Here is an 89,240-nt window from a genome sequence, read left to right as displayed (position 1 = left end):
TTGCTCTTCCGTGAACCGTGATCGCTTCATTCTGTCCGTCCTTTCGAGGGGCGGACTCTAGCTATTCCTGGAGGAGTTTCAGGGGGTCACGTCAGCCACCCTACCGGTACGGTCCGTTAGATTCGGGCAGAGAGGCTTAGAAACGCCGGCTGTCGGCTTGAATGAGCGCTAGCGGACTTACGTCAATCGGCCTTGTCAGTACCTACATCGTGCCCCGCGAAGGTCTGCTCGAACACATCGGCCGCCATGCGTCTCAACCTGAGTTGCGCGTTGGAGGGATTGTCAGCGAGGAACCCGATCACTCCGGCAGCGATTTCTGGAATAGTGCGTTGGTTTTCATCATCGCCGGGCAGGAGAACGGCGAAGGCTTCACGCAAACGGCTCTTTGCGGCCTCGATCCGCCTCGGCGGGTCGCCATGAGCTACACCGTTTCGCAATTCGTTAAAGCGCTGAAGAACCGTTAGTAGTGCCTCACCCGCTTCCTTTGGGCCGCGCCAGAAAGCCCCGAGCACTTTCATTCGGTTAGCGTGACTCAAGCTTCTTAAAGGATCTGGGTAGACTGCGAGTTTATCGACCACAAGAGCGACTTCGCGCTCCACCGCAAGATGATAAACGAGAACTTCGGCGACACCGATATCGAGGCGTTCACCGGCCTCTGCGAGGCGCTTTAATCCTTCAAACGCGTCATAACCAACCCGCGCCATCATCACTCCCCAAACATATGGCCGCCTAGTTTTCAATGGTATCGGTTCGGCTTTCGCCCCCCCCTACCCGATCAACGCCCGCGCCGCCGCCCGCGCCTCATCGGTGATCTCCGCCCCCGCCAGCATCCGCGCGATCTCTTCCTGACGGCGCGCATCGTCCAGGGCGAGGACGGTGGTGGTGGTCAGGCCGTCGTGGTCGGTCTTCATCACCTTCCAGTGGGCGTGGCCGCGGGCGGCGACCTGGGGGCTGTGGGTGACGACCAGGACCTGAGCGCCGGTGGACAGGCGTTTCAGGCGCGAGCCGACGGCCTCGGCCACGGCGCCGCCGACGCCCTGGTCGACCTCGTCGAAGATCATGACCGGCTGGCGCATGTCCTGGCGGCCGGCGAGCGCCGCCTTCATGGCCAGGGCGAAGCGGGCCAGTTCGCCGCCGGACGCAATGGCGTCCAGCGGGCCGAAGTCGGTTCCGGCGTTGGTGGCGATCTGGAAGCGGACGGTCTCGACCCCGTCGGGGCCGCGCCGGCCCTCGATCGGCTCCAGCGCCACGCGGAACCGGGCCCGCTCCAGCTTCAGCGGGCCCAGTTCGCCCATGACGGCGGCGGTCAGGCGGTCGGCCGCCGCCTCGCGCGCCGAGGTCAGGAATTCGGCGGCCAGATCGTAGGCTTCTGCGGCCTGGGCGGCCTCGCGGCCGGCGGCGGCTAAAGCCTCCTCCCCGTCCTCGATCAAACGCAGCTGTTCACGCAGGCGGATGCGGAGCGACGGCAGGGCGTCGACGGTGGTGTGCAGCTTGCGGGCGGCGGCGCGCAGGGCGAACAGCCGTTCCTCGGCCTTGTCCAGGCGGCCGGGCTCATAGTCGAAGGCGTCGGCGGCGGCGTCCACGGCGGCTATGGCCTCGGCCGCCTCGACCAGGGTGCGGTCGATGGCCTCGACGGCGGCCGACAGTTTGACAATGACCGGATGGTCGCCCTCGGCCCCGGCCTGACCCGCACGCTGGCGAGCGTGTTCGACGGCGCGCAGGGCGGCGCCCAGCTTCTGGCTCAGCTTGTCGCCGCCCAGCTGGGTGCGGGCGTCGGCCAGATCGGCGATGGCCTTTTCGGCGGCGCCCAAGAGGGCGCGTTCGCCGGCCAGTTCCGTCTCCTCGTCGGGGCGGGGGTCGAGCGCGTCCAGCTCGGCCAGGTTCAGGCTGATCTCCTCGGCGCGGGCGGCGGCGTCGGCCGCCTGGGCCTTCAGCTCGGCCAGTTTGGCCTCGGCGGCCTTCAGCTTTGTCGAGGCGGCGGCGACGGCCTGCAACTGCGGCTGAAGCCCGCCATAGGCGTCCAGCAGTCCCCGGTGGGTGCGCCAGTCCAGCAAGCCCACGGTTTCGTGCTGTCCGTGCACCTCGACCAGGGCGGCGCCGATCTCGCGAAGCGCCGTGACCCCGGCGGGCTGGTCGTTAACATAGGCCCGGCTGCGGCCGTCGGCGTTCAGGACCCGGCGCAGGATCAGCTCCTCGCCCGGCTGCACCTCGAACCCCTTGTCGGCGATCAGGGCCAGCAGGTCGGGATCGTCGGGGGCGCTGAAGACGGCGGTGGCCACGGCCTGTTTGGCGCCGTTGCGCACCAGGCCGGCGTCGCCGCGCCCGCCCAGGGCCAGACCCAGGGCGTCCAGAATGATCGACTTGCCCGCCCCCGTCTCGCCGGTCAGCACGGTCAGGCCGGTCTCGACGTCGAGATCCAGCACGTCGACCAGAACGACGTCGCGGATGGAAAGGGCGGTCAGCATGACAGTTGGTCGCCGGTGGAACGAATCAGGATCACGCCGTCAGAATCGAGAGATGTGCAGGGATACACAAGGCTATTTCCCCGCCCCCCGGGCGATCAGCCCGGGATGATCCGTTGCAGCCAGCTCTCGCGCTTGGCTTCGGGCGCCTTTTCCGGGGTCTGGCCGTTTTCGGTCAGCAGGGCGTAGGCCTCGGCGTACCAGGGGCTGCCGGGGAAGTTGTAGCCCAGGACGGCGCCGTTGCGGGTCGCCTCTTCCTTCAGCCCCAGCTGCAGATTGACCTCGACCAGGCGGTACAGGGCCTCGGGCGTGTGGGAGGTGCGCTGGAACTCGGGATTGGCGATGACGGCCTTGTAGCGGTTCAGGGCCGCCAGGGGCTGGTTGGCGCGCTGATAGTAGCGGCCGATGTTCATTTCCTTGCCGGCCAGCTGGTCGTTGACCATGTCGATCTTGACGGCGGCGTCGGTGGCGTAGGGGGTGCCCGGATAGCGGCGGGCCACGTCCTTCAGACCAGCCAGGGCGGCGGTGGCGTAGCCCTGGTCGCGGCCCACGTCGGTGATCTGTTCGAAGTTGCAGACGGCCTTCATATAGAAGGCGTAGGCGGCCGACGGATTGCCGGGGAACAGCTGGATATAGCGGTCAGCCGCGGCGATGGCGTCCGTATAGTTGTTGTTCTGATAATAGGCGTAGATCTGCATCAGGATCGAGCGGCGCGCCCAGTCCGAATAGGGGTGCTGGCGTTCCACCTCCTGGAAATAGTCGACGGCGTCGGCCCAACGGCGCTGTTCCAGCCGCTGATAGCCGGTGTTGTACAGCGCCTCGACCGGGCGTTCTTCATAGGCGAGCCTGGGCCGCTTGTTCCCGGCGCAGCCGGAAATCGTCAGAGCGGCGGCCGCTGCGGCCATCAGCACCAGGCCGGAACGGAACTTGGAAACGGACAAGGACGACCCCATGACGAGCGAAAGCGGGGCCCCAAGCCCAGCTTCCAAAAACCAACGCGGCGATCTCTAGCACCCGCGACCGGGGCGCGCCATGCCGAGGAAATCTCCGTGCACGACTTGCCCTGACCGGCTCCGCTGGTAAAGAGCGCGCCAACCGACACCCGTTCATGGGGGGCGGATGACGGCGAAAGGATGACCAGCCGATGAAGCTGCTCTCAGGCAACTCCAACCGAGGCCTGTCTCAGGCCATCGCCGACCATCTGGACGCGCCCCTGACGAAGGCCCAGGTCAAGCGGTTTGCGGACAATGAGGTCTTCGCCGTCATCGAGGAGAACGTCCGGGGCGAGGACGTCTTCATCCTTCAGTCGACCAGCTATCCGGCCAACGACAATCTGATGGAGCTGCTGATCATCACGGACGCCCTGGTGCGGGCGTCCGCCAAGCGGATCACGGCCGTCATGCCCTATTTCGGCTATGCCCGTCAGGACCGGAAGACCGGCGGCCGCACGCCCATCTCGGCCAAGCTGGTGGCCAATCTGATCACCCGCGCCGGCGCCGACCGGGTGCTGACCATGGATCTGCACGCCGGCCAGATTCAGGGCTTTTTCGATATTCCGACCGACAATCTGGTCGCCATTCCGGTCCTGGCCCAGGACGTGAAGGAAAACTACGCCCGGGGCGACGACCTGATGATCGTCTCGCCCGACGTGGGCGGGGTGGTGCGGGCCCGCGCCCTGGCCAGCCGACTGAACGCCGACCTGGCCATCGTCGACAAACGCCGCCCCAAGGCGGGCGAGAGCGAGGTGATGAACATCATCGGCGACGTCGAAGGCCGTCGCTGCATCCTGTTCGACGACATCGTCGATTCGGGCGGCACCCTGGTCAACGCCGCCAAGGCCCTGATCGACCAGGGGGCGACCGAGGTCTCGGCCTATATCAGCCACGGGGTCCTGTCCGGTCCGGCCGTGCAGCGGATCACCGACGGGCCGCTGAAGGAACTGGTGATCACCGACTCCATCGAACAGCCCCACGAAGTTTTGAACTGCGCGAAAATTCGCAGGGTTTCCGTGGCTCCGCTGATCGGTGAAGCTATCCGTCGGATCGCCAACGAGGAATCGGTATCGAAGCTGTTCGATTAATCTTCGGCAAACCACTTTCGACACGTTATAAGCGCCTTCCAGTACGCGCCCCCGCCGGGGCCTCCTTTCAGTTCTGTGGACGCGCCCTATGCCCAAGGCCTTCATGACCCGCGGCCTTTCGATCGCCGCCATCGCCGCCGCCGCCCTTCTGGCCAGCTGTTCGACGAAAGAGGCCGAACCGGCCGCGCCGCCTCCGCCCCCGCCGCCCCCGCCCGTCTCGCTGAACGAGGGCGTGGCCCAGGCCGCCTCCATCTATGTGGCCTTCCTGCGCGAGGCCGAAACCATCCAGCCGGGCGGCTTCACCGACGCCGAGGCGGTTCAGGCCGCCATCCGCAAGGGCGTCGCCTTTGAGCCCGCCCAGCTGTCGCGCGGCCTGATCGCCTATGGTTCGATCATCGCGCTTCAGTCGCCCGAGTTCGTCGCCGGGGTGCGTCAGTTCGCCGTCGATCCGGTCCAGCGCCAGGAGATGGTCGCCCGCATCGTCGCCGATCCGGCCTATGCCGCAACCCTGCCCGGCGCCGATGCGGCCGCCGGCCTGATCTCGGCGACCATCGCCAAGGACGCGGTCGTCATTCGCGGCATCGCCGAGGCGGTCGAGGCCGACGCCTATACGATCCAGGAGCGCAACGACCCGCGCCGCCGCTGGGCCGTCACCCACATCCCCAACCGCGAGGTTCGACTGGAAACCGCCAAGACCCTGTCGGCGGCCGCCATGCTGCCCTCGGCGGATGAATCGGCCAAACTGTTCGCCGCCGCCAACTCGGGCTCGGGCCTGGAGGGGGTCGAGGCGTCGCGCAAGGCGCCGCCCTATACGCCGCCGGTCGTGCGGTCCCTGGCCATCGCCGCCCTGGCCGCCCTGGGCGCCGCCGGTGAAGAGGCGCGGGCCAATACGGACGCCCTGGTGGTGGAGCCGAACAACGAATTCTGCCTGAACATGTCCAAGCTGATGCTGTTCCAATGCCTGGCGGCCTCGCGCCCCAGCTATGAGGACATGTTCTGCCTGGGCCGCCACATCACCCGCGACCTGGCCACCTGCACCACCCAGGCGGTGCTGAACACCACCATCACCGTCGGCGCCCCGGAAGAGACCGGCACGCCCCCGCCCCCGGCCCAGACGCCGGTGTCCGTCACCCTGACCCCGACGCCGACGGCCGCCTCGGCCCAGGCGTCCGCGCCCCTGCCGTCCGGCGGTCGCTGAGCCCCCGCAGCCCCAGCCGGTTCAACGCGATAAAAAAGGCCCGCCCCGAGCGATCGGGGCGGGCCTCTTCTTTTTGCAGTCGGCGCGCGGCCTATTCGTAGCCGTGGGCGGCCTCGTTGATCACCTGGGACGGCATGGACGAGAAGTCCACGGCGATCGGCCTGGCGACCTTGGCCTGATAGGTCCGCAGGACGTGGGTCAGACGACGGCGCACCTCGCGTTCGGCCTCGGTCCCAGCGTCGAGCGCCAGGGGCGCCAGGCAGAAGTCGATGATGGCTTCGGTTTGGGTCAGAGGTTCCATGGCGGTTCCCTTTCTTAAGCCGCGTGGGTGAACTGGGCGGTCTCGGTCGAGTCCTTCAGCGCCGTGGTCGAGGACGTGCCGTTGGAGATGACCGTGGCGACCTGGTCGAAATAGCCGGTGCCGACTTCGCGCTGGTGGCGGGTGGCGGTGTAGCCGCGCGCCTCATTGGCGAACTCGCGCTGTTGCAGCTCGGAATAGGCGGCCATGCCGTTGTCGCGATAACCGTCCGCCAGCTCGAACATCGAGTTGTTCAGGGCGTGGAAGCCGGCCAGGGTCACGAACTGGAACTTGTAGCCCATGGCGCCCAGCTCGCGCTGGAACTTGGCGATGGTGGCGTCGTCCAACTTGGCCTTCCAGTTGAAGGAGGGCGAGCAGTTGTAGGCCATCAGCTTGCCCGGACATTTCTTCTGGACGGCTTCCGCGAACTTCTTGGCGTCGTCCAGATCCGGATGCGAGGTCTCCCACCACAGCAGGTCGGCGATGTTGGCGTAGGACAGGCCGCGCGCGATACAGTGGTCCAGACCCGTGCCTTCCTTCAGGCGGAAGAAGCCCTCCGGCGTGCGGTTGTCGCGGTCGATGAAGGGCTGGTCGCGCTCGTCGATGTCCGAGGTGATCAGCTGGGCGCTTTCGGCGTCGGTGCGGGCGACCGTGATGGTCGGCGTGCCCATGACGTCGGCGGCCAGACGCGCGGCGACCAGATTGCGCTCATGCGCCTGGGTCGGGATCAGCACCTTGCCGCCCAGGTGGCCGCACTTCTTCTCCGAGGCCAGCTGGTCCTCGAAATGGACGCCGGCGGCGCCCGCCTCGATGAAGGCCTTCATGATCTCGAAGCTGTTCAGCGGCCCGCCGAAGCCGGCCTCTGCATCCGCCACGATGGGGACGAACCAGTCGCGCTTGGCGCCGCCCTCGGCGTGCTCGATCTGGTCGGCGCGCTGCAGGGTGCGGTTGATGCGGCGGCACAGTTCCGGCGCGGCGTTGGCCGGGTACAGGGACTGGTCGGGGTACATGGCGCCGGCCGTATTGGCGTCGGCCGCGACCTGCCAGCCGGACAGATAGATGGCCTTCAGCCCGGCGCGGACCATCTGCATGGCCTGGTTGCCGGTGACGGCGCCGAGCGCATTGATGAAGGGCTCGTCGTGCAGCAGCTGCCACAGGCGGTTGGCGCCCCGCTCGGCCAGGGTGTGGGTGATCGGCACCGAGCCGCGCAGGCGCAGAACGTCTTCGGGCGTATAGGGGCGCTCAATGCCGTCAAAACGGCCGGCGGGCGAAGGAACCAGGTCGGCGAAGGTGGTCATGGTCGAACTCGTCTTCTGAAAGGGCGCGGCCGCAGCCGCCGTCTCAGGGACAAGAACACGCCCAAGTCACGAATGACACAGGACCGCGCCGATCAATGAAGTCAGTTTGTCACATCATGACTTTGCATCGGCAGTCATAATATGACATTCTTCAGCCATGGACACCGCCGCCGATCGCAAGCTGTTTCTGGGGGCCCGGCTGAAGCGGCTGAGGCGCGACCTTTCCCTGACCCAGACGGCCATGGCGGCCGACCTGGGGGTTTCCCCCAGCTATCTCAACCACATAGAGCGCAATCAGCGACCGGTGTCGGCCCAGTTGCTGCTGCGTCTGGCCGAAACCTATGACGTCGATCTGCGCAGCCTGAACCAGGGAGGGGCCGTCGATGAGGCGCGGCTGGGCGAGGTTCTGGCCGATCCCCTGTTCAAGGGCCTGGCCCTGCCCCGTCACGAACTGGTGCAGGTGCTGGAAGAGGCGCCGGGGGTGGCCGACGCCCTGCTGCGCCTGTATCGGGCCTTTGACGACGGCCGCGCCAAGGCCCGCGCCGCCGCCGAGACCGGCGAAGGCCTGGTCGAGGCCAGTCCCGCCGAATGGGTGCGCGAATATATCCAGTCGCGCGGCAACCACTTTCCCGAACTGGACCAGATGGGCGAGGCCCTGGCCGAGGTCCTGGCGGCCGAGGTGCCGGCCCATGCCGACGGTTTCGAACCCGCCGCCCGCCAGCGGCTGGCGGCTAAACACGACCTGGGGGTCCGCACCCTGCCGGCCGAGGTCATGGTGGAATGGACCAGGCGCTATGATCTGCACCGCCGCCGTCTGCTGCTGTCCGAGACCCTGGGCCCGTCGTCTCGCGCCTTCGCCATCGCCTATCAGCTGGCCCTGGCCGAGCACGGACAGGCGCTCCACGACATGGTCCAGGCGGCGAACGCCCCGGACGGACCGACGCGCTCCCTGCTGAAGGTGGCCCTGACCAACACCCTGGCCGCCGCGATCCTGATGCCCTACGCCGCCTTCCAGCGGACGGCCGAGGAGACCGGCTATGACCTGGCGCGGCTCCAGGCCCGGTTCGGGGTCAGCTACGAACAGGCGGCGCACCGGCTGACCACCCTGTCGCGGCCGACGGCGCGGGGCGTGCCCTTCTTCCTGATGCGGGTGGACCAGGCGGGCAATATCTCCAAACGCTATGCGGCGGGCGCCTTTCCCTTCTCGCGCTTCGGCGGCGCCTGTCCGCGTTGGCGCCTGCACAGCGCCTTTCGCACGCCGGGCCGGATCATCACCCAGATCATCGAGACGCCCGCCCAGGACGGGAAGGCTGGCGGCCGCTGGTTCACCTTCGCCCGCACCGTCGAACGCCAGGGCCGGGACGGCTATGGCGAGGCCCAAGACCTGGCCGTCGGCCTGGGCTGCGAACTGCGCCATGCGCACCGGCTGGCCTATGCCCACGGTCTGGATCTGGAGCGGCCCGAGGTCACCCCCATCGGCCCCGCCTGCCGCCTGTGTCACCGCCACCCCTGCGCCGAGCGCGCCGCCGCCCCCATCGACCGGCCCCTGGCCGTGGACGACTGGGCCAAGTCGGTCAGCCCCTATCCGTTCGCCGCGACATGAGTTCACAACCACTCATAGTTGTGAGATGATGCGGTTATGGCCGATCACGTCCTGACCCTTACCCTGACCGAAGAGGCGCTTGAGCGGCTCAAGGCCGCTGCGCGCGCGGCGGGCATGGAGCCGGAAGCCTATGCCGTCGCGGTTCTGGATCGAGCGCTCGCAAGCGGGCGTGACGCCGCTTCCGGCGACTTCGAGGTTCGAGAGACGGACGCCGCCTTCATCGTGGACAGCCCAGAGCCTTGGCCCCCGACCACGCCCTATGACACCACTGAGGCCAAACGTCGGCTGGCTGAGTATGACCGCACCGGCAAGTTCGTCGATTTCGAGGACTGGGCGGCGGATTTCGAGGCTGAGATCGAGGCCATGCTGAAGGCCAAGGCTTGAAAATTAGGCTGTCGCCCGATGCGGTTCAGGATCGCCGACGGGTCATCGGCTTTCTGAGGGGCGTCAATCCAAACGCCGCCCGACGAGCAGGCCATATCATCACCAGATCCATAGGCCGGCTGGCGGACACACCGATGATCGGGATCGACCTGGACGGTCTACGCCACCTCTACATCCCCTTCGGCGACAGCGGCTACGTCGTCCAATACCGCGTCGATGCGGACGCCGTCGTCGTCGCCCGCATCTTCCACGCCCGCGAGAATCGCTGAAGCCTCAGTGGCTGAACAGCAGCCAGGACTGGCTGCGGTTCAACAGGGCCTGGGTGACGCCGCCCAGGACCCATTCGCGCATCCGCGAATGGCCCCAGGCGCCGGCCACGATCAGATTGGCGCCCATCTGTTCGACCAGGGCCAGGATACGGTCGCCGGCGGGACGTTCGTCGCGGACCCGCGCCTCGCTCTCGGCGACCACCCCGTGTCGACGCAGCCAGGCGGCGACGTCGGCGACGCGGGCGGCCGCAGCCGCGGCGTCGGCCGAGGCGCAGATTTCGACCACCTGGACCTCGCGCGCCTGTTTCAGCAGCGGCAGGGCGGCGGCGATGGCGCGCTGGGCTTCGCGCCCCTCCTTCCAGGCCACCAAGGCGACGCCGTCGACCGGAGCGGCCTGGGCGCGCGGCGGAGCGACCAGGACAGGGCGACCGAGATTCATGATCAGGTCGCCCGCGTCCGGAGCCCGATAGGGCAGACGGCCGGCGTCTCGGCCGATCAGGATCAGGTCCGCCGCACGCGCCTGGTGCGCGACGCAGGCGGCGGGATAGCCGGTTTCGGCCCGCCATTCATGGGCGATGCCGGTGTCCTTCAGGGCGTCCAGAAAGCGGGTCTTGGCGGCAGCCAACTCCCCTTCCGCCTGATCGCGCCGCAGGGTCAGGATCTCGCCCGCCATGCCGCCGGCGACATAGGCGTCCACCAGGGGCGGCTCCGGCTCGCTGACGGATATGCCGATTAGGGTCGCGTCGAAGACGACCGCGAGATCGCGCGCAAAACCAATCCGGGCGACATTGTCGGCCTCGTCGTCCACATAGACCATCAGGCTCGAATAGGTCATGGCGATGCTCCTTGTTTCCGGAGCCTGGATGCGCCCGCCGGGCCCGTCCCGCCTTGATCCGCGTCAAACCTTCAACTGAGCACCACCCGGCCGTTCTCCAGGCGGAAGGCGACGCCGGTGCGCTGGAACAGGCGGGCGATGACGGCGGACGGATCGGCCACGCCCCGGTCCAGCAGGGTGGAGATGTCGTTGGCCAGGGTCGGGTCGCGCGACAGGCGGGTCAGGGCGCCCAGCCATTCCTCGCGGCTGAGGATCCCGTCGTCATTGTCCCGCCGCTGGAAGTCCGCCACCACGTCGAAGAAGTCTCCCCCGCCCGCGCGCCGCTCGGCCCCTTCGATGACCAGGCCGAACACTGCGCCGCAGGCGTAATAGGCGCGGTTGTCGCCCCGATCGCCCGCCGAGGCCAGGGGCCTGCCCGCCGCCAGCCGAACGCAGTCGTCCACCTCGCGCTGAAGCTCGGCCCGATCGTCATAGACGGGGTCGATGGCCTTCAGGGCGCGCACGGCCATCAGGTCGGCGCCGCCCTCGGTGATCCAGGCTTCGCGGGCGTACTGATATCTGAGCCCCTGCGAGCCCAGCCAGAAATGCGCCGCCTCATGGCCGATGAACCAGCGGGCGCGGGCCAGGGCCTGGGCGTCGGGGTCCAGCACCCCCTCGCCTTCAAAATTCATCGAGATCAGACCCGGCAGGACGCTGCCGCCCATGCTGGACAGGGATTTGGTCGGGCCGGTCCAGCTGACCATCAGGGTCGGGGGCTCGCCCTGGGCCGGGCCCAGACGGCGGGCGTAATAGGCCATGACCTGGGGCGTGAAACCGGCCAGTTGGTCGCCCAGCCAGCGCGGCAGACCAGGGTCGATGACGGTGGTGATCCCGTCGCCCCGGCGCGTCGTGGCGTCGCCGAACAGGACATAGGTCTGGGCGTCCACGGCGGTCGCCTCCGGCTTGCGCTCGCCCTTGAACAGGATCGGCCCGGACCGGTCGCGCCAGGTCACGGCCGCCGGGCCGCCCGGCACCTCGACGCCGTTCAGATCGCGCGGCAGGGCGCGGGCGGCGGCGACGGACTCCAGCGGAATGACGTCGAACTGGCCGGAAAACAGCGCCACCGTGCCGTCCGAAAAGACGAGAGCCGGATCATATTCGGCCTCAAGATCGCCGGGGCGCGGCGTCATGACTATGCGCACGTCGCGCGGCACAGGACCGCCGTCGGTCGAGCGCAGCACGTCATAGTCCCCCACCCGCTCCAGCACGACGCCCGGCGTCTCCACCCGCCACCAGTCCGGCCGCCAGGGCCGGCGGCTCTCGCGCAGCAGGGCCGACCGGAAGAAGGCCCAGACCGGCGCGTCGCGGTCCAGCACATAGTCGGCGGTCCACCGGTCACCGTCGCGCTGGACGGTGACGGCCACGCGGCCGTCCTCGGCCGTGACCGGAGCTTGAACCGCAACGACGGTGGGCGAGGCGCAGGCTGTGACGGCCGAAAGTCCGATCAAGCCTGCACAGATGAGGGCCGTCTTCAGACGCATGAAGCTCTCCGATAGGTCATGGCGGCCATAGCGACGGCCGGCGACAGCGTCACCTTAAGCCTTGTTCATCCGCGGGCCGCGTCCAGAGCGCGTCCGGCCGCCGCCAGTTCCCCGGCCATGACCGCCTTCAGCCGTTCGGGCGCCAGAATCACCGCCTGTTCGCCCCAGGTGAACAGGTGCCAGGCCAGTTCGCGCATGCCGGACGCCCGGAACCGCACGATCACGCCGCCGTCCGCCTGGTCCTCGAAGGTCTGGGTCGGGTGCCAGCGCCAGCTCTTGGCCTCGGCCGCGCCTTGCGGGGCGATGCGCAGGACCACGTCCTCGATCTCGTCCTGATAGATGCCGAAGGACTGGCTGGCGAAGACGCCCAGGTCGAAATCGGGCGGCGGGATCGCCACCCCGTCCTGAGCGGCGACATGGCTCATCCGGTCCAGACGGAAGGTCTGGATGCGGCCGGTCTCGCGGTCGGCGGCGACCAGATAGTTGGCGCGGCCGAACATGACCCCGCAAGGGGCGACGCTGCGGCGGCGCGGCTCGGCGCCCGGCCGGGAATAGGTGAAGCCCAGCGGCTGTTGCGCCAATATGGCCCCGCGAATGGCGGTCAGCATGGCCTCGTCAGCCGAGGGGCGCGGCCCGGCCTGGACGGCGATGGTCTCGGCCCGGACCAGGGCCTCCAGGTCCGGCGCCATCCGGTTCAAGGTGGTGGAGCGCATCGCCGCCTTGAGTTTCCGTTCGAGCGCCTCCAGCGCCGCCGCCCGCGCCGGTTCGCCCGCCGCGCGCAGGGCCGCCGCGGCCTTGGTCAGCTCCAGCATCTCGGTCGCGGTCGGCGCCTGTTCGAAGGCCGACAGGCCGCCGCGAATGCGCCAGCGTTTCGACGGCGGGTCCGACACCTCCTCCACCGTCGGGAACAGCATGAAGACGGCGTCGCGCATCCGCTCGGCGGTGCGGCGGCTGACGCCCATGTCGCGCGCCATCTCGTCCAGGCTCAGGCCCTCGGCGCTGGCGGCCAGGCGCCGCGCCAGGTCGATCACCATGGCCGCCTTGTCGTGTCTCACCGTCGCTCCTGAAAGATACGTCCGTTTCTGACGCATCAGTGCGCCATAACACAATCATCGACAAGAGGCCGACCGCTTCAGGAGATCATCAGATGGCTCAGTTCCAACCGACCGCCCCCCTGGCCCACAAGGCCGTCAACGCCAACCGCTACATCATCGTGCCGTGCGAAGCCGACGGATCGTCGGACCTGGCCGTCATCTGGGATCGGCTGGAGGAACAGGTGGTGGACGTCATCTCCGCCGCCGCCAGCAGCCGCTATTCCGACGAAGACATGCTGTGGGACGAGGCCCGGTCGGAGTGGGACGCGCCCGAATGGCGGATGGCGGCCTGAACTCAGGCCGTCTTCATCAGGCGGCTTTCGGCTTGGTCCAGCGATCAATCAGCCGCTGGGCCGGGCGTTCGACGTGATTGTGCGCCACCACCGCGACCCCGACGATGAAGCCGAACAGGCCGAGCGCGAACAGGTCGTTCAGCCAGACCGAGCCGAAATCGACGCGCCTGCCGCCGGGCATCCAGTCCAGCTTGCGCGCGATGATCAGCATCACGGTCAGGATGAACATATGGACCATGTAGATGGAGAAGGACCATCGACCCAGCGTGACCAGGGCGGGATGATCCAGCAGGCGCGACACCCGCCCCTCCTCGCCCGCAAAGACCCAGACCAGGACGACGAAGACCAGGGTGACGGCGACCGTCACCGGTCCTTCGGCCCAGGCGACGAACAGACAGACGACGGCGACGGCGGCGATCTCCAGCCCCGTGGCGGCCAGCCCCTTCAAGCGGGGGATGTTCGTCCATAGGCCCTGCAGCAGACAGCCCAGGAAGAAGCCGTAAACCGCGCGAGGCACGGCGAAGTCATAGGTGGTGTTCATCCAGCGCCGGGCGTAGCTGACCACCAGAACCCCGCCGATAATCGCCAGAACCAGGCCGATCCAGCGGAACCGCCGGGGCGCGACCAGCACCAGGCCGGCGAAGATCAGATAGCAGGCCCATTCGGCGCTGAGCGTCCACGACGGCCCGTTCCAGGTCAGATAGGGATGGACATGCCAGGCCTGAACCAGGGCCAGATTGGTGAAGATCGCCCCCACCGACCGATCGCGTGTGAAGGGCTCGGCCCCATCGAAGTGGAAGACCAGCCGCGCCACCTCCAGCCCGATGAAGGCGGCCAGCATCAGCACATGCATCGGCCAGATCCGCCCGAACCGCCGCACCATGAACCGGCCCGCGTCCTGCGCCGTCTTCAGCCGCTCGGCATAGGCGTGGGCGATGACGAAGCCCGACAGGACGAAGAAATAATCGACGAACAGATAGGCGTGCTGGATGAAGTCCCAGGTCCGCCAATGGCTGGCCACGGGCATGTGGAACATCACCACCAGGACGGCGCACACCCCGCGCAGGGAATCCAGGGCTTCGAACCGTGTCGTCTTAAAACTCATTTCCCGCCCATAGCGCCCCTCGGCGGCCTGGGATAGGTGAAGTTTATCGCCGGCTTTGACCGGAGCGACGGACGACTAACCGGGGGCTGGGAGAAGCGGTGACGGCGGCGAAGAACCGGGCGACTCAATGGGTCAATCAGGCGCTTGAAGCCTTCAAGGCGCGGGACCGGGACGCCTGCGCCGCACTGTTGATTCAGGCCGTTCAGTCCGACGCCCCTCTGGGCCAGGGTTGGGGCGCAGTTTCGCGGCTGGCTTCCATGATCGGCGAGGCCGAGGCGGCCCTGGTCGCCGCGCGCCGCTTCGCCGCCGTCGATCCCGCTCAGCCTGGACCCTGGCTGGCGCTGGGGCAGATGCTGGCGCATCATGGACGTTTGCCGGAAGCCCAGGCGGTGGGCGTCCGCCTGACTGAGACACGCGGCGGCGATCCGGCCGCCTGGCATTTCCTGGGCGCCTGCCGGGCGCAGCTGGGCGACGCGGAACAGTCGATGTCGGATCTTCGGCGCGCCGTGGCCCTGGCCACGTCGGCCGCCGCGAGCGCCGCGTCCTGGCATGCGATCGCAGAGGCCAAGACCTTCCTGGCCGACGATCCGGATTTCGAAGCCCTGGTCGCCCTCACCGAGGCCATACCGACACGCAAGGAGACCGATGAGGCGCGCAGCACCGCCTTCTACGCCCTGGGCAAGGCCTTGCACGACCGGGGCGAGACCGATCAGGCCTTCGCCGCCTATGCCAAGGCCGCCGCAATCCTAAAGCCTCTCCGCCCCTATGATGCGGACGCCACCGACCGGTTCGTCGAAACGGTGGTCTCAGGCTGGACGGCTGATTTCCACGCGCGCCTGCCGGACGGGCTGGACGACGACGGCCGACCGATCTTCGTCCTGGGTCTGCCGCGATCAGGCACCACCCTGGTCGAACAGATCCTGGTCAGCCATGAGGCGGTCATGGATGGGGCGGAGTTGAACCTGTTCAGCGTCGCCGCCATGCCGGTTCGCGGCTTCACGCCCGAGGCCGTCGGCGGCTTCGTCCAGGCTCGGGGGGCGGCGGGTCTGACCGGGGTCGGCCGCGCCTATCGCCACCTGTTGGATCAGCGGTTCGGCCCAGACAGCCGGGTGGTGGACAAGACCTTGAACCACAGCCGCTACCTGGGTCTGATCGCCAAGGTCCTCCCCCAGGCGCGCTTCATCTGGCTGCGTCGCAGCCCCGGGGCTGTCGCCTGGTCCTGCCTGCGCACCCGGTTCGCCGGAGGGGTGGACTGGAGCCTGTCCCTGGCCGACATGGGTCGGTATTTCATCGGCGAGGATCGGCTGCACGCACATTGGACGGCGGTTCTGGGGGATCGCATCCTGACCGTCCCCTATGAAGACCTCGTCGTCGATCCCGAGCCTTGGATCGCGCGGATCTTGGTGCACGCGGGCCTGCCGCTCCGACCCGGTCTCAAGGATTTTCATCTGACGAAACGCGCCGTCACGACCGCCAGCTTCGCCCAGGTTCGCCGGCCGCTCTATACGACCTCTCGAGAAGCGTGGCGGCGATACCAGAGCCATTTGCAGCCGGTGTTCGACGCCTATGGACAGGCGCCGCACTGAGCAGCCGGGCGCTCAAAGCCCCTTCACGATCCCCTCAACCATCTTCTTGGCGTCCGCGAACAGCATCATGGTGTTGTCGCGGAAGAAGAGCTCATTCTCGACCCCCGCATAGCCCGAGCCCATGCCGCGCTTGATGAACAGCACCGTCCCGGCCTTTTCCACGTCCAGGATCGGCATGCCGAAGATGGGCGACTGGGGGTCGGTCTTGGCGGCGGGGTTGGTGACGTCGTTGGCGCCGATGACGAAGGCGACGTCGGCGGTGGCGAACTCGGCGTTGATGTCCTCCAGCTCGAACACCTCGTCATAGGGGACATTGGCCTCGGCCAGCAGGACGTTCATATGGCCCGGCATGCGGCCGGCGACGGGGTGGATGGCGTATTTCACCTCGACCCCTTCTTCCTTCAGCTTGTCGGCCATTTCGCGCAGGGCGTGCTGGGCCTGGGCCACGGCCATGCCGTAGCCGGGCACGATGATGACCTTGGACGCATTCTTCATGATGAAGGCGGCGTCCTCGGCCGAGCCCTGTTTGACCGGCCGCGTCTCCCTGGCCCCGCCCGCGCCGGCCGCCGCCGCATCCCCGCCGAAGCCGCCCAGGATGACGCTGACGAAGCTGCGGTTCATGCCCTTGCACATGATGTAGCTCAGGATGGCGCCGGAACTGCCGACCAGGGCGCCGGTGATGATCAGGGCGATGTTCTCCAGGGTGAAGCCCAGGGCCGCCGCCGCCCAGCCGGAGTAGGAGTTCAGCATCGACACCACCACGGGCATGTCGGCGCCGCCGATGGGGATGATCAGGGTCGCGCCCAGCACCAGGCTGAGGATGAAGACGCCCCAGAAGGCCCAGAAGGCCGAGCCGCCCGTGCCGATCAGAATCCCGATCAGGAAGACCAGGGCCAGGCCCAGGCCGACGTTGATCAGGTGCCGCGCCGGCAGCAGGATCGGCGCGCCCGACATATTGCCGTTCAGCTTGGCGAAGGCGATGACCGAACCGGTGAAGGTGATGGCGCCGATGGCGACGCCCAGGCTGAGCTCGACGATCGACAGGGTTTTGATGCCCGTCCCGTCCTCGGACAGAATTCCGAAGGCTTCGGGCGCATAGACGGCGCCGATGGCGACCAGGCAGGCGGCCATGCCGACCAGGCTGTGGAAGGCGGCGACCAGCTGGGGCATGTCGGTCATGGCGACGCGCCGGGCGATCAGGGCGCCGATCCCGCCGCCGACCACGACCCCGCCCGCGATCAGCCCCAGGGTCAGGGGGTCCAAGGCCCGCGTGGCGCCGAGGGTCAGCAGGGTCACGCCGATGGCCAGCGCCATGCCGATCATGCCGAAGGTATTGCCCTGGCGGCTGGTCTCGGGGCTGGACAGGCCGCGCAGAGACAGGATGAACAGAACGCCGGAAACCAGGTAGGCCAGCGCGGCCAAGGATGCGTTCATCACGCCCCTCCCCTCAAGACGTGCGCGCCAGCCGCCACAGGGCGGCGGCGATGAACAGGGGGCCGATGAAGAACAGGGCCCATTCGAAAACGCCCAGCTGCCGGTCCTGGGTCACGACCCGGACCAGAATGGCCGAAATCACCAGGGCGATGCCGCAGTCGTGCAGCCGCTGGCGTTTGATCGGGATCTTGGTCCCGAACCAGCCGTACAGCCACAGGCCGAAACCGACGCCGGTGGCGATCCAGGAGCCGGTTATGGCGATCTGGGCGGGGTCGATCATGCCGCGCCCTTCTGAGCCGGCCGCTCCTTCTTCTTGTACATGGCCAGCATCCGCCGGGTGACCATGAAGCCGCCGAAGATGTTGACGCTGGCCAGGGTCACGGCCGCCACGCCCGCGCCCTTGGCGATCCAGGCGCTTGGGCCGGTCGCATCGCCCGACACGGCCGCCGCCGCGATCAGGCCGCCAACGATGATGACGCTGGACACCGCATTGGTCACCGCCATCAGCGGCGTGTGCAGGGCCGGGGTCACGCTCCAGACGACATAATAGCCGACGAAGATGGCCAGGACGAAGATGGCCAGGCGGAAGACAGTGGGATCGACGTGTTCCATAGTCAGCCTTCCACGCGAGGGAGATTGTCAGGCGTCTGCTTGGGCTCTAGCCCGGCGGCCTTCGCCGCATAGACCGCGAGCCCGATAGAGACCGCGACGGCGAGCGGCGCCCATGTTGATCCGACCCAGATCAGGACTGCAGTCGCCGCCACGGCTACAGTCAGGCCTGCGGCCAGAAACGGGAGCATCTTTGTCAAATGAGCCTTCGTCAGCCGGTCGAAAACGTCCTGCCCCGCAAGCACCAGCATCAACCCCAGCCCCAGAACAACAACGCCAATCACCAGCCGCAATGCTTCTTCCCCCGCAAACATCCATACGGACGCTTCAGGCTGCGTGCTTCTCAAATCCGACCACCGCTCCCAGAAGCTCTGTGTGGCCATGGCGAGGACCAAAATCCAAATGCCCGCTCGTATCCATTGAGAGAGTTTCATCCCCTCACCCCCTCATGCACCACGGCCCCGCCGTGCGTCACCACGGCCGCCTTCAGGATCTCGTCCTCAAGATCGACCGCCAGACCCCCGTCCTTGACCATCAGCCCCACGAAGGCCGTCAGATTGCGGGCGTACAGGGCGCTGGCGTCGGCGGCGATGCGGCCGGGCAGGTTGGACCAGCCGACGATGGTCACGCCGTTCGCGGTGGTCACGACCTCGTTCAGCTTCGAGCCCTCGACGTTGCCGCCCGCCTCGACCGCCAGATCGACGATGACCGAGCCTGGCTTCATCGAGGCGACGTGGGCCGCCGTGAGCAGCTTCGGCGCCGGACGGCCGGGGATCAGGGCGGTGGTGATCACCACATCCTGTTTGACGATGTGAGATGCGGTCAGTTCGGCCTGCTTGGCCTGATATTCCGCCGACATCTCCTTGGCGTAGCCGCCGGCGGTCTGGGCGTTTTTGAACTCCTCGTCCTCGACGGCCAGGAATTTGGCGCCCAGGCTTTCGACCTGTTCCTTGGTGGCGGGGCGGACGTCGGTGGCGGTGACGACGGCGCCCAGACGCCGCGCCGTGGCAATGGCCTGAAGCCCGGCGACGCCGACGCCCATGACGAAACATTTGGCGGCGGCGACCGTGCCGGCCGCCGTCATCATCATCGGGAACCCCTTGCCATAGGCGTAGGCCGCCTCGATCACCGCCCGGTAGCCGGCCAGATTGGCCTGGGACGACAGGACGTCCATCACCTGGGCGCGGGTGATGCGGGGCACGAATTCCATGGCGAAGGCGGTGGCGTTCGCCCCCTTCAGGGCCTCGACCGTCGCCTTGTCGCGCCAGGCGTCCAGCATGGCGATCACGATCGCGCCGGGCTTCAGGGCGCTGATTTCCTGGGCCGTGGGGCCGCGCACCTTCAGCACGACGTCGGCGCCGTCCAGCACGGCGCGGGTGTCAGGCTTCACCGTGGCGCCGGCGGCGGCGTAGTCGGCGTCGGGAATGGACGAGCCCAGGCCGGTCCCGGCCTCGACCGAGACGGCGGCGCCGAGCGCGATCAGCTTCTTGACCGTTTCAGGCGTGACGGCGCAGCGCGTCTCGCCTTCGCGACGTTCACGGGTGGCGGCGATAACGACGGCCAAGCGAATCCCCTCTCATTGAAGCTGGGAGACGAGCCTAGGCCGGTTCCACCGACGCCGTCAAAGACCCGTGTCGGGCGAACGGATCAGTGGCCTGCGCCGCCCTTGGGCTTGAGAGCCCAAAAGCCGACGGCGGCCAGGACCGCCGCCCCTATGAAGCCGGCGACGAAGGTTCCGCCCGGATGGAACCACAGGGTCAGGAACACGAGCACGCAGGCCACGGCCAGGGCGCCCCATTTGGTCAGGCCCATGAACAGGTGGAAGGTCGAGACCTGTTCATTGATCTGCATCCCGCCCCGGACATAGGCGCTCGCATCGGCGTCGGCCTGGGCGGTGGCGGGGTTTTTGGCCTTGGCCATGAGAGCTCCCTCGGTCTTGTCGTTGGCGCGACTATAGCGCGGGTTCGACGCCGCTCAAGCACACACCGAGGAATGGCGAGGGGTGCGGGGTGTGGGGTGTGGCGGCAGCGGCCCACACCCCGCACCCCACATCCTCACCCCAGCGCCTCGAACTGATCCACCAGCCGCTCCAGACGCTTGCAGCCCACGCTCCAGAAGGCCGGGTCGCGCGGATTGAGGCCGAAGGGCTTCAGCGCCTCGACATAGGTTCGGGCCCCGCCTCCGGCCAGAAGGTCGCGGTAAAGGGGCGTGAACCCCTCGGGATCGGCCCGTCGCGCCTCCATCAGGGCCGCCACCAGCAGGTCGCCGAAGGCGTAGGCGTAGACGTAGAAGGGCGAGTGGACGAAGTGGCTGACATAGGCCCACCAGTGCTCATAGCCGGGGTTCAGCGTCACCGCCGGCCCCAGAGACGCGCCCATTTCGGTCAGCCACAGTTCATTGATCCGCTGCTGCGACACCTCGCCCTTCTGCCGCTCGTCGTGGAAACGGGTCTCGAACCGGTGGAAGGCGATCTGTCGCACCACGGTGTTCAGCCCGTCCTCGATCCTCCCGGCCAGCAGACCACGCTGCTCGCGCTTGGGCGCCGTGGCCAGCAGACGGTCGAAGGTCAGACCCTCGGCGAAGATGGAGGCGGTCTCGGCCAGGGTCAGGGGGGTGTCGGCCAACAGGGTGCCCTGATCCGCCGCCAGGGTCTGGTGCACGCCGTGGCCCAGTTCGTGGGCCAGGGTCAGGACGTCGCGCCGCTCGCCCATCCAGTTCAGGAAGACATAGGGGTGGCGGTCGGCGGTGACGGGATGAGCATAGGCGCCCGACTGTTTGCCCGGCCGGGCGCGGCCGTCGATCCAGGGCCGGTCGAAGAAGCCGGCGGCGCGTTCGGCGAACTCGGCCCCCAGGTCCGAGAAACTGTCCAGAACGATCTCCCGGCCCTGGCTCCAGGTGAAGGCGCGCGGGGCGGTGGTCTCGATCGGGGCGTTGCGGTCCCAGTGATCCAGCCGGGTCTTGCCCATGGCCTTGGCCTTCAGCGCATAATAGCGGTGCGACAGGCGCGGATAGGCTTCGGCGACGGCCTCGGCCATGGCGTCCACCGCCTCGCCGTCGACCTCATTGGCCAGGTGTCGGCTGTCGGCGGGGCGTTTGAAGCCGCGCCAGCGATCCTCCATCGCCTTGTCGGCGGCGACCGTGTTCAGCACCAGGGCCAGGGTCGGGGCGCGGGCGGCTAAAGCCTCCGACAGGCCCTCGGCGGCGGCCTTGCGCCGCGCGGGCTTGGGATCGGACAGGCGGTTCAGCGCCTCGGCCAGGGTCAGGCTCTCATTCCCTGCCTTAGCGCGCAGCGCCGCCAGCTGTTCGTCGAACAGGCGCGGCCACTGGGCCGTGATCGGGCCGCGTTCGGCGATAAAGGTCTCCAGCTCGCTGGACAGTTCATGCGGCTTCATGGCCCGCACCCGCCGCAGCCACGGCCGCCAGCGCGCGGCCCCCGCATGGGCCTGAAGCGCGGCCTCCAGGGCGGCGGCGTCGATCTGGTTGATCTCCAGCGTCAGCCAGACGGTCGGGGTGGCGATGGCGGTGATCTTTTCGCGCACATCCGCCTCGAACCCCTGGGCCACCGCATCGTCGCGCGCGGTCGAGGCCGACAGGAAGGCGTAGGCGCCGAGCGCGCCCAGGATGTCGGAAGCCTGCTCGTACAGGCTGATCGCCTGATCCAGCACCGCCCCCAGGGCGGCCGGATGGCCCGACGCCCCCGCCAGCCGCCCGCGCAGGCCGTTCATCTCGTCCACCAGGGCGCGCGCCCGCGTCAGGTCGTCGGCGAGCCGGGCGTCGTCCCGCGAGGCGTAGAGGTCGGACAGGTCCCACAGGGGGGCGTCGATGTCGGGGGTCTTGAAGGGGGCGTTCATACCCCTGTTTTGGGGAAGGTTCGGCCGTGCCGCAACCGCGCGCCGCTATCTTGCCGTATCCAGCTGCCTCATACTGGGCCGCAACACGGGGGCGAGCGTCATGAACGAGTGGATGCAGGACGGCGGACGCAAGGGGCTGGACGGGCAAGGTCGGCTGTTCGCCGCGCGCCTGGCGACCGGTTTGATTCAGGGCGGCGCCCTGTATCTGCTGTACCGGGCGGCCGAGGTCGGGATGTGGCCCGACACCCGGCCCGAGGTGTTCGGCGGGCTGGCCCTGGCCTTCGGCTATGCGCCCGCCGTGCTTCTGGCGGCGGTCGGACGGCTGAAGCCCCTTCCGCTGGCTCTGTGGGCGGCCGCAGCGGCGACGGCCCTGTTCCTGATGGGCTGGCACGACGTGGCGCGGCGGGTGATCCCCGAAAACGACCAGGCCCCCTATCTTGAGGTTCCCGTCCTGGCCTTCAGCGCCGCCGCCCTCTTCGTGGCCCACCACCTGATCCTGCCGGCGATCCGCGAACGGCGCTGGCGGGCCGATTATCACGCCTATTTCGACGTGGCCTGGAAAGCGGGCGTGCAGCTGGCCCTGTCCCTGGGCTTCACCCTGGCCTTCTGGCTCCTGCTGCAACTGGGCGCTGCCCTGTTCCACGTCATCGGCGTCAAGGCCCTCAGCTCCCTGATCGGCGAGGCCTGGTTCGCCATACCCGTCACCTGCCTGGCCTTCGCCCTGGGGGTCCAGCTGACCGATGTGCGCGACGGCCTGATCCGGGGCGTGCGGACCGTGGCCCTGATGCTGCTGTCCTGGCTGCTGCCCGTCATCGCCCTGCTGACGGCGGGCTTTCTGGCCGCCCTGCCCTTCACCGGCCTGGAGCGGTTGTGGGACACGGGCAGCGCGACGGCCCTGGTGCTGGCCGCGGCCGCCGCCCTGATCATCCTGATCAACACCGCCTATCAGGACGGTCGGCCCGACAATCTGCCGCCTGCGGCCTTGCGGATCGCCACCCGGATCGCCGGGGGTCTGGTCGCGCCCCTGGTCGGCCTGGCCTTCTGGGGGCTGGCGCTACGCATCGGCCAGCACGGCCTGACGCCGGACCGAATCATCGCCCTGGCCTGTGCGGTCGTCGGCGCCGTCTATGCGGGCGGCTATCTGGTCGCGGCCGTGCGGCCCGGCGGTTGGATGCGCCCGCTGGAGACGACCAATGTCGCCGCAGGCGTTCTGGCCGTCGCCGCCGTCCTGGCCCTGTTCAGCCCCCTGCTGGACCCCGCGCGCCTGTCGGTCGCGGACCAGGTGGCGCGGCTGGAGCGCGGGGCGGTGAAACCTCAGAGCTTCGATTACGACTTCCTTCGGTTCAACAGCGGCAAGGCGGGGCTGGCGGCTCTGGATCGCCTGACCCGTTCCCAGAATCCACAAGTCGCCCAACTCGCCCGCGACGCCCGCGCCAAGACCAGCCGCTACGCCTTTGACCTGGGCGACCCCGCTATCGCGGCGGCGACCGCGCGCAAGGTCAGGCTGGAGCCGGCGCCGGGCCAGCCGGCGGTCCCCGACAGTTTCACCGCCCAGTTGGATCGTCTGGAGCCGGTCCTGCGCGCCTGCGCCAACGACGCCCCCTGCCGCACCCGCGCCCTGGATTTGAACGGAGACGGACGAGAAGACCTGCTGGTCGCCATACACGGCGTCATCATGGCCTTTGTTCAGGAGATAGACGGCCGCTGGTTTGAACATGGTCGCTACAGCTCCGCCTGCCCCGTCCCTGGAACAGACCTGAGCGCCGCCCTGGTCGAGGATCGGATCGACACCCGTCCGGCGCGCCTGCCGGACCTGGTCCTGAACGGCGTGGCCCTGGATGTGGACGTCGCCTCCGGCTGTCCCTCGCCGCCGCCCCGTTAACCCCCCGGTCACCACGCCCCCTCACCCGTTTTTCACCTCGTCGCCCTTAGAAGTCGTCCCGAAACGGGCCAGTCCGATCCACGGGCGGCCCATCGGTGATGACAAGGGACGCCCATGGCCAAGACCGTTCTGGTGGTCGACGACGATCCGACCCAGCGCCGCCTGTTGCAGGCTGTGCTCGAACGCGACGGTCACGCCGTGGTCCATGCCGCAAGCGGCGGCGAGGCCATCGACCGGATGACGCGCGGCGGCGGCGCCGACGTCATCCTGCTGGACATGATCATGCCCGAGATGTCGGGTCTGGAGTGTCTGGCCGAGCTGCGCAGCGGGGGCTTGACCACGCCGGTCATCGTGCTCACGGCCAACGGCGGCATCGACACCGTGGTCAAGGCCATGCAGGCCGGCGCCCAGGACTTCTTCGTCAAGCCGGTCGGGCCCGAACGCCTGCTGGTCGGGGTGCGCAACGCCCTCAAGCTGGAGCAGCTGACCACCGAGGTCGGTCGTCTGACCAAGCGGGTCCAGGGCCGCGCCAGCTTCGACGACATCATCGGCGACAGCGCCCCCATGCGGATGGTCAAGGCCCTCGGCGCCCGGGCGGCCAAGTCCTCCATCCCCGTCCTGATCACCGGCGAGAGCGGCGTCGGCAAGGAGGTGATCGCCCGCGCCCTGCACGGCGCTGGCGACCGGGCCGGCAAGCCCTTCGTCGCCGTCAACTGCGGCGCCCTGCCCGCCAATCTGGCGGAATCCATCCTGTTCGGCCACGAGAAGGGCGCCTTCACCGGCGCCGTCGACAAGACTCTGGGCAAGTTCCGCGAGGCGGACGGCGGCACCCTGTTTCTGGACGAGATCGGCGAACTGCCGCTGGATCTTCAGGTCAAGCTGCTGCGCGCCCTGCAGGAAGGCGAGATCGACCCCGTCGGCGGCAAGCGCCCGGTCAAGATCGACGTCCGCATCGTCTCGGCCACCAATCGCGACCCCGCTCAGCAGGTTAAGGACGGCGCCTTCCGCGAGGATCTGTTCTATCGGCTGAACGTCTTCCCGATCGAGGCGCCTTCCCTGCGCGACCGGCGCGAGGACATCCCCGCCCTGATCGATCATTTCATCGCCCGCTTCAACGCCGAGGAGGGCCGCCGCATCGCCGGCTGCGCCCCCGAGACCCTGGCCATGCTCCAGGCCTATGACTGGCCCGGCAATGTGCGCCAGCTGGAGAATGCGGTGTTCCGCGCCATCGTCCTGGCCGACTCGCCCTTCCTCCAGCCCTATGACTTCCCGTCCATCTCGGGCGTGGCCGCGCCCCTGCCCGATGCGACGCCCACGCCGCCCGCCGCCGCGCCGTCCTACGCCGACCTGCCGCCCCTGCCGGAACAACCGATCCGCATCCTGGACGACCGCGGCCATCTGCGGACGCTGGAAGACATCGAACGCGACCTGATCCAGCACGCCATCGAGGTCTACGCCGGCCATATGAGCGAAATCGCCCGCCGCCTCGGCATCGGGCGCTCGACCCTGTACCGCAAGGTTCGCGAACAGGGGCTGGAGGGGCAGCTGAAAGAGGCGGGGTGAACGTCACTCGCCTGTTTCCAGCCGCTTCAGAAACGCCTTCACACCCCCCTCACCGTCATCCTCGGGCTTGACCCGAGGATCGGGCGCCCAGCCGCACAGACTGGGGTAAAGGTCCACCCACTCAGGGTTCGTCCGCTCGATCAACTCGAGCTTCCACACGCGATTCCAACGCTTCAGCGCCTTCTCTTTGCGGATGGCGGCGGTGACCAGCTCGAACTGCTCGTACCAGACCAGCAGACCGCAACCATAGCGACGTGCGAAACCTTCGAACGCTCTGTTCCTGTGTTGATGGCCGCGCTCATACAGGTTCGAGGTCATGCCGATGTAGAGGACGCCGTGTGGGCGGCTGGCCTCGATGTAGGTCGCGATGAAAGGTCGACGCTCACTCATCAACTCTGAGTTGCGGACAACCCGATCCTCGGGTCAAGCCCGAGGATGACGATCTATTCGATATCTTTTGGCTTCCGCCCCCACCGCCGCTTCGGCTCTTCGCCCTTCGCCTTGGCGGCGATCTCCTTCAGCTTGCGGCCCTGCATGGCCGACAGGGCCTGACCGGGCGCGCCCTTCTCGGGATCGGCGAAGGCGCGGCCGTGGGTTTTGACCCGCTCGCTGACCGAATCGAGGAACTCCCCCTCCCATTCCGACAAGGAAACGCCCGCCTTCTCGGCCGAGCGGCGGGCGCGTTTGAGAGCATTGAGCGCAGACCGCTGGGCGGCCTTGCGCTGCTGATCCCAAGGGCTCAGCAGCTCCTTTTTTGAGGCGCTACCGCCCTTCGGGCTGCTTGAGCGCGACAGCCGGCCTTTCGACGAATCGGTGGGCGTGCGCTTCAGCCCCTAATCTCCTCAGACCTCGCCGAGGGCCGACAGATAGAGGTCCAGGATGGCCTCCTCCTCCTGGCGCTTGGCCTTGTCCTGCTTCCTGATGCGGATGACCTTGCGCAGGACCTTGACGTCATAACCCTCGCCCTTGGCCTCGGCGAAGACCTCCTTCATGTCGGTCATGACGGCCTGCTTGTCCTCTTCAAGCCGCTCCAGCCGCTCGATGATGGTGCGCAGACGGCCCTGGGCCGTTGCGGTCAGGACGTCGGGATTGCCGTCGAACGAGGCGTCATCGGCCATGGGGAATACTCCAGAAATCAGGCGCGGACGCTAACCACGCCGTCCGGCGCGACTCAACCGCGAACACGAAAAAGGCCGCGGACAGAATCCGCAGCCTGTGGATCGTCAGGGCTTTTCCTGCCCTACCGCCCGTTGGGCGGCTTGGGCAGACCTGCGTGCGCGCGCCGCCGAGCAGCGCGCCTCGAACGCAGCTTAGCCTTGCTTGGCCTTGAAGCGCGGGTCGGTCTTGTTGATGACATAGACCCGGCCCTTGCGACGCACGACCTTGCAGTCGCGGTGACGGGTCTTCAGGGACTTGAGCGAGCTGCGGACCTTCATGGTCGGACGTCCTGAGAGAAGCCAATAAGAAAGCCGCTGATCCGGGCGGATCGCGGCGGAGGCGGTCGTATAGAGAGCGGTCCTTAGAAGGTCAAGCCGCTTGGGACCGAAAACCCGCTAAAGCAGCCCAAGGGGACGGTAGCGCCCCAAAACGCGCTCAAGCAGCGCGAAGCGCGATAGCGCAAAAAATATGGAGGCCTGACCTCCGAGTCGAACGGAGGGTATTCGGGTTTGCACGCCCGTTGCGTCGCCACTCCGCCATCAGGCCGTCGGAGAAGTCTGCGCCATTACGCCGCAGCGGGCGCCTCCGTCGATATAAATGAGGGTTAACAACGCTGATTGGGGAGTCCGTGGACGGACTTTTCTCCTCCCAGGCGGATCAGGGCCGGCGAAACCGCTTCGCGCGTATGTCATTTCCCCTATCCGTTCGGGGACTGTAGTCTGAATCTCATGCGCTTTTCCTATCGCCTTCTCCTCATCGGCTCCGTCGCGGCCTGCGCTCCCATGTTGCCGGAGCCGCCGGTGTCCCTGCCGACGCCGCAGCCTGATCCGGTTCCCGCCGCCGTGGTCCCGCCGCCGACGCCGCAGGCGCCGCCGCTCGCCGCCTATGACCAGGAAGGGTTCGAGGGCTGGAAGCAGGGCTTTCTGGCGCGCAAGGGCGGCGCCCGTCGCGCCGACTATGAGCGGGAACTGGCCGGTCTGACGCCGGACTCCAGCGTGGTGCGGCTGGACCGGAATCAGCCGGAATTCTCCAAGCCCGCCGGCGCCTATATCCAGAACGCCGTGACTGCGGTGCGGATCGCCCAGGCCAAGCAGCGGATCGACCGGGTGCCCTGGGCGGTGGTCCAGCGTTTCGGCGTGCCCTCCGAAATCCTGGTGGGCGTCTGGGCCCAGGAAAGCGCCTTCGGTCAGGTCCAGGGCGACTATGACGTCATCCGCTCCCTGGCGACCCTGGCCTATGATGGGCGCCGCCGCGACTGGGCCGAATCCCAGTTGAAGGACGCCCTGGACATCGTCGTCGACGGCCGCCGCGAACGCGCGGGCCTGAAGGGCAGCTGGGCCGGCGCCATGGGCCAAACCCAATTCATGCCCGACAACTATCTGCGCCTGGGCGTGGATCAGGACGGCGACGGCAAGGTGGACATCTGGGGCGACGACGCCGACGCCCTGGCCTCGGCCGCCAATCTGCTGGCCCAGGCGGGCTGGAAGCGCGGCCAGACCTGGGGCTATGAGGTCGTCCTGCCCGCCGGCTTCGACTACGCCCTGGCGGAAGGGCCCAAACACGACTGGGCCTATTGGGCGGCCAAGGGCGTGCGCCTGGCCCAGGGCGGCACGCCGAACGGCGCCGAGGCGGTGGAGGACGCGACCATCCTCCTGCCCCAGGGGGCCAACGGCCCGGCCTTCCTGGCCCTGCCGAACCACTATGTGATCCGCAGCTACAACAACTCGGTCTCCTACGCCCTGGCGATCGGCCTGACGGCGGACGGGATCATGGGCAAGCCGGGCCTGACCAAACCATGGCCCAACGACGCCTCCCTGTCGCGCGACCAGCGGATCGGCGCCCAGGCGGCTCTGACGCGGCTGGGTTACGACACCCGCGGCGTGGACGGGGTGATCGGCGCCAACACCCGCGCGGCCCTGCGCCGCTGGCAGCTGGCCAACGGCCGCATCGCCGACGGCTATCTGACCGCCGCCCTGGCGGATGAGCTGATCCGCAAGGCGAACTGAGCGGTAACGCCTGTCTCCTCCCCGTTTGGCGGGGAGGTGGCTCGGAGCGCAGCGGAGAGACGGAGGGGCTCTTCACCGCATCCCAGGCGTCAATGGGGCGTCCAGACCCCCTCCACCACGCTGCGCGCGGTCCCCCTCCCCCAGAGGGGGAGGAATGCGAATGGCGGAGACCAAAATCCTCCCCCCTTGGGGGAGGTGTCGGCGAAGCCGACGGAGGGGGCCGGCCTCCTTAGGCCGCCTTGTCCCAGTTCAGCACCACCTTGCCCGACTGACCCGACTTCATCGCCTCGAAGCCCTGGCGATAGTCGGCGTAGTCCAGCCGGTGGGTGATCAACGGGCTCAGGTCCAGGCCGGCCTTCAGCAGGCCCAGCATCTTGCGCCAGGTGGTGAACATTTCGCGGCCATAGACGCCCTTGATCGTCAGGGCCTTCAGGATGATCGCGCCCCAGTCGGTCTCCATGGGTTTGCCGGGGATGCCCAGCATGGCCATGCCGCCGCCCATGATCAGGGTGTCGACGCACTGTTTGAAGGCGACGGGCGAGCCCGACATCTCCAGGGCCACGTCGAAGCCGACCTTCAGGCCCAGCTCCTTCATGACGTCATGGATGTCTTCCTTGGTCGTGTTCACGGTGCGCACGCCCGGCGCCACCTTCTGCGCCAACTCCAGCCGGAAGTCGTTGATGTCGGTCAGGACCACGGTGCGCGCCCCGGCGTGTCGGGCCACGGCGGCGGCCATCATGCCGATGGGGCCGGCGCCGGTGACCAGGACGTCCTCGCCCAGGAGGTCGAACTGCTGGGCCGTGTGCACCGCATTGCCGAACGGGTCCAGGATCGAGCCGATCTCATAGGGCACGTCGTCGGGCAGTTCGATGACGTTGAAGGCCGGCGCCACCACGAACTCGGCAAAGGCGCCCTGGCGGTTCACGCCGATGCCGCGCGTATGCGGGTCCAGGTGGAAGTGCCCGGCGCGGGCCGCTTCGGAGTTCAGGTCGATCACATGCCCCTCGGCCGAGACGCGCTGACCGATCTTCAGCGGACGATCCACCTCCTTGCCGATGGCGACGATTTCGCCGGCGAACTCATGGCCGGTGATCATCGGGGTCGGGACGTTCTTCTGGGACCACTCGTCCCAGTTCCAGATATGGATGTCGGTGCCGCAGACGGCGGTGCGATGGACCCGGATCAGCACATCCTCCGGCCCCGCCTCGGGGATCGGGGCGTCGATCAGTTCCAGGCCCTCGACCGGTCCGGTCTTGGCCAGGGCTTTCATCGTTTCGGCCATTACGGCGTCTCCTAAAAACTCTAAGATCGTCATCCTCGGGCTTGTCCCGAGGATCCATACTCCCGGTTTTAGCCGGTGCGCACCGTCCTCGACGGAGTCTATGGATCCTCGGGACAAGCCCGAGGATGACGGGAATAATGTGGCCGAGCGTGACGGAGAAAGGGGTCAGATAACCCCCAGCTCCCGCCCCGCCTGCGTGAACGCCTCGACCGTCCGGTCGATCTGTTCGAACGTATGGGCCGCCGACATCTGGGTGCGGATCCGGGCCTGGCCGCGCGGCACGACCGGGAAGGAAAACCCAATCACATAGACGCCCAGCTCCAGCGCCCGCGCCGCGAAGTCCTGGGCCAGTTTGGCGTCGCCCAGCATGACCGGGATGATCGGATGTTCGCCGTCCAGCAGGGTGAAGCCCGCATCGGCCATGGCGTTGCGATAGCGATGGGCGTTGGCCGACAGACGAGTGCGTAGCGCATCCCCCTCCGCCCCTTGGGCGATGCGGATCGCCTCCAGCGAAGACCCGCACACCGCCGGCGACAGGGCGTTGGAGAACAGATAGGGCCGCGCCCGCTGTTTCAGCAGGTCGACCACCGCCTTCTTGGCGCAGATGAAGCCGCCCATGGCGCCGCCCAGGGCCTTGCCGAAGGTGCCGGTGACGAAGTCCACCTCGACTCCGTGATAGGCGAAGGAGCCCCGCCCCTGCGGCCCCAGGAAACCCGTCGCGTGGCAGTCGTCGACCATGATCAGGGCGTCGTATTTGTCGGCTAAGGCGCGGATGTCCTTCAGACGGGCGATATAGCCGTCCATCGAAAAGGCGCCGTCGGTGGCGATGATGATGTCGCGGGCGCCGGCCTCGCGCGCCTCCTTCAGCCGGGTCTCCAGCTCGTCCATGTCGGAGTTGGCGAAGCGATAGCGCTTGGCCTTGCACAGCCGCACCCCGTCGATGATCGAGGCGTGGTTCAGGCTGTCGGAGACGATGGCGTCGTTTTCGCCGAACAGGGGCTCGAATATCCCGCCGTTGGCGTCGAAGGCGGCGGCGAACAGAATGGCGTCCTCAAAGCCGAGATAGCCGGCGATGGCCGCCTCCAGCTCCTTATGGATCTCCAGGGTGCCGCAGATGAAGCGGACCGAGGCCGTGCCCGCCCCCCACTTCTGTTGCGCCGCGATCCCGGCCTGGGTCACCCGCTCGTCGCCGGCCAGGCCCAGATAGTTGTTGGCGCAGAAGTTCAGCACCTCGCGCCCGCCGACCTGAATCACAGGCCCCTGGCGAGAGGCGATCACACGTTCGGGCTTGGTCAGGCCCTGGGCGTCGATCTCGGTCAGTTCGCCGACGATGCGGTCGTAGAAGCTCTGGGTCATGGCCGCGACCTACGCCCATTTCGGCCGGGTTTCCAGACGTCTCGACGCGATGTCAGGTCGCGGCCTGGGGGTTTTCCTCGGCCCTGATCGGACTGACGCGGATCTTGCCTCCGCACGGCTGGAAGGCGAAGGGCAGACTGACTGCCGCCGTGTCGCCGGGCGCGGTGACCCGAAGGCTCGCCACATTGGGACAGGTCTTCTGCATCGTCTCGTCGGGGATGACGTTCCAGGCGGTTTCGAAATAGGCCTTGGCCTGGGGCGCCAGTTCGACCGGCGTCGGAGCCTGGCCCTGGCGGAAATAGCTGCCGGGGCTCTGGTCGGCGCGGATCGAGGTCAGGGTCCGCCCCTGCGCGTCCAACAGGGTCACGCCGGGATAGCCGGTCAGGCTGCACGCCTGGCGGCCGATGTTCTGGAGGCTGAAGTTGCGCACCCGATTGCCCGCCCCGGCGTCGCCGCCCTCGGTCGCGAGCTTCAGCTGCGGCCCCTTACAGGGGGTGGAGGCCGGCAGCACCCCGCCGGGCGCCGGCGTGACCGCCGGATCCGGCTGGGCCTCGGCCAAGGGAGACGGCGTCCCCGCCGGTCGGGCGCAGCGTTCCAGGACGGCCACGCCGACCTGGTCGTTCGGGCTGAGCCGGCTGAGGGTGGCCGTCTCCTGGCCGTCACGGGTGGCGGTCCACCATTCGACGCCGGAGCCGACATAGCGGGCCCCACTGGCGGCCTGGGCGGACCGCAGATCATAGGTCCGGCCCTTATAGGCCAGCTGGGCGGTGGCGCTGTCGGCATAGCGGGCCTCGACCGTCGCGCCGCTTTCGCAGGCGTAGCCGACGCCCGGAACCGGCGGGGCGGGCACGGGCTGGGCCTCGACCGGGGCGACCGGCTGCTCCGGCTCGGCCTGCTGACAGGCGGAGACGCCCGTCAGGGCGGCGATGGCGAGCAGGGCGGTCAGGCGGCGCGTCATGATCAGGTCTCCTGTTCACGCCCTTAACGGTCAAGCTGGCGAAAAGCTCCAGCGACCCGTGATCGGTCTTCAGTGATCGCCTTTCGGCGTCTCCATCAGCTCGATCAGCACCCCGCCCATCTCTTTCGGATGCAGGAAGACGACCGGCGTCCCGTGCGCCCCGATGCGCGGCTCGCCCGTGCCCAGGAGGGTCACCCCCTTGGCCCGCATCTCGGCGACGGCGTCGTGGATGTCCTCGACCTCGAAACAGACGTGATGCTGGCCGCCCTTGGGGTTCTTGGCGAGGAAGCCGACGATGGGGCTGGTCTCGTCATAGGGCTCGATCAGCTCGATCTGAGCCGTCGGGGTGTCGATGAAACAGACCTTCACCCCCTGCGCGGGCAGGTCGAAGGGCTCCCCGATCTTCGTCGCGCCCAGCACGTCGCGATACAGTTTGATCGAGTCCGCGATGGACGGGGTCGCCACCCCGACATGGTTCAGGGCGCCGATCATGCGGTCTCCTTTGGGGCAGGCTGGGCGTAACCCAGCCGCTGGTTCAGCTTCTCGATCAGGTCCGCCGCCGTATCGGCGATGGCCGAACCGGGCGGATAGACGGCCGCCGCCCCCATATCGAGCAGGGGCTGCACGTCGGACGGCGGGATGACGCCGCCGACCACGATCATGATGTCGGGCCGTCCAAGCCGTTCCAGCTCGGCCTTCAGTTCCGGCACCAGGGTCAGATGCCCGGCGGCCAGCGAACTGGCGCCCACTGCGTGAACCCCCTTGTCCACCGCATCGCGCGCCGCCTCGGCCGGGGTCTGGAACAGGGCGCCGGCGGTGACGTCGAAGCCCAGGTCGCCGTAGCCGGTGGCGACCACCTTCTGGCCCCGATCGTGCCCGTCCTGACCAAGCTTGGCGATCAGGATGCGCGGCGGCCCGCCGTCGTTCTCGACGAAGGTCGCCACCATCTCGCGGGCGCGGGCGAAGCGGGCGTCCGTCCCCGCCTCCTTGGCATAGACGCCCGACACGGTCTGCACCGTCGCCACATGGCGGCCGAAGGCGGCCTCCAGCGCGTCGGAGATTTCCCCCACCGTCGCCTTGGCCCGCGCGGCCTGCACCGCCAGCTCCAGCAGGTTCGCCTTCCCGCGCGCACCGTTCGTCAGCGCCTCCAGCGCCGCATCGGTCGCCGCCGGGTCTCGCTCGGCCCGCAGCCGTTTCAGCTTGTCGATCTGGGCCGCCAGCACTGCCGCATTGTCGACCTTCAGCATCGGAATATCGTCGACGACGGGGTTCAGATATTTGTTCACCCCCACCACCGTCTGCTGGCCGGTGTCGATCCGGGCCTGGGTGCGGGCGGCGGACTCCTCGATCCTCAGCTTGGGGATGCCGGCCTCGATGGCCTTGGCCATGCCGCCCAGGGCCTCGACCTCGGCCATGTGGGCGCGCGCCCGTTCGGCCAGTTCGTGCGTCAGCCGCTCGACATAATAGCTGCCGCCCCAGGGGTCGATGACGCGGGTCAGGCCGGTCTCCTGCTGCAACAGGATCTGGGTATTGCGCGCGATCCGGGCCGAGAAGTCGGTCGGAAGCGCCAGGGCCTCGTCCAGGGCGTTGGTGTGCAGGCTCTGGGTCTGCCCGCCCGCCGCCGCCATGGCCTCGACCATGGTGCGGCTGACATTGTTGAACACGTCCTGCGCCGCCAGGCTCCAGCCCGAGGTCTGGCAGTGGGCGCGCAGGGACAGGGACTTGGGATCGACCCCGCCCTCCTTGCGCACCGCCTCGGCCCACAACAGGCGGCCGGCCCGCATCTTGGCCACCTCCATGAAATAGTTCATGCCGATGGCCCAGAAGAAGCTCAGGCGCGGCGCGAACCGGTCGATCGGCATGCCCGCCGCGACGCCCGCCCGCAGATATTCGATCCCGTCCGCCAGGGTGTAGGCCAGCTCGATGTCGGCCGAGGCGCCCGCCTCCTGCATGTGATAGCCGGAGATGGAGATGCTGTTGAACTTCGGCGTCTCCTGCGCCGTCCAGGCGAAGATGTCGGCGATGATCCGCATCGAGGGCTCAGGCGGATAGATGTAGGTGTTGCGGACCATGAACTCCTTCAGAATGTCGTTCTGAATGGTCCCGGTCAGGGCCGCGTGCGGCACGCCCTGTTCTTCCGCCACGACGACATAGAGGGCCAGGATCGGCAGCACCGCCCCGTTCATCGTCATCGACACCGACATCTGGTCCAGCGGTATGCCGTCAAACAGGGTCCGCATGTCATAGATGCTGTCGATGGCCACGCCGGCCATGCCGACGTCGCCCTTTACCCTGGGATGGTCGCTGTCATAGCCCCGGTGCGTCGCCAGATCGAAGGCGATGCTCAGTCCCTTCTGCCCCGCCGCCAGATTGCGGCGATAGAAGGCGTTCGACTCCTCGGCGGTCGAAAAGCCGGCGTACTGGCGGATGGTCCAGGGATTGCCCGCATACATGGTCGGATAGGGCCCGCGCACGAAGGGCGCGAACCCCGGCAGACCGTCCTGGTGCGCCAGCCCCTCCAGCGCCTCGGCGCCGTATGAGGTCGCCACGGTCAGCCCCTCGGGCGTCAGCCATGGGTCCCGCTTCGGCCCCTGCCCGGTCGGCGCTAGGTCCAGGCTGATCTTGCTGAAATCGGGGAAGCTCATCCGATCACCTCCTCGAAGGCCGCAGCGAAGCGGATCGGGCTCAGGGGTTCGCACACCCGCACCCCCGCAACCGCCGCCTCATCGACCGCCTCGACCGGCGCCGGCCGCACCTCGGGGTCCACATATTTCGTCACGCCGATGATCTGGGCCGCGCCGTTCTTCAGCGCCGCCTCACGCTGGGCGCGGGCGCGGGCGATGCGCGGCTGGATCACCGAGCCCTTCAGGGCCTCGACCAGGCCGCCCTCGGCCTCGATCATCTGGAACTCGGCCCAGCCGGCCTCGGCCAGATCCCGCGTCCGGGCGTCCAGATACCAGCTCCCCGCCGCCGGATCATCGACCCGGCCCAGATGCGCCTCCTCCATCAGCACCAGCTGGGTGTTCCTCGCCTGCCGCCGGGCGAAGGCGTCGGACCGCCCGGTCGCGCGGGTGAAGCCGTCCAGCACCACCACGTCCGCGCCCCCCACGGCGCCCGCAAACCCCGCCGCCGTCAGCCGCAGCAGATTGGGCCAGGGATCGCGCGCCGACAGCATCCGCCGCGACGACCGCACCTCGATCACCGCCGACGCCTGCACCTCAAACGCTCGCGTCAAGGCCGCCCAGATCAGCCGCATGGCCCGAACCTTGGCCAGGCTGTCGAAATATTCCGCATCGACCGACAGGCCGACCACCGTCCCCTTCAGCGCCGCCTCGACCGACATCCCGGCGTCCACCGCCGCCTTCGCATGGGCCACGACGCTTGAGGCCGCAAAGGCCAGCTCCTGCGCCGCCGATCCGCCCGCCTCGTGCGCCACGCGCCCGCCGGCCATGAAGAAGCTCGCCTCGGGATAGGCCCCCGCATGCCGGGCCGCCGTATTGGCCGCCAGGCTCAGATGCTCTTCGACCGAACGCGGCGCCCCGCCCGCCTCGGCGAAGGCCGAGACCGGATCCATGTGGAACCTCAACTTGGCGCGCGGCGACCCCTTGGCGACGACCGCCAGGGCGTTGGCCGCGTCCGGCCCGTCGATCCCGGCGTCCAGCGCCACCGGCGCCAGCTCCAGCGCAACGCCTTCCAGCGCCCGGCCCAAGGGCGCGGAATCCGCCAGCACGCGGCCCTTCAGCACCACCGACGCCGCGCCGTTCTCCAGATCGGTCAGCACGGCCTCATTCACCGCCTCGGGATCATCCCCCTCGACCAGGGTCCGCAGATCCCAGGCCCGGCCTTCGGAATCGGACGGCCGGGGCGCGAAGATCGGCTGGACGCCGGTGGCCCCGGCGTACAGGGGCCGCGTCGCCAACTGGTCCGCATCGAGGTGCATCAGCGACTCGATCGGCCGATCCTTCAGCGCCTTCTGGGCGGCTTCCCGCCATTCGAGGGGCGTGGGGATGGGGAAGCTCATGCGCCCGCCCCCCCTTCTACTTTCGTCATCCTCCGGCAAGCCGCGAAGCGGCGCAGACCGGGGGAGCCAGCGGCGCGCGAGAGCGCGAACCTGCCGCACACGCCGGCCTGCCCGTCGAGGCGCTGACGCGCCGCCCTGCGGGCTTTCGCCTTCGCTTCGCTACGGCGCCGCTGGGTCCCCCGGTCGCTCCTGCGGAGCGCCGGAGGATGACGAAAGAGGAGAAGGGCAACCATCACCCGAACTCCACCAGCACGTCATCGGCCGCCACCGGATCGCCGTCCTTGGCCCCGACCGCCTTAACCACCCCGTCGCGCTCCGCCTTCAGGATATTCTGCATCTTCATGGCCTCGATGATCGCCACCGTCTCGCCGGTCTTGACTTCCTGGCCGACCACGACCGGGATCGACACCACCAGACCCGGCATGGGCGACAGCACCAGTTTCGACGTATCCGCGACCGCCTTCTCCGGCAGGCGCGCATACAGTTCGGCGACCTGCGGCCGCAGCACCCGCACCCGCGCCTTCGCCGCGCGGTGGCGGATGTCGAAGCCGTCGGCCACGCGTCGAACCTCGGCGGTGAAGGCCTCGCCGTCCAGCTCGGCCTTGAACTGGGCTAGGCCCGGCCGCCAGTCGATCTCCGACAGGCGGATGTCGCCCCCGCCCGTCAGGGTCAGGATCATCGCCTCGTCCGCATCATAGGACAGGCCCACCCCGTGCGGCGTCTTGTCGATCATCACGATCCAGTCGGTGCGGTCGGACGGATCGCCGTCCTGTTCGGCGATGATCTCGTGCATTGCCATGGCGGCCGCGATCAGGATCCGCTCCTGCTCCACTGTCGGCTTCAGGCCATGGAAGCCGTCCGGGAATTCGTCCTTGATATAGCTGGTCGACAGCCGGCCCGACTTGAACCGCTCCTGGTCCATCACCGCCGCCAGGAAGGGCACATTATGCCCCAGGCCCGACAGATGGGTGTCCTCCAGCGCCCGGGCCATGCCCGTCACGGCCGCCTCGCGTGTCTCGCCCCAGGCGCACAGTTTGGCGATCATCGGGTCGTAGAACATGCTGATCTCGTCGCCCTCGCGGACGCCGGAATCGTTTCGGACCACATAGCCGTCCTGCTCGCCCTCCTCCGGCTGCTCGTATCGGACCAGCCGACCGATGGAGGGCAGGAAGCCGCGATAGGGATCCTCGGCGTAGATCCGGCTCTCTATGGCCCAGCCGTCGATCTTCAGATCCTTCTGTTCGAAGGCCAGTTTCTCGCCCCAGGCCGAACGGATCATCTGTTCGACCAGATCGACCCCGGTGATCAGCTCCGTGACCGGATGTTCGACCTGAAGACGGGTGTTCATCTCCAGGAAATAAAACGACTTGTCCTGCCCCGCCACGAACTCGACCGTACCGGCCGAGTCATAGTTCACCGCCTGGGCCAGGGCCACGGCCTGGGCCCCCATGGCGGCGCGGGTGGCCTCGTCCAGCAGGGGCGAGGGCGCCTCCTCGATGACCTTCTGGTTGCGGCGCTGGATCGAACATTCGCGCTCGAACAGATGGACCACATGGCCGTGCTTGTCGCCCAGCACCTGGATCTCGATGTGGCGCGGATCGATGATGAACTTCTCAAGAAAGACCCGGTCGTCGCCGAAGGCGTTCAGCGCCTCGGCCTTCACCGCCGCGAACCCCTCGGCCATGTCGGCGTCCGAATGGGCCACGCGGATGCCCTTGCCGCCGCCGCCGGCGCTGGCCTTGATCATGATCGGATAGCCGATCTGGTTGGCGATCTTGACCGCCTCTTCCGGCGTCTCGATCAGCCCCATATGCCCCGGCACGGTCGAGACCCCCGCCTCGGCCGCCAGCTTCTTGGAGCTGATCTTGTCGCCCATGGCCTCAATGGCCTCGGGGTTCGGGCCGATGAAGGCGATGCCCTCGTCCCTCAGCCGCCGCGCGAACCCGGCGTTCTCAGACAGGAAGCCAAAGCCCGGATGCACGGCTTCCGCCCCCGTCTGGCGCACCGCCTCGACGATCTTGTCGGCCAGCAGATAGGACTGCGCCGCCGGCGCCGGCCCGATCAGCACCGCCTCGTCGGCCATCTCGACCGCCAACGACCCGGCGTCGGCCTCCGAATAGACCTGCACGGTTTTGATGCCCATGCGGCGGCAGGTCTTGATGATCCGAACCGCGATCTCGCCCCGGTTGGCGATGAGGATTTTGGAGAACATTTTTTGCCCTACTCGCGAAGAACGCAGAGGTGTGTGGAGAAGTTGTTTGAGCAGAGAGCGCTGATCATTCGCGTTGACCCGCTATGTCGCGATTTCGCACGAGGCCCTGCGCCAACAGCTTTTCATCAATGTGCTCAGCAAGCGCTCTGACTGCCTGCTTTGCCGCCGTCACAACAACATGATTAAGGACAATTTTGTCACCATCCAAAGCAATGGTGGGGTATTTATTCCTATAAATCTCATCCACCAGACCATCCCGATGAACTAGTATGTGGCGGGCATCTAGATATGGAATTGCTGCATCTAGTATATTTTTCTCCAGCCTAAGGCCGAGTCGTTTTCCAATTTTATCAATGAGCGTGATTGTGCTTCGCTCATTCTCTAGGGCGCGGAAAATCTTCTCACTCATCAGCCTTACAACGGCTTCCCACGAACCTGCACCGATGATCTCTGTGGCATGTAAATCCAATCTTACTTCTCCCACAAAGCGATTTGGATCGACTCCAGCTAATGCAGCGCGCGCAAGAGACGTGGATAGATAGTCAGCAAAATCTTCGTACAGCTCCTTTATAAAACCGATGTACAAAGTTCTCTTGAGGTGAAGACCAACGATATTTCTCGAATTCTTAGAATTAACTCGACTTCCTAATCTCGGATACCTCGCAGCATCAACTCCGATTGCGATCGCAATGCTGTCTTGGGAATTTGGCCGGTCCAAGAAATTGCGTATCAAGACATCGTTCAGCTCGAGATCAGACTCGTAGCTGACGACCCTATCGATAAACCTATTGAGAGCCTTGGTGGGCATCTGTTGGCCCCTACAGCGGAATATTATCGTGCTTCTTCCAGGGGTTCTCCTGGACCTTGTTCTTCAGCGTCCGCAGCGCCTTCACCAGCCGCCGTCGCGTCCCGTGCGGCATGATGACGTCGTCGATGTAGCCCAGCCCCGCCGCCACGAACGGATTGGCGAACCGGTCCTTGTACTCGGCCTCGCGCGCGGCCAGGGCGGCCGGATCGCCGGCCTCCTTGCGGAAGATGATCTCGACCGCGCCCTTGGCGCCCATGACCGCGATCTCGGCGGTGGGCCAGGCGTAGTTGACGTCGCCGCGCAGGTGTTTGGAACTCATCACGTCATAGGCGCCGCCATAGGCCTTGCGCGTGATCAGGGTCAGTTTCGGAACCGTCGCCTCGGCATAGGCGAACAGCAGCTTGGCCCCGTGTTTGATCAGGCCGCCGTACTCCTGCTTGGTCCCCGGCATGAAGCCCGGCACGTCCACGAAGGTGACGATCGCAATGCCGAAGGCGTCGCAGAAGCGCACGAAGCGCGCGGCCTTGCGGCTTGAATCGATGTCCAGCACCCCGGCCAGCACCTGGGGCTGGTTGGCGACGATCCCGACCGTCTGGCCGTCCAGCCGGCCGAAGCCGCAGATGATGTTCTTGGCGAAGTCGGCCCCGATCTCGAAGAAGTCGGCCTCATCGACCACCTTCAGGATCAGCTCCTTCATGTCATAGGGCTGGTTCGGATTGGCCGGGATCAATGTGTCCAGGCTCGGTTCGTCCCGCTCGGGCTCGTCATAGCTCTCGCGCACCGGCGGCTTTTCGCGGTTCGACAGGGGCAAAAAGCCGATCAGGCGACGCACCTCCGACAGGGCCTCCAGGTCGTTCTCGAACGCCCCGTCCGCCACGCCCGACTTGCCGGCATGGACCCGCGCCCCGCCGAGATCCTCGTGGCTGACGACCTCATTGGTGACCGTCTTCACCACGTCCGGGCCGGTCACGTACATGTAGCTGGTGTCCTTCACCATGAAGATGAAGTCGGTGATGGCCGGGGAATAGACGTCGCCGCCCGCGCACGGCCCCATGATCACGCTGATCTGGGGAATGACGCCGCTGGCCAGGGTGTTCTGCAGGAAGATGTCGGCGTAGCCGGCCAGGCTCTCCACCCCCTCCTGGATCCGCGCCCCGCCCGCGTCGAACAGGCCGATGATCGGCGCGCCGGTGGTCAGGGCCATCTTCTGCAGCTTGACGATCTTGGCCGCATGGGCGCCCGACAGGCTGCCGCCGAACACCGTGAAATCCTTGGAGAAGACATAGACCAGCCGCCCGCCGATGGTGCCGCGCCCCGTCACCACCCCGTCGCCGGGGATGCGCTGCGTCTCCATCCCGAAGTCGTGGCTGCGGTGCTCGACGAACATGTCGGTCTCCTCGAAGGAGCCCTCGTCCAGCAGAACGTCGATGCGTTCGCGCGCCGTCAGCTTGCCCTTGGCGTGCTGGGCGGCGATACGCTTTTCCCCGCCGCCCAGTTTCGCGGCGGCGCGACGGCGCTCCAGTTCTTCAAGGATGGCTTGAGTCATGATCGGTTTCGGCCTCTCGTTCGAACGGCAAGGCGTGGCGCCTTCATCGCAAAATGGCAAACGCAACTTTGCAAAAGATGCGGAACTGCGCGGACTTGCAAAGGCGGCGGCTGTGAACTGCAAACTTGCGAATGGCTGAGAAGCTTTTTCTGGGACCCAAGCTGCGCAAGCTGCGCGAGGCGCGCGGCTGGACGCTGGAGGCCTGCGCCGAACGGCTGGGCCTGTCGCCCTCCTATCTGTCGCAGATCGAGACCAATCAGCGTCCGGCCACGGCCCGCGTCCTGATCGCCCTGACCCGCGCCTTCCATATCGACGCCAGCCTGTTCGATCTCGAGGGCGACGCCCGCCTGATCGCCGACCTGCGCGAGGCCACCACCGACATCGCCGGTCCGGTCAGCGGCGGGGCCGAGCCCCCGACCGCGGCCGAGCTGAAACAGGCCGTCGCCAACACCCCGCGCCTGGCCCATCAGTTCCTGGCCCTGCACCAGGCCTTCCGCCAGCTGGACGAGCGGGTGAAGGCGCTGGACGACACCCTGGGCCGCGACGAACTGGGCGCCCGCGTCGCCCTGCTGCCCTATGAGGAGGTCCGCGACTTCTTCCACTACCGCGACAACTACGTCGACAGCCTGGACACGGCGGCCGAGGCCCTGGCGGCCGACATCCCCCAGGACGGCCCGATCGAACGGGCGCTGGAGACCCTGCTGGCCGACCGGCACGGCGTCCGCACCGTCTATGTCGCGGGTCAGGAGGCGCTGCGCCGCTACGATCCCGCCAGTCGCATACTCTCCCTGGACGCCTGGCAGCCGGGCGCCACCCGCTCCTTCCAGCAGGCCCACCAACTGGCCCTCATGTCCTTTCGCGACCTGATCGAGAGCGAGCTGGACCGCGCCGCCTTCCGCACCCAGGCCGCGCGCGACGTGGCCCGCGTCGGCCTGGCCAACTACGCCGCCGGCGCGCTCCTGTTGCCCTACCGCGCCTTCCTCGAGGCGGCGCGGGCCGAGAAACACGACATCGACCGCCTGCGCACCCGCTTCCAGGTCAGTTTCGAACAGGTCTGCCACCGGCTCTCGACCCTGCAACGGCCCGGCTGGCGCGGGGTGCCCTTCTATTTCGCCCGCGTCGACATGGCCGGCAACATCACCAAGCGGCACAGCGCGACCCGCTTCCAGTTCGCCCGCTTCGGCGGCGCCTGCCCCCTGTGGAACGTCCACGAAGCCTTCGCCACGCCCGACCGGATCGGGGTCCAGCTGGCCGAGATGCCCGACGGCTCGCGCTACATCTCCATTGCACGCTCAGTGTCCAAACCCAGCGGCTCCTATCTGGCCAACGATCGCCGCTACGCCCTGTCCCTGGGCTGCGAGGTCGAGCACGCCGGATCCCTGGTCTACGCCGCCGGCCTGGACCTGAACGGCCCCGCCGCCCGGATCGGCGTCAGCTGCCGCATCTGCGAGCGCACCGACTGCACCCAGCGCGCCTTCCCGCCCCTGGACCGCGCCCTTCACGTGCCCGAGAACGAGCGCGGCGTGGTGCCCTATGTGCTGGATGGGCCCCGCCCGGACCGCTATTGATCGGGGCATGACCTCACACGCACCCATCGGCGTCGCCGTCGTCGGCTACGGCCTGGCGGGCCAGACCTTCCACGCCCCCCTGATCGAAGCGACCCCCGGCCTGCACCTGACCGCCGTCGTCTCGTCCCGCCCTGAAGCGGTTCACGCCGACCTGCCGGACGTCGCGGTCCTGCCCGACCTGGACGCCGCCCTGGCCCGCGACGACATCGGCCTGATCGTCGTCGCCACCCCCGACGCCCTGCACGCCGAACAGTCGATCGCCGCGCTTCAGGCCGGCAAGTCCGTGGTGGTGGACAAGCCCTTCGCCGCCACGCTGGAGCAGGCTGAGGCAGTCGCCGCCGTCGCCGCCGATGCGCCCGGCGTTTTCAGCGTCTTCCAGAACCGCCGCTGGGACGCCGACTTCCTGACCCTGCGCCGGCTGATCGCCGAGGGGGAACTCGGCGAAATCGCCGTGTTCGAAAGCCACTACGACCGCTTCCGCCCGACCGTGACCGACCGCTGGAAGGACAGACGCGACGGCGGCGTCTGGGCCGACCTGGGCCCGCACCTGATCGACCAGGCGGTGCAACTGTTCGGCCCGCCCCTGGGCGTCTACGCCGACCTCCAGGCCCAGCGCGTCGGCGCGACCGCCATCGACTACGCCCACGTCCTGCTGCGCTACGACCGACTGCGCGTCATCCTGAACATGAGCCACCTCGCCGCCGAGGCCAGCCTCCGCTACGTCGTCCACGGCACGGGCGGCAGCTTCATCAAACACGGCCTCGACGCCCAGGAGAGCCAATCCAAGGCGGGCCTGCGTCCCGGCGCCCCCGACTGGGGTCTGGACCCGTCGCCCGGCGTGCTGACCAGGCAGATCGACGGCGGAGCCGTCCGCACCACGCCTGCGCCCGAACGCGGCGACTACCCGGCCTTCTATGCTGCAGTCCGCGACGCCGTCCGCGGCGAGGCGCCCGCGCCCGTTCCCGCCGACCAGGCGCTGATCGTCATGCGCGTCCTGGACGCCGGCCTGCGCAGCGCCGCAGAGCGGCGGGAAATCCCCCTGTGAAGACGGTCTGAAAGCCGGTTTGAACCGAACGCGGCAATGGAGTCCGCAACCATGGCGGAACTGTCACGCTATAGGTCCATGCTTAAGACCAAGATGAATCCGCGCGTCTTCTGGGGCGCAAGCCTGATCGTCGGCCTGCTGCTGGCCCTGGCCGTCGCCGCCCCCGGCGAGTCCGACCGTCTGTTCCAGGCCGCTCAAGGCTGGGTGATCGACACCTTCGGCTGGTTCTACATCGCCGCCGTCGCCGGATTTCTGCTGCTGATCCTGTTCCTCGCCCTGGGGCCGACCGGGGCCCTAAAGCTGGGGCCGGACGATTCGGAGCCGGACTTCCCCTATGTCTCCTGGCTGGCCATGCTGTTCGCCGCCGGCATGGGCATCGGCCTGATGTATTTCGCCGTCGCCGAGCCGATCCAGCATTACGCCAGCCCGCCCGAGGCCCAGCCCCGCACCTTCGATGCGGCGCGAGAGGCGATGGTGATCACCTTCACCCATTGGGGCGTCCACGCCTGGGCCGTCTATGCGCTGGTCGGGCTCAGCCTGGCCTATTTCGCCCATCGCAAGGGCCTGCCGCTGACCCTTCGCTCGGGCCTGTCGCCCCTGTTGGGCCGGAGGATCAACGGACCGATCGGCGACGCCGTCGACGTCTTCGCCATCTGCGGCACCCTGTTCGGCATCGCCACCTCCCTGGGTCTGGGGGTGTCGCAGATCAACAGCGGGCTTAACGATTTGACCGGCCTGCCCAATACGCCCTGGGTGCAGGTGGGGCTGATCGCCTTGGTCATGGCGTGCGCGACCGCCTCGGTGCTGACCGGACTGGACAAGGGGGTCCGGCGGCTGTCGGAGCTGAACCTGGTGCTGGCGGTGCTGCTGATGCTGTTCGTCCTGGTCGTCGGGCCGACCGGCTTCCTCTTGAAGGCCCTGGTCCAGAACTTCGGCCTCTATCTGGACCATTTCTTCATCCGCACCTTCAACCTCTACGCCTATGAGCCCCGCGGCTGGATGGCGAACTGGACCCTGTTCTACTGGGCCTGGTGGATCGCCTGGTCGCCCTTCGTGGGCATGTTCATCGCCCGCATCTCACGCGGCCGCACGGTGCGGGAGTTCGTCATCGGCGTGCTGCTGGTTCCCACCGGCTTCACCTTTCTGTGGATGACGATCTTCGGCAATACGGCGGTCAATCTCGATATGGGGGTCGCAGCGGGGGCCATCGCCGATGCGGTGACGGCGGACCTGTCCACCGCCATATTCCGCTTCTTCGAGGAACTGCCGGGCGCCGCCGTCACCTCGACCCTGGCGGTGCTGCTGGTGGCGGTCTTCTTCGTCACCTCGGCGGATTCCGGCTCATTGGTGATCGACACCATCGCGTCGGGCGGGGCCGACGATACGCCGCGTTGGCAAAGGGTCTATTGGTGTTCGCTGGAGGGGCTGGCCGCCGCCCTGCTGCTGTTGGCCGGCGGCCTGGGCGCGCTTCAGGCGGCGACCCTGGTGGCCGCCCTGCCCTTCGCCGTCATCATGATCCTGCTGGCCGCCGGACTGGTGCGGCAGATGAACGCCGACCTGGCCGGACGCGCGGTCGAGACCGAAGGCCCGCCCCTGTCCGAACAGCTCAAACGCATTCTGTCGCCCGCGAACCGGCGCGACATCGACCGCCAGCTGGATCAGGCCGGAGCCCCGGCCCTTGAGACGGTTCGCGCGGCCCTGTCCGCCGAAGGACTGGAGGCTGAGGTGGCGCGCGAGGCGACAGGCCTGGTCCTGACCGCGACCGGTCAGAACGGGCCGACGTTCCATTATCGCCTCGCGGCGCGTGGACGTCCGCGCCCCGCCATGACCGCGCTGGATGCGCCCGAGAAACGCCGCGCGATGGAATGGCGGCTGTCCGCCTATTCCGACGCCGCAGGGCGGGCGCGCGATCTGACGGGGTTCACGCGGGAACAGATCGTCGCGGACGTGCTTGAACATCTGCGTCTGTGGCGCATGGGTTGACGTCGCCCGGACGAGGTCGGCGATACGGATAAGCGATCGGAACGGCCATGCTGAGCCAGGTTCACGCCTTCATCCAACCGTTTGCGGTGCTGCTGGAATTGGCCGGCGCCGGCATCATCGTGGGCGGAGTCCTGCTGGCGACCGGGCTGTTCGCCCTGCACGGCGTCCGGGATCGAAACTGGCGCCAGGCCTATACCACCTATCGGGCGAACCTGGGCCGCGGCATCCTCCTCGGCCTGGAACTCCTGGTCGGGGCGGACATCATCAGCACCATCACCGCACCCCTGACGCTTCAAACGGTCGGCCTGCTGGGTCTGGTGGTCCTGATACGGACCTTCCTCAGCTTTTCGCTGGAAACGGAGATCGAGGGCTGCTGGCCCTGGCGCCGGGCCGCGAGGGCGGAGCCTGGGCGAGCCCCGAGGGCGGAGCCTGGGAGAATGGACAGGCGCTGACGCCGGCAAACCCCCTCAGTCGACCTATTCGTCGACCGGCTGGTGGGTGAAGCCCTTGACCCCGCTCAGGGGTTTGGCGTCGCGGCCGATTTCGACCTCGCTCTCGGCATAGGCGATCAGCAGACGCGTCAGGTCCGCCAGGGCGGTTTCGTGGATTCGCTCATAGCCGTGGCTGGCGTCCACGCCGAAGGTGATCAAGGCGGTGCGGATGTCCGCCCCGGATTCCAGCGCAGAGGCCGAGTCCGAGCGGTAGTAGCGGAAGACGTCCTTCTGATGCGCGATGTCGTGGTCGCGCGCCAGTTGGACCAGTTTGCGCGACAGGTGCCAGTCGAACGGCCCCGTCTGGTCGGCCATGGCGATGGTGACGCCGAACTCCGACGAGTTCTGGCCCGGCGCCGTCGTGCCGTTGTCGACCGTGACCATGGCCGCCACGTCCGGGATCAGCACGGACGAGGCGCCCAGCCCCACCTCCTCGGCGATGGTGAACAGCCACCAGGTGTCGACCGTGGGGGTGCGCTCCTCGCGGATCATGCATTCGAGAGCGGCCAAAAGGACCGCGACCCCCGCCTTGTCGTCCAGATGGCGCGAGACGATAAAGCCGGTGTCGGTGAACTCGGGCTGGGGGTCGATGGCGACGATGTCGCCGACGTCGATCCCGAGAGCCAGGGTGTCGTCGCGCCCGTGGGTCACGGCGTCGATGCGCAGCTCGACCTGACGCCAGCTGACCGGCTGGGTGTCCACCTCCTCATTGAAGGTGTGGCCCGAGGCCTTCAGCGGCAGGATGGTGCCGCGCCAGGCGCCGCCCTCCGAAAAGACTGTGGCCCGCGCGCCCTCCGCGAAGCGCGACGACCAGTGGCCGATGGCCACCAGCTCCAGCCGGCCGTTGTCCTTCACCTGTTTGACCTGGGCGCCCAGGGTGTCGACGTGGGCCACGACCGCGCGGGCAGGTTTGGGGGCCCGGCCCGGCAGGCGGGCCCGGATGGCGCCGCGTCGGGTCAGTTCATAGTCCAGCCCCAGCCGCTGCAACTCCCGGCACACCTGCCACACGGCCTCGTCGGTATAGCCGGTGGGGCTGGGCGTGTTCAGCAGGTCGGCGAGGCGGGACTTCAGATAGTCAAGGTCGATCGCTGGACGGGCCAAGGGGCCTCCTTCAGACGTCGGCGCGAACCACGGCGCGCGCCGAGGTCGGGGCGGACAGGGGGAACAACAGGTCGATGAAACGCTCGGCCGTCGGCTGGGGTTCGTGATTGGCCAGGCCGGGGCGTTCGTTGGCCTCGATGAAGGCGTAGTCGGGCTCGCGCGGCGACTTCACCATCAGGTCTATGCCGGTGACGGGGATGTCGATGGCGCGGGCGGCGGCGACGGCGGCGCGGATCAAGGTCGGGTGCACCTCCTCCGTCACATCGTGAATGGTGCCGCCCAGGTGCAGATTGGCCGCCTTGCGCACTAGAACCTCGACCCCCTCGGGCGCGACGTCGTCCAGGCCATAGCCGGCCTCGCCCAGGGTGCGTTCGGTCTCTTCATCAATCGGTATGGTCGATTCTCCGCCGGTCGCAGCGGCGCGGCGGCGGCTCTGGTGCTCGATCAGAGCCCGAAGCGGGGTGCGCCCGTCGCCAATGACGCGGGGCGGGCGACGCAGGGCGCAGGCCACGACCTTGTAGTCGATCACCACCAGACGCAGATCCTCGCCCTGGACCTGTTCCTCGATCAGCACTTCGGAACAGATGCGGCGCGCGCGGACCAGGGCCGACTGGACGGCCTTCATGGTCGTCAGACCCACGGCGACGCCCTGCCCCTGTTCGCCCCGCGCCGGCTTGACCACCAGGGCGCCGAACCGCTCCAGGGCCGCGTCGACGGCGGAGGGATCGTCAGGATCGACCCGCTCGGGCACGCGCACCCCGGCCGCCTCGACGATGCGTCGCGTCATCCGCTTGTCGTCACAGATGCTGAGCGCCACGGCCGAGGTCAGCTCCGACAGGCTCTCGCGGCACCGCACCGACCGCCCGCCCCAGTTCAGGCGAAACAGCCCGCCCTCGGCGTCGATGATCTCTGTATGGATGCCGCGCCGCCGCGCCTCATTGACGATGATGCGGGCATAGGGGTTCAGATCGTGGTCGTCGGTCGGGCCGACGAACAGGGCCTCATTGATCGGGTTCTTGCGCTTGACCCCGAAGAAGGACACGCGACGAAACCCCAGCTTCTCGTACAGGGCGATGGCCTGGTCGTTGTCGTGCATGACCGACAGATCCATGTGGGCCAGACCCTGGGTCTTGAAATGCTCGGCCAACCGCCGGACCAGGGCCTCGCCGACGCCCGGCTGGGTCGCCTGAGGATCGACCGCCAGACACCATAGCGAGGAACCGCACTCGGGATCGTCGAAGGCGCGCGCGTGATTGACTCCCGTCACCGTGCCGATGACGGCGCCCGTCGTCGCATCTTCGGCGACGAAATAGGTGATCGTCCGGTCGTCGCGATGGGACCAGAAGAAGTCGGGCGGGACCGGCACCATCCTGCGCTTGGCGTAGATGTCGTTGACCGCCTGGGCGTCCGCCTCCGACGTCAGGCGGCGCACGGTGAAACCTTTCGGCTGGCGACGGCCGGCGCGATAGGTGGCCAGCTCCAGCCGATAGGTGTGCGACGGGTCCAGGAACAGCTCCTGCGGCGCCTGGGCCAGCAGGACATGCGGATTGCGGACGTAGAAGGCGATGTCGCGCCGATCCGGCCCTTCGGCGCGCAGGGCCTCGACCAGGGGCTCGGCCGTCTCGAAGGTCTGGGCGAACAGCAGCCGGCCCCAGCCGCAGTCCAGCACGGCGTCCGGCCTCGGTCCGTCGCCGGACTGCACCGGCGGCTTCAGCCCCTCGTGACGCAGCCGCTTCAGCCGGTGCGCCTTGGACCGTTCGGGTCGAACGTCAGACGCCATGCTGTTGCATCCACATCTCGAGTACGGCGACCTGCCACAGCTCCGACCCGCGCAGCGGCGTGATGTGCTGGGTCGGATCGGCGAACAGGGTGTCCAGATACCCCCTGTCGAACAGACCCCGGTCGCGGGCGGTCTGATTGGTCAGGGCCTCGCGCACCATCTCCAGATACGGACCCTGGATGTATTTCAGCGCAGGAACGGGGAAATAGCCCTTCTTGCGGTCGATCACCTCGGACGGGATCACCAGACGCGCCGCCTCCTTCAGCACCCCCTTGCCGCCCTGGGCCAGCTTATGCTCCGGCGGAATCCGGCCGGCCAGTTCGACCAGCTCGTGGTCAAGGAACGGCACCCGCGCCTCCAGCCCCCAGGCCATGGTCATGTTGTCGACCCGCTTCACCGGATCGTCGACCAGCATCACCTGGCTGTCCAGGCGCAGGGCCTGGTCGACCGGCGTATCGGCGCCCGGTTGGGCGAAATGGGCCTCGACCAGGGCGCGGCTGACGTCGGTGTCGGCCATATAGGCGCCGTTCAACTGGGTCTTCAGCGTCGCATGGCTGCGGTCGAAAAAGGCCTTGGCGTAGGTCTCGACCGGGTCGGTCGCCTCCATCATCGGCGGGTACCAGTGATAGCCGGCGAAGACCTCGTCCGCCCCCTGGCCCGACTGCACCACCTTGATATGTTTAGAGACTTCCTGGCTCAGCAGATAGAAGCCGACGTTGTCGTAACTGACCATCGGCTCCGACATGGCCCCGATCGTCCCCGGCAGGGCCTCCATCAGCCGCTGGTGCGGCACGAAGATCTGGTGGTGTTTGGTCCCATAGTGTTTGGCGATCAGGTCGGAATAGACGAACTCGTCGCCCTTCTCGCCATTGGCCTCTTCGAAGCCGACCGAGAAGGTCAGCAGATCCTTCTGGCCCAGCTCGGCCAGCAGGCCGACGATCAGGCTGGAGTCCACCCCGCCCGACAGCAGTACGCCCACCGGCACGTCCGCGACCATGCGGCGCTTCACCGCCTCGCGCAGACTGTCCAGCACCCGGTCGCGCCAGTCCTCGGCGGTCAGGGCCGCGTCCTCGGCATGGCGGGTCATGTCGGGCCGCCAGTACAGCCGGTCCTTGGCCGTACCGTCCGCCTCGATCACCCGGATGGTCGCCGGGGGAAACTTCTTCACCCCCTTCAGTATGGTGTGCGGCGGCGGCACCACGGCGTGGAAGGTCATGTAGTGGTGGAGGCCGACCGGGTCGATGGTCTTGTCCACATCCCCCGCCGCCAGCAGGGCCGGCAGGGTCGAGGCGAACCTCAGCCGCTTGCCGCTCTCGGCCAGATACAGCGGCTTGATGCCGAACCGGTCGCGGGCGATCACGGTGCGGCCTGTGTCCCGCTCATGCAGGACAAAGGCGAACATGCCCTTGAACCGTTCGACACAGGCCTCGCCCCAGGCCTTCCAGGCCTTGATGATCACCTCGGTGTCGCCATGCGAGAAGAAGCGGAAGCCCAGCCCCTGCAGCTCTTCGCGCAGTTCCGGATAGTTGTAGATGCAGCCGTTGAAGGCCAGGGTCACGCCCAGGTCGGCGTCCACCATGGGCTGCTGCGCCGCCTCCGACAGGTCGATGATCTTCAGGCGACGGTGGCCCAGCCCCACCGGGCCGCGCATTACGATGCCGGACCCGTCCGGTCCCCGGGGCGAGAGCGCATCCGTCATGCGTTGAACGGCGCCGGCGTCGGCCGGGCGTCCGTCGAAATTGATCTCGCCGCTAAGACCGCACATGGGGCCTCCTTGAATTGTGGATGCAGCGGGTACAAATGGTTCGTGTACGAAAGAGTTCAACCCTATGCGTGATTTTTCAGCGGTGCCGTTTCGAGAGGAGCCGACAGAGCCCATGACGTCTCTGGTCCGCTCCGTCCGGCGAATCGCCCAGGCGATTGACGTCCGATCGCGGGAAGTCGCGCGCCTGACGGGCCTGACCCTGCCCCAACTTCTGGTGCTGCAGTCGATCCGCGACCTGGGCGAGGTCAGCACCAGCGCCATATCCCGCGACGTCTCCATGTCGCCGCCCACGGTGGTCGCCGTGTTGGACAAGCTGGAAGCCAAGGGGATGGCCGTGCGTTACCGCTCAACGATTGACCGTCGGATCGTCCATGTCCGGCTGACAGAGGCCGGGCGGGACGCCCTCGCCTCCTCGCCCGGCCTGTTCGGCGACGGCTTCATTTCAGGTTTCGGCCGATTGTCGGCGGACGACAGGGCGGCGATGGCGACGGCCGTGGATCGGCTGGCGACGATGATGCAGCCGCGCCCGCCTGCGTTTTCAGAAGACGGCGAAAGGGGCTGAGGACAACCGCCGTCAGCCGCCGCGCCACTCGCTGAGCAGCCTGCCGCTCGCATCCTCAAAGGCCACGCGGTCCAGGCGAACTGCGCCGATACAGACCGGCCGCTGATCGGGGCCGGCGGCGCGGCAGCGGATGGCGCGGCCGTCGGCGAAGGCGGCCATTCGCCCTTCCAGCACCAGCCGGTAGCCGTCGGACGGCGCCGCGGGCGGCTGGTCCCCTTCGCCCCTCACGACGTATTCATAGGCGCGACCGTTGCGGCGGCCGGTGCGCGGACCGTCCTGGTCGAAGACCGCCGCCAAGCCCACGGTCTGAGGGGACGGGGCGACGGAGCCGCCGGCCAGGGGATCGCCCTGGACGCCGGGACACCCTTCGGTCCTGAGCCAAGGACGGGTCACCCAAAAGCCCTCGACAGCCTCCCAGCTGTCGGCGCCCCCGGCGATCAAGGCTGAATCGGTCCAGTCTCCTGGAGCCAGCGTCAACTTGAGGGTGCGACGCCGGTCCCCCCAGGCCCAGCGGGCCAGGCCGCCGCCGGACACAGCGTCCCCGGCGGGCGGCGGAGTGGGCCCCGTACAGCCGAAGACCTGTCGCACCGAAAAGCGCCGACCGACCAGATCGGCGCCGCCGGGATCGCGGCCCGCCGCATAGGCCGAAGCGGCCACGTCCATCGCCTGCAGCAAGCTCGCCCGGTCCAGGGTCGGCGCAGGCGCGACCGAAACGACCGGGGCCTGGATCTGGGTCTGGGCCTGGGTTTGAGACGGAGCGGCTTCAGGCGCCGGCTCCTCGCGCTGGCAGCCCGCCAGGACGGGACCAAGGAGGAGGACAGACGCCGCGAGCGCGACGACCGACGGGCGAGGCGACGCGATCGGTTCGAGCATGAAACAAGCCTAGCATAGGCGCGCACGCTTTTGGGGCGATCTTGCGAAAAAGGTTGACGAAGGGCGCGGAGAACGGTCTGCACGGCCTATGACTTTCGACCAGATGGTTGCCCTGGCGGTGCTGATCGGCGTGGTCGGCGTCCTGATCCACGGCAAGCTGCGCGCCGACGTCGTCGCCCTGAGCGGCGCGGCCGTCCTGCTCTTGCTCGGCGTCGTGCGGCCCGTCGAAGTGCAGAGCGCCTTCGCCAGTCCGGCCGTCATCGCCCTGGCCGGCCTGTTCGTGATCGCCTACGCCATCGAACTGTCGGGCCTGCTGGGCCTGCTGATCCGGCAGGCGACCGGTCTGGCGGCCCGCGTCGGGGCCCAGGGCATCTGGATCGTCATCGGCCTGTGCGGCGCGGTCGGGGGCTTTTTGAACAACACCCCGGTGGTCGTCCTGGCCGCGCCGGTGATCCGCGACGTGGCCCAGTCGCTGAAGCTGTCGCCCAAACGTTTTCTGATGCCGCTAAGCCACGTCACCGTCATGGGCGGGCTTCTGACCTTGATCGGCACCTCGACGAACCTGTTGGTCAACGACATGGCGCGCAACGCCGGCCAGCCGGTCTTCGGCCTGTTCGAGATCACGCCGGTGGGTCTGTTCATCGCGATCATCGGCGGCCTGTGGCTCTATTTCTTCGGGGCGCGACAGCTGGGTCGTTCCGTCGCCCAGGACGAGGCCCAGGCCGCGCGGCTGGCCGAGATGGAGGCGGCGCGACGACGCGCCGAGGCCGAGGCGGCGAAGCGGCGCAAGCGCATCATCCCCTTCGGTCTGCCGCGCCTGGGCGAATCCCGAAATCAGGCGGACGGGTCGGGGGACGCCCATCTGGGCGACGTCACCCTGTATGAGGCGGCGGACCGCCCCTTCCGGCTGCGCCCGGCCATGATGTCCCTGGCGGTCTTCGTCCTGGTGATCGCCTCAGCGGCCCTGGGCTGGGCGCCGATCGCCGCCTCGGCCTTCGCCGGGGCCGTGGCGCTGATCCTGCTTCGGGTCATCACGCCGGAGGAAGCCTACGCCGGCCTGAGGCCGGAAATCCTGCTGCTGATCGCCGGAATGGTGGTGGTCGGAACCGCCATTGAGGTGACCGGCCTCGCCGCAGCCGGCGCTGAGCGACTGATCGACGTCATCCGCCCCATGGGGCCGTTCGGCGCCCTGGTCGTGCTCTATGGCGTCACCCTGTTTGCGACGGAGCTTCTGTCCAATGCGACCGTAGCCGTGCTGATCACCCCCATCGCCGTCGCCCTGGCGGAAAGCCTGGGCGTCGATCCCCGGCCCTTTCTGGTCGGGGTCATGATGGCCGCCTCTGCCGCCTTCGCCACCCCCTTCGGCTATCAGACCAATGTGCTGGTCTTCAACATGGGCGGCTACAGCTACATGGACTTCGTTCGCGTGGGGCTTCCGCTGAACCTGGCGACCTGGGTCGCGGCCATGGTGGCGATCCCGATCGTCTTTCCGTTCTGATCAAGCCTCAGGCTGCGGCGGCGTAGATCCGGTCCAGGGTCCGGGCCACCTCCACCAGCCGCTCGACCTCAGGGTCGTATCGTTTCCCTTCCGCCAGGGCTTGAGCCCAGGCTTGAGCGGCGCGGCCGCCCCAGTCGTCCGGCGGCGACGCCAGAACGCGCCGCGTCACCCCTTCAAACGCCGTAGCCTCGAAATCATAGAAGGAGCCGCCGAGATTGCGCAGGGCCGCCCCGCCCCGCTCGCCGTAAAAGGCCGCTTCGATCACCGCGTCCTGGCCCGCAGGCAGTCGCCATGAACAGGCCAGGCGGACCACCGCGCCGGATTTCAGGATCAGGGTCGCGACGGCGTAGTCTTCCGCCTCCTTGCGACCAGCCAGGGGGCGACCCTGCCGCCGCAGATTCGCCTCAACCCCCGCCACCGCGTCATCCAGCAGCCACAGACACAGATCGACCAGATGGACGCCTAGATCCATGACGCATCCGCCGCCAGAGAGAGCCGCGTCGTAGAACCAGGGCTTGTCCGGCCCGTAGGCGTTATGGAAGGTCAGATCGACCGCGTGAATGCGGCCCATAACCCCTAACTCAAGCTGGGTCTTCAGAGCCTGAACGGCGGCGGTGAACCTGTAGCTGAGGTCCACCGCCAGCAGCCGGTTCGCGCGGCGGGCGGCGGCGATGGCGGCCTCGGTCTCCTGCGCGTTCCGGCCCAGCGGCTTCTGGCAGAAGACGGCGACGCCGGCGTCCAGGGCCCGTTGCGCCTGATCGGCGTGAAGCGCGCTGGGTGTGGCGATCACCAGACCGTCAAGATCCTGGGCCAGCAGATCGTCGAGGTCGGGGCAGACCGTCGCGTCAGGGGCGAGAACCAGGGCCTCGCGCGCCATGTCCGGGTCGGGCTCGGCGACGGCGACCGCCTCGATCCGGCCGGCGTCCAGCATGGCCGCCATCCGATGCCGCCCGATCCAGCCCACGCCCAGGAATCCCACGCGCGGGCGACGCAGTTCAGACGACGCGCCGCGTTGCAGAAGCAGATCGGTCATCGCATCCTCACCACCGCCTTGAGGAAGCCGTCCGGTCGGTCGCGGGTGGCGTCCAGCGCCTGGTCCAACTGTTCCAGCGGATAGGCGTGGGTGATCAGGTCGTTGAGGTCCAGCTGCCCTGAGCGCACCGCCTCCACGGCCTCGCGCACCCCTTCAGCATAGACGGCGGGATCGCGCTCATGGGCGTTGACGACATCCAGGCCGCGCCAGTTCCACAGCTGCATATTGATCTGCCGCGGGCCGTCCTGGTGATAGCCGGCGATGACCAGCCGACCGCGTTCACGGGTCAGTTCGGCCGCCAGGTCCAGCGGCCAGGCCTTGCCGACCGCCTCGATCACCACATCGCAGAACCGCCCCTCCGTCAGTTCGGAGACCCTGGCGATCAAGGCGTAGTGGTCGTCCAGCGCCAGGGTTTCGACCGCCCCCATGCGACGGGCGACGTCCAGAGAATAGGGCCGCCGGGAAAGGGCGATGACGCGGGCGCCCGCATCAGTCGCCAACCGTGTCAGGATCGCCCCCAGAAAACCAATTCCGACGATGGCGACGGTCTGACCGGGCGAGATCCCGCTGCGCCGAAAGATGTTCATGGCGCAGCCCAGGGGTTCGCCCGCAAACGGCAGGCCGTCCAGTTCGGACGGCAGGGGCACCACCGCCGCCTGATCGGCGACGTCATATTCGGCGAAACTGCTCTGGGACAGGGCCGCGACCCGGTCGCCGACCGCGACACGCGATACGCCCTCGCCGACCGCATCCACGACGCCCCACCCTTCGTGGCCCAGCCCGCCGGGCGGCGTTGGAAAGGTCATCCAGTCCGGCCCCGCCCAAGGCGTCAGATTGGAGGCGCAGACGCCGCAGCCCTCCAGCCTGATCCGGACCTGACCCACGCCGGGTTCAGGCCTGGGCACGCGCTGCACCTCCAGTTGACCGGGGCCTGTGACGACCGCCGCGCGCATGGTGTGCGTCTGGTCAAGAACCTCTGTCATCGTCTTCCTCATTTGATCGCGTGATCTGATCGAGAACGGCGTCCGGCGCGACGTCGCGGCGCAGCTCGTCCAGGTGCGGGTCCGTCTCCGAAAGTCCCGCGTGCGCGGCGAGGCGACCGACCAGATCAATCAGCCGGGTGATTTCGTGTTCGGCCAGCAGATTGATCTGCAGATCCAACTCCGCCCGCCCGTGCTCCGCCGCCGCCATCCGGTTCTGGCTGATCAGGACGAAGGTCGACAGGAAGATGGCCTCCACGGAGGCGGCCATGGCCAGGACGACCAGGGTCTCGTCGAAACGCCACGGCTCCGGAGCCAACAGGTTCCAGAGGATCCAGCCGCCGAAAATCAGCAGGTGCAGCAGCACGAACCCCATGCTCCCCGCGAATCCGGTGATGCGCTGGGCGAGCCGTTCCGGCCATGGCGCCGCCTCGGCCGCCTCTTTTCGCTGCGCACGCATGGCCTCGATATTGCGCCGCAGAACCTCCGCCATGTCGCCGTCGGCCCGCACCTCAGGCGCTGAGGGCCGGACGGTCGCTGACCACAATCGGGCGATCGGCGTCGAACCAGTTGATGGTGCGGCGCAGACCGTCAAGCAAGGCGGTGGTCGGGCGCCAATCCAGGACTGCATCGGCCTTGGCGATATCCGGACGGCGACGCCGCGGGTCGTCGGCGGGCAGCGGTCGGTGGACGATTCCGGAGCCGGAGCCGGTCAGATCAAGAATGACCTCGACCAGTTCGGACACCGTCAGCTCGACCGGATTGCCGAGGTTGATCGGTCCCGGCTGCGGTCCCTCATGCTCCATCAGGGCGATCAGGCCGCCGATCATGTCGTCCACATAGCAGAAGGACCGGCTCTGGCTGCCGTCGCCATAGATGGTGATCGGCGCGTCCGAAAGGGCCTGGGTGATCAGGTTGGAGACGACCCGACCGTCGGCCGCCGACAGGCGCGGCCCATAGGTGTTGAAGATCCGCGCCACGCGAACCTCGGCTCGCCCCGCCCGATCATAGTCAAAGACCAGGGTCTCGGCCGCCCGCTTGCCCTCGTCATAGCAGGCGCGCGGGCCGATCGGATTGACGTTGCCGCGATAGGTTTCCGGCTGGGGATGGACCTCCGGATCGCCGTAGACCTCGCTGGTGGAGGTCAGCAACAGACGCGCGCCGGTCTTCTCGGCCAGTTGCAGCAGGTTACGAACCCCGAGGATGCAGGTCAGCATCGTATGCTCCGGATCCTGCTGATACTGCGGCGGCGAAGCGGCGCAGGCCAGGTCGTAGATGCGGTCAAACCGACGGGCGGTGATCCGCTCCGGCAGGGGGTCGACGATGTCGTGGCGCACGAACTCGAACCGCGGCTGTTTCATTGCGTCCTTGAGGTTCGCCAGGTCGCCCGTCTGCAGATTGTCGAGGCAGACGACGTGGCGACCTTCCGCCAACAACCGGTCGCACAGGTGCGAACCGAGGAAACCGGCGCCGCCGGCGACCAGGACGGTGCGGGTGTCGGATATGGACTTCATAGGTCGGTCCTTCGTCTTGGCCCGTAGAGCCGCGATCAACTCACGCTCCAGAGTGTGGGCGCGGTGGGAGGGGGTGTGTTCTGACAGGATGCGACGGCGCGCGGCCTCGCCCATCGCGCGAGCCTGATCCACAGGCGCGGACAGCGCCTCGATCACCGTCTCGGCGTCGTCGGCCAGCAGGATCTCCTCGCCCGGGGTGAAGAGCGTCTCGATGCCAGGCCAGGCGTCCGAAATGATCGGGCAGCCGCAAGAGCCGGCCTCGAACAGCCGGATCGAGGGGCTGTGCCCGGCCGCCCGCATGTCCGCGCGAGTGACGTTCAGGGTGAAGCGGCTGGCGGCGTAGAAGGCGGGATGGTCGGCCGGGGGCAGATGGTCGATCCGCTCGACATTCTCGGGCCAGTCGATGTCATCGGGATACTGAGGGCCCGCCACCACGAAGCGACGATCTGGCATACGCCGGGCCGGCTCCAGCAGCAGACGCTCCAATGTCGGCTGACGATCCGGGCTGTAGGTGCCGAGGTAGGACAGATCCCACCGCGGAGCGGCGGCTTGCGGTCGATAGGCCTCGGGGTCCGCCGAACAATAGAGGGCGCGGGCCGCCGGCGCGCCGTGGTCGCGCTCCAGACGCTCGAGCATCGCCCCGCCGGTGAAGGAGAAATAGATGTCGTAGTTCGCAATCTGGTCGGCTCGCAGATAGTCGCAGTCGTCTTGCGCCAGCCGGGCCAGGGTCACAGGGGTATCGATGTCGTAGAAGGCCACCACGCCCGTCGCCGTGCGACGCGCCCACCGGCCGACCTCGATCCCCTCGGGCACGTATGAGCCGACCAGGACGGCGTCTGCGCTGCGCACCTCGTCGGCGAAACGCTCCAGATCCTGCAGATCCGAATAGAAGTCGAGGCGGCAATAGTGCGGATCCGACACATCGCGGTGCGCCGCATACCAAGGCGTTTCCCGCTCCAGGAACACCACCTCGTGTCCCCGGTCCGCGAAGGCGGACAGCAGGGCGCGGAAGGTCACGGCATGGCCATTGCCCCAGGCGGACGACAGGCTGAGCCCCAGCACGACCAGCTTCATGCCGCGCTCCTTTCGCGGCGCGCCGCAAGCCGTTCGCGGAACAGGGCGTCCACCGCCTCGGCCCGCTGGGCGTAGGTATGGTCGGCCAGGACGCGGTCGCGCGCCGCCCGGCCGATGGCCTGCGCCCGTTCCGGCGTCAGGGCGGCCAGATGCGCCGCCACGTCCTGGCCGTCGCGCGCCACCAGCACTTCGACGTCCGGTTTCAGAAACTGTTCGACGCCTTCCCAATAGTCGGTGATCAGGCAGGCCCCGGCGCCGGTGGCCTCGAACACCCGCGTGGCGGGCGAGAAGCCGACCTCGGCCATGCTGTCGCGGGCGACGTTCAGCACCGCCAGGGGCGTACAGTTGAAGGCGTTGTGCTGGGCCGTTCCCACATGACCGATGGTCTGGACGTTCGCCGGCATGGCCTTGTCGGCCCAGCCGTTGCCGCCCAGCAGAAACCGGCGTTGCGGCAGGGCGGCGGCGGGCTCCAGAAAGAAGGTCTCGATCCGGCGTTCCCGATCCGGCAGTCGATTGGCCAGGAGCGCGAGGTCGGCGGAGAAGCCGGGGTCCGGCTGGACGGGATGATGGGTGGCGGGATCGAGCGCATTATAGATCGGACGGCAGTCGCGGGCGCCGAGCGCTTGGAACGCCTGCACGACCGGAGCGCCGCCGCCATAGGTCAGGACGTGATCAATCTGCGGCAGGACCCGCCGCAGCGGATGATCGGGCGCGGCCTTCACCTCCGCCAGGGTGGCGGGGGCGTCCACGTCCCAGTAGACGGTCAGGGCGTCGGGGCGCGCCAGGTCGAACACGCCCAGCAGGACGTCGTCGAACACGCCGACGCCGGAAGCCTTGACCACTACGTCGGCCTCCACGGCGCGCGCCATGGCTGTCTTGCAGCCTTCGACGGTGTTGTCCCACACCACCACCTCAGCCCAGTCCGGCGCATCAATGTCGCGATGCTGCTGCCGGTCGAAGGCGTCGGGTTCCAGAAACAGGATGTCCCATCCGCGTTCGGCCAAGGCGCCCAGCAGGCCGCGATAGTAGGTGGCCGCGCCGTTCCAGTAGGACGACAGCAGGCTGGAGCCGTAAAAGGCGATCTTCATTCCGCAATCTCCATGACGGGGTGGAAGGTTGGAGCGGGATCGGCGGCGGGCGCGCCGAGCCGCCCCAGCACCGCCATCAGTTCATCGACCCGGTGTGCGCAGGTGTGGCGGGCGCGGATTGCCGCCAGTCCGTGGTCGGTCAGTTCCGCGCGCAGGCCTGCGTCCGACTTGACCGCCCGGAGCGCCGAGGCCATTTCGCTGCCGGACCGCACCATCAGGAAGTCACGACCGACCTCGAACAGGCCCTCGCTGTCCGTCCACGGCGCACTAACCAGAGGGATTCCACAGGCCAGGGCTTCGAACACGCGAATGGTCGGAATGCCCGGAAGCGTCTCGACGTAGAAACGGCGCGGGACGTGAACGGTCGCCAGGCGGCGCGCGAACACTTTCGGCGCTGCCGCATTGGGCAGCCAGCCGTGATAGCGGACGTCGTAGCGGTCCAGCAGCCGCCGCGCCGCCTCGGGATAGCGGACGCCGTAGAGATCAAGTTCAAGGCCGCTCGCCGCCGCCGGGGCGAACAGAAATCGCTCCAGTTCCGCGGTCCGCTCCCCGTCGCCCCAGTTGCCGACCCAGACCAGTCCTTCCCGGCGCTGCTGCTCAAGCGGAGGATGGAACAGGCGGACGTCGGCCGCCTCATGCCAGACGAAGACGCGATCGCCCCAGCCCCATCGGCGGTACACCGCCGCCAGGGTCTCACCGAAGGCGAGCACCCCGTCATATTCCGACAGGTCGAAAGCCTGCATGGCCTCCGGTTCGCTGACGGCCCGGTGGTGGGTGTCGTGAAACAACAGAGTAAAGCGGCCCCGCCCCCGCGCGCGACCGACGGCCGCCACCAGCGCCGGATCGTTCCATTCATGCACGATGACCAGGTCCGCCCCGTCCAGCGCCCGATCCACATCAAGGGGCGGATGGAAGCGGCGGCTGACCAGTTCGGGATAGGCCTGCCGATAGGGCGCCAGTCCTTCTTCGCCATGGTCCGCGACCAGATTGGCGCGGCTCCAGGCGTCGTGCGGCTCCCACGCCTCGACCTGATGGCCGCGGGCGATCAGTTCGCGCAGCACCCCACGCAGGAAATGCGCATTGCCGTGGTTCCAGCACGACTCCAGCGAATGGGTGAAATAGACGATCTTCACGCCGCCGCCTCCCCGAAAGGGGCGCGCTGGGCCAAGGCCTCGGCATAGACGGCCAGGGTTCCCTCGACCATGGCCTCGAGGCTGAACTGTTCGGCGCGCTCGGCCGCCAGCCGTCCCAGGCGGCGCGCGCGGTCGGCGTCTTCCAGCAGTTCATCCAGAACGACCGCCAGCGCGGCGTCGTCTTGCGGAGAGACGAACAGCGCCGCCCCCTCCCAAAGCTCGCGGAAGGTCGGAATATCGGCCAAGACCAGGGCGCATCCCGCCTGGGCCGCCTCCAGAATGCCCAGCCCAAAGGGCTCGTAAAGCGACGGGGCGCAGAAGATTGACGCCAGTCGAAGCCTTTGCTGCAAGTCGGTGGGGCTCAGCGCGTCCAGGGCCTGGATCCGGTCCAGATGAACCGACTGACCGTTCGGTCCTTCAAGCGGACCGGCGGCCTCGACCCGGCCCCGCATCCGTCGGGCGGCCCGTTCGAGGGTCGCAATATTCTTGCCCTCGTCCCACAGCCGGCCCGAGGTCAGAACCTGCCGGCGCCGGGGAACCGGGCGGGTTCCAATGGGACGGCGGCCGTTTCGAACCGTAGCGGGCAGGACGCCGTAGCGCGCCGCCGTCGTCTGCATGAAGGCGAAACTGGGGGCGATCAGACGGTCACAACGCCGGTAGCCCTGGGCGAGCCGCTCCGTCCGCCAGGCGAAATCCTCCGGCAAGGCCGTTCCACGCACCGCGTCCCACCAGGTCGCCACGCAGGAGTGACAAACCCCGACCACGGGCGCGCCCCAGTCCTCGTCGCCCCGCAAGGCGGGGCTGTTAAGGTGCACCAGATCCACGCCGTTCTGGGCCGCCAAACCGCGCAGGGCCCGCGCCGTCTGGTCCAGCGGGCGGGGACCGTCCGCCAGCCAGTCGAGCGTCCCCCCCGCATCGACCAGCGTGAGCCCCTCAATCTGTTCGGCGGCTCGTCGCTGGGCGGGACGGGGCGCAGGGCCCGACACGGCTAGGGTGATGCGGACGCCGCGCGCCGACAGGCCTTCCGCCAGATCCAGCGCATAGGTCCAGACGCCGCCCACGGCGTCGGTGGTCATCAGCACGTGACGGGGGACCAGACTCATGCCGCCGCCGAGCCGATGCGGGCGTCCAGTCGCCGTTCCGCCCGCAGCCAGTCCGCCAGGTCCGACACGCCCGGCCGCCAGGGCTTGACCGCGCCCAGCCCCAAGGCGCGATGGGCCGCCGAGGCGTCGGCGACGAAGTAGCGCTGATCCCCGGCCCGCCAGTCCTCAAACTGCAGTTCGGCCGCGCGGCCGATCAGCCGGTCGATATGAGCGATCAATCCCCTCAGGCTGACGGCGTTCTCAGGCCCGCCGCCCAGGTTGAAGGCGCGGCCCGACACGGCCTCGATCCGCTCCCAGGCCGCGACATAGGCGTCGACCGCGTCGGACACGTCCAGAATATCGCGCACCTGCCGGCCGTCGCCGTAAAGGGTTATCGGGGCGCCTTCCAGCGCCCGGATCAGGAAATGGGCGACCCAGCCCTGGTCCTCCGTACCCATCTGACGGGAACCGTAGATGCAGCTCATCCGCAGCACGCAGGTCGGCACGTCGTAGCTGCGGGCATAGTCCAGCACATACTGATCGGCCGCGCCTTTGGAGCATCCGTAGGGCGTGTGGAAGTCCAGCGGCCGCCGTTCGTCCACGCCCCGAGTCCGCAGCGCGGGCTCCGTCGGCAGCCAGGCCTCGTTCTGAACGGCCAGTTCGATGTCGCCCAGATCGCCGTAGACCTTGTTCGTGCTGGCGAAGACGACCGGAGTGCATCGACGGCGCGCCGCCTCCAGGACGTTGAGCGTCCCGATCAGATTGACGTCGAAGTCGGTGCGGGGATCGACCAAGCTGGTCGTCACCGCCACCTGGGCGGCCAGGTGGAAGACCACGTCCGCCTGGGCGACCGCCGTCTCGACCGCCTCGGCCTGGCGGACGTCAGCGGTCAGGTGCCGGACCTGTGCGCCGTGGCGCAGCAGCAGCCATTTGAGGTTTCCCTCCACCCCCCGCCGCGCCAGGGTGTCCAGCACCACGATCTCATGACCCTGGCCGGCCAGTCGGTCGGCGAGGTTGGAGCCGATGAAACCGGCGCCGCCCGTGATCAGGACGCGGCTCATGCGACCAGCCCCCGACGTTCCAGCTCGCCGCGCGCCTGATCAACCCGGTCCTGGGCTTCCTGGCGCGCCACCCATTCGGCCAGTTCCTCAAGACCTGCCGCGAAGTCCTGACGCGACTCATAGCCGAGTTCCTCGCGGGCCTTCGTCAGATCGGGAATATTGTGGCGGATGTCGCCTGCCCTGGCCTTGTTGGTGATCAGGGGTTCGATATCCGGCCGCCCCATCGAGGCCGCCTGCAGCCGCGCCACGTCCTCGACGGTGCGGTCCTCCCCAGAGCCGATGTTGAAGACCTGCCCATTCGCGTCCGGCTTCTCCAGCGCCAGAAGGAAGGCGCGCGCCACGTCCGAGACATGCACGAAGTCGCGTCTCTGACGGCCGTCCTCGAACACCATCGGCGACTGACCGTTGGCGATGCGGGAGGCGAAGATGGCCAGGACGCCGGTGTAGGGATTGGAAAGGGCCTGCCCCGGCCCGTAGATGTTCCAGAGCCGCAGGGCGCAGCTTTCCATCCCGTATTGGGCCGTCAGGGTCAGGGTGAGCCGTTCCTGAACGAATTTGTTGATCGCATAGACGCTCTTCAGCGCCGGCGACTTGGTCTCTGGCGTCGGCACGGGGATCAGCGCCCGCCCTTGGTCGTCCGTGGGGTCCCATGAGCCGTCCGGGTTGCGGGCGCCGCGCACCACCTCCTGACGCAGATCGCCGTCTTCAGTTCGGTACAGGCCCTCGCCGTAGATGCTCATTGAGGAGGCGACGACCACCCGCTGCACGGGCTGGTCGATCAACTGCTGGAACAGCACCGCCGTGCCGTAATCGTTGACCGAGGTATAGCGGTCGATCGCATACATGCTCTGGCCGACGCCGACCTCCGCGGCGAGGTGAACGACCTTGTCCACCCCCTGAAGCGCCGCCCGGACCCGGTCCTCGTCGCGAATGTCGCCGACCACCAGTTCGACCTCGGGGTCCAGTTCGTCGGGCCGCGCGCCAGTGGGGTGAACCTGCTCGATCAGGCTGTCCAGCGCCCTCACCCTGTGGCCTTGTTCAAGCAGGGATCGGGCGAGATGACGGCCGACGAAGCCCGCGCCGCCGGTGATCAGGACAGTGTTCGCCATGGGGATCTCCGGCTCAGCGCTGCACGAACTTGGAGAAGCGGCTCGTTTCGCCGCCGCTCGTATGGTCCTGCGCAAGCAAGGCCAGGTCGCTGTCTTCGAAGATGCGGAAGAAGTCGTCCCAGGAGATCTCCTCCAGCGCCTCTTCCTTGTCGCCGAAGTCGAACCTCAGCACCCCGCCGCCGTCGGCGTCGGCCGTGCTGGCCACGCGAGAAGGCCTGGCGCCGCGGGCCTCGGCCCAGGCGCGGATGTCGTCATGATCAGTCAGGCGGTTCGCTTCGGACATGGTGCAGCTCCGGCAGGTTCACCCGAGCAACAGCTTCTTCTACCCATCTGTTCCGATATTCGGAGCGTTCAATTTTGAACATATTGCGCTAGCACTTCCCTTTCCGCCTTTTCTTTCAATGTTCAAAATTCGACACAAGAACATATATCGTCCGCTTCGATCCTTGATCTGACGGATACTTGGCCATTTCACGGAACCAGGAGCTTTGTAGATCCTTCCTCTTGCTGCGGCCGATCGGGTCGCGGAACGGCGAAGGGACCAGCCAATGCAGCGAAAATCCGTTCGGATCGGCGTCGTGGGCGTGGGCAACTGCGCTTCGTCCTTCGTGCAGGGCCTGGCCCATTACGCGGCGGCCCCCAGCAACGCCCCTCCGCCCGGGCTGATGAACGTCGAACTCGGCGGTTATCGTATCGAAGACATGGAAATGGTCAGCGCCTTCGACATCCATGCGGCCAAGGTCGGCCGCGACCTGTCGGACGCCGTCTTCGCCCCGCCGAACAACACCTTCCGCTTCGCCTCCCCCGGCCCCTCGGGCGTCACCGTCCAGCGCGGACCGACATTGGACGGGATCGGCCGATACATGATCGACGACCTGGAAGAGAGCGCCGCTCCTCCCGTCGATGTGGCCCAGGCCTTACGCGACAGCGGAACCCAGGTGCTGGTCTCCTACCTGCCCGTGGGATCGCAAAAGGCCACCGAATATTACGCTGAACAGGCGCTGCGGGCCGGCTGCGCCTTCGTCAACTGCATTCCGGTCTTCATCGCTTCGGACCCAGCCTGGGCGAAGCGCTTCAGCGACGCCGGACTGCCCCTCGTCGGCGACGACATAAAGAGCCAGGTCGGCGCCACCATCGTTCACCGAGTTCTGGCCAATCTGATGCGTGAGCGGGGCGTGCGCGTGGATCGCACCTATCAGCTCAACTTCGGCGGCAACTCCGACTTCAAGAACATGCTGGAGCGCGAAAGACTGACGTCGAAGAAGATCTCCAAGACCCAGGCGGTCACCAGCCAGTTCGAGACGCCGCTGGCCGACGACGACGTCCATGTGGGCCCCAGTGATTTCGTCCCGTGGCTGACCGACCGCAAATGGGCGCACATCCGTCTGGAGGGCACCACCTTCGGCGACGTGCCGATCAGCATGGAGGTCAAGCTGGAGGTCTGGGACAGTCCCAACAGCGCAGGCGTCGTCATCGACGCCGTCCGATGCGCCAAGGTGGCGATGGATCGCGGCGTATCCGGGCCTCTGATCGGGCCGTCCAGCTGGTTCATGAAATCCCCCCCGGAACAGTTCACGGACGAGGAGGCGCGCGAGCGGACGCTGCGTTTTATCCGCGGCGACGAGCCCGCCCCTGCCCCGCGCGCCGCTCGCCTGGTCTCGTGACGATCATCCACCTGATCCGACACGGAGCCCACGACCTTGTGTCCCGACGGCTTTGCGGACGCACTCCTGGCGTGGGTCTGAGCGACACAGGAAGACGTCAAGCCGAGGCTTTGGCGCGCGTCCTCCCCCGACTTGATCGGGTGCTGACCAGCCCCCTGGACCGGACGCGAGAGACCGCCGCCGTGATAGCCGCCGCCCACTCTGGGCGGCTCGAAGAGGAAACCGCCTTGAACGAGATTGATTTCGGGGACTGGACCGGCCGGGATTTCGCCCAACTGGACGCCCTGCCCGAATGGCGCCGGTGGAACGCCGCTCGAGACCAGGGGCGGGCGCCGAACGGAGAGTCGATGCTGGAGGTCCAAGGCCGCCTGTCCCGCTGGCTGGAGACGATGGCGGCCGCCGACGCCGGAGCCGTGGCGGCGGTCAGCCACGCCGACGTGATCAAGTCGGTCGTCGCCCTGACTCTGGGGCTTTCGCTGCGACACCACGATCGGTTCGAGATCGCGCCGGGCTCGATCACCACCGTCTCGGCGACGCCGGAACACCTGTCCCTTCTTCGCCTGAATGAGGTTCCGCATGGCTGAACTCAGCGCCGCGCAGGTTCGCGCTCGGGTGGCCGAACTCGGCCCCTGGTTTCACAATATGGAGCTGAAGGGGGTTCGCACCGCGCCGGATCACTTCCTCCACGACTATCCCGCCAACAAGTTCGCCCGCTTCGCCCATGTGATCCCCGATGATCTGAGCGGCCGCAGCGTGCTCGATATCGGCTGCAACGCCGGCTTCTACTCGCTGGAGATGAAGCGGCGGGGGGCGAACCGGGTGCTGGGCGTCGATTTCGACGACCGCTATCTGGACCAGGCGCGGCTCGCCGCCGAGGTCGAAGACGCGGATATCGAGTTCCGCAAACTGTCCGTCTACGACTTGGCCAAACTCGGCGAACGGTTCGACCTCGTCATCTTCATGGGCGTCCTCTACCACCTGCGCCACCCGCTGCTGGCGCTGGACCTGATCCACGAGCACGTGGCCGACGACCTGCTTCTGTTCCAGTCGATGCAACGCGGCGCAAACGACATCTTTGAACCCGAAATCGACTACGACTTCAGCCAGACGGCCCATTTCGACCGGCCCGACTATCCGAAGCTGCACTTCATCGAGCACCGCTACGCCGGAGACTGGACCAACTGGTGGGCGCCCAACGCCTCGGCCAGCGCGGCCATGCTGCGCAGCGCGGGGTTCCAGGTGCTGGATCGACCGGAGGAGGAAGTCTTCCTGTGTCGCCGCACAGAACGGCCGACCGAGGCCGGCGCCGTCTATCCCGCCCGCTCGCCCCTCAACGGCCATGACAAGACCAAGGAGCCGCGCCGATGATCGAGGCCGTCAAAATCTGGAACGAACCGAACAACAAGTCCCACTGGGACCCCCTGCTGGACCCCGAATGGGCGCGTTTCGCCGAGATGACGCGGCTGACCGGGACCGCTGTCCGGGCCGAGAACTCCACGGTGACCCGCGTCCTGGGCGGGATGTCCCCCATCGACCCTTCCTTCGTTCGGCGACTGGAGGAGATGGGGGTGATGGAGGCGATCGACGTGGTCGCCGTCCATGGTTTTCCCCTGGACTGGAACCTGTGGCCCATCGACGAATGGCCCGCGCGAATTGACGAGATCAAGGCGGTCACCGACAAGCCGGTCTGGGTGACGGAGGTCGGGGTCTCCGCCTTCGGCTCCGAAGAGGTTCAGGCCTGGGGTGTGAAAAAGACCGCCGAACTGCTGATCGGCAAGGCGCCCCGCATCCACTGGTACAGCCTGTACGACCTGCCCCGCACCTGGGAGGCCACGACACGGCATCGGGAGGCTGAGGGGTCGTCCTACTACCGGCACTTCCACATGGGCCTGTTGCGCGAGGACGGCTCGCCCAAGCCGGCGCTGGAGGCCTTCCGGCCCTATGCGGCCGACATGGGGGTCTGCCAGTGGTTTCACTTCCAGGATCACAGGCTGGACGATGCGGTCCGATGGCTGAAGGGCCTGGGCGTGCGTCGGCTGCGCACCGGCCTATCCTGGGCGGACCGTTATCGCGACGGCGCCCTGGATTGGTTCGACCGGCAGATGGAGACCTTAGCCGATTTCGACGTGACCGTGACCTTCTGCTTCACGCCCGAGCATCGCGGCTTGGAGCCCCACCACACCAGCCCGCCGCAGGTCGCCGAAGAGTTCGCAGACTTCTGCGCCGAGATGACCGCCCGCTATGCGCCGGCCAGACCTCAGGATGCGGCGATCAGCCCAGCACGGCTGATCGCGTGATGCGCCCGGCCTCGTCTGCAGACAGGCGACGCCCCCGCCCGAAGTCGGCGGCGCCCGGTCCGGTCGAGCCGAAGGTCGCGAAGCGCGCCTCCTCCGGCTGAAGCATGGTGCGCGGATTGCCGTCGCGCCCCGTGTACCACATCTCCGTCCAGCCCTGCCGGGCGATGTGGTCATCCATCCAGCAGTCCAGAAAGGCGGCCGCGCCGACGTAACGGGGATCGCCGTATCGCCCATCGGGAAAGGCGCTGGACGGCCGCCAGGGTCGGCCCAAAAAGACCGAGCCCGGACGAACATCGGCGTCCTTGGTCAGGCGGCAGTCTTTGAAGACGAAGCCGAACGGCTGATCGATCGGGGTGCTGGGCGCGGTGACGTAACCCTCGATCGGATCGGCCGGACGTGTGCGCGATCGGATTTCGCAGCCTTCGAACCAGGCGCGCCCGCCGCCGAAGATGAAGTCATAGCTGCCCGTGATCAGACAACGGTCGAACAGGGTCGATCCCGCATCGGGGAACAGGGTGTCCTGGTAGCTGAGGATGTCGCAGGCGCGCACCACCGCCCGGTCGGAGCCCTTGTCCATCATCAGGGCGACCGCCTGAGGGCCGGCGCCGTTGTGAGAATGCAGGCCGTTCGACTTGGTCATCTCCGCCAGGCCGTCGAAGGCGTTGTTGATCGTCAGGGTCTCGGCGTGAAAATCCGGGGCGCGGACGAACAGAGTCGCAGTGCGGAAGGTGCCCCAGGGCCGCCCGTCCGGCGCCGCCAGACCGGAGGCGGCCAGATGGTTGATCACTGAACCGCTGCGGTCTTCACCGATCAGATGGACGAAGGGCTTGTCCACCACCACCTGTTCGGTCCAGATCCCGCGCGTGATCAGGATGCGGAACGGCCGCGTCCCGTTCGCCGGGGCGGCGGCGATGGCGGCCGACAGGCTGGAATAGGCCGGGGCGGCGAAGGTCCGCCCCGAGGCGGGTTTGGCGACCACCGCATCATAGGCCCGCGCCCTCGACCAGGCGGGCGGACCGACCGTCGCGAGCGGCAAGGCGGCGCCGGCGGCCAGGACAGAACGACGATGAAGCAGCGGGTTCATGGCGTCTCCGAATGAAAAGCGGGCGCCGACCGGCGAACCGGCCGACGCCCATCCTCGGGAGGGGAGAGGATGACTAGAAGCTGTAGCGGACGCCGAAGTTGTACTGCCGGCCGGTGTGCGAATAGACGTAGATGCTGTCGCGACGGCTGTCCGTATATTGCTCGTTGAAGGCGTCGGTCAGGTTCAGCCCTTCGAACGTCAGCTTGATGCGGTCGTTCAGGGCGTATGAGGCCGAGGCGTCCACCGTGACGATGTCGCGCACCCCGTCGATGTCGTTGGTGCTGGTCCCGCTGGGCACGGCCGTCAGATAGCGGTCGCGGTAGGCGGCCGAGACGCGGGCGCTGAACCGATCGTCCTCATAATAGAGGGTGGCGTTATAGGCCGTTTTCGACAGGCCGATCAGGTCGTTCTCGACAAAGCCGGTCGGGGACCGCGACGAGATATAGCTGATCTTGGAATCGACCAGGGTGACGTTGAAGATGGCGTCCAGATTGTCGAAGGGTCCCGGCAGGAAGCTGAACGGCTGCTGGTAGCTGACTTCGATCCCCTTCAGCGGACCGCCCTCGGTGTTGACCGGCTGGCTGAACAGGAAGACGTCGCTGGGCGAGACCCCCAGGCCGTTCAGCAGTTCGAGCGGCAGACCCGACTCATTGAACGGGCGCGAGGTCCTGGACGTCTGAATGTAGCTGTCGATGTCCTTGTAGAACAGACCGACCGACAGCAGGGCTTCCGGCGCGAAATACCACTCGGCCGAAAGGTCGTAGGTGGTGGCCCGGATGGGGTCCAGATAGGGGTTGCCCGAGCTGACGCTGAAGACGCCCACGGTGCTGAGGCTGCCGCCGGGCGTGACACTGCCCAGGTTCGGGCGGGTCATGACCTTGGCCGCGCCGAAGCGGACCAGGAAGTCCGGCGTCACTTCAGCAGTGACGTTCAGGGCGGGCAGGACGTCGTCATAGTCGCGGTCCACCGTCGTCTGCTGCGCCGCTCCGGCGACCAGCTGATAGCCGGTCGAGCTCTGTTCCGTCTTCACATAGCGCACCCCCACGTCGCCGCGGATCGGCACGCCCGCCAGTTCGGTGCTGAAGTCCAGTTGCAGATAGGCGGCCGAATCCTTCTCCGTCACGCTGCGGATATTGCCGCGCGCATTGCTGTTGGACGCCCCGCTCAGCTCGAACAGGCCCGTGTTGCTGTAGATGTCGAACAGGTCCGCGAAGGCCTGAAGGTTCGGCGCGATCCAGCTGGTGACCGTTCCGGCCGGCGCGTCCAGGTTCCGGCCGAAGCCGCTGACCAGTTCGGTCAGGCTGGCCAGGGTCACCCCGGCCGGCAGCTGGGGCACCACGCCTTCGTTGACCCGCGCCAAGGCCCAGGAATCGAACTCATATTCCTTGTAGTTGACGCCGGCCTTCAGGGTCAGGGACGGATTGAAATCATAGCCGGCGTCAAACTGGGCCGTCTTGATGGTGTTGGTCACGCCCTGAGGCCGCAGACGGATTTCCGAGCGGGCGGCGCCGAAATTATAGGCCAGCGGATCGGTGACGTCATAGCCGAAGCCGATCAGCGGCGCGTTCCGGTTCTCACGGTAGTCGTAGAAATAGTTGTCCGAATTCTCGCGGTTCAGGATGACCGTGGTCTGGATCGGATTGTCGAAGTCCGACTTGGAGTAGCCGACCAGACCCTTCACCCGGAAGCGATCGCTGAAGTCGTGCTCCAGGCTCAGCGTCGCCTGGGTGTATTTGGTGTCCAGCTCGTCAAAGCGGGTTTCGGTCTCCACATCGACGTCGTCGAACAGACCATAGACCATGTCGCCGTTCGCATCGATGACGCCGTCGCGAACGATGATTTCAGGCCGGCCGCCCTGGGAGGCGTTGCGGGCGAAGGACAGGGCTTCCAGCCAGTTCTCCTGCCGCGTCGCCTTGAAATCGGAATAGAGGAGATCAAGGTTGATCAGCGTCTGTTCCTGCGGGCGGAACTGCAGCGAACCCGTCAGGCCCAGCCGCTCCTGATCATGGGTCAGACGGCCGTAGCGGGGAAAGCGCGGCGAATAGACGTCCGCCCGGCGCGCATCGGCGAAGGGTGAAGCCGGATTGTATCCGCCCGCCTCGGTTCCGTTCAGCCAGCCGCCGGACCCGTGGCCTTCCTCCAGCAGACGCCGCTTGGTGTAGGCGACCGAGACCAGGGCGCCCAGGCGGCCGTCCATCCAGGTGTTGCTGGCCAGGGCGGCGAACCGGGGGTCCCATTCCTGCGACAGATCATTGTAGCCGTATTGACCCGACAGGACCAGGTTGGCGCCGGCGTAGTCGAAGGGCCGGCCGGTCTGCAGATCCACCGTCGCCCCGAGCGAGCCCTCCTCCGTCTCGGCCGAGGCCGTCTTGCGCACGGTGATGCTGTTGAAGAGTTCCGAGGCGAAGACGTTGAAATCGAAGGCGCGGTTGCGGTTGGCGCCGCCCGAGCTGTCGGTGCCCGAGGCCGTGCTCTGACCCTCCACGCCGTTGATGCGCACACGGGTGAACTGCGGTCCCAGGCCGCGCACGGTGATCTGTCGGCCCTCGCCGGCGTCGCGGGCGATGGAGACACCCGGCACCCGCTGGATGGATTCCGCCAGGTTTGCGTCCGGGAAGTCGGCCATGTCCTCGGCCTTGATGACGTCCACGACGCCGTTGGCGCGGCGCTTGGTCGTCAGGGCGCTGCTGAGCGAGGCGCGGAAACCGGTTACCACAATCGAGTCGACTTCAGAGACCGGATCCTGCGTCTCATCCCCCTGGGCGACGCGGGTGTCGCGGGCGAGGACGGCGGTCCGTCCGTCGTTGGACGCGACGACGAGGTTGGTGCCGGCGAGCAGTCGGTCCAGGCCCTGCTGCACGGTAAGGACCCCCTGAACCGCGCCGGTCTGCTGCCCCGCCACGGCGTCAGAGGACGCCAGGAGCTGGAGATCCGCCTGCCGGGCGAAGGCCGGCACGCCGGTCGCGGCGGGCTGGGCCGGCACGTTGAACTGCCGCGTCTGGGCGTGGGCGGCTCCGGCCGAAGCCAGGGCGATGGTGCTGACGGCGATCATGAGCGACGCGCGAGCGTCGAATTGTGGCGCGAATGGCATGCGCAGGCCCTCCCTTTTCTGTTTCCTGTTCCCGGACCCTTCTGACGAGGGTTCCATTCAAGCGATGATCAGGCGCGCACTTTCCGTCACGCGCCCGTCATTTTTCTTCTTCAGCCGCCCAGAACGATGACGGTGTCGGAAACCTGGACCGATGCGCCGTGCGCGACGGCGACCGCCCGTGCGAAGCTGTCGGGCTCGTTCGTGCGGAACCAGCCCACCACGCGGCGCCCCTCCAGGGCCGGGTCGCTGATGATGATCTTGCGGCTGTTGTAGCGATTGAACTCGGCGGCGGCGGCGGCGACCGTGTCGCCGTCAAGCACCACCTGACCGTCGCGCCAGGCCAGGGCGCGCTCCGCCTCCAGGGGGCGGCTGACGGGACGCGCCGCGCCGGCCTTGTCGCCGATGAAGACCTGTTCGCCCGCCTTGACGCGCCGCCGCGCGCCGCCGGGGTCGTCGACGCTCCAGACCTCGACGACGCCTTCGGTCACCATGACCTGGGCGCCGATGCTCTTGCGGCGCACGGAAAAGGCGGTGCCGACCGCCTGCACCCGCACCGCGCCGGCCTCGACGACGAAGGGGCGGGCGGCGTCCTTGGCGACCTGGAACCAGGCCTCGCCGCGCTCGATCGCGACCTCGCGGCGGCGCGGCTTCAGGCTGACCTCGACCACCGTATCGGTGTTGATCGCGGCCAGAGAGCCATCCTCCAGGGGCACCCGGCGGATCTCGCCCAGACGAGTGGACAGTCGCTGGCGTTGCAGGGCCGAGACGAAAACACCGCCGGCCGTCAGCGAGGCGGCCAAGCCGGCCGCCCCCGCCAGGACCCAGCGCCGGGCCGGCCGCCCTGTCGGCGTCCCGGGTTCAGCCGCCTGGGCGGGCGCGGCGGCTAGACAATAGGCGGCCTGCGCTCGCGCCAGCGCTCCGCGGTGACGCCGATCCTGGGCCAGCCAGGCCTCCAAGGCCGAGCGTTCGCGATCCGGCAACGGGCGATCCAGCTTCACCGCCCAGGCGGCCGCTTCCGCGTCGATCGGATTCAGGTCGGAAGCGCTCATGCCTTGCGCCTCGTCATGGCCGGCGCCTCCTCGGCGGCCAGGGCGGCCAGGATCGCCTTCAGCCCACGCGCGGCTTCGTTCTCGACCACATTCTCGCTGACGCCCAGTCGGCGTGCGATCTCCCGCTGCGACAGACCCAGAATGCGCCGCATCTCGAAGATGCGCCGGCATCGGTCGGGCAGACGGCTGATGATCTGCATCACGCGTTCAAGTTCCTTGCGCCCGGCCGCAATACGCTCCGGAGACGGTTCGTCCCACTCGATGTTCAGACCGTCGATTTCCGTCACGGTTTCGAACCGAACGACGCGTTGCCGACGCAGCTGTTCGAGAACGATCGACCGGGCGGTCTGGAAGAAGTAGGCGCGGGGGCTGCGGATGCGGCCTGGATCGTCCAGATCGACCAGTCGGCAATAGGCCTCCTGGATCACATCGTCCGTTTCGGAGGCGGCGACCAAGGACTGGGCAAGCCAGCGGCGGACGTCCGCCTCATGCGGCAGAACCTCGCGCGCCAGCCAGCGCACGGCCTCGTCGCTTGGAATGCTCAGTCTGGTCGCCACAGGCCCCTCCATCTGATGACGATGAGCGGCGCGACCGTTTCCGTCAAAGGCCGCCGAACGAGGGAAAAAAAGTTCGACGGCCGAAGGCCCCCGATCAGCCGTTCTCCGCCGACCAGACGGCGTACAGATCAAGCGCCCGTTGCGGCGAGGTGATCCACCAGGAATAGCCGTTGCGCCGCCCGATCGAAATCTCGTTCACGTCGTCGTGGATGGTCTGGTCCTTGTCGCCGAAGATCGGCCGTCCGGTCACCAGATCATAGTTGCGCGACCAGATCGGACCGGCGCCGGGCTTTTCGATCAGTTTGCGGCCCTGATCCGTCATTTCGAACGACTTGTCGTAGACCCGGACCGCCTCCAGCCAAGCCGCCGCGCCGCGCACGGCCGCCTTGACCTCGGCGGAAGGGTTCGGCTCGCGCATCAGGAAGATCAGGATGTCGGTGGTTTCGCCGCTGGCGATGGAGCGAGGCTCATAGTTGCGGGCGCTGGTCGGAACCAGACGCATCGGCTCCACCTGCTGAGGCCAGCCCAGCAGGCGATCGCCCTGACGCACCTGGGCCGCCAAAATGACTTCGACCGCCTTGTGCGTCGCCTCCCCTGCACGGGACTTCAAATCATTCGAAACGAAGTCGAAGCCCTCGCGTCCCTGCGACACGTCCCGCAGCAGCATGGCGGCGTTGGCGACAGCGTTGTCGTTGAAGGTGATGGAATCGTGGAAGCCGCCTTCCAGAGGCCAGATCTGCGGCCAGCCGCCGTTCGGATATTGGGCGTTCAAGAGATAGCGCACGCCGCGCTCGATACTGGCGCGCCAGGCGTCGCCCTGGGCGCCGGGGGCGTGGGCCGCGACCTTGGCCAGGAAGCGCATCTCAGTCCAGGTCGCCTCATTGTCGAGGGTGCCGACGAAGGTCCAGAACCGGTCCGCGGGCGCGTCGAAATTGGCCGGATTCTGCTCCATGGTCTCGGCGTCGTTCGAGAACCGCTGACCGGGCAGACGGGCGATCGTCCGATCCTGATTTTTGCTCCGCCCGCCGGCCGGCGTCTGGAAGCTGACGATGGCGTCGGCGATCCGGCGGGCCTGCGCCGATCCGTACCAGTCCGACGGTCGGTCCAGAGGCATGTTGTACTGGCTGGGCCCCACGGCCTGAGGCGGCGGCGGCGGAGTCGCGCCAGGCGGCAGTTCGGCGGCCAGAGCCGCCCGGTCCGCCAGATGCTGGGCCTGGGAACGAGCCAGATACTCCACCCAGGCGCCGCGCTCCCCATCCGGCAGGGCGCCGATCCGATCAATGGTCAGACCGACGGCCGGGGTGTTCAGGCGAAGAACCTCGGCCTCAGCCGGCGCTCCGGCCATGGCGGCCAGGGTCAGAGCCCCCAGGGCGGTGAAGGATCGGGTAAAGACAGAACTCACGAGCGTACTCCCAATATTTTGGGAAACACTTCTACATAATGAAACATGAGACGCAACCGCCCGCCGTTGGGCGGCCCCTGCGCCGTCACGCCACGATCAGAGTGCGATCCAGGGCGGAGACGGACTTGGCTCCCGTCAGGGTCATGGCCACGCGCATCTCCTTTTCGAACAGATCGAGAAGGTCGCCCACGCCCGCCTGCCCCCGCGCCGCCAGGGCGTAGATGAAGGCGCGCCCTAACATCACGGCGTCCGCGCCGAGCGCCAGGGCCCGCACCACGTCTAGGCCGTTGCGGATGCCGGAATCCACGAGGATCTTCAGGTCGCCCTGAACCGCGTCGGCGATGGCCGGCAAGGCCCGCGCCGAGGAGAGAACGCCGTCCAGCTGACGCCCGCCATGGTTCGACACAACGATCCCGTCGGCGCCGAAGGCCACGGCGTCGCGCGCATCCTGGGGGTCCAGGACGCCCTTGATGATCATGGGGCCGTCCCAGGCGTCGCGGATCCACTGAAGATCCTTCCACGAGATCGAAGGATCGAAATTGGCGCCCAGCCAGCCGATATAGTCGGCCAGACCCGTCGCCTTGCCCAGATATCGGGACACGTTGCCCAGGTCGTGCGGCCGCCCCCTCACCCCGACGTCCCAGGCCCAGGCGGGATGGGTCATGGCCTGGATCATGCGGCGCATCTCGGCGTTGGGCCCGCTCATGCCCGAATGGGCGTCGCGATAGCGGGCGCCGGGGGTGGGCATGTCGACGGTGAAGACCAGGGTCTTCACCCCCGCCGCCTTCGCCCTTTCCAGGGCGTTCTTCATGAAGCCCCGATCGCGCAGCACATAGAGCTGGAACCACATCGGCCGGTCGATGGCGGGCGCCACCTCTTCGATGGGGCAGACCGAGACGGTGGACAGGGTGAAGGGCACGCCGCGCGACGCCGCCGCCCGGGCCGCCTGCACCTCGCCGCGCCGGGCGTACATGCCTGTCAGGCCGACCGGCGCCAGGACGATCGGCAGACGCAGGGTCTCGTCGAACAGTTGCGTCTCCAGGCTGAGGCTGGACATGTCCTGCAACACCCGCTGGCGCAGGGCGACGTCGCTCCAGTCCTCGACGTTGCGGCGCAGGGTGTGTTCGGCGTAGGCGCCGCCGTCGATATAGTGAAACAGGAAGGGCGGCAGCTTGCGCCGCGCGGCCTCGCGGTAATCGCTGGGCGACGAGATGATCATGGGCCTGTCTTACTGGAAGTTGGCGAAGGCCCCGCCGTCGACCAGCAGGGCGGCGCCGGACATATAGCCCGCCATGTCCGAAGCCAGGAAGGCGACCACCGAGGCGATGTCCTCGGGCCGGCCCAGCCGACCCAGCGGAATCCGCCCTTCCATATAGGTCCGCTTGGCGGGATCGGACAGGTCGTCCTTATTGATGTCGGTGGCGATGGTGCCGGGCAGGACCGAGTTGCAGCGAATGCCGTATTGGCCCAGGGCCACGGCGCAGGACTGCATCAGACTGTGAACCCCGGCCTTGGTCGGGGTGTAGTGGGTCTGCATCTCGCCGCCGACCAGGGCGGAGATGGAGCTGATCGCCACGATGGCCCCGCCGTCGCCCTGCTTCACCATCTGGTTGGCGGCGGCCTGGGTCATGAAATAGGCCCCGTGCAGATTGACCTCCATGGTTCGGCGCAGGGTCTCGACCGGCATGTCCAGGAAGGCGTGGAAGGGGCAGATCCCGGCATTGGAGACGAAGACGTCCACCCGCCCCAGGGCCTGAACCGACCGGTCGATGAAGTCGGCGGCGCTGTCCGGCAAGGCCACATCGCCGTCGACGGCGACGGCCCGGCGGCCCAGCCGCTCGATCTCGGCGACGACATCTGCGGCGGCCTCGGCGTCGCGAAAGGTGTTGATCGCCACGTCTGCGCCCTGGCGCGCGGCCTCGATCGCGGTCGCCCGGCCAATGCCTCGCGACGCCCCGGTGATCAGGACGACCTTGTTCTCAAGCAGCATGGGGGCTCCAGCGGTTCTGTGGGTTTGGATCAGGTTTTGGGCGACCAGCCGAGGTCGGCGCTGATGGCGTCAGCGGCCTCCGTCACGGTCTTGGTCAGTTCGCTCATTCGCGCGTCGGACATGTATTGAGCGGCCGAGGAGACGCTGAGGGCCGCGACGATTCGGCCGTCGACCGAGCGGATCGGAGCAGCGACGCAGCGGATCTGGTCTTCGTTCTCCTCAAGATCGAAGGCGTAGCCCTTCTGGGCGTAGCCGCGCATCCGCTCCAGCCAGACGGCGCGCGCGGCCGAGTCGAACTTGGCGTCCGGCTCGGCGTAGAAATCGATCCACTCCGCCTCGGTCTTGTCCAGGATCAGCGCCTTGCCCAGGCCGGTCGAGGCGATGGGGTGACGTTCGCCCAGGCGCGAACCGATGTTGATGCGGCGACGCCCGGCCACCTTGTCCAGATAGAGGGCATGACGGCCGTCCAGCACGCCCAGATGCACCGTGTCGTCCGTGGCGGCCGACAGCTGCTCCAGCCAGGGCCGGGCGACGCGCGGCAGATGCATCTGCTGGCTGGCGGCGTGCCCCAGCTCCAGCAGTTTCGGCCCCAGGGAATAGCCCTCGCGCGGCCGGAACGACAGCAGACGACGCTCCACCAGGGCCGAGGCCAGGCGGTGGGTGGTGCTGCGGGTCAGATCCAGCTTTTCCGACAGTTCGGCCAGCGGCAGGGAGCCTTCGATCAAGGCGTCGATGACGTCCAGACCGCGCAGCAGGGTCTGGCTGCCGGACGCCTTGGCCCCCGCCTCTTCTTCACCTGCGACCTGCATGGTCTTGATTGACGCCGTTCGTCCCATTTCGTAATCCTCATTCTCAGAATGTAGCAAAACGCGCAAGTCGTCCAAAGCTATGCAGGGAACCTTGGCGTGTCGCAGGGAGGAAAGCCAGTGAAATCCCGAAATATGGGAGCGGATCGCCGCTTTTTGGCGGGTCCGCAATGAGCCGCCTGCCCCGGATCAAGCATGTCCGCGCCTTTGTCGTTAAGAACGACGGGACCGGCGGCGGCGCCGACTATCACGATCAGGGCGACGGCCACTGGATCGACGACCATATCGCCACGCCTATGGCGAAATATCCCGAGTATCGTCAGAGCCGCCGCAGCTTCGGCATCAATGTGCTGGGCACGCTGGTCGTCGAGATCGAGGCCGAGAACGGCGTCGTCGGTTTCGCGGTCACGACCGGGGGCGAACCCGCCGCCTATATCGTCGAAAAACACCTGGCCCGCTTCCTGGAAGGCCGCGATCCGTCCGAGGTCGAGAAGATCTGGGACCAGATGTATTTCTCCACCCAGTATTACGGTCGCAAGGGTCTGGTGGTGAACGCCATCTCGGGCGTCGATCTGGCCCTGTGGGATCTGTTGGGCCGACTGCGCCAGGAGCCGGTCTTCGCCATGCTGGGCGGGGCCGTGCGCGACGAACTGACCTTCTACGCCACCGGCGCGCGCCCCGACAAAGCCAAGGAATTGGGTTTCATCGGCGGCAAGATGCCCCTGCACCACGGCCCTGCCGAGGACGAGGAGGGCCTCAAGAAGAACCTCGCCGAGCTGGAGGCCATGCGGAACGCCTGCGGCGACGACTTCTGGCTGATGTTCGACTGCTGGATGGCGCTGGACCTGAACTACGCCACCCGCCTGGCCCATGAAGCGCACAAACTGGGTCTGAAGTGGATCGAGGAGGCGCTGAGCCCCGACGACTACTGGGGCTATCAGGCGCTGAAGAATAACGCCCCCAAGGGGATGCTGGTGACCACCGGCGAGCATGAGGCGACCCGCTGGGGCTTCCGCATGCTGCTGGAAATGGAATGCTGCGACATCATCCAGCCGGACGTCGGCTGGTGCGGCGGCGTCACCGAACTGCAGAAGATCTCCGCCCTGGCCGATTCCAGAGGCGTGCTGATGATCCCGCACGGGTCCAGCGTCTATTCCTACCACTTCGTTATCACGCGCCATAACAGCCCGTTCGCCGAGTTCCTGATGATGGCTCCCGGCGCCGACGAGGTCGTGCCCATGTTCCATCCGCAGCTGATCGGCGAACCCGTGCCGGTCAACGGCAGGCTCAAGGTTCCCGACACGCCAGGCTTCGGCGTGGAGCTGAACCGCGACATCGCCCTGCACCGCCCCTACGCCCGCTAGTCGAGAGTCCCCCCGTCTCATGAAACTGCTTCGCTACGGCCCCAGGGGCCAGGAAAAGCCCGGCCTGCTGGATGCGGAGGGCCGCATCCGAGACCTGTCCGGCGTGGTCGCCGACATCACGCCCGACCAGCTGTGGGGTGAAGGTCTGGCCGCGCTGAAGGCCGTCGATCCCGCCGGCTTGCCGGTAGTCGAAGGTCAGCCGCGTTACGGCGTGCCGGTGAACGGCGTGCGTAAATTCATCGCCATCGGCCTGAACTTCGCCGACCATGCCGAGGAATCCAACCTGCCCATTCCGTCGGAGCCCGTCGTCTTCGCCAAGGCGGTGTCCTGCCTTCAGGGACCGAACGACACGGTCGTCATCCCGCGCGGCTCTGAGAAGACCGACTGGGAGGTCGAGCTGGGCATCGTCGTCGGCAAGCGCGCGTCTTACGTCGAACAGGCCGACGCCCTGGATCATGTGGCCGGCTATGTGCTGATCAACGACGTGTCCGAGCGCGCCTTCCAGACCGAGCGTGGCGGCACCTGGGACAAGGGCAAGGGGTGCGACACCTTCGGTCCGGTCGGCCCCTGGATCGTCACCCCCGACGAGGTCGGCGACGTCCAGAACCTGGACATGTGGCTGGACCTGAACGGCAAGCGGATGCAGACCGGCAACACCCGGACCATGATCTTCGGCGTCGCCGAGATCGTGTCCTACGTCAGCCAGTTCATGACGCTGGAGCCGGGGGATCTGATCACCACCGGCACCCCGCCCGGCGTGGGCCTGGGCCAGAAGCCCGAACCCTTCTACCTCAAGGCCGGCGACGTGATGGAGCTGGGCATCGACAAGCTGGGCAGCCAGCGTCAGGCCGTGGTCGCCTGGTCCAGGGATCTGGTCGCATGAGCGCCTATGAAGGACGTTTTGCGGGCCGGGCCGCCGTCGTGACCGGCGGCGCCTCGGGCCTGGGCAAGGCCGCCGCCGCCCGCATCGTCGCCGAGGGCGGCCGGGTGGTGCTGTGGGATCTGAACGCGGACACGCTTAAGGCCGCCGCGACTGAGGTCGGCGCCGTGACGACCGTGGCCCTGGACGTGGCCGATCCCGAGGCGGTCGCGTCGGCGGCCGAGATCTCGAACGCGGCGCTGGGCGGCCGCATCGACATCCTGGTCGCCTCCGCCGGCGTCACGGGCGCCACCGCGCCGGTGCAAGAGTTTCCGATCGACAGCTGGAAGCGGGTCGTGGACATCAATCTGAACGGCGTCTTCTACTGCTGCCGCGCCGTCGTGCCCTTCATGCTGGCGAACGGCTACGGCCGGATCGTCAATGTGGCCTCGGTCGCGGGCAAGGAAGGCAATCCCAACGCCAGCGCCTATTCGGCGTCAAAGGCGGGGGTGATCGGCTTCACCAAGTCTCTGGGCAAGGAATTGGCCGGCAAGGGCGTCATCGCCAACAGCCTGACCCCCGCCACCTTCGAAAGCCCGATCCTGGAGCAACTGCCCCAGAGCCAGGTCGACTATATGCGCTCCAAAATCCCCATGGGCCGCCTGGGCGAGGTCGAGGAAAGCGCCGCCATGGTCTGCTTTATGGCCTCCGAAGAGTGCAGCTTCACCACCGCCTCGACGTTCGATACGTCTGGCGGGCGCACGACCTACTGAGTGCACGCGGTGGGCTCGGATCTCCGCATCGTCGATTCCCACGTCCATCTGTGGGATCTGTCACGGGCGCGCTACGGCTGGCTTCAGGACGATCCCCTGCCGAACAATCCGGCGGGAGACATGTCGCCCATCGCCAACGCGAACTATCTGCTGGACGACTATCTGGCCGATACGGCCGGCTGGCGTGTGGAAAAGATCGTTCACGTCGAGGCCGGCCAGCCGGTAGGCCGGCAACTGGCCGAAACAGACTGGCTACAATCGCTCGCCGATGACACCGGTTATCCACACGCGATCGTCGCCGGCGCCGACATGCTTGACCCACACCTGGACGCCCTGCTGGAGGCTCACGCCGCCCGCGCGAACGTACGCGGCGTGCGCCAGATCGTCTGCTGGCACGAGGATCCGCTGAAAACCTATACCGACCGAGACCTGTTGCGAGATCCGCAGTGGGTGGCAGGCTTCGCGAAACTGGCGCGGCACGGCCTGTCGTTCGACCTCCAGCTCTATCCGTCGCAGATGGCGACCGCCGCCATCATCGCCGCGCGTCACCCCGACATTTCGATGATCGTCAATCACGCCGGACTGCCGACCGACCGCGACGCGGCGGGAATGGAGCGCTGGAAGCGGGGTCTGCGCCTGCTGGCCGCCCAACCCCAGGTCTCGATCAAGATTTCCGGCCTCGGCATCACCGACCGCGCCTGGACCCCCGACAGCATTCGCCCCGTCGTCCTGGAGTGTATCGACGCCTTCGGGACCGAGCGGGCCATGTTCGCCTCCGACTTCCCGGTCGAGCGGGTCCACGGAACCTTCGACGCCTTCTATTCCGCCTTCGACGCGATCACGGCCGACTTCTCGGCCGAAGAGCGCGACCGCCTGTTCGCCGCCAACGCCGAGGCGATCTACCGCATCTGACACCCACCCGCCGAGGCCGCGAAAAGACGGCCAGGCCCGCGAGAAACACCAGGAGAGCCCCAATGGTCATCGAGACCGACGCCGCCCACACCCCCGGAGGTCTGGCCCAGCCCTCAGTTTCGGGGCCTGCCGGTTCCTTGAAGGGCCCGCTGGCCTTCGCCATCGCCTGCTTCCTGATCTGGGGCCTGGCCTATGGCCTGCTGGACGTGCTGAACAAGCATTTCCAGGAGACGCTCAGCATCAGCCAGGCCGACAGCGCCTGGCTGCAGATCGCCTATTTCGGGGCCTATCTGCTGCTGTCGATTCCGGCCGGCATGCTGCTTCACGCGCGGGGCTACAAGTTCGGCATCGTGTCGGGCCTGGCCGTCACCGCCGTCGGCGCCCTGCTGTTCATCCCGGCGGCGGGCGCGGGGGCCTTCCTGCCCTTCGTCGGCTCGATGTTCGTTCTGGCCGCCGGCCTGTGCATTCTGGAAACCAGCGCCGACACCTACGTCAACGTCTTGGGCGATCCGGCCAAGGCGTCTCAGCGGCTGAACCTGGCCCAATCGTTTAACGCCCTGGGCGTCTTCTTCGGGCCGCTGATCGGCGGCGCCGTCTTCTTCAGCCCGACGACGACCCAGGCTCTGGGCGGGGCGACCCGCTCGATCCAGATCGTCTACGGCCTGATCGCCGTCGGGGTGATCCTGTTCGCCCTGGCCGTCTGGCGCGCCCGCCTGCCGGAGACTGGCCTGTCGGACCACGGCTCGGCCGAGGGCGACGTTCCCGCCCTGCCCCTGTCGAAACAGCCGCACTTCGTCGCCGGCGTGATCACCCAGGCCCTTTATATCGGCGCCCAGGTCGGCATCGGCGCCTATTTCATCAATCTGGTGACCCACAACTGGCAGGGCCTGACGTCGCAGCAAGGCGCCTTCATGCTGTCGCTGGCGGCCATCGGCTATCTGGTCGGCCGCTTCTTCGCCACCGCCCTGCTGCTGAAGATCAGGCCGCGCGCCCTGCTGACGGCCTATGGCCTGATCAATGTCGTCCTGACCCTGGTCGTGGCGGCCGGGATCAATATCGTCTCGCCGGTCGCCCTGATCGCCGTCTTCTTCTTCATGTCGACCATGTTCGCGACCATCTTCGCATTGGGCACGACCGGGCTGGGCGCCGCCACCAAGCGCGCCTCGTCCCTGATGGTCATGGCGATCGGCGGCGGCGTGCTGCTGCCGTGGCCGATGGGCAGGATCGCCGACCTCTACGGCGCCAACGTCGCCTTCCTGATGCCTGCGGTCTGTTTCGCGGTCGTCGCCTGGTACGGATGGAAGGGCGCGGGCTTGGGGCTGAAGGCGGAGGCGAAGTAATGGGTTTCCGCGCCGCCCTTCTCGCCTTCACCCTGATGGCCGGCCCCACCGCGGCCTGCGCCCAGACAGTCGCGCCCGTCGCCGTCGCGCCTGTCGCGCCGATCGACCGACACGCCCTGGTCACGCGCCATAATGTGACGCTGACCTCGATAGACCCTCATGCGCCGATCATGCTGGGCAATGGGACCCTGGGCTTCACCGCCGACATCACGGGGTTGCAGACCTTTCCGGAACAGTATTCGGAACTGTCCCCCCTGCTGACCATGGCGCAGTGGGCCTGGCACAGCTTTCCCAATCCGAACGGCTATACCGAACAGGACGGCCTGATCGACGTGCCCGTGCCGGGACGGGGGGAACAACCCTATGCCTGGATGAAGTCGTGGGCGGTGGCCGAGACCCAGCCCGCCTACACCTGGCTGCGGGCCAATCCGCATCGGTTCTCTCTCAGTCGCATCGGCCTGACCTTCGCCGACAGCAGGCCGCTGGACTTCGCCAAGGTCGCTCACACCCGCCAGACGCTGGACCTGTGGTCCGGGGCCCTGACCAGCCGCTTCACCTATGACGGCCAGCCGGTCGAGGTCGTCACCCGCGTCCACCCGAGCCTGGACATGGTTATGGTCGAGATCGTCTCCCCCTTGGTCTCCACGCGAGGCCTGGGCGTTCAGGTCCGCTATCCAAGCGTCGCCCCCGCCATCAATCCCGATCCGACGTCGTTTGACGCCTCGGGAGCCCAAAGCCTGACCGTCGTCGCCCAAGACGCGGGCGACGTCCGCATTCGCCGCACCCTGGACGACACCCGCTATTATTCGGGCATCACCGCTTCCGGTGAGATCGAGCAAACCGGCGCCGACGCCTTTCGAGCGGTCGCCGCTGGTCGCGACCGGCTGACCGTCATGGTCCGCTTCGATCGGCAGGACCGAGCGCCCGCGACACCGGCCTACAGCGCCGGCGTCCAGGCGACGGCCGCCCATTGGAACGGGTTCTGGACCCAGGGCGGCGCCGTGGATTTCAGCGGCTCCACCGATCCCCGCGCACCCGAGTTGGAGCGCCGCGTGGTCCTGTCGCAATACCTCTCGGCCCTGAACGGCGCCGGCGAACTGCCGCCCCAGGAAGAGGGTCTGTTCTCCAACAGCTGGTACGGCAAGTTCCACCTGGAAATGCACCCCTGGCACGCCGGCTGGCAGGCCATGTGGGGCCATGCCGACATGCTGGAGCGGAGTCTGCCCTGGTATGTCGGCCATCTGGACCAGGCCCGCGCCGAGGCCGCCCGCCACCGGGTCAAGGGCGCCTGGTGGCCCAAGATGGTCGGACCCGAGGGCCGCAACAGCCCCAGCCTCGTCTCGCCCTTCATCATGTGGCAGCAGCCGCATCCGATCCTGCTGGCCGAGCTGGTGTGGCGATCTGAGAGGGATCCCGCCGTACTGGATCGATACGGCGAATTGGTCGAGGCCACCGCCGACCTCCTGGCCTCCTGGCCCATAGAACGCGACGGCCGGCTGAACCTGGGACCGCCGATGATTCCGGCGCAGGAAAACTATGATCCCCTGACCACGGTGAACCCCGCCTTCGAGGTCGAGTATTTCCGTTGGGGGCTGGAAACCGCGCAGGCCTGGCGCGAGCGCAAGGGCCAGGCCCGCCGCGCCGACTGGGATCAGGCCCTGGCCAGGATGGCGCCGCCGCCGATGAAGGACGGCCTCTATCTGCCGGTCGAAAACGTGCCGGACTTCTGGGAGACCGCAATGTCCGACGCCTGCCGCAGACACGCTGCGGCGGCTCAATGCAAGAACCGCGACCACCCCTCCTTCCTCATGGCGTACGGCTTCATCCCAGGCGCTCGGATCGACCCGGCCGCCATGCGCCGCACCTTCGAAGCGGTGGAGCGGAACTGGGACGTGCGTCAGACCTGGGGATGGGACTTCCCCATGATGGCCATGACCGCCGCCCGCCTCGGTGAACCCGACAAGGCCGTGGACTGGCTGTTCGCGGACCTGAAGAACAATCAGTGGGGCGTCACCGGCATGACCCCGCGCGTCCATCTGGACGAGCACGCCGACGAGCTGGTGCCCGTCTCGGCCGGCGCCGGCGGAGTCCGGATGGCCGTCAATCCCGACGGCCCCGGCTATCGTCGCGCGGCGGAGACCTACTTCCCGTCCAACGGCTCCTTACTCATGGCTGTCGGCCTGATGGCCGCCGGATGGGACGGATCCAGCGGCCATGCGCCCGGCTTCCCCAAGGAGGGCTGGACCGTGCGGGTCGAAGGCCTGACGCCCGCCCCCTGAACCCGAAAGACAGGATCGCCCCCATGACGACCTCCAGACGCTCCGCCCTGAAGGCCCTGTTGGCCGCCCCCGCCGCCGGCGTGCTTGCCGGCCAGGCCCAGGCCGCGACGACCCAGGCAGGGCCGCCCCAGGCCGGGCCGGCCGGCGCGCCGGTCTTCCCCGCGCCCAACACCGCCCCGCCCATTCATCAGGCCAGCGAGGCGCCGCCGCCCTGGCCGACCTGGGAGGGGCCGGTTCCGACCGACTGGATCGACCCCAAGACCGGCCATCGCATTGTGCGCCTGTCCGGGGACGAGGGCGGCAGCAAGCTCTACTTCTACCGCAACAGCTTCACGCCCCAGGGGGATGTTCTGCTCTTCTCCTCGCCCCAGGGCATCATCAAGGTCGAGCTCGACAACGGCTTTCGACGCTCTGTGCTGGTGGCCGACCCGGACGCAGACCTGATGGTCACGGGCCGCAGGACGCGGACCGCCTACTATACTGTCTCTGATGCCGGCGAAGGCCAGCCCACCGATCGGCCGCGCACCCTGTTCGCCGTCGATATCGACACGGGCCGCACCCGCCGTCTGGCCCGGATCGAACAGGGCCAGTTCAGTTCGATCAACGCCGACGAGACCCTGGTGGTCGGGACGGTGGCCTATGGCGACGCGCCGCTCCAGCCCGACGCCGCCGATCCGCGCAATCGCCGCGCAGGACAGGCCGAGTACGCCGCCGTCGGCCCCGACGGCCGCCCGCTGAACTTCGCCAAGGCCAAGGGCGTGCGGATGCTTCAGCGCTGGGCCGCGCGCGTGCCGATGGAGTTGTTCGTCATTGATCTGCGCACCGGTGAACGCCGCGTCGTCCATGCGGCCAGAGACTGGCTGAACCATCCGCAGTTCTCGCCCACAGACCCTGAGCGCATCATCTTCTCGCACGAAGGGCCGTGGCACCGGGTCGATCGCATGTGGACGATCAAGACGAACGGCACGGACCTGCGCAAACTGCACCAGCGGACGATGAATTTCGAAATCTTCGGCCACGAGTGGTTCAGTCCTGACGGACGCCAGGTCCTGTATGATCTGCAGACGCCGCGGGGTCAGGTCTTCTGGGTGGCGTCCGTGGACCTTCAAACCGGAAAGCGCGTCTATCGCCGGCTGGAGCAGAACAGCTGGTCGGTGCACTTCAACAGCTCGCCCGACGGGAGCTTCTTCGCCGGCGACGGCGGCGACGCGGACATGGTCGCCCATGCGCCGGACGGCAAATGGCTGGTGCTTCTGCGCCCCGAACCGGTGGTCGATCATGACCCCGAAAGCGATCAGGACGACCTGATCTCGGTCGAATATCTGCGGACCGAGCGGCTGGTGGACATGGGCCGCCACGACTATCGGCTGGAGCCCAACGTCACCTTCACGCCGGACGGACGGTGGGTGCTGTTCGTGTCCAACATGCACGGTCGCAATCACGTCTATGCGGCCTCTGTCGCCCGAAACTGAGAGGGCGCAAACCGGTCTTGCCCGGCTAACTCCGCCACGTATTGCAAAATACGAGAAGCTGTTGCACAAAACGGTACGTTGCGCGTCCGATCATGTGCGACGCCATACCAAGAAATGACACCGGTGCCACAGACGCCGGATGGGGAGAGAACAGGATGCAACGGATCAACCTCCGCAATTCGTGCGCCGTCGGCGTATCCCTTGCGGCGCTGTCTTTGGCGCTGCCGGCCGTTGCGCAAACGGCGCCGCAGGAGCCCGTGCCGACAGGGGTCGCCGATCAGCCAGCAGCCCAGGTCGAGGACATTGTCGTCACCGGCTTCCGCTCCAGCCTTCAGCAGGCGCTGAACATCAAGCGCAGCGAGGCCGGCGCCGTGGACGCCATCCTGGCCGAGGACATCGCCGATTTTCCGGATCAAAACCTGGCCGAAGCCATCCAGCGCCTGCCCGGCGTGACCATCGACCGGGTGAACGGCCAGGGCACGACCATTTCGGTCCGGGGCCTGAGCTCGGACTTCACCCGCACCCGCATCAACGGCCTGGAAGCCCAGGCGGCGTCCGGCGGCAGTCGCAACCGCAGCTTCGACTTCTCCATGTTCGCCTCGGAGCTGTTCAACAGCATCAAGGTCCGCAAGACTCAGTCGGCTGAGATCGAAGAAGGCTCCCTGGGCGCCACGGTCGATCTGCAGACCGGCCGGCCGATGGATTTCGGCGGCAGCGGCCTCAACTCGGCCCTGTCGGTCCAGGGCTCCTATAACGACCTGTCCGAAAAGACGGTGCCGCGCCTGGCCGGTCTGTTGAGTTGGACCAATGAAGACCGCACCTTCGGCGCCCTGATCTCTGCCGCCTATTCCGAGCGGTCGCCGATCCTGGAAAGCTTCAACACCACCCGCTGGCAGCGGGGCGACGCGAGCCGGCCCTACGGCGTGGGTCAGAACCTCGGCGGCTGCATCCCTTGCACCACGGCGGCCCAACGCACCGAGGTGCTGAACGCCTTTTATCCGCGCATTCCGCGCTACACCTTCGGCAACACCCAGGAGGACCGCCTGGGCGTGACCGCCGCCCTTCAATGGCGGCCCAGCGCCCGCACCGAGGTGGCGCTGGACCTTTTGTGGTCGCGCCTGAACTCCGAACTCGAAAGCCCGAACCTGGAGGCCTGGTCTTTCAGCCGCGCGGCGGTGAACAGCGTCGTCGTGCGCGACTATGCGATCGACGCCTCCAAGAACGCCTTCTCCTACGGCGTGTTCGACAATGTCCTGGTGCGGTCGGAAAACGGCTTCACGCGAAATGAAAGCACCTTCGCCCAGGCCTCGCTGAACGTCCGCCACGACTTCACCGACCGGTTCCGCGGCAATCTGAAGCTGGGCGCCAACAAGTCGGAGGCTCGCACCCCGCTGAACGTCGCCTACGCCTTCGAGCAGTCGGATGTGGACGGCTACACCATCGACTTCCGAGGCGACGACCGTCTGCCGCTGATCAACTACGGCTTCGACACCACCTCGGGCGAAGACTTCACCCTGATCCAGGCGACCCGCAGCACCAGCGGCGGCGACTTCGACAACCAGGTCGCGGCCGGCGCGCTGGAATACGACTGGTCCGACGCGGTCACCTTCAAATTCGGCGGCGAATACCGCACCTATGGTTTCAGCAACTTCGGTGTTTCGCGGGCCAACACCGCGACCGTCGGCGCGGACCGTCTGACCGGGGTCGACTCCATCGGCAAGGTCGTCAGCATCGACGGCAAGATCGGCGTGCCGGCGGGCTCCAGCCTCAACTTCATCGTGCCTGACATCGGCAAGATCGCCGACTTCCTGAGCGTCTATGACGACCCCTTGACCCCCAACCGCAGCGAGCGGGAAGTGGACGAAACCGATCAGGGCGTCTTCGTTCAGACCGACTTCAACACCCAGCTGGGCGCCGTGACGGTGCGGGGCAACGTCGGGGTCCGCTACGCCCGGACCGAGGTCGAATCCAAGGGCTGGCAGACCATCACCACCCCGGCCGGTCCGACCTATGAATACGTCACCGCCAACAATGACTATGACGACGTGCTGCCGTCGTTCAACCTGGCGATCGAGCCGCGCGAAGACCTGGTGATCCGGCTGGGCGCGGCCAAGGTGATGTCGCGGCCTTCGCTGGGCGATCTGACCCCCGGCGGCGGCGTTTCGCCCACCACCCGCACCGTCTCCTACGGCAATCCGCTGCTCGATCCATTCCGCGCCACCAACTATGACATGTCGGTCGAGTGGTACTTCCAGAACGAGGGCCTGCTGGCCGCCGCCGTCTTCTACAAGGACATCGACAGCTTCATCACCTCGGTGACGGAATCGATCGTGTGGAGCGACCTTGGCCTGCCGGACGAACTGCTGCAGGGGGCGGCGCGCCCGACGGACGTCTTCCAGGTCACGCGCAAGCTGAACGGCCAGGGCGGCACGCTGCACGGGCTGGAGATTCAGTATCAGCAGCCGTTCACCTTCCTGCCTGGCTTCTGGTCGAATTTCGGCTTCATCGGCAACTTCACCTATGTGGACTCCGAGGTCGACTACGGCGCCGCCGGCAAGAACCGCCTTACGGGCCAGTCCAAGAATACGGTCAACGCCACCCTCTATTACGAGAAGGGCCCCTTCCAGGCGCGCACCTCGGCCGCCTATCGCAGCAGCTATCTGATGTCCTTCCCAGGCAGCAACGGCAACTCCGAGGAAGGCATGAACGACACCGTCTATCTGGACGCTTCGATGTCCTACGACATCACGCCCAATGACGTGACCCCCGTTTCTCATCCAGCCATAACGAGAGTCCTTTGGTGATCTGAACTGGGGTTGGTGGGGTTGGCAAGAGGCCGTTCAGCGTAGC

80 protein-coding genes and 1 tRNA gene are annotated in these 89,240 nt (G+C 67.6%); 29 read left to right on the top strand and 52 right to left on the bottom strand.

Going from position 1 to position 89,240, the window contains the following annotated elements; translation table 11 throughout:
* Positions 1–182: 182 nt before the first annotated feature.
* The 3 genes from GGQ93_RS13505 to GGQ93_RS13495 all read right to left on the bottom strand — a co-directional run bounded on the left by GGQ93_RS13505 (position 183) and on the right by GGQ93_RS13495 (position 3,415).
* A complete protein-coding gene (locus tag GGQ93_RS13505) occupies positions 183–704 on the bottom strand; it encodes a hypothetical protein (protein ID WP_183217714.1) in 522 nt (173 codons plus the stop codon).
* A gap of 63 nt (positions 705–767) precedes the next feature.
* The gene (gene recN, locus GGQ93_RS13500; RefSeq protein ID WP_183217712.1) at positions 768–2,465 is read right to left on the bottom strand and encodes a DNA repair protein RecN; all 1,698 of its coding nucleotides are present in this window, start codon (positions 2,463–2,465) and stop codon (positions 768–770) included.
* A 95-nt stretch (positions 2,466–2,560) separates the two neighbouring features.
* Positions 2,561–3,415: an outer membrane protein assembly factor BamD gene (locus GGQ93_RS13495; RefSeq protein ID WP_054765080.1), complete on the bottom strand. Its 855-nt coding sequence runs from the start codon at positions 3,413–3,415 to the stop codon at positions 2,561–2,563.
* A gap of 191 nt (positions 3,416–3,606) precedes the next feature.
* Between GGQ93_RS13495 and GGQ93_RS13490 the strand changes: the two genes are divergently transcribed.
* Entirely contained in the window at positions 3,607–4,542 is a 936-nt protein-coding gene (locus GGQ93_RS13490; protein ID WP_054765079.1) for a ribose-phosphate pyrophosphokinase, read from the top strand.
* Between the two features lie 88 nt (positions 4,543–4,630).
* A complete protein-coding gene (locus tag GGQ93_RS13485; protein WP_183217710.1) occupies positions 4,631–5,740 on the top strand; it encodes a hypothetical protein in 1,110 nt (369 codons plus the stop codon).
* Between the two features lie 91 nt (positions 5,741–5,831).
* Here the strand turns inward: GGQ93_RS13485 and GGQ93_RS13480 are convergent, their stop codons facing one another.
* Both GGQ93_RS13480 and aceA read right to left on the bottom strand, forming a co-directional pair.
* Entirely contained in the window at positions 5,832–6,041 is a 210-nt protein-coding gene (locus tag GGQ93_RS13480; protein ID WP_054765077.1) for a hypothetical protein, read from the bottom strand.
* A 14-nt stretch (positions 6,042–6,055) separates the two neighbouring features.
* A complete protein-coding gene (gene aceA / locus GGQ93_RS13475) occupies positions 6,056–7,336 on the bottom strand; it encodes an isocitrate lyase (RefSeq protein ID WP_183217708.1) in 1,281 nt (426 codons plus the stop codon).
* A 157-nt stretch (positions 7,337–7,493) separates the two neighbouring features.
* On the opposite strand from aceA, the gene GGQ93_RS13470 reads away from it, so the two are divergent.
* The 3 genes from GGQ93_RS13470 to GGQ93_RS13460 are packed head-to-tail and all read left to right on the top strand — an operon-like array spanning position 7,494 to position 9,592.
* Entirely contained in the window at positions 7,494–8,939 is a 1,446-nt protein-coding gene (locus GGQ93_RS13470; protein ID WP_183217706.1) for a helix-turn-helix domain-containing protein, read from the top strand.
* A gap of 36 nt (positions 8,940–8,975) precedes the next feature.
* Complete coding sequence (locus GGQ93_RS13465) at positions 8,976–9,323, top strand: hypothetical protein (RefSeq protein ID WP_183217704.1); 348 nt, start codon at positions 8,976–8,978, stop codon at positions 9,321–9,323.
* The gene (locus GGQ93_RS13460; protein ID WP_183217702.1) at positions 9,320–9,592 is read left to right on the top strand and encodes a type II toxin-antitoxin system RelE/ParE family toxin; all 273 of its coding nucleotides are present in this window, start codon (positions 9,320–9,322) and stop codon (positions 9,590–9,592) included. The genes GGQ93_RS13465 and GGQ93_RS13460 overlap by 4 nt, the downstream gene beginning before the upstream one ends.
* A 4-nt stretch (positions 9,593–9,596) precedes the next feature.
* Here the strand turns inward: GGQ93_RS13460 and GGQ93_RS13455 are convergent, their stop codons facing one another.
* The 3 genes from GGQ93_RS13455 to GGQ93_RS13445 form a co-directional block, all read right to left on the bottom strand.
* Positions 9,597–10,427 (bottom strand): universal stress protein, encoded by an 831-nt coding sequence (locus GGQ93_RS13455; protein WP_183217700.1) that lies wholly within the window; start codon positions 10,425–10,427, stop codon positions 9,597–9,599.
* 71 nt (positions 10,428–10,498) lie between these two features.
* Positions 10,499–11,947 (bottom strand): hypothetical protein, encoded by a 1,449-nt coding sequence (locus GGQ93_RS13450; protein ID WP_054765071.1) that lies wholly within the window; start codon positions 11,945–11,947, stop codon positions 10,499–10,501.
* Positions 11,948–12,012: 65 nt separating this feature from the next.
* Entirely contained in the window at positions 12,013–13,002 is a 990-nt protein-coding gene (locus GGQ93_RS13445; protein ID WP_054765070.1) for a helix-turn-helix transcriptional regulator, read from the bottom strand.
* A gap of 92 nt (positions 13,003–13,094) precedes the next feature.
* On the opposite strand from GGQ93_RS13445, the gene GGQ93_RS13440 reads away from it, so the two are divergent.
* Positions 13,095–13,334: a hypothetical protein gene (locus GGQ93_RS13440; protein WP_054765069.1), complete on the top strand. Its 240-nt coding sequence runs from the start codon at positions 13,095–13,097 to the stop codon at positions 13,332–13,334.
* A 16-nt stretch (positions 13,335–13,350) separates the two neighbouring features.
* On the opposite strand, the gene GGQ93_RS13435 is transcribed toward GGQ93_RS13440, so the two are convergent.
* Entirely contained in the window at positions 13,351–14,439 is a 1,089-nt protein-coding gene (locus tag GGQ93_RS13435; RefSeq protein WP_183217698.1) for an acyltransferase family protein, read from the bottom strand.
* Between the two features lie 98 nt (positions 14,440–14,537).
* On the opposite strand from GGQ93_RS13435, the gene GGQ93_RS13430 reads away from it, so the two are divergent.
* Positions 14,538–16,025 carry a tetratricopeptide repeat-containing sulfotransferase family protein gene (locus GGQ93_RS13430; protein WP_183217696.1) on the top strand — a complete coding sequence of 496 codons (1,488 nt, stop codon included), beginning with the start codon at positions 14,538–14,540 and terminating at the stop codon, positions 16,023–16,025.
* Positions 16,026–16,037: 12 nt separating this feature from the next.
* Here GGQ93_RS13430 and GGQ93_RS13425 read toward each other — a convergent pair whose 3' ends face one another.
* The 7 genes from GGQ93_RS13425 to GGQ93_RS13395 form a co-directional block, all read right to left on the bottom strand.
* Positions 16,038–17,459 (bottom strand): NAD(P)(+) transhydrogenase (Re/Si-specific) subunit beta, encoded by a 1,422-nt coding sequence (locus GGQ93_RS13425; protein WP_183217694.1) that lies wholly within the window; start codon positions 17,457–17,459, stop codon positions 16,038–16,040.
* 13 nt (positions 17,460–17,472) lie between these two features.
* Positions 17,473–17,739: a hypothetical protein gene (locus tag GGQ93_RS13420; RefSeq protein ID WP_183217691.1), complete on the bottom strand. Its 267-nt coding sequence runs from the start codon at positions 17,737–17,739 to the stop codon at positions 17,473–17,475.
* The gene (locus tag GGQ93_RS13415; RefSeq protein WP_182714697.1) at positions 17,736–18,071 is read right to left on the bottom strand and encodes an NAD(P) transhydrogenase subunit alpha part 2; all 336 of its coding nucleotides are present in this window, start codon (positions 18,069–18,071) and stop codon (positions 17,736–17,738) included. Before GGQ93_RS13415 ends, GGQ93_RS13420 begins: the two co-directional genes overlap by 4 nt.
* Positions 18,072–18,073: 2 nt before the next feature.
* Positions 18,074–18,502: a hypothetical protein gene (locus tag GGQ93_RS13410; protein WP_183217690.1), complete on the bottom strand. Its 429-nt coding sequence runs from the start codon at positions 18,500–18,502 to the stop codon at positions 18,074–18,076.
* On the bottom strand, positions 18,499–19,632 hold the full coding sequence (locus tag GGQ93_RS13405) for a Re/Si-specific NAD(P)(+) transhydrogenase subunit alpha (protein ID WP_183217688.1): 1,134 nt from the start codon (positions 19,630–19,632) through the stop codon (positions 18,499–18,501). The genes GGQ93_RS13410 and GGQ93_RS13405 overlap by 4 nt, the downstream gene beginning before the upstream one ends.
* An 83-nt stretch (positions 19,633–19,715) precedes the next feature.
* A complete protein-coding gene (locus GGQ93_RS13400; RefSeq protein WP_183217686.1) occupies positions 19,716–19,988 on the bottom strand; it encodes an aa3-type cytochrome c oxidase subunit IV in 273 nt (90 codons plus the stop codon).
* Positions 19,989–20,122: 134 nt separating this feature from the next.
* The gene (locus GGQ93_RS13395; RefSeq protein ID WP_183217684.1) at positions 20,123–21,919 is read right to left on the bottom strand and encodes a M3 family oligoendopeptidase; all 1,797 of its coding nucleotides are present in this window, start codon (positions 21,917–21,919) and stop codon (positions 20,123–20,125) included.
* A gap of 100 nt (positions 21,920–22,019) precedes the next feature.
* Between GGQ93_RS13395 and GGQ93_RS13390 the strand changes: the two genes are divergently transcribed.
* Both GGQ93_RS13390 and GGQ93_RS13385 read left to right on the top strand, forming a co-directional pair.
* Positions 22,020–23,801, top strand: a complete 1,782-nt coding sequence (locus tag GGQ93_RS13390) for a DUF4153 domain-containing protein (RefSeq protein WP_183217682.1) — start codon at positions 22,020–22,022, stop codon at positions 23,799–23,801.
* A 114-nt stretch (positions 23,802–23,915) separates the two neighbouring features.
* Positions 23,916–25,364 carry a sigma-54-dependent transcriptional regulator gene (locus GGQ93_RS13385; protein ID WP_054765060.1) on the top strand — a complete coding sequence of 483 codons (1,449 nt, stop codon included), beginning with the start codon at positions 23,916–23,918 and terminating at the stop codon, positions 25,362–25,364.
* 3 nt (positions 25,365–25,367) lie between these two features.
* On the opposite strand, the gene GGQ93_RS13380 is transcribed toward GGQ93_RS13385, so the two are convergent.
* From GGQ93_RS13380 to GGQ93_RS13360, 5 genes are all read right to left on the bottom strand, one after another.
* Positions 25,368–25,754 carry a GIY-YIG nuclease family protein gene (locus tag GGQ93_RS13380; RefSeq protein ID WP_054765059.1) on the bottom strand — a complete coding sequence of 129 codons (387 nt, stop codon included), beginning with the start codon at positions 25,752–25,754 and terminating at the stop codon, positions 25,368–25,370.
* 53 nt (positions 25,755–25,807) lie between these two features.
* On the bottom strand, positions 25,808–26,110 hold the full coding sequence (locus tag GGQ93_RS13375) for a hypothetical protein (RefSeq protein ID WP_156314165.1): 303 nt from the start codon (positions 26,108–26,110) through the stop codon (positions 25,808–25,810).
* 96 nt (positions 26,111–26,206) lie between these two features.
* Complete coding sequence (gapR, locus tag GGQ93_RS13370) at positions 26,207–26,482, bottom strand: nucleoid-associated protein GapR (RefSeq protein ID WP_054765057.1); 276 nt, start codon at positions 26,480–26,482, stop codon at positions 26,207–26,209.
* Positions 26,483–26,674: 192 nt separating this feature from the next.
* Complete coding sequence (gene ykgO, locus GGQ93_RS13365) at positions 26,675–26,800, bottom strand: type B 50S ribosomal protein L36 (RefSeq protein ID WP_031448545.1); 126 nt, start codon at positions 26,798–26,800, stop codon at positions 26,675–26,677.
* 191 nt (positions 26,801–26,991) lie between these two features.
* Positions 26,992–27,068 (bottom strand) — tRNA-OTHER (locus tag GGQ93_RS13360).
* A 182-nt stretch (positions 27,069–27,250) separates the two neighbouring features.
* Between GGQ93_RS13360 and GGQ93_RS13355 the strand changes: the two genes are divergently transcribed.
* A complete protein-coding gene (locus tag GGQ93_RS13355; protein ID WP_054765056.1) occupies positions 27,251–28,528 on the top strand; it encodes a lytic murein transglycosylase in 1,278 nt (425 codons plus the stop codon).
* Between the two features lie 229 nt (positions 28,529–28,757).
* On the opposite strand, the gene tdh is transcribed toward GGQ93_RS13355, so the two are convergent.
* The 9 genes from tdh to GGQ93_RS13310 all read right to left on the bottom strand — a co-directional run bounded on the left by tdh (position 28,758) and on the right by GGQ93_RS13310 (position 40,711).
* A complete protein-coding gene (gene tdh / locus GGQ93_RS13350; RefSeq protein WP_182714706.1) occupies positions 28,758–29,810 on the bottom strand; it encodes an L-threonine 3-dehydrogenase in 1,053 nt (350 codons plus the stop codon).
* Between the two features lie 165 nt (positions 29,811–29,975).
* On the bottom strand, positions 29,976–31,166 hold the full coding sequence (locus GGQ93_RS13345) for a glycine C-acetyltransferase (RefSeq protein ID WP_183217680.1): 1,191 nt from the start codon (positions 31,164–31,166) through the stop codon (positions 29,976–29,978).
* Positions 31,167–31,218: 52 nt separating this feature from the next.
* Positions 31,219–32,124, bottom strand: a complete 906-nt coding sequence (locus GGQ93_RS13340) for a DUF4232 domain-containing protein (protein ID WP_183217678.1) — start codon at positions 32,122–32,124, stop codon at positions 31,219–31,221.
* A gap of 69 nt (positions 32,125–32,193) precedes the next feature.
* Entirely contained in the window at positions 32,194–32,616 is a 423-nt protein-coding gene (mce, locus tag GGQ93_RS13335) for a methylmalonyl-CoA epimerase (RefSeq protein WP_054765052.1), read from the bottom strand.
* The gene (gene scpA, locus GGQ93_RS13330; RefSeq protein ID WP_183217676.1) at positions 32,613–34,769 is read right to left on the bottom strand and encodes a methylmalonyl-CoA mutase; all 2,157 of its coding nucleotides are present in this window, start codon (positions 34,767–34,769) and stop codon (positions 32,613–32,615) included. Before scpA ends, mce begins: the two co-directional genes overlap by 4 nt.
* The gene (locus GGQ93_RS13325) at positions 34,766–36,145 is read right to left on the bottom strand and encodes a methylmalonyl-CoA mutase family protein (protein WP_183217674.1); all 1,380 of its coding nucleotides are present in this window, start codon (positions 36,143–36,145) and stop codon (positions 34,766–34,768) included. Before GGQ93_RS13325 ends, scpA begins: the two co-directional genes overlap by 4 nt.
* A 232-nt stretch (positions 36,146–36,377) precedes the next feature.
* Positions 36,378–38,357, bottom strand: coding sequence for an acetyl-CoA carboxylase biotin carboxylase subunit (locus GGQ93_RS13320; protein ID WP_183217672.1), 1,980 nt, complete (start codon positions 38,355–38,357; stop codon positions 36,378–36,380).
* 64 nt (positions 38,358–38,421) lie between these two features.
* Complete coding sequence (locus tag GGQ93_RS13315; protein WP_183217670.1) at positions 38,422–39,165, bottom strand: hypothetical protein; 744 nt, start codon at positions 39,163–39,165, stop codon at positions 38,422–38,424.
* Between the two features lie 10 nt (positions 39,166–39,175).
* Positions 39,176–40,711: an acyl-CoA carboxylase subunit beta gene (locus tag GGQ93_RS13310; RefSeq protein WP_182714088.1), complete on the bottom strand. Its 1,536-nt coding sequence runs from the start codon at positions 40,709–40,711 to the stop codon at positions 39,176–39,178.
* Here GGQ93_RS13310 and GGQ93_RS13305 point away from each other — a divergent pair.
* Genes GGQ93_RS13305 through GGQ93_RS13285 form a run of 5 tightly spaced genes read left to right on the top strand, consistent with a single transcriptional unit; the run spans position 40,710 to position 45,759 of the window.
* Complete coding sequence (locus tag GGQ93_RS13305; RefSeq protein ID WP_152949744.1) at positions 40,710–40,850, top strand: hypothetical protein; 141 nt, start codon at positions 40,710–40,712, stop codon at positions 40,848–40,850. The two genes, GGQ93_RS13310 and GGQ93_RS13305, sit on opposite strands and share 2 nt — an antisense overlap.
* The gene (locus GGQ93_RS13300) at positions 40,843–42,279 is read left to right on the top strand and encodes a helix-turn-helix domain-containing protein (RefSeq protein ID WP_183217668.1); all 1,437 of its coding nucleotides are present in this window, start codon (positions 40,843–40,845) and stop codon (positions 42,277–42,279) included. The genes GGQ93_RS13305 and GGQ93_RS13300 overlap by 8 nt, the downstream gene beginning before the upstream one ends.
* Positions 42,280–42,286: 7 nt before the next feature.
* Positions 42,287–43,324, top strand: a complete 1,038-nt coding sequence (locus GGQ93_RS13295) for an oxidoreductase (RefSeq protein WP_183217665.1) — start codon at positions 42,287–42,289, stop codon at positions 43,322–43,324.
* Between the two features lie 51 nt (positions 43,325–43,375).
* Positions 43,376–45,307 carry a BCCT family transporter gene (locus GGQ93_RS13290; RefSeq protein WP_224764335.1) on the top strand — a complete coding sequence of 644 codons (1,932 nt, stop codon included), beginning with the start codon at positions 43,376–43,378 and terminating at the stop codon, positions 45,305–45,307.
* Positions 45,308–45,354: 47 nt separating this feature from the next.
* Positions 45,355–45,759, top strand: a complete 405-nt coding sequence (locus GGQ93_RS13285) for a DUF1622 domain-containing protein (RefSeq protein WP_183217663.1) — start codon at positions 45,355–45,357, stop codon at positions 45,757–45,759.
* A 24-nt stretch (positions 45,760–45,783) separates the two neighbouring features.
* On the opposite strand, the gene GGQ93_RS13280 is transcribed toward GGQ93_RS13285, so the two are convergent.
* The 3 genes from GGQ93_RS13280 to GGQ93_RS13270 are packed head-to-tail and all read right to left on the bottom strand — an operon-like array spanning position 45,784 to position 50,444.
* Positions 45,784–46,899 (bottom strand): osmoprotectant NAGGN system M42 family peptidase, encoded by a 1,116-nt coding sequence (locus tag GGQ93_RS13280; RefSeq protein ID WP_183217661.1) that lies wholly within the window; start codon positions 46,897–46,899, stop codon positions 45,784–45,786.
* A gap of 10 nt (positions 46,900–46,909) precedes the next feature.
* Positions 46,910–48,679: an N-acetylglutaminylglutamine synthetase gene (ngg, locus tag GGQ93_RS13275; RefSeq protein WP_183217659.1), complete on the bottom strand. Its 1,770-nt coding sequence runs from the start codon at positions 48,677–48,679 to the stop codon at positions 46,910–46,912.
* Positions 48,669–50,444, bottom strand: coding sequence for an N-acetylglutaminylglutamine amidotransferase (locus tag GGQ93_RS13270; protein ID WP_152949738.1), 1,776 nt, complete (start codon positions 50,442–50,444; stop codon positions 48,669–48,671). Before GGQ93_RS13270 ends, ngg begins: the two co-directional genes overlap by 11 nt.
* Before the next feature lie 112 nt (positions 50,445–50,556).
* On the opposite strand from GGQ93_RS13270, the gene GGQ93_RS13265 reads away from it, so the two are divergent.
* Positions 50,557–51,006 (top strand): MarR family winged helix-turn-helix transcriptional regulator, encoded by a 450-nt coding sequence (locus GGQ93_RS13265; protein ID WP_054765042.1) that lies wholly within the window; start codon positions 50,557–50,559, stop codon positions 51,004–51,006.
* Positions 51,007–51,018: 12 nt separating this feature from the next.
* On the opposite strand, the gene GGQ93_RS13260 is transcribed toward GGQ93_RS13265, so the two are convergent.
* Positions 51,019–51,879: a hypothetical protein gene (locus GGQ93_RS13260; protein ID WP_183217657.1), complete on the bottom strand. Its 861-nt coding sequence runs from the start codon at positions 51,877–51,879 to the stop codon at positions 51,019–51,021.
* Between the two features lie 88 nt (positions 51,880–51,967).
* On the opposite strand from GGQ93_RS13260, the gene GGQ93_RS13255 reads away from it, so the two are divergent.
* Positions 51,968–53,377, top strand: coding sequence for an SLC13 family permease (locus GGQ93_RS13255; RefSeq protein ID WP_183217655.1), 1,410 nt, complete (start codon positions 51,968–51,970; stop codon positions 53,375–53,377).
* Between the two features lie 7 nt (positions 53,378–53,384).
* On the opposite strand, the gene GGQ93_RS13250 is transcribed toward GGQ93_RS13255, so the two are convergent.
* The 10 genes from GGQ93_RS13250 to GGQ93_RS13200 are packed head-to-tail and all read right to left on the bottom strand — an operon-like array spanning position 53,385 to position 63,734.
* Positions 53,385–54,410, bottom strand: coding sequence for a Gfo/Idh/MocA family protein (locus GGQ93_RS13250; RefSeq protein WP_183217654.1), 1,026 nt, complete (start codon positions 54,408–54,410; stop codon positions 53,385–53,387).
* Positions 54,407–55,393 carry an MDR/zinc-dependent alcohol dehydrogenase-like family protein gene (locus GGQ93_RS13245; protein WP_224761312.1) on the bottom strand — a complete coding sequence of 329 codons (987 nt, stop codon included), beginning with the start codon at positions 55,391–55,393 and terminating at the stop codon, positions 54,407–54,409. Before GGQ93_RS13245 ends, GGQ93_RS13250 begins: the two co-directional genes overlap by 4 nt.
* A complete protein-coding gene (locus GGQ93_RS13240) occupies positions 55,377–55,883 on the bottom strand; it encodes a DUF1003 domain-containing protein (RefSeq protein WP_183217652.1) in 507 nt (168 codons plus the stop codon). Before GGQ93_RS13240 ends, GGQ93_RS13245 begins: the two co-directional genes overlap by 17 nt.
* Positions 55,884–55,902: 19 nt before the next feature.
* The gene (locus GGQ93_RS16320; RefSeq protein ID WP_224764336.1) at positions 55,903–57,978 is read right to left on the bottom strand and encodes a bifunctional glycosyltransferase/UDP-glucuronate decarboxylase; all 2,076 of its coding nucleotides are present in this window, start codon (positions 57,976–57,978) and stop codon (positions 55,903–55,905) included.
* Positions 57,975–59,066 (bottom strand): CgeB family protein, encoded by a 1,092-nt coding sequence (locus GGQ93_RS13225; protein WP_183217650.1) that lies wholly within the window; start codon positions 59,064–59,066, stop codon positions 57,975–57,977. Before GGQ93_RS13225 ends, GGQ93_RS16320 begins: the two co-directional genes overlap by 4 nt.
* Positions 59,063–60,199, bottom strand: coding sequence for a CgeB family protein (locus GGQ93_RS13220; RefSeq protein WP_183217648.1), 1,137 nt, complete (start codon positions 60,197–60,199; stop codon positions 59,063–59,065). Before GGQ93_RS13220 ends, GGQ93_RS13225 begins: the two co-directional genes overlap by 4 nt.
* Positions 60,196–61,302 (bottom strand): glycosyltransferase family 4 protein, encoded by a 1,107-nt coding sequence (locus tag GGQ93_RS13215; protein ID WP_221233716.1) that lies wholly within the window; start codon positions 61,300–61,302, stop codon positions 60,196–60,198. The genes GGQ93_RS13220 and GGQ93_RS13215 overlap by 4 nt, the downstream gene beginning before the upstream one ends.
* Positions 61,299–62,342, bottom strand: coding sequence for an SDR family NAD(P)-dependent oxidoreductase (locus GGQ93_RS13210; protein WP_183217646.1), 1,044 nt, complete (start codon positions 62,340–62,342; stop codon positions 61,299–61,301). The genes GGQ93_RS13215 and GGQ93_RS13210 overlap by 4 nt, the downstream gene beginning before the upstream one ends.
* Positions 62,339–63,451 (bottom strand): NAD-dependent epimerase/dehydratase family protein, encoded by a 1,113-nt coding sequence (locus tag GGQ93_RS13205; protein ID WP_183217644.1) that lies wholly within the window; start codon positions 63,449–63,451, stop codon positions 62,339–62,341. The genes GGQ93_RS13210 and GGQ93_RS13205 overlap by 4 nt, the downstream gene beginning before the upstream one ends.
* 13 nt (positions 63,452–63,464) lie before the next feature.
* Positions 63,465–63,734, bottom strand: a complete 270-nt coding sequence (locus tag GGQ93_RS13200; protein ID WP_054765034.1) for a hypothetical protein — start codon at positions 63,732–63,734, stop codon at positions 63,465–63,467.
* Between the two features lie 265 nt (positions 63,735–63,999).
* Here GGQ93_RS13200 and GGQ93_RS13195 point away from each other — a divergent pair, with 265 nt between their 5' ends.
* The 4 genes from GGQ93_RS13195 to GGQ93_RS13180 are packed head-to-tail and all read left to right on the top strand — an operon-like array spanning position 64,000 to position 67,412.
* Positions 64,000–65,115 carry an inositol-3-phosphate synthase gene (locus tag GGQ93_RS13195; protein WP_183217642.1) on the top strand — a complete coding sequence of 372 codons (1,116 nt, stop codon included), beginning with the start codon at positions 64,000–64,002 and terminating at the stop codon, positions 65,113–65,115.
* Positions 65,112–65,699 (top strand): histidine phosphatase family protein, encoded by a 588-nt coding sequence (locus tag GGQ93_RS13190; protein ID WP_224764337.1) that lies wholly within the window; start codon positions 65,112–65,114, stop codon positions 65,697–65,699. The genes GGQ93_RS13195 and GGQ93_RS13190 overlap by 4 nt, the downstream gene beginning before the upstream one ends.
* The gene (locus GGQ93_RS13185; RefSeq protein WP_183217640.1) at positions 65,692–66,483 is read left to right on the top strand and encodes a TIGR04290 family methyltransferase; all 792 of its coding nucleotides are present in this window, start codon (positions 65,692–65,694) and stop codon (positions 66,481–66,483) included. Before GGQ93_RS13190 ends, GGQ93_RS13185 begins: the two co-directional genes overlap by 8 nt.
* Positions 66,480–67,412, top strand: coding sequence for a glycoside hydrolase 5 family protein (locus tag GGQ93_RS13180; protein ID WP_183217638.1), 933 nt, complete (start codon positions 66,480–66,482; stop codon positions 67,410–67,412). The genes GGQ93_RS13185 and GGQ93_RS13180 overlap by 4 nt, the downstream gene beginning before the upstream one ends.
* Here GGQ93_RS13180 and GGQ93_RS13175 read toward each other — a convergent pair.
* The 8 genes from GGQ93_RS13175 to GGQ93_RS13140 form a co-directional block, all read right to left on the bottom strand.
* Positions 67,387–68,496, bottom strand: coding sequence for a pectinesterase family protein (locus GGQ93_RS13175; protein WP_183217637.1), 1,110 nt, complete (start codon positions 68,494–68,496; stop codon positions 67,387–67,389). The genes GGQ93_RS13180 and GGQ93_RS13175 overlap by 26 nt on opposite strands.
* Before the next feature lie 73 nt (positions 68,497–68,569).
* Complete coding sequence (locus GGQ93_RS13170; RefSeq protein WP_224764338.1) at positions 68,570–71,548, bottom strand: TonB-dependent receptor; 2,979 nt, start codon at positions 71,546–71,548, stop codon at positions 68,570–68,572.
* Between the two features lie 149 nt (positions 71,549–71,697).
* The gene (locus GGQ93_RS13165) at positions 71,698–72,636 is read right to left on the bottom strand and encodes a FecR family protein (protein ID WP_183217633.1); all 939 of its coding nucleotides are present in this window, start codon (positions 72,634–72,636) and stop codon (positions 71,698–71,700) included.
* Positions 72,633–73,193 carry a sigma-70 family RNA polymerase sigma factor gene (locus tag GGQ93_RS13160; protein ID WP_224764339.1) on the bottom strand — a complete coding sequence of 187 codons (561 nt, stop codon included), beginning with the start codon at positions 73,191–73,193 and terminating at the stop codon, positions 72,633–72,635. The genes GGQ93_RS13165 and GGQ93_RS13160 overlap by 4 nt, the downstream gene beginning before the upstream one ends.
* Before the next feature lie 94 nt (positions 73,194–73,287).
* A complete protein-coding gene (gene pelA, locus GGQ93_RS13155) occupies positions 73,288–74,595 on the bottom strand; it encodes a pectate lyase (protein ID WP_224764340.1) in 1,308 nt (435 codons plus the stop codon).
* 85 nt (positions 74,596–74,680) lie between these two features.
* On the bottom strand, positions 74,681–75,814 hold the full coding sequence (gene lldD, locus GGQ93_RS13150) for an FMN-dependent L-lactate dehydrogenase LldD (RefSeq protein ID WP_183217629.1): 1,134 nt from the start codon (positions 75,812–75,814) through the stop codon (positions 74,681–74,683).
* Between the two features lie 9 nt (positions 75,815–75,823).
* Positions 75,824–76,585: an L-rhamnose 1-dehydrogenase Lra1 gene (lra1, locus tag GGQ93_RS13145; protein WP_054765023.1), complete on the bottom strand. Its 762-nt coding sequence runs from the start codon at positions 76,583–76,585 to the stop codon at positions 75,824–75,826.
* 29 nt (positions 76,586–76,614) lie between these two features.
* On the bottom strand, positions 76,615–77,394 hold the full coding sequence (locus GGQ93_RS13140; protein ID WP_152949725.1) for an IclR family transcriptional regulator: 780 nt from the start codon (positions 77,392–77,394) through the stop codon (positions 76,615–76,617).
* A 167-nt stretch (positions 77,395–77,561) separates the two neighbouring features.
* On the opposite strand from GGQ93_RS13140, the gene rhmD reads away from it, so the two are divergent.
* The 8 genes from rhmD (at position 77,562) to GGQ93_RS13100 (ending at position 89,194) form a co-directional block, all read left to right on the top strand.
* The gene (gene rhmD, locus GGQ93_RS13135) at positions 77,562–78,755 is read left to right on the top strand and encodes an L-rhamnonate dehydratase (protein WP_183217619.1); all 1,194 of its coding nucleotides are present in this window, start codon (positions 77,562–77,564) and stop codon (positions 78,753–78,755) included.
* A 19-nt stretch (positions 78,756–78,774) separates the two neighbouring features.
* On the top strand, positions 78,775–79,638 hold the full coding sequence (locus tag GGQ93_RS13130) for a 2,4-didehydro-3-deoxy-L-rhamnonate hydrolase (protein ID WP_183217617.1): 864 nt from the start codon (positions 78,775–78,777) through the stop codon (positions 79,636–79,638).
* Complete coding sequence (locus tag GGQ93_RS13125; RefSeq protein ID WP_183217615.1) at positions 79,635–80,387, top strand: SDR family NAD(P)-dependent oxidoreductase; 753 nt, start codon at positions 79,635–79,637, stop codon at positions 80,385–80,387. Before GGQ93_RS13130 ends, GGQ93_RS13125 begins: the two co-directional genes overlap by 4 nt.
* Positions 80,388–80,396: 9 nt before the next feature.
* Entirely contained in the window at positions 80,397–81,299 is a 903-nt protein-coding gene (locus tag GGQ93_RS13120) for an amidohydrolase family protein (RefSeq protein WP_183217613.1), read from the top strand.
* A gap of 62 nt (positions 81,300–81,361) precedes the next feature.
* Positions 81,362–82,639: a sugar MFS transporter gene (locus GGQ93_RS13115; protein WP_183217611.1), complete on the top strand. Its 1,278-nt coding sequence runs from the start codon at positions 81,362–81,364 to the stop codon at positions 82,637–82,639.
* Positions 82,639–84,918, top strand: coding sequence for a hypothetical protein (locus GGQ93_RS13110; protein ID WP_221233714.1), 2,280 nt, complete (start codon positions 82,639–82,641; stop codon positions 84,916–84,918). The genes GGQ93_RS13115 and GGQ93_RS13110 overlap by 1 nt, the downstream gene beginning before the upstream one ends.
* Positions 84,919–84,941: 23 nt before the next feature.
* Entirely contained in the window at positions 84,942–86,390 is a 1,449-nt protein-coding gene (locus GGQ93_RS13105; RefSeq protein WP_221233713.1) for an oligogalacturonate lyase family protein, read from the top strand.
* Positions 86,391–86,545: 155 nt separating this feature from the next.
* Positions 86,546–89,194, top strand: a complete 2,649-nt coding sequence (locus GGQ93_RS13100; protein WP_183217610.1) for a TonB-dependent receptor — start codon at positions 86,546–86,548, stop codon at positions 89,192–89,194.
* The last annotated feature ends 46 nt before the right edge of the window (positions 89,195–89,240 follow it).

The sequence above is a fragment of the Brevundimonas aurantiaca genome (genome assembly GCF_014199955.1).
In the GTDB taxonomy this organism is placed as follows: Bacteria; Pseudomonadota; Alphaproteobacteria; order Caulobacterales; family Caulobacteraceae; genus Brevundimonas; species Brevundimonas aurantiaca.
Note: the sequence above shows the minus strand (reverse complement) of the source record. Positions and strands in the feature narration are given on the sequence as shown.

Coding starts and splice junctions, on each gene's coding strand:
- GGQ93_RS13485 (WP_183217710.1), top strand. CDS start 4,631: ATGCCCAAGGCCTTCATGACCCGCGGCCTTTCGATCGCCGCCATCGCC.
- rhmD (WP_183217619.1), top strand. CDS start 77,562: ATGAGCCGCCTGCCCCGGATCAAGCATGTCCGCGCCTTTGTCGTTAAG.
- GGQ93_RS13390 (WP_183217682.1), top strand. CDS start 22,020: ATGAACGAGTGGATGCAGGACGGCGGACGCAAGGGGCTGGACGGGCAA.
- GGQ93_RS13295 (WP_183217665.1), top strand. CDS start 42,287: ATGACCTCACACGCACCCATCGGCGTCGCCGTCGTCGGCTACGGCCTG.
- GGQ93_RS13490 (WP_054765079.1), top strand. CDS start 3,607: ATGAAGCTGCTCTCAGGCAACTCCAACCGAGGCCTGTCTCAGGCCATC.
- GGQ93_RS13325 (WP_183217674.1), bottom strand. CDS start 36,145: ATGAGCTTCCCCATCCCCACGCCCCTCGAATGGCGGGAAGCCGCCCAG.
- GGQ93_RS13300 (WP_183217668.1), top strand. CDS start 40,843: ATGGCTGAGAAGCTTTTTCTGGGACCCAAGCTGCGCAAGCTGCGCGAG.
- GGQ93_RS13420 (WP_183217691.1), bottom strand. CDS start 17,739: ATGATCGACCCCGCCCAGATCGCCATAACCGGCTCCTGGATCGCCACC.
- GGQ93_RS13315 (WP_183217670.1), bottom strand. CDS start 39,165: ATGCCCACCAAGGCTCTCAATAGGTTTATCGATAGGGTCGTCAGCTAC.
- GGQ93_RS13270 (WP_152949738.1), bottom strand. CDS start 50,444: ATGTGCGGTCTTAGCGGCGAGATCAATTTCGACGGACGCCCGGCCGAC.
- GGQ93_RS13310 (WP_182714088.1), bottom strand. CDS start 40,711: ATGACTCAAGCCATCCTTGAAGAACTGGAGCGCCGTCGCGCCGCCGCG.
- GGQ93_RS13470 (WP_183217706.1), top strand. CDS start 7,494: ATGGACACCGCCGCCGATCGCAAGCTGTTTCTGGGGGCCCGGCTGAAG.
- GGQ93_RS13110 (WP_221233714.1), top strand. CDS start 82,639: ATGGGTTTCCGCGCCGCCCTTCTCGCCTTCACCCTGATGGCCGGCCCC.
- GGQ93_RS13340 (WP_183217678.1), bottom strand. CDS start 32,124: ATGACGCGCCGCCTGACCGCCCTGCTCGCCATCGCCGCCCTGACGGGC.
- GGQ93_RS13105 (WP_221233713.1), top strand. CDS start 84,942: ATGACGACCTCCAGACGCTCCGCCCTGAAGGCCCTGTTGGCCGCCCCC.
- GGQ93_RS13450 (WP_054765071.1), bottom strand. CDS start 11,947: ATGCGTCTGAAGACGGCCCTCATCTGTGCAGGCTTGATCGGACTTTCG.
- GGQ93_RS13425 (WP_183217694.1), bottom strand. CDS start 17,459: ATGAACGCATCCTTGGCCGCGCTGGCCTACCTGGTTTCCGGCGTTCTG.
- GGQ93_RS13255 (WP_183217655.1), top strand. CDS start 51,968: ATGACTTTCGACCAGATGGTTGCCCTGGCGGTGCTGATCGGCGTGGTC.
- lldD (WP_183217629.1), bottom strand. CDS start 75,814: ATGATCATCTCGTCGCCCAGCGATTACCGCGAGGCCGCGCGGCGCAAG.
- GGQ93_RS13170 (WP_224764338.1), bottom strand. CDS start 71,548: ATGATCGCCGTCAGCACCATCGCCCTGGCTTCGGCCGGAGCCGCCCAC.
- GGQ93_RS13260 (WP_183217657.1), bottom strand. CDS start 51,879: ATGCTCGAACCGATCGCGTCGCCTCGCCCGTCGGTCGTCGCGCTCGCG.
- aceA (WP_183217708.1), bottom strand. CDS start 7,336: ATGACCACCTTCGCCGACCTGGTTCCTTCGCCCGCCGGCCGTTTTGAC.
- GGQ93_RS13130 (WP_183217617.1), top strand. CDS start 78,775: ATGAAACTGCTTCGCTACGGCCCCAGGGGCCAGGAAAAGCCCGGCCTG.
- GGQ93_RS13285 (WP_183217663.1), top strand. CDS start 45,355: ATGCTGAGCCAGGTTCACGCCTTCATCCAACCGTTTGCGGTGCTGCTG.
- GGQ93_RS13400 (WP_183217686.1), bottom strand. CDS start 19,988: ATGGCCAAGGCCAAAAACCCCGCCACCGCCCAGGCCGACGCCGATGCG.
- GGQ93_RS13100 (WP_183217610.1), top strand. CDS start 86,546: ATGCAACGGATCAACCTCCGCAATTCGTGCGCCGTCGGCGTATCCCTT.
- GGQ93_RS13115 (WP_183217611.1), top strand. CDS start 81,362: ATGGTCATCGAGACCGACGCCGCCCACACCCCCGGAGGTCTGGCCCAG.
- scpA (WP_183217676.1), bottom strand. CDS start 34,769: ATGAGCTTCCCCGATTTCAGCAAGATCAGCCTGGACCTAGCGCCGACC.
- GGQ93_RS13185 (WP_183217640.1), top strand. CDS start 65,692: ATGGCTGAACTCAGCGCCGCGCAGGTTCGCGCTCGGGTGGCCGAACTC.
- GGQ93_RS13355 (WP_054765056.1), top strand. CDS start 27,251: ATGCGCTTTTCCTATCGCCTTCTCCTCATCGGCTCCGTCGCGGCCTGC.
- GGQ93_RS13505 (WP_183217714.1), bottom strand. CDS start 704: ATGGCGCGGGTTGGTTATGACGCGTTTGAAGGATTAAAGCGCCTCGCA.
- GGQ93_RS13465 (WP_183217704.1), top strand. CDS start 8,976: ATGGCCGATCACGTCCTGACCCTTACCCTGACCGAAGAGGCGCTTGAG.
- GGQ93_RS13205 (WP_183217644.1), bottom strand. CDS start 63,451: ATGGCGAACACTGTCCTGATCACCGGCGGCGCGGGCTTCGTCGGCCGT.
- gapR (WP_054765057.1), bottom strand. CDS start 26,482: ATGGCCGATGACGCCTCGTTCGACGGCAATCCCGACGTCCTGACCGCA.
- GGQ93_RS13200 (WP_054765034.1), bottom strand. CDS start 63,734: ATGTCCGAAGCGAACCGCCTGACTGATCATGACGACATCCGCGCCTGG.
- mce (WP_054765052.1), bottom strand. CDS start 32,616: ATGATCGGCGCCCTGAACCATGTCGGGGTGGCGACCCCGTCCATCGCG.
- GGQ93_RS13320 (WP_183217672.1), bottom strand. CDS start 38,357: ATGTTCTCCAAAATCCTCATCGCCAACCGGGGCGAGATCGCGGTTCGG.
- GGQ93_RS13385 (WP_054765060.1), top strand. CDS start 23,916: ATGGCCAAGACCGTTCTGGTGGTCGACGACGATCCGACCCAGCGCCGC.
- GGQ93_RS13410 (WP_183217690.1), bottom strand. CDS start 18,502: ATGAAACTCTCTCAATGGATACGAGCGGGCATTTGGATTTTGGTCCTC.
- GGQ93_RS13165 (WP_183217633.1), bottom strand. CDS start 72,636: ATGAGCGCTTCCGACCTGAATCCGATCGACGCGGAAGCGGCCGCCTGG.
- GGQ93_RS13395 (WP_183217684.1), bottom strand. CDS start 21,919: ATGAACGCCCCCTTCAAGACCCCCGACATCGACGCCCCCCTGTGGGAC.
- GGQ93_RS13180 (WP_183217638.1), top strand. CDS start 66,480: ATGATCGAGGCCGTCAAAATCTGGAACGAACCGAACAACAAGTCCCAC.
- GGQ93_RS13305 (WP_152949744.1), top strand. CDS start 40,710: ATGATCGGTTTCGGCCTCTCGTTCGAACGGCAAGGCGTGGCGCCTTCA.
- recN (WP_183217712.1), bottom strand. CDS start 2,465: ATGCTGACCGCCCTTTCCATCCGCGACGTCGTTCTGGTCGACGTGCTG.
- GGQ93_RS13290 (WP_224764335.1), top strand. CDS start 43,376: ATGGCGGAACTGTCACGCTATAGGTCCATGCTTAAGACCAAGATGAAT.
- lra1 (WP_054765023.1), bottom strand. CDS start 76,585: ATGCTGCTTGAGAACAAGGTCGTCCTGATCACCGGGGCGTCGCGAGGC.
- GGQ93_RS13435 (WP_183217698.1), bottom strand. CDS start 14,439: ATGAGTTTTAAGACGACACGGTTCGAAGCCCTGGATTCCCTGCGCGGG.
- ykgO (WP_031448545.1), bottom strand. CDS start 26,800: ATGAAGGTCCGCAGCTCGCTCAAGTCCCTGAAGACCCGTCACCGCGAC.
- GGQ93_RS13415 (WP_182714697.1), bottom strand. CDS start 18,071: ATGGAACACGTCGATCCCACTGTCTTCCGCCTGGCCATCTTCGTCCTG.
- GGQ93_RS13225 (WP_183217650.1), bottom strand. CDS start 59,066: ATGAAGATCGCCTTTTACGGCTCCAGCCTGCTGTCGTCCTACTGGAAC.
- GGQ93_RS13140 (WP_152949725.1), bottom strand. CDS start 77,394: ATGCAGGTCGCAGGTGAAGAAGAGGCGGGGGCCAAGGCGTCCGGCAGC.
- GGQ93_RS13345 (WP_183217680.1), bottom strand. CDS start 31,166: ATGACCCAGAGCTTCTACGACCGCATCGTCGGCGAACTGACCGAGATC.
- GGQ93_RS13125 (WP_183217615.1), top strand. CDS start 79,635: ATGAGCGCCTATGAAGGACGTTTTGCGGGCCGGGCCGCCGTCGTGACC.
- GGQ93_RS13495 (WP_054765080.1), bottom strand. CDS start 3,415: ATGGGGTCGTCCTTGTCCGTTTCCAAGTTCCGTTCCGGCCTGGTGCTG.
- ngg (WP_183217659.1), bottom strand. CDS start 48,679: ATGGCGTCTGACGTTCGACCCGAACGGTCCAAGGCGCACCGGCTGAAG.
- GGQ93_RS13265 (WP_054765042.1), top strand. CDS start 50,557: ATGACGTCTCTGGTCCGCTCCGTCCGGCGAATCGCCCAGGCGATTGAC.
- GGQ93_RS13480 (WP_054765077.1), bottom strand. CDS start 6,041: ATGGAACCTCTGACCCAAACCGAAGCCATCATCGACTTCTGCCTGGCG.
- GGQ93_RS13240 (WP_183217652.1), bottom strand. CDS start 55,883: ATGGCGGAGGTTCTGCGGCGCAATATCGAGGCCATGCGTGCGCAGCGA.
- tdh (WP_182714706.1), bottom strand. CDS start 29,810: ATGGCCGAAACGATGAAAGCCCTGGCCAAGACCGGACCGGTCGAGGGC.
- GGQ93_RS13440 (WP_054765069.1), top strand. CDS start 13,095: ATGGCTCAGTTCCAACCGACCGCCCCCCTGGCCCACAAGGCCGTCAAC.
- GGQ93_RS13210 (WP_183217646.1), bottom strand. CDS start 62,342: ATGAGCCGCGTCCTGATCACGGGCGGCGCCGGTTTCATCGGCTCCAAC.
- GGQ93_RS13250 (WP_183217654.1), bottom strand. CDS start 54,410: ATGACCGATCTGCTTCTGCAACGCGGCGCGTCGTCTGAACTGCGTCGC.
- GGQ93_RS13175 (WP_183217637.1), bottom strand. CDS start 68,496: ATGAACCCGCTGCTTCATCGTCGTTCTGTCCTGGCCGCCGGCGCCGCC.
- GGQ93_RS13380 (WP_054765059.1), bottom strand. CDS start 25,754: ATGAGTGAGCGTCGACCTTTCATCGCGACCTACATCGAGGCCAGCCGC.
- GGQ93_RS13215 (WP_221233716.1), bottom strand. CDS start 61,302: ATGAGTCTGGTCCCCCGTCACGTGCTGATGACCACCGACGCCGTGGGC.
- GGQ93_RS13245 (WP_224761312.1), bottom strand. CDS start 55,393: ATGACAGAGGTTCTTGACCAGACGCACACCATGCGCGCGGCGGTCGTC.
- GGQ93_RS16320 (WP_224764336.1), bottom strand. CDS start 57,978: ATGAAGCTGGTCGTGCTGGGGCTCAGCCTGTCGTCCGCCTGGGGCAAT.
- GGQ93_RS13455 (WP_183217700.1), bottom strand. CDS start 10,427: ATGACCTATTCGAGCCTGATGGTCTATGTGGACGACGAGGCCGACAAT.
- GGQ93_RS13195 (WP_183217642.1), top strand. CDS start 64,000: ATGCAGCGAAAATCCGTTCGGATCGGCGTCGTGGGCGTGGGCAACTGC.